General features: G+C 73.1%; 95 protein-coding genes (2 of these 95 running past the window's edge). 45 read left to right on the top strand and 50 right to left on the bottom strand.

All coding sequences use genetic code 11. The annotated features are described in order from the left end of the window. A protein-coding gene (locus tag ACZ7GX_RS20935) for a type I polyketide synthase (RefSeq protein ID WP_498778720.1) crosses the window boundary here: on the bottom strand, window positions 1-5,839 show its 5' portion. It extends 254 nt beyond the left edge of the window; only the first 5,839 of its 6,093 coding nucleotides appear in the window; it begins with the start codon at window positions 5,837-5,839; its stop codon lies beyond the left edge, outside the window. Window positions 5,840-6,132: 293 nt separating this feature from the next. Between ACZ7GX_RS20935 and ACZ7GX_RS20930 the strand changes: the two genes are divergently transcribed. From ACZ7GX_RS20930 to ACZ7GX_RS20915, 4 genes are all read left to right on the top strand, one after another. Further along, a complete protein-coding gene (locus ACZ7GX_RS20930) occupies window positions 6,133-7,788 on the top strand; it encodes a fatty acyl-AMP ligase (protein WP_498778719.1) in 1,656 nt (551 codons plus the stop codon). Between the two features lie 147 nt (window positions 7,789-7,935). Then, window positions 7,936-8,880 carry an alpha/beta hydrolase gene (locus ACZ7GX_RS20925; protein WP_498778718.1) on the top strand — a complete coding sequence of 315 codons (945 nt, stop codon included), beginning with the start codon at window positions 7,936-7,938 and terminating at the stop codon, window positions 8,878-8,880. Next, window positions 8,850-10,193, top strand: a complete 1,344-nt coding sequence (locus tag ACZ7GX_RS20920; protein ID WP_498778717.1) for an MFS transporter — start codon at window positions 8,850-8,852, stop codon at window positions 10,191-10,193. Before ACZ7GX_RS20925 ends, ACZ7GX_RS20920 begins: the two co-directional genes overlap by 31 nt. Before the next feature lie 22 nt (window positions 10,194-10,215). After that, window positions 10,216-12,576, top strand: coding sequence for a PEP/pyruvate-binding domain-containing protein (locus tag ACZ7GX_RS20915; RefSeq protein ID WP_498778716.1), 2,361 nt, complete (start codon window positions 10,216-10,218; stop codon window positions 12,574-12,576). On the opposite strand, the gene ACZ7GX_RS20910 is transcribed toward ACZ7GX_RS20915, so the two are convergent. Continuing rightward, window positions 12,577-17,076 carry a tetratricopeptide repeat protein gene (locus ACZ7GX_RS20910; protein WP_498778715.1) on the bottom strand — a complete coding sequence of 1,500 codons (4,500 nt, stop codon included), beginning with the start codon at window positions 17,074-17,076 and terminating at the stop codon, window positions 12,577-12,579. A gap of 172 nt (window positions 17,077-17,248) precedes the next feature. Between ACZ7GX_RS20910 and ACZ7GX_RS20905 the strand changes: the two genes are divergently transcribed. Next, window positions 17,249-18,424 carry a cellulose-binding domain-containing protein gene (locus tag ACZ7GX_RS20905; protein WP_498778714.1) on the top strand — a complete coding sequence of 392 codons (1,176 nt, stop codon included), beginning with the start codon at window positions 17,249-17,251 and terminating at the stop codon, window positions 18,422-18,424. A gap of 48 nt (window positions 18,425-18,472) precedes the next feature. Here ACZ7GX_RS20905 and ACZ7GX_RS20900 read toward each other — a convergent pair whose 3' ends face one another. Both ACZ7GX_RS20900 and ACZ7GX_RS20895 read right to left on the bottom strand, forming a co-directional pair. Beyond that, on the bottom strand, window positions 18,473-20,350 hold the full coding sequence (locus ACZ7GX_RS20900; protein ID WP_498778713.1) for a S8 family peptidase: 1,878 nt from the start codon (window positions 20,348-20,350) through the stop codon (window positions 18,473-18,475). A gap of 354 nt (window positions 20,351-20,704) precedes the next feature. Continuing rightward, window positions 20,705-22,966 carry an ATP-binding cassette domain-containing protein gene (locus ACZ7GX_RS20895; RefSeq protein ID WP_498778712.1) on the bottom strand — a complete coding sequence of 754 codons (2,262 nt, stop codon included), beginning with the start codon at window positions 22,964-22,966 and terminating at the stop codon, window positions 20,705-20,707. 77 nt (window positions 22,967-23,043) lie between these two features. On the opposite strand from ACZ7GX_RS20895, the gene ACZ7GX_RS20890 reads away from it, so the two are divergent. From ACZ7GX_RS20890 to ACZ7GX_RS20870, 5 genes are all read left to right on the top strand, one after another. Further along, window positions 23,044-23,832, top strand: a complete 789-nt coding sequence (locus ACZ7GX_RS20890) for a TetR/AcrR family transcriptional regulator (RefSeq protein WP_498778711.1) — start codon at window positions 23,044-23,046, stop codon at window positions 23,830-23,832. Window positions 23,833-23,978: 146 nt separating this feature from the next. Then, a complete protein-coding gene (locus ACZ7GX_RS20885) occupies window positions 23,979-24,740 on the top strand; it encodes a putative protein N(5)-glutamine methyltransferase (protein ID WP_498778710.1) in 762 nt (253 codons plus the stop codon). A gap of 72 nt (window positions 24,741-24,812) precedes the next feature. After that, window positions 24,813-25,985: an FAD-dependent monooxygenase gene (locus tag ACZ7GX_RS20880; RefSeq protein WP_498778709.1), complete on the top strand. Its 1,173-nt coding sequence runs from the start codon at window positions 24,813-24,815 to the stop codon at window positions 25,983-25,985. Continuing rightward, a complete protein-coding gene (locus ACZ7GX_RS20875) occupies window positions 25,986-27,536 on the top strand; it encodes a hypothetical protein (RefSeq protein WP_498778708.1) in 1,551 nt (516 codons plus the stop codon). It abuts the gene before it with no gap. Window positions 27,537-27,540: 4 nt separating this feature from the next. Further along, window positions 27,541-28,167 (top strand): TetR/AcrR family transcriptional regulator, encoded by a 627-nt coding sequence (locus ACZ7GX_RS20870; RefSeq protein ID WP_498778707.1) that lies wholly within the window; start codon window positions 27,541-27,543, stop codon window positions 28,165-28,167. A gap of 3 nt (window positions 28,168-28,170) precedes the next feature. Here the strand turns inward: ACZ7GX_RS20870 and ACZ7GX_RS20865 are convergent, their stop codons facing one another. Continuing rightward, window positions 28,171-29,094, bottom strand: a complete 924-nt coding sequence (locus tag ACZ7GX_RS20865; protein ID WP_498778706.1) for a GNAT family N-acetyltransferase — start codon at window positions 29,092-29,094, stop codon at window positions 28,171-28,173. Beyond that, the gene (locus ACZ7GX_RS20860; protein WP_498778705.1) at window positions 29,091-30,248 is read right to left on the bottom strand and encodes a winged helix DNA-binding domain-containing protein; all 1,158 of its coding nucleotides are present in this window, start codon (window positions 30,246-30,248) and stop codon (window positions 29,091-29,093) included. Before ACZ7GX_RS20860 ends, ACZ7GX_RS20865 begins: the two co-directional genes overlap by 4 nt. A gap of 76 nt (window positions 30,249-30,324) precedes the next feature. Between ACZ7GX_RS20860 and ACZ7GX_RS20855 the strand changes: the two genes are divergently transcribed. From ACZ7GX_RS20855 to ACZ7GX_RS20845, 3 genes are read left to right on the top strand one after another with little or no spacing between them, the layout of a single operon-like run. Then, window positions 30,325-30,906: a PadR family transcriptional regulator gene (locus ACZ7GX_RS20855; protein WP_498778704.1), complete on the top strand. Its 582-nt coding sequence runs from the start codon at window positions 30,325-30,327 to the stop codon at window positions 30,904-30,906. A 24-nt stretch (window positions 30,907-30,930) separates the two neighbouring features. Beyond that, window positions 30,931-33,618, top strand: a complete 2,688-nt coding sequence (locus tag ACZ7GX_RS20850; RefSeq protein ID WP_498778703.1) for an SCO1167/SCO6262 family helicase — start codon at window positions 30,931-30,933, stop codon at window positions 33,616-33,618. Next, on the top strand, window positions 33,615-34,712 hold the full coding sequence (locus ACZ7GX_RS20845; protein ID WP_498778702.1) for an SWIM zinc finger family protein: 1,098 nt from the start codon (window positions 33,615-33,617) through the stop codon (window positions 34,710-34,712). The genes ACZ7GX_RS20850 and ACZ7GX_RS20845 overlap by 4 nt, the downstream gene beginning before the upstream one ends. 411 nt (window positions 34,713-35,123) lie before the next feature. On the opposite strand, the gene ACZ7GX_RS20840 is transcribed toward ACZ7GX_RS20845, so the two are convergent. Then, on the bottom strand, window positions 35,124-35,336 hold the full coding sequence (locus ACZ7GX_RS20840; protein ID WP_498778726.1) for a DUF5703 family protein: 213 nt from the start codon (window positions 35,334-35,336) through the stop codon (window positions 35,124-35,126). After that, window positions 35,336-36,298, bottom strand: a complete 963-nt coding sequence (locus ACZ7GX_RS20835) for a YncE family protein (RefSeq protein ID WP_498778701.1) — start codon at window positions 36,296-36,298, stop codon at window positions 35,336-35,338. The genes ACZ7GX_RS20840 and ACZ7GX_RS20835 overlap by 1 nt, the downstream gene beginning before the upstream one ends. A 170-nt stretch (window positions 36,299-36,468) precedes the next feature. Here ACZ7GX_RS20835 and ACZ7GX_RS20830 point away from each other — a divergent pair, with 170 nt between their 5' ends. Further along, entirely contained in the window at window positions 36,469-37,557 is a 1,089-nt protein-coding gene (locus ACZ7GX_RS20830; RefSeq protein ID WP_498778700.1) for a M48 family metalloprotease, read from the top strand. A 72-nt stretch (window positions 37,558-37,629) separates the two neighbouring features. Here ACZ7GX_RS20830 and ACZ7GX_RS20825 read toward each other — a convergent pair whose 3' ends face one another. Continuing rightward, window positions 37,630-38,595, bottom strand: a complete 966-nt coding sequence (locus ACZ7GX_RS20825; RefSeq protein ID WP_498778699.1) for an aldo/keto reductase — start codon at window positions 38,593-38,595, stop codon at window positions 37,630-37,632. A 140-nt stretch (window positions 38,596-38,735) separates the two neighbouring features. Here ACZ7GX_RS20825 and ACZ7GX_RS20820 point away from each other — a divergent pair, with 140 nt between their 5' ends. From ACZ7GX_RS20820 to ACZ7GX_RS20810, 3 genes are read left to right on the top strand one after another with little or no spacing between them, the layout of a single operon-like run. Continuing rightward, the gene (locus ACZ7GX_RS20820) at window positions 38,736-39,785 is read left to right on the top strand and encodes an LLM class F420-dependent oxidoreductase (RefSeq protein WP_498778698.1); all 1,050 of its coding nucleotides are present in this window, start codon (window positions 38,736-38,738) and stop codon (window positions 39,783-39,785) included. Further along, the gene (locus tag ACZ7GX_RS20815; protein ID WP_498778697.1) at window positions 39,782-40,606 is read left to right on the top strand and encodes an undecaprenyl-diphosphate phosphatase; all 825 of its coding nucleotides are present in this window, start codon (window positions 39,782-39,784) and stop codon (window positions 40,604-40,606) included. Before ACZ7GX_RS20820 ends, ACZ7GX_RS20815 begins: the two co-directional genes overlap by 4 nt. 9 nt (window positions 40,607-40,615) lie before the next feature. Further along, window positions 40,616-41,311, top strand: coding sequence for a histidine phosphatase family protein (locus tag ACZ7GX_RS20810; RefSeq protein WP_498778696.1), 696 nt, complete (start codon window positions 40,616-40,618; stop codon window positions 41,309-41,311). A 344-nt stretch (window positions 41,312-41,655) separates the two neighbouring features. On the opposite strand, the gene ACZ7GX_RS20805 is transcribed toward ACZ7GX_RS20810, so the two are convergent. Next, entirely contained in the window at window positions 41,656-42,810 is a 1,155-nt protein-coding gene (locus ACZ7GX_RS20805) for a site-specific integrase (protein ID WP_498778695.1), read from the bottom strand. Between the two features lie 119 nt (window positions 42,811-42,929). Here ACZ7GX_RS20805 and ACZ7GX_RS20800 point away from each other — a divergent pair, with 119 nt between their 5' ends. Further along, window positions 42,930-43,205 carry an ArsR/SmtB family transcription factor gene (locus tag ACZ7GX_RS20800; protein ID WP_230568548.1) on the top strand — a complete coding sequence of 92 codons (276 nt, stop codon included), beginning with the start codon at window positions 42,930-42,932 and terminating at the stop codon, window positions 43,203-43,205. A gap of 7 nt (window positions 43,206-43,212) precedes the next feature. Here ACZ7GX_RS20800 and ACZ7GX_RS20795 read toward each other — a convergent pair whose 3' ends face one another. The 3 genes from ACZ7GX_RS20795 to ACZ7GX_RS20785 all read right to left on the bottom strand — a co-directional run bounded on the left by ACZ7GX_RS20795 (window position 43,213) and on the right by ACZ7GX_RS20785 (window position 46,305). Further along, window positions 43,213-43,575: a VOC family protein gene (locus ACZ7GX_RS20795; protein ID WP_498778725.1), complete on the bottom strand. Its 363-nt coding sequence runs from the start codon at window positions 43,573-43,575 to the stop codon at window positions 43,213-43,215. A 141-nt stretch (window positions 43,576-43,716) separates the two neighbouring features. Further along, on the bottom strand, window positions 43,717-45,390 hold the full coding sequence (locus ACZ7GX_RS20790; protein WP_498778694.1) for a hypothetical protein: 1,674 nt from the start codon (window positions 45,388-45,390) through the stop codon (window positions 43,717-43,719). Window positions 45,391-45,396: 6 nt separating this feature from the next. Beyond that, window positions 45,397-46,305, bottom strand: coding sequence for a glycosyltransferase family 2 protein (locus ACZ7GX_RS20785; RefSeq protein WP_498778693.1), 909 nt, complete (start codon window positions 46,303-46,305; stop codon window positions 45,397-45,399). Between the two features lie 155 nt (window positions 46,306-46,460). On the opposite strand from ACZ7GX_RS20785, the gene ACZ7GX_RS20780 reads away from it, so the two are divergent. Further along, window positions 46,461-47,747 carry a hypothetical protein gene (locus ACZ7GX_RS20780; RefSeq protein ID WP_498778692.1) on the top strand — a complete coding sequence of 429 codons (1,287 nt, stop codon included), beginning with the start codon at window positions 46,461-46,463 and terminating at the stop codon, window positions 47,745-47,747. Window positions 47,748-47,765: 18 nt separating this feature from the next. Here ACZ7GX_RS20780 and ACZ7GX_RS20775 read toward each other — a convergent pair whose 3' ends face one another. The 4 genes from ACZ7GX_RS20775 to ACZ7GX_RS20760 form a co-directional block, all read right to left on the bottom strand. Then, window positions 47,766-48,482 (bottom strand): MBL fold metallo-hydrolase, encoded by a 717-nt coding sequence (locus tag ACZ7GX_RS20775; protein WP_498778691.1) that lies wholly within the window; start codon window positions 48,480-48,482, stop codon window positions 47,766-47,768. Window positions 48,483-48,513: 31 nt separating this feature from the next. After that, window positions 48,514-49,488 (bottom strand): hypothetical protein, encoded by a 975-nt coding sequence (locus ACZ7GX_RS20770; RefSeq protein WP_498778690.1) that lies wholly within the window; start codon window positions 49,486-49,488, stop codon window positions 48,514-48,516. Window positions 49,489-49,605: 117 nt separating this feature from the next. Further along, the gene (locus ACZ7GX_RS20765; RefSeq protein ID WP_498778689.1) at window positions 49,606-50,811 is read right to left on the bottom strand and encodes an RNA polymerase sigma factor; all 1,206 of its coding nucleotides are present in this window, start codon (window positions 50,809-50,811) and stop codon (window positions 49,606-49,608) included. After that, window positions 50,808-51,182, bottom strand: coding sequence for a YciI family protein (locus ACZ7GX_RS20760; RefSeq protein ID WP_498778688.1), 375 nt, complete (start codon window positions 51,180-51,182; stop codon window positions 50,808-50,810). Before ACZ7GX_RS20760 ends, ACZ7GX_RS20765 begins: the two co-directional genes overlap by 4 nt. Window positions 51,183-51,288: 106 nt before the next feature. On the opposite strand from ACZ7GX_RS20760, the gene ACZ7GX_RS20755 reads away from it, so the two are divergent. Then, complete coding sequence (locus ACZ7GX_RS20755) at window positions 51,289-51,723, top strand: YybH family protein (protein ID WP_498778687.1); 435 nt, start codon at window positions 51,289-51,291, stop codon at window positions 51,721-51,723. Here ACZ7GX_RS20755 and pdxR read toward each other — a convergent pair. Next, window positions 51,713-53,074, bottom strand: coding sequence for a MocR-like pyridoxine biosynthesis transcription factor PdxR (gene pdxR / locus ACZ7GX_RS20750; protein WP_498778686.1), 1,362 nt, complete (start codon window positions 53,072-53,074; stop codon window positions 51,713-51,715). The genes ACZ7GX_RS20755 and pdxR overlap by 11 nt on opposite strands. 260 nt (window positions 53,075-53,334) lie before the next feature. On the opposite strand from pdxR, the gene ACZ7GX_RS20745 reads away from it, so the two are divergent. Genes ACZ7GX_RS20745 through hrpA form a run of 3 tightly spaced genes read left to right on the top strand, consistent with a single transcriptional unit; the run spans window position 53,335 to window position 58,864 of the window. Further along, the gene (locus ACZ7GX_RS20745; RefSeq protein ID WP_498778685.1) at window positions 53,335-54,093 is read left to right on the top strand and encodes an isocitrate lyase/PEP mutase family protein; all 759 of its coding nucleotides are present in this window, start codon (window positions 53,335-53,337) and stop codon (window positions 54,091-54,093) included. A gap of 35 nt (window positions 54,094-54,128) precedes the next feature. Then, on the top strand, window positions 54,129-54,920 hold the full coding sequence (locus ACZ7GX_RS20740; RefSeq protein ID WP_498778684.1) for a thioesterase family protein: 792 nt from the start codon (window positions 54,129-54,131) through the stop codon (window positions 54,918-54,920). A gap of 41 nt (window positions 54,921-54,961) precedes the next feature. Further along, window positions 54,962-58,864 (top strand): ATP-dependent RNA helicase HrpA, encoded by a 3,903-nt coding sequence (gene hrpA, locus ACZ7GX_RS20735; RefSeq protein WP_498778683.1) that lies wholly within the window; start codon window positions 54,962-54,964, stop codon window positions 58,862-58,864. 48 nt (window positions 58,865-58,912) lie between these two features. On the opposite strand, the gene ACZ7GX_RS20730 is transcribed toward hrpA, so the two are convergent. Beyond that, entirely contained in the window at window positions 58,913-59,398 is a 486-nt protein-coding gene (locus tag ACZ7GX_RS20730; RefSeq protein WP_498778682.1) for a MarR family winged helix-turn-helix transcriptional regulator, read from the bottom strand. A 525-nt stretch (window positions 59,399-59,923) separates the two neighbouring features. On the opposite strand from ACZ7GX_RS20730, the gene ACZ7GX_RS20725 reads away from it, so the two are divergent. Then, on the top strand, window positions 59,924-60,292 hold the full coding sequence (locus ACZ7GX_RS20725; protein ID WP_498778681.1) for a hypothetical protein: 369 nt from the start codon (window positions 59,924-59,926) through the stop codon (window positions 60,290-60,292). Window positions 60,293-60,504: 212 nt separating this feature from the next. Here the strand turns inward: ACZ7GX_RS20725 and ACZ7GX_RS20720 are convergent, their stop codons facing one another. The 10 genes from ACZ7GX_RS20720 to ACZ7GX_RS20675 form a co-directional block, all read right to left on the bottom strand. Further along, window positions 60,505-61,161, bottom strand: a complete 657-nt coding sequence (locus tag ACZ7GX_RS20720; RefSeq protein ID WP_498778680.1) for an FHA domain-containing protein — start codon at window positions 61,159-61,161, stop codon at window positions 60,505-60,507. 4 nt (window positions 61,162-61,165) lie between these two features. Continuing rightward, a complete protein-coding gene (locus ACZ7GX_RS20715; protein ID WP_498778679.1) occupies window positions 61,166-62,446 on the bottom strand; it encodes a vWA domain-containing protein in 1,281 nt (426 codons plus the stop codon). Then, entirely contained in the window at window positions 62,436-63,404 is a 969-nt protein-coding gene (locus tag ACZ7GX_RS20710) for a PP2C family protein-serine/threonine phosphatase (protein ID WP_498778678.1), read from the bottom strand. Before ACZ7GX_RS20710 ends, ACZ7GX_RS20715 begins: the two co-directional genes overlap by 11 nt. Window positions 63,405-63,406: 2 nt before the next feature. Further along, window positions 63,407-65,971, bottom strand: a complete 2,565-nt coding sequence (locus ACZ7GX_RS20705) for a serine/threonine-protein kinase (RefSeq protein WP_498778677.1) — start codon at window positions 65,969-65,971, stop codon at window positions 63,407-63,409. Beyond that, window positions 65,968-67,029, bottom strand: coding sequence for a hypothetical protein (locus ACZ7GX_RS20700; RefSeq protein WP_498778676.1), 1,062 nt, complete (start codon window positions 67,027-67,029; stop codon window positions 65,968-65,970). The genes ACZ7GX_RS20705 and ACZ7GX_RS20700 overlap by 4 nt, the downstream gene beginning before the upstream one ends. Before the next feature lies 1 nt (window position 67,030). Further along, window positions 67,031-67,993, bottom strand: coding sequence for a glutamate ABC transporter substrate-binding protein (locus ACZ7GX_RS20695; protein ID WP_498778675.1), 963 nt, complete (start codon window positions 67,991-67,993; stop codon window positions 67,031-67,033). After that, the gene (locus ACZ7GX_RS20690) at window positions 67,990-69,273 is read right to left on the bottom strand and encodes a GlnX family signal transduction membrane protein (protein WP_498778674.1); all 1,284 of its coding nucleotides are present in this window, start codon (window positions 69,271-69,273) and stop codon (window positions 67,990-67,992) included. Before ACZ7GX_RS20690 ends, ACZ7GX_RS20695 begins: the two co-directional genes overlap by 4 nt. Window positions 69,274-69,407: 134 nt before the next feature. After that, a complete protein-coding gene (gene ybiA / locus ACZ7GX_RS20685) occupies window positions 69,408-69,911 on the bottom strand; it encodes a riboflavin biosynthesis intermediates N-glycosidase (protein WP_498778673.1) in 504 nt (167 codons plus the stop codon). Between the two features lie 63 nt (window positions 69,912-69,974). Continuing rightward, window positions 69,975-70,550 (bottom strand): pyridoxamine 5'-phosphate oxidase family protein, encoded by a 576-nt coding sequence (locus tag ACZ7GX_RS20680; RefSeq protein ID WP_498778672.1) that lies wholly within the window; start codon window positions 70,548-70,550, stop codon window positions 69,975-69,977. Next, on the bottom strand, window positions 70,534-71,088 hold the full coding sequence (locus ACZ7GX_RS20675; protein ID WP_498778671.1) for an antibiotic biosynthesis monooxygenase family protein: 555 nt from the start codon (window positions 71,086-71,088) through the stop codon (window positions 70,534-70,536). Before ACZ7GX_RS20675 ends, ACZ7GX_RS20680 begins: the two co-directional genes overlap by 17 nt. A 97-nt stretch (window positions 71,089-71,185) precedes the next feature. Here ACZ7GX_RS20675 and ACZ7GX_RS20670 point away from each other — a divergent pair, with 97 nt between their 5' ends. After that, on the top strand, window positions 71,186-72,229 hold the full coding sequence (locus ACZ7GX_RS20670; protein ID WP_498778670.1) for a threonine aldolase family protein: 1,044 nt from the start codon (window positions 71,186-71,188) through the stop codon (window positions 72,227-72,229). Here ACZ7GX_RS20670 and ACZ7GX_RS20665 read toward each other — a convergent pair. The 4 genes from ACZ7GX_RS20665 to ACZ7GX_RS20650 all read right to left on the bottom strand — a co-directional run bounded on the left by ACZ7GX_RS20665 (window position 72,186) and on the right by ACZ7GX_RS20650 (window position 75,287). Continuing rightward, window positions 72,186-73,433: an RNA polymerase sigma factor gene (locus ACZ7GX_RS20665; RefSeq protein WP_498778669.1), complete on the bottom strand. Its 1,248-nt coding sequence runs from the start codon at window positions 73,431-73,433 to the stop codon at window positions 72,186-72,188. The two genes, ACZ7GX_RS20670 and ACZ7GX_RS20665, sit on opposite strands and share 44 nt — an antisense overlap. A 1-nt stretch (window position 73,434) precedes the next feature. Then, complete coding sequence (locus ACZ7GX_RS20660; RefSeq protein WP_498778668.1) at window positions 73,435-73,791, bottom strand: YciI family protein; 357 nt, start codon at window positions 73,789-73,791, stop codon at window positions 73,435-73,437. 84 nt (window positions 73,792-73,875) lie between these two features. Next, window positions 73,876-74,838, bottom strand: coding sequence for a zinc-binding dehydrogenase (locus tag ACZ7GX_RS20655; RefSeq protein WP_498778724.1), 963 nt, complete (start codon window positions 74,836-74,838; stop codon window positions 73,876-73,878). A gap of 8 nt (window positions 74,839-74,846) precedes the next feature. Next, window positions 74,847-75,287 (bottom strand): MarR family winged helix-turn-helix transcriptional regulator, encoded by a 441-nt coding sequence (locus ACZ7GX_RS20650; protein WP_498778667.1) that lies wholly within the window; start codon window positions 75,285-75,287, stop codon window positions 74,847-74,849. A 249-nt stretch (window positions 75,288-75,536) separates the two neighbouring features. Here ACZ7GX_RS20650 and rox point away from each other — a divergent pair, with 249 nt between their 5' ends. Beyond that, the gene (gene rox, locus ACZ7GX_RS20645) at window positions 75,537-76,961 is read left to right on the top strand and encodes a rifampin monooxygenase (protein WP_498778666.1); all 1,425 of its coding nucleotides are present in this window, start codon (window positions 75,537-75,539) and stop codon (window positions 76,959-76,961) included. Window positions 76,962-77,017: 56 nt separating this feature from the next. On the opposite strand, the gene ACZ7GX_RS20640 is transcribed toward rox, so the two are convergent. The 3 genes from ACZ7GX_RS20640 to ACZ7GX_RS20630 are packed head-to-tail and all read right to left on the bottom strand — an operon-like array spanning window position 77,018 to window position 79,679. Then, window positions 77,018-78,106, bottom strand: a complete 1,089-nt coding sequence (locus tag ACZ7GX_RS20640) for a winged helix DNA-binding domain-containing protein (RefSeq protein WP_498778665.1) — start codon at window positions 78,104-78,106, stop codon at window positions 77,018-77,020. After that, on the bottom strand, window positions 78,103-79,191 hold the full coding sequence (locus ACZ7GX_RS20635; protein WP_498778664.1) for an epoxide hydrolase family protein: 1,089 nt from the start codon (window positions 79,189-79,191) through the stop codon (window positions 78,103-78,105). The genes ACZ7GX_RS20640 and ACZ7GX_RS20635 overlap by 4 nt, the downstream gene beginning before the upstream one ends. A 38-nt stretch (window positions 79,192-79,229) precedes the next feature. After that, a complete protein-coding gene (locus ACZ7GX_RS20630; RefSeq protein ID WP_498778663.1) occupies window positions 79,230-79,679 on the bottom strand; it encodes a GNAT family N-acetyltransferase in 450 nt (149 codons plus the stop codon). A 189-nt stretch (window positions 79,680-79,868) separates the two neighbouring features. Here ACZ7GX_RS20630 and ACZ7GX_RS20625 point away from each other — a divergent pair, with 189 nt between their 5' ends. From ACZ7GX_RS20625 to ACZ7GX_RS20610, 4 genes are read left to right on the top strand one after another with little or no spacing between them, the layout of a single operon-like run. Then, a complete protein-coding gene (locus tag ACZ7GX_RS20625; RefSeq protein ID WP_498778662.1) occupies window positions 79,869-80,351 on the top strand; it encodes a (2Fe-2S)-binding protein in 483 nt (160 codons plus the stop codon). Then, entirely contained in the window at window positions 80,348-81,343 is a 996-nt protein-coding gene (locus tag ACZ7GX_RS20620) for an FAD binding domain-containing protein (protein WP_498778661.1), read from the top strand. Before ACZ7GX_RS20625 ends, ACZ7GX_RS20620 begins: the two co-directional genes overlap by 4 nt. Beyond that, the gene (locus tag ACZ7GX_RS20615) at window positions 81,340-83,517 is read left to right on the top strand and encodes a xanthine dehydrogenase family protein molybdopterin-binding subunit (protein WP_498778660.1); all 2,178 of its coding nucleotides are present in this window, start codon (window positions 81,340-81,342) and stop codon (window positions 83,515-83,517) included. The genes ACZ7GX_RS20620 and ACZ7GX_RS20615 overlap by 4 nt, the downstream gene beginning before the upstream one ends. Beyond that, on the top strand, window positions 83,514-85,214 hold the full coding sequence (locus ACZ7GX_RS20610; protein ID WP_498778659.1) for an acyl-CoA dehydrogenase: 1,701 nt from the start codon (window positions 83,514-83,516) through the stop codon (window positions 85,212-85,214). The genes ACZ7GX_RS20615 and ACZ7GX_RS20610 overlap by 4 nt, the downstream gene beginning before the upstream one ends. 6 nt (window positions 85,215-85,220) lie before the next feature. Here ACZ7GX_RS20610 and ACZ7GX_RS20605 read toward each other — a convergent pair whose 3' ends face one another. After that, a complete protein-coding gene (locus ACZ7GX_RS20605; protein ID WP_498778658.1) occupies window positions 85,221-86,003 on the bottom strand; it encodes an SDR family NAD(P)-dependent oxidoreductase in 783 nt (260 codons plus the stop codon). A 110-nt stretch (window positions 86,004-86,113) separates the two neighbouring features. Here ACZ7GX_RS20605 and ACZ7GX_RS20600 point away from each other — a divergent pair, with 110 nt between their 5' ends. Then, window positions 86,114-86,749: a TetR/AcrR family transcriptional regulator gene (locus tag ACZ7GX_RS20600; protein WP_498778657.1), complete on the top strand. Its 636-nt coding sequence runs from the start codon at window positions 86,114-86,116 to the stop codon at window positions 86,747-86,749. A gap of 182 nt (window positions 86,750-86,931) precedes the next feature. On the opposite strand, the gene ACZ7GX_RS20595 is transcribed toward ACZ7GX_RS20600, so the two are convergent. The 3 genes from ACZ7GX_RS20595 to ACZ7GX_RS20585 form a co-directional block, all read right to left on the bottom strand. Next, window positions 86,932-88,368 carry an aldehyde dehydrogenase family protein gene (locus ACZ7GX_RS20595; RefSeq protein ID WP_498778656.1) on the bottom strand — a complete coding sequence of 479 codons (1,437 nt, stop codon included), beginning with the start codon at window positions 88,366-88,368 and terminating at the stop codon, window positions 86,932-86,934. A gap of 117 nt (window positions 88,369-88,485) precedes the next feature. Then, complete coding sequence (locus ACZ7GX_RS20590; RefSeq protein ID WP_498778655.1) at window positions 88,486-89,928, bottom strand: DHA2 family efflux MFS transporter permease subunit; 1,443 nt, start codon at window positions 89,926-89,928, stop codon at window positions 88,486-88,488. Window positions 89,929-89,996: 68 nt separating this feature from the next. After that, window positions 89,997-90,656: a DUF899 domain-containing protein gene (locus ACZ7GX_RS20585; RefSeq protein ID WP_498778654.1), complete on the bottom strand. Its 660-nt coding sequence runs from the start codon at window positions 90,654-90,656 to the stop codon at window positions 89,997-89,999. Window positions 90,657-90,788: 132 nt separating this feature from the next. Between ACZ7GX_RS20585 and ACZ7GX_RS20580 the strand changes: the two genes are divergently transcribed. From ACZ7GX_RS20580 to ACZ7GX_RS20555, 6 genes are all read left to right on the top strand, one after another. Then, complete coding sequence (locus ACZ7GX_RS20580; RefSeq protein ID WP_498778653.1) at window positions 90,789-91,451, top strand: winged helix-turn-helix transcriptional regulator; 663 nt, start codon at window positions 90,789-90,791, stop codon at window positions 91,449-91,451. A gap of 96 nt (window positions 91,452-91,547) precedes the next feature. Further along, complete coding sequence (locus ACZ7GX_RS20575) at window positions 91,548-92,726, top strand: acyl-CoA dehydrogenase family protein (protein WP_498778652.1); 1,179 nt, start codon at window positions 91,548-91,550, stop codon at window positions 92,724-92,726. A 35-nt stretch (window positions 92,727-92,761) separates the two neighbouring features. After that, a complete protein-coding gene (locus tag ACZ7GX_RS20570; RefSeq protein WP_498778651.1) occupies window positions 92,762-93,919 on the top strand; it encodes an epoxide hydrolase family protein in 1,158 nt (385 codons plus the stop codon). Between the two features lie 186 nt (window positions 93,920-94,105). Continuing rightward, window positions 94,106-94,582 (top strand): SgcJ/EcaC family oxidoreductase, encoded by a 477-nt coding sequence (locus ACZ7GX_RS20565; protein WP_498778650.1) that lies wholly within the window; start codon window positions 94,106-94,108, stop codon window positions 94,580-94,582. Window positions 94,583-94,619: 37 nt separating this feature from the next. Continuing rightward, window positions 94,620-95,102, top strand: coding sequence for an SgcJ/EcaC family oxidoreductase (locus ACZ7GX_RS20560; protein ID WP_498778649.1), 483 nt, complete (start codon window positions 94,620-94,622; stop codon window positions 95,100-95,102). A gap of 25 nt (window positions 95,103-95,127) precedes the next feature. Then, window positions 95,128-95,592, top strand: coding sequence for a peroxiredoxin (locus ACZ7GX_RS20555; RefSeq protein ID WP_230567897.1), 465 nt, complete (start codon window positions 95,128-95,130; stop codon window positions 95,590-95,592). Between the two features lie 316 nt (window positions 95,593-95,908). On the opposite strand, the gene ACZ7GX_RS20550 is transcribed toward ACZ7GX_RS20555, so the two are convergent. Both ACZ7GX_RS20550 and ACZ7GX_RS20545 read right to left on the bottom strand, forming a co-directional pair. Beyond that, window positions 95,909-96,364 carry an SgcJ/EcaC family oxidoreductase gene (locus ACZ7GX_RS20550; RefSeq protein ID WP_498778648.1) on the bottom strand — a complete coding sequence of 152 codons (456 nt, stop codon included), beginning with the start codon at window positions 96,362-96,364 and terminating at the stop codon, window positions 95,909-95,911. A gap of 95 nt (window positions 96,365-96,459) precedes the next feature. Further along, window positions 96,460-97,689, bottom strand: a complete 1,230-nt coding sequence (locus ACZ7GX_RS20545) for an acyl-CoA dehydrogenase family protein (protein WP_498778647.1) — start codon at window positions 97,687-97,689, stop codon at window positions 96,460-96,462. A gap of 171 nt (window positions 97,690-97,860) precedes the next feature. Here ACZ7GX_RS20545 and ACZ7GX_RS20540 point away from each other — a divergent pair, with 171 nt between their 5' ends. The 4 genes from ACZ7GX_RS20540 (at window position 97,861) to ACZ7GX_RS20525 (ending at window position 103,671) form a co-directional block, all read left to right on the top strand. Further along, a complete protein-coding gene (locus ACZ7GX_RS20540) occupies window positions 97,861-99,225 on the top strand; it encodes an FAD-dependent oxidoreductase (protein ID WP_498778646.1) in 1,365 nt (454 codons plus the stop codon). A 136-nt stretch (window positions 99,226-99,361) separates the two neighbouring features. Beyond that, entirely contained in the window at window positions 99,362-100,939 is a 1,578-nt protein-coding gene (locus ACZ7GX_RS20535; protein WP_498778645.1) for a GMC family oxidoreductase, read from the top strand. A 34-nt stretch (window positions 100,940-100,973) separates the two neighbouring features. Further along, window positions 100,974-102,353, top strand: a complete 1,380-nt coding sequence (locus tag ACZ7GX_RS20530) for an aminotransferase family protein (RefSeq protein ID WP_498778644.1) — start codon at window positions 100,974-100,976, stop codon at window positions 102,351-102,353. A 139-nt stretch (window positions 102,354-102,492) separates the two neighbouring features. After that, window positions 102,493-103,671, top strand: a complete 1,179-nt coding sequence (locus tag ACZ7GX_RS20525; protein WP_498778643.1) for a hypothetical protein — start codon at window positions 102,493-102,495, stop codon at window positions 103,669-103,671. 84 nt (window positions 103,672-103,755) lie between these two features. Here ACZ7GX_RS20525 and ACZ7GX_RS20520 read toward each other — a convergent pair whose 3' ends face one another. From ACZ7GX_RS20520 to glyA, 4 genes are all read right to left on the bottom strand, one after another. Further along, on the bottom strand, window positions 103,756-104,883 hold the full coding sequence (locus tag ACZ7GX_RS20520; protein WP_498778642.1) for an FAD-dependent oxidoreductase: 1,128 nt from the start codon (window positions 104,881-104,883) through the stop codon (window positions 103,756-103,758). Further along, window positions 104,880-105,401 carry a TetR/AcrR family transcriptional regulator gene (locus ACZ7GX_RS20515; protein ID WP_498778641.1) on the bottom strand — a complete coding sequence of 174 codons (522 nt, stop codon included), beginning with the start codon at window positions 105,399-105,401 and terminating at the stop codon, window positions 104,880-104,882. The genes ACZ7GX_RS20520 and ACZ7GX_RS20515 overlap by 4 nt, the downstream gene beginning before the upstream one ends. 30 nt (window positions 105,402-105,431) lie before the next feature. Next, window positions 105,432-106,487 (bottom strand): winged helix DNA-binding domain-containing protein, encoded by a 1,056-nt coding sequence (locus ACZ7GX_RS20510; protein ID WP_498778640.1) that lies wholly within the window; start codon window positions 106,485-106,487, stop codon window positions 105,432-105,434. Window positions 106,488-106,575: 88 nt separating this feature from the next. Continuing rightward, window positions 106,576-107,895: a serine hydroxymethyltransferase gene (gene glyA, locus ACZ7GX_RS20505; RefSeq protein WP_498778639.1), complete on the bottom strand. Its 1,320-nt coding sequence runs from the start codon at window positions 107,893-107,895 to the stop codon at window positions 106,576-106,578. Between the two features lie 75 nt (window positions 107,896-107,970). On the opposite strand from glyA, the gene ACZ7GX_RS20500 reads away from it, so the two are divergent. The 3 genes from ACZ7GX_RS20500 (at window position 107,971) to ACZ7GX_RS20490 (ending at window position 109,951) form a co-directional block, all read left to right on the top strand. Further along, entirely contained in the window at window positions 107,971-108,813 is an 843-nt protein-coding gene (locus tag ACZ7GX_RS20500; protein ID WP_498778638.1) for a helix-turn-helix domain-containing protein, read from the top strand. 10 nt (window positions 108,814-108,823) lie between these two features. Beyond that, window positions 108,824-109,456 (top strand): AAA family ATPase, encoded by a 633-nt coding sequence (locus ACZ7GX_RS20495; protein ID WP_498778637.1) that lies wholly within the window; start codon window positions 108,824-108,826, stop codon window positions 109,454-109,456. Between the two features lie 66 nt (window positions 109,457-109,522). Continuing rightward, window positions 109,523-109,951 (top strand): MarR family winged helix-turn-helix transcriptional regulator, encoded by a 429-nt coding sequence (locus ACZ7GX_RS20490; RefSeq protein ID WP_498778636.1) that lies wholly within the window; start codon window positions 109,523-109,525, stop codon window positions 109,949-109,951. On the opposite strand, the gene ACZ7GX_RS20485 is transcribed toward ACZ7GX_RS20490, so the two are convergent. The 4 genes from ACZ7GX_RS20485 to ACZ7GX_RS20470 form a co-directional block, all read right to left on the bottom strand. Next, window positions 109,932-110,825 (bottom strand): hypothetical protein, encoded by an 894-nt coding sequence (locus ACZ7GX_RS20485; protein WP_498778635.1) that lies wholly within the window; start codon window positions 110,823-110,825, stop codon window positions 109,932-109,934. The two genes, ACZ7GX_RS20490 and ACZ7GX_RS20485, sit on opposite strands and share 20 nt — an antisense overlap. Then, window positions 110,822-111,469, bottom strand: coding sequence for a hypothetical protein (locus tag ACZ7GX_RS20480; RefSeq protein WP_498778634.1), 648 nt, complete (start codon window positions 111,467-111,469; stop codon window positions 110,822-110,824). Before ACZ7GX_RS20480 ends, ACZ7GX_RS20485 begins: the two co-directional genes overlap by 4 nt. 127 nt (window positions 111,470-111,596) lie before the next feature. After that, a complete protein-coding gene (locus tag ACZ7GX_RS20475) occupies window positions 111,597-112,883 on the bottom strand; it encodes a M20/M25/M40 family metallo-hydrolase (protein ID WP_498778633.1) in 1,287 nt (428 codons plus the stop codon). Further along, a complete protein-coding gene (locus ACZ7GX_RS20470; RefSeq protein ID WP_498778632.1) occupies window positions 112,876-113,703 on the bottom strand; it encodes a M55 family metallopeptidase in 828 nt (275 codons plus the stop codon). Before ACZ7GX_RS20470 ends, ACZ7GX_RS20475 begins: the two co-directional genes overlap by 8 nt. 130 nt (window positions 113,704-113,833) lie before the next feature. On the opposite strand from ACZ7GX_RS20470, the gene ACZ7GX_RS20465 reads away from it, so the two are divergent. Further along, window positions 113,834-114,710: the 5' portion of an ABC transporter substrate-binding protein gene (locus tag ACZ7GX_RS20465; RefSeq protein ID WP_498778723.1), read on the top strand. The gene runs 869 nt beyond the window's last position; 877 of the gene's 1,746 nt are visible here — the first part of the coding sequence; its start codon is at window positions 113,834-113,836; its stop codon lies off the right edge, out of view.

The raw sequence follows: 114,710 nt of genomic DNA, 5'->3' as shown, positions 1-114,710 counted from the left end.
CGTCCAGGTAGGACGTCCGCTGGTGGCGCAGCGCGCCCGGGCTGATGCCCAGGTCGGCGACGGCGGCCAGCACCGCGTCGATCTGCCCCACGTCGTCCAACGAGGACAACGACTCCCACGGCAGCTCGACCGACGCGCCGTAGACCTCCTCGACGTGCCGGACGTAGCGGGCGAACCGGTGCCGCACCAGGTCGGCGGGCGAGACCTCGGGCGCGGGCAGCGGTCGGACCGTGTCGATCATCACCACCAGCCCGACCTCGGCGCCCTGGTCCCGCAGCAGGCACGCCACCTCGTGCGCCAGGCACCCGCCGAACGACCAGCCGCCCAGCACGTACGGCCCGGACGGCTGCACCGACCGCACCAGCTCCGCGTACCGCGCCGCCTTGGCCGGGATGTCCGGCACCTCGTCGATCCGCTCGTACCCGTAGCACGGCCGGTCCTCCAGCAACCCGACCAACGGCTCGTACACGCTGGTCGGCCCGCCCGCCGGGTGGAACAGGTGCAACGGCCGCCGCGACCCGCCCGCGCGCAGCACCCGCACCGGCCCGCCCGCGTCCTCGAACGCCGCGCGCAGCCGTTCGGCCATCGCCTCCACGGTCGGCGACGCGAACAGCGAGTCGTCGGCGGCGACCCGGCGGCGGACCAGCGCCAGCAGTCGTTCCCGCGAGCCGCCGAGGGCGAGGAAGTCGTCGTGGACGCCGAAGTCCCGCCGCCCCAACACCTCCGCCCACAGCCCGAACACCCACCGCTCGGTCGGGTCGCGCGGCTCGACCCGGCTCGGCGCCTCGGGTTCGAGCCCGGCGATGTGGCGTTCCACGTCACGCAGGCTCGCCCCGCGCAGCAGCAACGGCACCGGCAGCTCCACCCCCAGGTCGTGCTCGACCGCGTTGCGCAACCGCATCGCCATCAACGAGTCCAACCCCAGCGACGTCAACGGCAGCGAGGGGTCCGGCGCACCACCCATCACCCGCGCCACGATCGCGCTCAGCCGGTCCGCCGCGGGCACCTCCGACGGCGGCCGGAGGAACGACGAGAAGAAGGGCCGGTGCGCGAGCCCGGGGAACAGCTCCACCACCCGCCGCCGGTCGAACCTCACCACGCCGGTCGCCACCCGTCCGGACAGCAGCAACGCCTCCACCGCCTGCACGCCCTCGGCCGGCGAGATCGGCCGCAGCAGCGGGTTGTCGTTGTCCCGGGCCAACCCGACCCGGCTCCACGCGCCGAAGTCGATCGTGGTCGCGGGCAGCCCCGACGCCCGCCGCCACCGGGCGAACCCGTCCAACCAGGCGTTGGCCACCGCGTACGCGGCCTGACCTGGCGAGCCGAGCAGGGCCGCCGCAGAGGAGAACACCACGAACCAGTCCAGCGGGTGCCCGGCCGTCGCCTCGTGCAGCCGCAGCGCGCCGTCGACCTTGGGCCGCAGCACGCGCCGCACGTCGGCCGGGTCCAGTCGGTCGACCGGCGCGTCGGCCAGCACACCGGCCGCGTGCACCACTCCGCACAGCCGCAGCCCGCCGTCCACCGCCGCCGTCACCGCCCGCTCGGCCACGCCGGGTGCGGCGACGTCACCGGTCACCACGACGACGTCCGCGCCGAGCGCCCGCAGCTTCGCCACCTCCGCCCGCGCGTCCGGCGACGGCCCACGACGACCGCACAGCACGATCCGCGCGGCGCCCCGTTCGGCCAGCCACCGGGCCATGACCAGCCCCAACGCGCCCAACCCGCCGGTGATCAGGTACGCGCCCGAGTCGACCACCGACCCCGTCGCGGGCACGTCGACCTCCGCGCGCCGCAGCCGTGCCGCGTACCTCGCGCCACCACGCCAGGCGACCTCGTCGTCGGCCCGGTCGGCGAGGAGTTCCCGCGGCAGCACGGTGACGTCGTCGACGTCCACGATCGTGGCCCGCAGCTGCGGCCGTTCGAACGCCAACACCCGCACCGCACCGCGCAACGCGGCCTGCTCCGGCACACCCGCGTCACCGTCCACGACGCACGCCGCGTTCCGCGTGACGATCCACAACCGCCGCGCGTCGTGCGCCAACGACGACAGCCGCGCCAAGTCCTGTTCCAGGTCACCGGGGACGAACACGATCCCGTCGGCCGCGTCCGAGGGATCGGTCGTCACGCGCTGCCCGGCGTCGATCAGGACACCGGCCAGGGTCGGGGAGTCGGAGAGCAGCAGCCACGTGCGCGAGGCGTCCTCGACGGCGGGCAGGTCGTGCCGTTCCCAGGCGGTCTCCAACGCCAGCCCGGACAACGCCACCGACGCCGGCCGCACCCGCACGTCCACGACCTCCACCAGCAGGGTGCCGGCGTCGTCGTAGAGCCACACCGACCCGGTCAGCTCACCCCCGCCGCTCTCGCGGACCACGGCCTCGCACCGGTCCGCGCGGCGCGGGTCGCCGTGCAGCCGCACGGCCCCGATGCCGACCGGCAGGTACGGCCCACCGGCGGCGACGTCGAGCGCTGCGGCGGCGAGCGCGTGCAGGCACGAGTCGAGCAGCGTCGGCGGCAGCCGCAACGCGCGGTCCGGGCCGTCCGGGCGGTCGACCAGGCACCTCGCCGCACCCGCGCCGGCCAGCGCGGACCGGACGCCCCGGAACGCCGGGCCGTAGTTCATCCCGACCTCGGCCAGCCGGTCGTACAGGGCGACAGGTTCGAGTCCACCGCCGACCGGTGGCGGGGCGCCGCGCTCCTCGCCCGGCACGACGGTGGCGGTGGCGTGCCGGACCCACCCGTCGGCGGTCTTCGCGTGCACCTCGACGCGCCCGGCCCGGAACGTGGTGCTCAGCCGGACCTCGTCGGCCAGCGGCAGCAGCGCCTCGAACACCACGTCGCGCACCGCGAGCGGACCGGGCACCACCTGCGCGCCGGCGGCGAGGGCGATCTCCACGTACGCCGCGCCGGGCAGCACGGCGGTGTCCTGCACCCGGTGGTCGCCCAGCCACGGCACCGCCGCCAGGCCCACGTCGGCCTGCCACGCGTGCGTGCCGTCGGGCAGTTCGACGTGGTCGCCGAGCAGCGGGTGGCCGGCCCGGCGGGTCGGGGGAGCGGTCCAGTGCGGGCGGTGCTCCCACGGTGCGGCCGGCACGTCGGTGACGCCTCGGGCGGGCACCAGGCCGTGCAGGTGCAGTGACGCGAGGTTGTCGTGGAAGGTCCGCACGTCGTCGGTGTCGCGGCGCAGCGAGCCGACGAGCGCGAGGGACGGCGCGTGCTCGGCGATCGCGGACAGCGCCACGGGATGCGGCGAGACCTCCAGGAACGCGGTGAAGCCGTCCTCCAGCGCGGCGGTCACGGCCTGGGTGAACCGCACCGGGTGGCGCATGTGCGCGGCCCAGTAGGCGGCGGTGAACGGCGGCGCGTGCCTCGGGTCGGCCAGCACGGTCCCGTACAGCGGCACGTCGCCGCGTCGTCCAGCGACCTCGCGCAGGGCCGACGCGAGCTCGTCCAGCACCGGCTCGACGGCGGGGGAGTGGCCGCTGGTGCGCAGCGGCAGGGCGCGCGCCATCCCGCCGTCCGCCTCGACCCGGGCGACCAGGGCGGCGAGCCGGTCCGCCGGGCCGGACACCGTGCAGCGGCGCGGTGCGGCGTGCACGGCGACCGACAGCGCGGGGTCGTCCACCTCGTCGGCGGGCAGTGCGACGGCCGCCATCCCGCCGTCGCCCGCCGCGTCGACCACGTCCAGCAGCCGGGCCCGCGTGGTGATCACCAGGGCGGCGTCGGCGAGCGACAACGCGCCGCTCACCACGGCCGCGGCGACTTCGCCCGCGGACTGCCCGATCACCGCCGCCGGCCGCAGCCCGCGTGACTCCCACAGCCGCGCCAGGGCGATCTGCACGCCGAACAACGCGATCTGGCCGTCGCCCAAGGTGTCCGACGGCGTCTCCAGCAAGGACCGCACCGAGTGCGGCGCGATCAGCCGGTCCACCTCGTCCACCGCCGCCGCGAACACCGGTTCCGCGTCGAGCAGCCGACGTCCCATCCCGGCCCAGCCCGAGCCGTAGCCGGAGAACACCCACACCGCGTCGCCGTGCCGGTCCGCTGTGCCCACCGGGCGTTCCCCCGAGGCCAACGCGCGCAACTCGGCCACCACGGCGGCCCGGTCGGACCCGGCGACCACCGCGGCGTGCGGCTCACGTCCACGACGTCGGGCCAAGGTCGCGCCCACGTCGTGCAGGTCGGCGTGCGTCGTGGCCAGCCACTCGGCCAACGCCGAGGCGTGCCGCCGCACGCGTCCCTCGGACGTGCCCGAGAGCACCAGGAACGCCGGGCCGTCGGGCCGGTCGGCGGGGTCGGCCGCGGGCGGCTCCTCCAGCACGACGTGCGCGTTCGTGCCGCCGAACCCGAACGACGACACACCCGCCGTGATCCGGCCCGAGTACCGCGGCCACGGCGTCGGCCCGGTCACCACGCGCACGCCGGTGAAGTCGATGTGCGGGTTGGGCACGCGGAAGTGCGGGCCGGGCGGGATCTCGCCGTGCCGCACCGCGAGCACCACCTTCACCAGCCCGATCACCCCGGCGGCCGACTCGGCGTGCCCGAAGTTCGCCTTCGCCGAGCCGAGCAGCAACGGCCCACCGTCGCGTGCCGCCTCGTCCCGGCCGAGCACCTCGCGCAGCGCTCCCACCTCGATCGGGTCGCCGAGCAGCGTCCCGGTGCCGTGCGCCTCCACGTAGTCCACCCGGGACGGGTCGACGCCCGCGTCCGCGTACACCCGGCGCAGCAGGTCGGCCTGGGCTTCCGGGTTCGGCGCCATCAGCCCGTTCGAGCGCCCGTCGGAGTTCACGCCGCTGCCCCGGATCACCGCGAGCACCCGGTCGCCGTCACGTCTCGCGTCCGACAGGCGCTTGAGCACGACCGCCGCACAGCCCTCGGCCCGCGCGATGCCGTCGGCGGAGGCGTCGAACGGCTTGCAGCGACCGTCCGCCGACAGCAGGCCCGCCCGGTGGAACGTGAGCGTCACGGCCGGCCCGAGCAGCAGGTTCACCCCGGCGACCACGGCGGCGTCCGTCTCACCGGCGCGCAGGCTCTGGCAGGCGTGGTGCACCGCGACCAGCGACGACGAGCACGCCGTGTCCACCGCCAGGCTCGGCCCGCGCAGGTCCAGCAGGTACGACAACCGGTTCGCGGCGATGCTCAACGCGCCGCCGGTCGCCGTCCACGGCTCCACCCGGCTCAGGTCCGCCGCGTTCGCCGTGCCGTACTCGCCGGTCGAGATGCCGACGAACACCCCGGTCCGGCTGCCGCGCAAGGCGTCCGGCGCGATGCCCGCGTGGTACAGCGCCTCCCACGACACCTCCAGCACCAGCCGTTGCTGCGGGTCCATCAACGCGGCCTCGTGCGGCGCGATGCCGAAGAACTCGGCGTCGAAGCCCTTGATGTCGGCCAGGAAGCCGCCGAACCGGGGCGTGCCGTCGGGCAGGCCGGGCCAGCGGTCCGGCGGCGCGGGCGTGACCGCGTCACCGCCCGAGCGCAGGAAGTCCCACAGCCGGTCCGGGCCGTCGACGCCGCCGGGCAGCCGGCAGCCGACGCCGACCACCGCGATGCCCTCGTCCACGGGTCGGCCGGGCGCGGCGTCCGGCGCGGGCGCGGGCCCGGCGAGGTGGCGGGCGAGGCGGGCGATGGTGGGGTGCTGGTAGAGCAGGGTCGGGGGCAGCGGCACGTCCAGGAACTCGCCCAACGCGCCCGCGAGCACCACGGCGTCACGCGAGGACAGGCCGAGTTCGGCCAGGGGCTGGTCGACGTCCACCTCGCCCTCCGCCAGGTCGGCGAGTTCCGCGACGCCGCGCACCAACCAAGCGCGGATCTCCGCTTCCGCGGACGTGCCGAAGCCGGTCATGGGTCACCTTTCGTACGATTCCCACAAAAACGCCGTGAAGTATTTGCGAGGCGGCGGATGACACGTCCGCGATCGGGGTGCCTGCGGCGTGCGAACGATCGTGGCCTGGTCGAACGCCTGCGAACAATAGGCCGATCGGGTCAATGACCGGTCGCGTGAAGTAGTCGTTGACAGTTCTTCTACTCGCCGGTAGCTTCTGCGCCCGGCGTGTTGGAAATCACTTCGACAAAAGTTGTGACGACCGCACAAAACCTATTTCCGAATTTTGTCATCGCGCAGAGGAGAGGGTGTTCATGACGGTCACCGCGACCACCACCGGCACGGTCGTGGACGCCGTGCGGCGCTGGGCCCGCGAACGGCCCGGCCGCACCGCCTTCACGTTCCTCGACTACGAGGCGGACCCCCGCGGCGTGCCGGTCCCGATCACCTGGGCCGAGCTGGACGCACGGGCCTGCGGCGTGGCCGCCGAGCTGCGGCGCCGGTGCGCGCCCGGCGACCGCGCGCTGCTGTTGCTGCCCCAAGGGCTGGACTACGTGGTGGCGTTCGTCGCCTGCCTGTACGCCGACGTGCTCGCCGTGCCGCTGTTCCCGATCACCGGCGACGGCCACCGGGAACGCCTCGACGGCATCCTGCGCGACTGCGCGCCGACCGTCGCGCTCACCGACGCGCCGGCCGCGCTCGACCTGGACGTGGTGGTGGTCGGCAGCGTGCCGCCGTCGGACGAACCGCCCGTGCGACGGCTCGGCGGCCCCGTCTACCTGCAGTACACGTCCGGCTCCACGCGCACACCGGCCGGTGTGGTGGTGACCGACCGGAACTTCCAGGTCAACGTGCGCCAGGCGCTCACCGCCTACGGCCTGGCCGACGCGGTGGCGTCGCCGGTGAGCTGGCTGCCGCCGTTCCACGACATGGGGTTGGTGCTCGGCGTCGGCGTGGCGTTGACGACCGGTGCCGAGGCGGTGCTGATGGACCCGTCGGCGTTCCTCTACCGGCCGTCGCGGTGGCTGCGGGCCATGCACGGGCGGCGCGACGTCCTCAGCGCCGCGCCCGACTTCGCCTACGACCTGTGCGCGCGGCGGGTGTCGGCGGCCGATCGGTCCGGGTTGGACCTGAGCGGCGTGGTGGCGCTGATCAACGGCAGCGAACCGGTGCACGCGGCGACGCTGGCCCGGTTCCAGGAGGCGTTCGGGCCGTGCGGGCTGCGGCCGGACGCCCAGCGCCCCTCGTACGGCCTGGCCGAGGCGACGGTGTTCGTGACCGCCGCCGCCCGGCCCACGACCACCGGGTTCGACCGCGCCGCGCTCGCCCGAGGACGCGCGGTCCGCCAGGACGACCCGGAGCGGGCGAGCGTGCTGGTCGGCTGCGGCGGCGCGGTCGACCAGCACCTCGCGATCGTGGACCCGGTGACGGGGGAGCGGGTCGAGGGCGACCGGGTGGGCGAGATCTGGGTGTGCGGGGAGAACGTCTCGCCGGGCTACTGGTCTGGTGGCGAGGGCTTCGGCGCCCGGCTGCCGGGTTCGCCACCGGGGCCTTGGCTGCGCACCGGTGACCTCGGCGTGCTGCACGACGGCCAGCTGTACGTGGTCGGCCGGATCAAGGACCTGATCGTCATCGACGGCCGCAACCACTACCCGCAGGACGTGGAGGCGGTCGTGGAGGGGGCCGACGACGTGATCCGGCGCGGTCACGTGGCGGCGTTCGCGGTGCCCTCGGTCGACGGCGAGGCGCTGGTCGTGGTCGCCGAACGGTCCTCGAAGGTGCCTCGCGCGGCCGTCGACCAGGCCCGCGTCCGTGCCCGCGTGCGCGCCGCCGTGTCCCGGCACCACGACGTGCGCGTGCGGGACGTGCTGGTGGTCGAACCGGGCTCGGTGCCGAAGACGTCGAGCGGAAAGCTCTCCCGCGCCGCCTGCCGCGACCGCTACCTCGCGGGTCTGCTGCCCACCTCGTGACCGTGGACGGGTCGCGGGTTTCGCCGCCGGCCGGTCCGGCGCCCACCTCGTGATCACCGCCCCGGACGCGTCGCGGAGGTCCCCGCCCTGGGGGACCCCTGTTCTCGATTTTACCGACGGGGTCTGACAATTTCGGGAGAAGTGATGATGCGCGTGCTGCTGTCGGTCCTGTCCGCTGCCGCCCTCGCGGTCGTGCCCGCGCAGGCCACGCCCGTCCCGGCCGACGACGGGGCGGTGGTCGTCGGTGAGAGGTGGCTCGACGCCCGCACCGTCGACCTCACCGTGTCCTCGCCCGCGGTCGGCGGGCACGTGCCCGTCCGCGTGCTCACCCCACCGGGCTGGTCGCCGACCGCGTCCAGGACGTGGCCGGTCCTCTACCTGCTCCAGGGCGTCGGCGACGACTACACCTCGTGGACCAGGGAAACCGACGTCGAGGAGCTCAGCGCGTCGAGCGACGTCCTGGTCGTCATGCCCGACGCCGGACGCGCCGGCTGGTACACCGACTGGTGGAACGGCGGACGCGGCGGCACGCCCAAGTGGGAGACCTTCCACACCGGCGAGCTGCCGCAGCTCGTCGAGCGGAACTACCGGGGCGGCACGGCGCGCGCCGTCGCCGGCTTGTCGGCCGGCGGCACGGGCGCGTTCGGGTACGCGGCCAAGCACCCCGGCATGTTCCGGGCCGCCGCCTCCTACAGCGGTCTGCTGTCGACGCAGTTCGTCGGCGTCCCCCAGTTCATCTACACCACCGTGGTGCGGGAAGGCCTCGACCCGTACGGGCCGTGGGGCCGCGAAACCCTCGTGCCCGCCGTGTGGGCCGCGCACAACCCCCGGCAGCTCGCGGCGAACCTGCGCGGCATGTCCCTCTACATGTCCTACGGCAACGGCTTCAAAGGCGTGCTGGACCAGGACTGGTGGTCCTACGACGCGTTCGAGACGATCGTGGGCACCACGTCGCCGGACTTCGTGGCCCGGATGCGGTCGCTGGGCATCCCGATCACGGTCAACGCCTACGGCGGCGGCACGCACACCTGGAAGTACTGGCAACGCGAGCTGCGGGCGTCGTGGCCGATGCTGACGGCCGCGCTCGCGTGAAGCGCGTCCTGCTGGTGGCCTGCTTCGCGGCCTTCGTCACGGCGCTGGACAACAGCGTCCTGATGGTCGCCCTGCCCACCATCGGCCGCGACCTCGGCCTGTCCACGAACGACCTGCAGTGGGCCGTGGTCAGCTACATGCTGGTGTTCGCGAGCCTCATGCCGGCGGCCGGCGCGGTGGGGGACCGGTTCGGGCACCGGCGGGTGCTGCTGGTCGGGCTGGTCGGCTTCGCCGCCGCGTCACTGGGCTGCGGCACGTCCCACGGCGGCTGGGAACTGGCGCTGTGGCGGGCGGCCCAGGGCGCGGCGGCGGCGGCGATCGTGCCCACCGGGCTGGCCGTGCTGCGGACCGAACTGGACGCCGCCCGACGTCGCACGGGGATCGCGGCGTGGACGGGCGCGCTGGCCGTGGCGCTCGCGGTCGGGCCCGCGCTGGGCGGTCTGCTCAGCGAGGTGGCGCACTGGCGGTGGATCTTCCTCGGCAACGTCCCGGCGTGCGTGGCGGTGGCCGCCTTCGCCTTCCTGGCCCTGCCGTCCCGGCGGATCACCCGGCCGACACCGTTGCCGATCCGGTCGACGGCGGCGTTGACGGCCGCCGTGTTCACGGTGACCGCGACCGTGTTGAGCGTCGGCGGCGAAGGGCCGGTGGCGGCGTTGGCCGCGTTGTCCGGCGCGGCGTGCCTGATGTTCGTGGCGGTGGAGCGGTCGGCCGCGCACCCGTTGTTCCCCGCCGGCCTGGCCCGGTCGGTGTTCGTCGGCGGCACGGTCGCGCAGGCGTTGTGGGGGCTGGCGGTCAGCGGTGTGCTGTTCGTGCTGCCGCTGCACCTGCACCACGCCGAGGGCCTCACCCCGCTGGCCACCGGCCTGTTCTTCGTGCCCGCCGCGTTGGCCGTGATCGCGGGCGCGCCGGTCGTGCCCGTCCTGGTGTCCCGGCTCGGGCCGTGGCGGACGGCGGCGTGCGGGCTCGGCGCGGTGACGGCCGGGCTGGTGGCGATGTCCTTCGCGCGGACACCGGTGGTGCTCGCGTGCCTGGTGGTGATCGGCTTCGGCTCGGCGTTGACGACCCCGTTGACCACCGCGGTGCTGGACGCCGCGGACGAGCGGGTCGCCGGAGTCGCCTCGGCCGCGGTCACCTCGAGCCGTGAGCTGGCGGGCGGTCTCGGCGTGGCGGTCATCGGTCTGGCGTTCACCGCGGCCGGGCTCTTCGCGGCGCTCGTGGTCGCCGCCGGTGTGGTGGCGGTGGGGCTGGGGATCGCGATCGCCCTCGACCCGGCCGCGCGCCCGCGTTCGGCGCGTTCCCGCCACGGGGCGTAGTCGCCGGTGCGAAGATCGGCACATGGGGACCACCGCGCTGGTGCTGCCGCTCGCCGATCCCGCCGCGGACCTGGAGGCGGTCGGCGGGAAGGGCGCCTCGCTGGCCAGGCTCGCGGCCGCGGGCCTGCCCGTGCCGGACGGCTTCCACCTGACCACGCACGCCTACCGCCGGGCCACCGCGGGCCTCGACGCCGAGATCCGGGCCGGCCGGGGAGGCGAGGCCGCGATCGCCGCCGCGTTCGAGCGCCTGGACCTGCCCGACGACATCGCCGACGCCATCCGCGCCGCCCTGCCGCCGGGACCGGTCGCGGTGCGGTCGTCGGCCACCGCCGAGGACCTGCCGGACCTGTCGTTCGCCGGACAGCACGACACCTTCCTCGACGTGTCCGGCGACGAGGTGCTGAACGCGGTCAAGCGGTGCTGGGCGTCGCTGTGGACCGCACGCGCCGTCGCCTACCGCGCCCGCAACGGCATCACCGACGTGGCGATCGCCGTCGTCGTGCAGCAGATGGTGGCCGCCGACGCGGCCGGTGTCCTGTTCACCGCGAACCCCGTGACCGGCGCGCGGACCGAGACCGTGGTCAACGCCGCGCCCGGCCTGGGCGAGGCGCTGGTCGGCGGCACGGTCACCCCCGACGAGTACGTCGTGTCCGCCGACGGCGCGGTGCGCGGGTCCGGTTCGCTGCTCTCCCACGCGCAGGTGCGGGAACTGGCCGCGTTGGGCTCACGCGTCCAGGACCTGTACGGCGTGCCGATGGACGTCGAGTGGGCCGTGGCCGGCGGGCGGATCGCGGTGTTGCAGGCCAGGCCGATCACCGCGCTGGCCGAGGTCTGGAACGACACCCTGCGCGGCGACTACCTGTGGACGTGCGCGAACCTGCGCGAGGCCGTGCCGAGCGTGATGTCGCCCGCCACCTGGTCGTTCGCGAAGGTGCTCGCCCAGCCGCCGATCGCCGGCCACCCGACGTCGGGCAACATCGGCGGCCGGTTCTACCTCAACCTCAGCGCCGCGCTGGCCGTCGGTCGGGCGCTCGGCCTGAGCCGGTTCATGTGGCGGACGGTCGAGCTGTACTTCGGCCGCGTCCCGGCCGGTGTCGAGGTGCCGCCGCTGCCGCTGTCCCGCCTGGCGGTGCTGCGGGCGGCGATCGGGGCGGCGCTGCCGTTCCTGCGGCAGAACCGGGAGTTCCGGGCGAGGATCGACGGCCTGCTGGCCTCCGCGCCGGGTCGGGCCGAACGGCTGCACGCCGCCTTCCGCGCCGCCTCGACGCCCGCCGACCTGCTCGCGCTGTGGCGGTCCGACGTGCACGACGTGCTGCACGTGGACGCCAAGGTGTTCGACGCCGGCGCGCGCAACGGCTCGATGTCGTCGGCCAAGGTGCGCCGCAAGCTCGCCGCGCTCGTGGGCGAGGACGACACCACCGCGTTGCTGACCGGCGCGCACGGCGCGGCGGGGGAGTTGGAGAGCCTCGGCCCGGTGCTCGGCCTCGCGCGGCTCAAGCGCGGCGAGATCACCCGCGAGGCCTACGCCCGGCGGTACGGCCACCGGTTCGCCGACGAGTTCGAGGTGTCCGCGCCGCGCCCGGCCGAGGACCCGGAGTGGCCGCGCCCGGACGACGTCGGCGTCGAGCCCGAAGAGCTGCTGGCCAGGCAGGCGGCCGTGCGCGACGCGGCGTGGGCGCGACTGCGCGCCGCGCACCCCGGCAAGGTCGACCGGCTGCGCCGCGAGGTGGACGGGCTCGCCGCGCTGGCCCGTGAGCGGGAGCGGGCGCGGTCGGAGTTCGCGCGCACGTTCGCCGTGCTGCGGGCGTTCCTGGTGCGGGCGGGCGAGGTCACCGGACACGGCGACGCGGTGTTCTTCCTGCCGATCGAGGAGACCTTGCGCGTCCTCGAAGGCGACGAGACGCCGTTGGCGTCGGTGCCGGCCCGCCGTGCCGCCTACGACCGCTACCGCGCGCTGCCGCCCTACCCGACCGTGATCCGGGGCCGGTTCGACCCCGAGGCGTGGGCCGCCGACCCGAACCGCCGGACCGACGTGCACGACGCCGCCGCGGCGCCCCTCGGCGACGCGGTGTCCGGCTTCCCCGGCGCGGCGGGCGTGGTGGAGGGCGTCGCCAGGGTGATCCACGACGTCGCCGACGGCGCCGCCCTCCAGCCCGGCGAGGTCCTGGTGACCACGGTGACCAACATCGGCTGGACCCCGCTGTTCCCGCGCGCCGCCGCCGTGGTCACCGACGTCGGCGCGCCCCTGTCGCACGCCGCGATCGTCGCCCGCGAGCTGGGCATCCCCGCCGTCGTCGGCTGCGGCAACGCCACCACCCGCATCAGGACCGGCGACCGCGTCCGCGTGGACGGCGGGCGCGGCGCCGTGACCGTGCTGGGGTGATCACTCCCGGCGGGGCAGCTGCCCGGTCGGCCCGCTGGTCACGGTCAACCGGCCGGGACCGAACGTGACCTGCCCGGTCGGACCGGGCGACACCGTCGCGCCGCCCGCCTGGAGGTCGGCCTCGAAACCGGGCAGCTTGAGCCGGATCAGCGCGGGCAGCAGCACGGCCACGGTGAACAGCCCCACCAGCACCGGCGTGGTGGCCGTCAGCATCACCGCGGTCACCTTGCTCGAGAAGAAGAACGCCGTCCACATCGTGCCGAGCAGCAGCAACGAGATCGTCGCCACCGCGTAGCCGCCCCAGATCGCGGGCGCCACCGCCTTCAGCTCCCGTTCCAGGAGCTGGAGGTTCCGCTGCGCCTCGACGTGACCGCGACTGCGCTTGAGGCACTCCCGCAGGTGGTGCATGGCGCGCAGCCGGTAGCCGAACCGGCCGCGCGCGTCGGCGGCCAGCGACCCCATGCGGTGGTGCGCCACACCGGCCACGAAGTGCGGGTCCGCCTCCGCGTCCGGCGCGGTCTCGATCGCCGACTGCGCCTGCGCGTACGCCTCCGCGTGCAGGTCCGGGTTCTGCTGCTTGTCGCCGCGCTGCACCAGCAGCCGCGCCAGCGCCAGGTGCGTGCGCCACTTGCGCGACGCGTCCTGCCGCTGCTCGGCCTGCCGCAGCACGGACTCCGCCTCCGCCTCGTCGCCGGCCCTGGCCAGCGCCTGCGCCAACCCGATCGCCGCCGCGCCCGAGGCCGGGTCGATCGCCGCCGCCTGCCGGAACTCCCGTTCGGCGTCGGACAGCCGCTCCTCGCCCAGCTGCAGGAACAACGCGCCCAGCTCGACGTGCGCGTTCACGTCGTACCAGTCCCGCTCGACGGCCTTGCCCAGCTCGACCTCGGCTTCCTCGTACCGCCCCATCTGGACGTACAGCGCGCCGAGGTCGGCGTGGCTGCCGTGGTGCGGGTCGACCTCCAACGCCTGGCGCAGGTGGTACTCGGCGGAGGCCAGGGCGCCGCGCCGGAAGGCGAGCACGCCGAGGCACACGTGCACGGCCGCGGAGACCCGCCGGTCGAGCAGCCCGCCGGCCAGGCCCTCCGCCTCGCGCCACCGCCGCTCGCCGTCCTGCCGCGCCAGCGCCCACACCAGGGCCAGCACGTAGTCGTAGTCCTCCGGGCGGTCCACCAGTGCCGCCCGGAACTCCTTCTCGGCGGTCACGAGGTCGTCGCCGGTGAACGCCACCCAGCCCAGGGCGTGGTGCGACGCCGCGCGCTCGTAGTCGTCGCGGGCGTCGGCGAGCAGCGCGGCGAACACCCGACGTGCCTCGCCGAGCCGGCGGGCGTCGTGGTGGATCCACCCCAGCTCGAACCTCGGCCCGCGCAGGTGCGGCACCCGGGCGCAGAACTCGGCGACCAGGCGTTCGGCCTCACCGAGGCGGCGCAGGGTGCGCAACGTCGCCGACTGCGCGACCACCAGGTCCTCGTCGAAGGGGTCGACGGCGCGTGCGGCGGCGAACTGCTCCTCGGCGCGGTCGAACGCGCGGACGTGGTCGTGCACCTTGGCCAGCAGCACGTGCAGGTCCACCACGCCCGGCGCGTTCACCAACGCCTGCCGCGCGGTCTCCTCCGCCTCCTCGAACCGGTTGAGGAGGATCAACGCGGCGACTCGCGCCTCGTACGCGGCGACGTGCCCGCGGTCGAGTTCGAGGGCGCGCCCGGTCACCACCAGCACGCGGTCGAGATCACCCATGTCGCCGTGCAGCCACGCGGCCGTGACCAGGACGTCCGGCTCGTCGCGCCGCACGTCGAGCATCCGGTCCGCGGCGACGAGCGCCTCGGGGTACCGGCGGGCCGCGCGCAGCAGGCTCACCTTGGTGCGCCACGCCCACTCGTGCTCCGGCCGCAGTTCCAGCGCGCGTTCGACCTCGGCGAACGCCGCCTCGCCGCGGCCGAGGTCCGAGTGCAGCCAGGCGATGTCGACGCGCAGGTCGGCGTCGTCGGGGAAGCGCGTCAACGCCTCGTCGGCCGCCCGCCCGGCCTCGTCGAACCGGCGGGCGAGCCGCAGCACGCGGATCCTCCGGCGGTGGGGCAGCGCGGCGGCCGGGTCGACCGCCGACGCCCGGTCCAGGTGGGTCAGCGCCTCGTCGACGAGGTGCCGGGCGGCGGCGAGCTCGGCGGCGGTCACGTGCAGGCTCGACGAGTCGGGGTGCAGCGCCGCCGCCCTGGCCGCCGTCTCCAGCGCCTCGTCCACCCGACCGGCGGTGTGCAGGAGCGCGGTCCGGCTGCGCAACGCCCACTCGTGCTCCGGGTCGAGCGCCAGCGCGGCGTCCACCGACGTCAGGGCGTCCGGCACCCGGTGGCGGTCGGCGTGCAGCCAGGCGACGGTGACGTGCAGGTCGGGGTCGTCGGTGATCCGGGCCAGCGCCTCCTCCGCCGCGCGGCCGGCCTCGTCGAACCGGCGGGCTTCGCGCAGGTGGCCGATCAGGTTCCGCACGGCGTCCCGGTCCTCGGGTTCGATCGCCAGCGCGCGTTCGGTCGCGGTCACGGCGTCGTCGTGCCGTCCGGCCTGGCTGTAGGCGTCGGCCAGGCGCAGGAGCGTGGACACGTCCTCGGGTTGCTGCTCGGCGGCGGCTTCCGCCGCGAGCAGGGCCTCCGGCACCCGGCCCAGGGCGTCGAGCGCGACGATCCGCGCGCTGTGCGCCCCGGAGTGCCGCGGTTCGAGCGCCAGGGCCCGCTCGGCCGACGCCACCGCCTCGTCCAGCCGGCCGCGGGCGATGTGCAGGCGGGCGATCGTGACGTGCAGCTCGGCGTCGTCGGGCTGCCGGCGCACGGCGTCCGCCGCCGCGGAGGCAGCCTCGTCGAACCGCTTCGCGTAGGTCAGGAACCTGACCCGGCTGCGCAGCGCCCAGGCGTGGTCGGGGGACAGGCGCAGCGCGCCGGTGACCGCCTCGACGGCCTCGTCCTCCAGGTCGAGCGCGCTCAACGCCCACGCGTGCTCCACGCCCAGGTCGGGATCGTCCGGGCGCAGCGCCACGGCGTCCCGCCCCGCCTGCGCGGCCTCCTCGCGCCGGCCGAGGTGGCCGAGGCAGTCGATCCGCGCCTGCAACGCGTTGGTGTCGCGAGGGGTGACCACCAAGGCGCGCTCGACGTGGTCGAGGGCTTCCCCGTGCCGGCCCTCGTCGGCGTGCAGGCGCGCCAGCGCGAGGTGGATCGCGGGGTCGCGGGGGTGCCACGCCAGCGCCCGCTCGCCGGTCTCCAGCGCCTCCTCGGACCGGCCGGCGTCGCGGAGGACCATGATCTTGCGGCGCAACGCGGGCGCGTGCCGCGGCACACCGGCCAACGCCCGGTCGCAGCACGTGACGGCGAGGTCGGTCTCGCCGCGGCCCAGGTGCACGCCGGCCAGGGTGAACTGGAGGTCCGGGTCGTCCGGGTAGTGCGCCAGGCCCACGCCCGCCGCCGCTTCGGCCTCGTCGTACCGGTCCGCCGAGACCAGGATCGAGATCCGGCTCCGCACCACCGACTCGTGCGTCGGCGTGATCGCCGCGGCGCGGTCCAGGTGCTCGATCGCCCGGTCGTGCTCGTCGCGCGCGGCGTGCAGCCAGGCCGTGGAGACGAGGAACATCACGTCGGACGGGTGCCGGTCCGCCGCGTCGGCCGCCTGCTCCAGCGCGTCGTCGGTGCGGCCGAGCGACTGGAGCAGGTCGATGCGGCTCTCCAACGCCCAGCGGTGCGCGGGGTCGAGCGCCAGCGCCCGGTCGACGGCGGCCAGGGCTTCGTCGTGGCGGTGCTGGTCGCTGAGCACCCACGCGTGCTCGACGTGCAGCCGCGGCACGGAGGGCACCGCCGCCACCGCGGCTCCGGCCACCCGTTCGGCCTCGTCGTAGCGGTGCTGGAGGCGCAGCGCGGTGATCTTCCACTCGAACGCGTCCGGGTAGCGCGGGTCGAGGTCCAGTGCCGCGTCGTAGCACGCCACCGCCTCGGCGAACTCGTAGGAGGCCGAGTGGACGCGACCGAGGACGTAGTGGGCCTTCGGCGTGTCGGGGTGGCTCCGGACCGCCTCCGCGGCGGTCGCCTTCGCCTCGTCAAGGCGGGTCAGGTTGGCCAGGGCGACGGCGAGCCAGCCGGTGGTGCGCCAGTCGTCCGGCGCGAGGCGGCGGGCCTCGGTGAAGGCCGCGAGCGCCTCGCGCGGCCGCCACGCGTCCAGGTGCGCCCGGCCGAGGGCCAGGCGCAGCGGCACGCTGTCCGGGTACCGGGTGATCGCCTCGGCGGCCACGGCGAACGCCTCGTCGTCGCGATACGTGCGGGACAGGGTCGCGACGCGCCACGCGAGCAGGCGGTCGTCGTCGTCCGCGAACAGCGCCAGCGCCTCGTCGTACCGGTGCCGGGCCAGCGATAACCGGCCACGCACGATCCGCAGGTCGGTGTCGTCGGCGGAGTGGTCGTGCCCGGCCAGGGCCTCGGCCCGGTCCAGTTCACCCTGGCGGCGCAGCCGGTCGATCTCGGCGGCGGTGGGCATTGGTCCCCCTCGGTGGCCCGGTCCGTTGTGGATCACAGTGCACGGTAGTCCGCGACGCCGGACGCCTTCGCCGGAATCGCCGTTGCGGCAGCCGGAGTATTCCATCGGGGTGACGGAATCGTTACAGTCAGTTTCTGGGAACGCTCCCAGATACGACAACGAAGGGGTTGTTGTGCGAAATCTGCTGGCGGCGGTGGCCGCTGTGGTGTCGATAGCCGGGTTGGTGGTGATCGGCGGGACCAGCACGGCGGGTGCTGCTCCCGTCTGCGCCGTGGACTACAAGCTCAACCAGTGGGCCACCGGGTTCACCGCCAACGTGACCGTGACCAACCAGTCCGCTCCGGTCACCTCGTGGAAGCTCACCTGGACCTTCACCGGCAACCAAGTGGTCAGCTCCGGCTGGAGCGCCGACGTGAAGCAGTCCGGCGCCGTGGTGACGGCGTCCAACATGCCGTGGAACGGCTCGCTGGCCACGGGCGCGAGCGCCCAGTTCGGCTTCCAGGCCACCTACAGCGGCTCGAACGCGACGCCGACCGACTTCGCGTTCAACGGCGTCTCGTGCAGCGGCGACCCGACCACGACCACGACCACGACGACGTCGACCACCACGTCCACGAGCACCACGACGTCGACCACGACGACGACCACCACGACCGACGTGCCCCCGGGCGACTGCGGCACGGCGACGCTGTGCGACGGCTTCGAGCAGCAGACCGGGTCCGCGCCGAGCGGCCGGTGGACCGTCGGCGCGGCCAACTGCACCGGCCAGGGCACGGTCAGCATCGACAACTCGGTCGCGCGCAGCGGCTCGAAGTCGGTGCGGGTCAACGGCGCGTCGGGCTACTGCAACCACATCTTCTTCGGCACCCCGCTCACCGGCACGAGCGTGGTGCACGGCCGCTTCTACGTCCGCCACACCACGGCCCTGCCGATGGCGCACGTGACGTTCATGGCCATGAAGGACTCCGCCGACGGCGGCAAGGACCTGCGCATGGGCGGCCAGAACTCGGCGCTGCAGTGGAACCGCGAGTCCGACGACGCGACCCTGCCCGAGCAGAGCCCGGTCGGCGTGTCGAAGAGCAAGCCGCTGCCCACCGGCCAGTGGAACTGCGTGCAGTTCACCGTGGACCCGGCGGGCCGGATCTCCACCTCGTTGAACGGCGCGGTGGTCGAGGGCCTGGTGGCCGACGGCGTGTCCACCCCCGACGTCGACGGCCAGTGGCTGCGCAAGACCAACTGGCGTCCGGCGGTCACCGACCTGCGGCTGGGTTGGGAGAGCTACGGCGACGGCGCGAACACCCTCTGGTACGACGACGTGGCGATCGGCTCCTCGCCCATCGGCTGCTGAGGTGAGGACGTGGGGAGGACCGGTGCGCCGGCCCTCCCCACGTTCGGCTCAGGCCGCGTTCACCGAGACGTCGTCCACCACGAACGAGGTCTGGTAGGACCAGTCCTCCACGCCGGAGAAGCTCAGCGTGACGGTCTGGCCCGCGTACGCGCCCAGGCTGAAGGTGCGCACCTCGTAGCCGGACGGGTTGAGGTTGGTGTAGGTCGCCAGGGTGGTGCCGGCCACCGCGACGGTGAAGGTGTCGAACACCTCCGGCTCGTACTCGTCGGTGCTGATCTTCAGCCACAGCGACAGCGTGGTGTTCGTGCAGCCCGCCGGGACGGTGACGGTCTGGGTCAGCGTCTCGGTGTTGCTGTAGCCGTAGCCGCTGATCCACGAGGAGCGGGTGCCGGAGCGGGGCGAGCCCTCGCCGGTCCACGCGGCGATGGTGTGGGTGGCGTTCGCCCAGCCGGTGGTGCCGCTCTCGAAGCCGCCGTTGACCGCCTTCTCACCCGGCGCGGCGCACGTGCCGCCCGTCGGGTTGACGGTCCAGGTGAACGTGGTGCTCGCGGACTTGCCCGCGCTGTCGGTCGCCGTCGCGGTCACGGTGTGGGAGCCCGCGGCGGTGGGCGTGCCGGAGATCAGGCCGGTGGACGCCGCGATCGCGAGGCCGGGCGGCAGGCCGGTGGCCGACCAGGTGTACGGCGGCGCGCCGCCGGAGGCCTTGAGCTGCAGGCTGGTGGCCGTGCCGACGCTGCCGGTCTGGTTGCCCGGCGGGGTGACCGACGGGTTGCCGGGCCCGGGGTCGCCGGTGTTGACGAACAGCAGCTGGTTCGGCGAGCCGGTGCCCGGGCTGGTGATCTTGTCCGGGGTGGCGTTGCCGATCATCGCGCTCGCGACCTGCGCGGGCGTCAACGACGGCGTGGCGCCGAGCAGGACCGCGGCGCCGCCGGCGACGTGCGGCGCGGCCATGGACGTGCCGCTGATGGTGTTGGTGGCGGTGTCGTTGGTCATCCACGCCGAGGTGATGTTCTGGCCGGGCGCGAAGATGTCCGTGCACGTGCCCCAGTTGGAGAACGAGGCGCGGGCGTCGGTGTTGGTCGACGCGTTGACCGTGATCGCCTCGGCGACGCGGGCCGGGGTGAAGTTGCACGCGTTGGCGTTGGAGTTGCCCGACGCGATCGCGTAGGTCACGCCGTCGGCGATGGAGTTGCGGACCGCGGTCTCGCCGGTCACGTCGCTGCCCTGGCCGCCCAGGCTCATGTTGGCCACGGCCGGGCCGGAGGTGTGGTGGCCGGTGACCCAGTCGATGCCCGCGGCGACACCGGCGAACGAGCCGGAGCCCGAGCAGTTGAGCACCTTGACCGCGATCAGCCGCACGCCCTTGGCGACGCCGTGGGCCGTGCCGCCGACCGTGCCCGCCACGTGCGTGCCGTGGCCGTTGCAGTCGGTGTTGTTGGTGTCGACGGTGTTGGTGCCCCAGGTGGCCCGGCCGCCGAAGTCGGAGTGCGTGGTCCGGATGCCGGTGTCGATGATGTAGGCGGTGACGCCGGTGCCGTCGTTCGGGTAGGTGTAGGACGAGTCGAGCGGCAGGTTGCGCTGGTCGATTCGGTCCAGGCCCCACGACGGCGGGTTCGGCTGGGTCGCGGTCGCCTTGACCTCGCCGTTCTGCTGGACGTAGGCCACGCCGGGCTCGGCGGCCAGGCGGCGCGCGTCCCGTTCGGACAGCGTGCCCGCGAAGCCCTTCAGCGCGTTGCGGTAGGTGTAGTCGACCTTGGCGTCGTACTTGGCGCTGAGGTCGGCGGTGAGCGCGTCGACGCTCTGGGTGGACAGCTCGTTGTACACGACGATGTAGCTGTCCGCGATGGCGGTCGGGTTGTCGGCGCCGAGGATGTCGGCTTCGGCCACGGCGGGTGTGGCGCCGGTGGCCAGTGCCGCGGTGGTCATCGCCACCGCGGCTAACGCGAGCAGGGCTCGTCTGGATCCGCGAACGTCTCCCATTGCAGGGTTCTCCCTCGTGCAGGGGTTCCGGCAGACCCATAGCGGCGCGGGTCGGCCGGGGAGTGGAGGTTCTGCGATCACGTTCGCGCGGACGTGATCGGCAACGTTAGAGGACCGCTCGGTACCGGACAATCGGCCGGCAGTGGGAACGACCTGCGGTATTCCGAACGACGACCACGATCGGGCACCCACGCCCCATTGGCCAATAATCTTAATAACTTCAGTGTCGACTGAACCGAGCCTTCTCCCGGCGCCGGACGTGGCACCGGGAGAAGGCTCGGTGAAAAGCAGCCGGGACGGTCAGCGGCCGACGTAGGCGCCGAGGTGCCGGGCGGTCAGGGTGGAGCCGTTCTCGACCAGGTCGGCGGGGGTGCCGGTGAAGACGACCCGGCCGCCGTCGTGCCCGGCGCCGGGACCGAGGTCGATGATCCAGTCCGCGTGCGCCATGACGGCCTGGTGGTGCTCGATCACGATGACGGTGTTGCCGTCGTCCACGAGCCGGTCGAGCAGGGCGAGCAGCTGGTCGACGTCGGCGAGGTGCAGGCCGGTGGTCGGCTCGTCGAGGACGTAGGTGGAGGACTTCTCGGCCATGTGGATGGCGAGCTTGAGCCGTTGCCGCTCGCCGCCGGACAGCGTGGTGAGGGGTTGGCCGAGGGAGAGGTACCCGAGGCCGACGTCGACGAGCCGGTCGAGGACGGCCTTGGCCTGCTTCTCGGTGAAGAAGTCGCGGGCCTCGGTGACGGACATGCCGAGCACCTCGCTGATGTTGCGGCCGCGCAGGGTGTGGGTGAGGACCTCGGCGGTGAACCGCTTGCCCTCGCACTCCTCGCAGACGGAGGCGACGCCGGCCATCATCGCGAGGTCGGTGTAGACGAGGCCGATGCCCTTGCACTTGGGGCAGGCGCCTTCGGAGTTGGCGCTGAAGAGGGCGGGTTTGACGCCGTTGGCCTTGGCGAAGGCGGTGCGGATGGGGTCGAGCAGCCCGGTGTAGGTGGCGGGGTTGGAGCGTCGTGAGCCGCGGATGGGCGCCTGGTCGACGGTGACGACGTCGTCGCGGTGGGCGAGGGAGCCGTGGATGAGCGAGCTCTTGCCGGAGCCGGCGACGCCGGTGACGACGGTGAGGACGCCGAGGGGGATGTCGACGTCGACGCCTTTGAGGTTGTGCAGGGTGGCGCCGGTGATGGGGAGCAGGCCGGTGGGCGTGCGGACCTGGTCGCGGAGTCGGGCGCGGTGGTCGAGGTGGCGGCCGGTGAGGGTGCCGGAGGCGCGGAGTTCGTCGACGGTGCCGGTGAACGTGATGTGGCCGCCGTTGGCGCCCGCGCCGGGGCCGAGGTCGACGACGTGGTCGGCGATGGCGATGGTCTCGGGTTTGTGCTCGACGACCAGGACGGTGTTGCCCTTGTCGCGCAGGCGGAGCAGGAGGTCGTTCATGCGCTGGATGTCGTGGGGGTGCAGGCCGACGGTCGGCTCGTCGAAGACGTAGGTGACGTCGGTGAGGGCGGAGCCGACGTGGCGGACCATCTTGACGCGTTGGGCCTCGCCGCCGGAGAGGGTGGCGGCGGGTCGGTCGAGGCTGAGGTAGCCGAGGCCGATCTCGACGAGGTTGTCGAGGAGTTCTTTGAGGGTGGTGAGCATGGGGCCGACGGAGGGGTCGGTGATCTTGGCGACCCAGTCGGCGAGGTCGCTGATCTGCATGGTGGAGCAGTCGGCGATGTTCACCCCGTCGATCTTGGCGGAGAGGGCGGCGGCGTTGAGGCGGGCGCCGCCGCAGGCGGGGCAGTCGGTGAAGGTGACGGCGCGGTCGACGAAGGCGCGGATGTGGGGTTGCATGGATTCCCGGTCCTTGCCCAGGTAGAGGCGTTGGACTTTGACCAGGAGGCCTTCGTAGGTAACGTTGGTCTTGCCGATTTTGACTTTGGTGGTTTCGCGGTTGAGGAAGGCGTCCCATTCTTCGTCGGTGAAGTCCTGGAGCTTCTTGTCGGGGTCGTAGAAGCCGGATTGGACGTAGGTCTGGACGTACCAGTTGTCGACGGTGAAGCCGGGGACGGTGATGGCGCCTTCGGTGAGGGATCTGGTGCGGTCGACGAGCTGGTCGACGTCGACGGTGGAGACGCGGCCGAGGCCTTCGCACCGCGGGCACATGCCTTCGGGGAGGTTGAAGCTGAAGGCGCCGGAGGTGCCGACGTGCGGTTGGCCGAGGCGGCTGAAGAGGATGCGGAGCATGGTGTGGGCGTCGGTGGCGGTGCCGACGGTGGAGCGCGAGTTGGCGCCCATGCGTTCCTGGTCGACGATGATGGCGGCGCTGAGGTTGCGCAGGGCGTCGACGTCGGGGCGGCCGAGGCTGGGCATGAAGGACTGGATGAACGCGGTGTAGGTCTCGTTGATGAGTCGTTGGGACTCGGCGGCGATGGTGCCGAAGACGAGGGAGGACTTGCCGGAGCCGGAGACGCCGGTGAAGACGGTGAGTCGTCGTTTGGGGATGTCGACGGAGACGTCGGCGAGGTTGTTCTCCCTGGCGCCGCGTACTTGGATGACGTCGTGGCTGTCTGCTGGTGCGGCCATCGCCTGGCTTTCCCCCTGCTTTGTTTATGCCGTAAGGTGCTCGCGGCACGGTACTTTACGCTGTAAGGGGTGGGCAAGTGGCGGTCTTCGCCGGGCAGGGTGACGCGCGTCGGTCGATGCGGCTGCTGTGGCGTGCGCCGGGTGGTGGTGCGGGGTCGGGGCTGTCGGTGGACGTGATCGTGGACGCGGCGGTCGAGGTGGCGGACCGGGACGGCATGGCGGCGTTGTCGATGCGTGCGGTGGGGGAGCGGTTGGGGCGTTCGGCGATGGCGTTGTACACGTACGTGCCGAGCAAGGCGGAGTTGTTGGACCTGATGTACGACCGGGTGTTGGGGGAGTTGCCGTCGGAGTACCCGGCGGAGGGCGGGTGGCGGGTGGCGTTGCGGGCGTGGGCGCGGGACGCGCGGGACTTCTTCCTGGCTCACCCGTGGGTGTTGCAGGTGTCGCAGGCGCGGCCGGTGTTGGGGCCGAACGAGTTCCTGATGGTGGAGGTGCTGCTGCGGATCCTGCGGCCGACGGGGTTGGACGTGTCGGTGTTGCGGGGTGTGGTGGGTGCGCTGGTGCAGTTCGTGCGCGGTGCGGCGGGGGTGATCGCGGAGGCGCGGCGGGCGGCGCGGGAGACGGGGATGACGGACGAGGAGTGGTGGTTCTCGCGCTCGGCGGTGTTCGAGGAGGTGGCCCCGGACTTCGCCGAGCGCTTCCCGCTGTCGGCGTGGCTGGGCGCCGAGGAGCCGCCGCCGGTGGAGGGGGACGACTGCGTGCCGTACCTGGAACGGGACGCGGTGGGGAACTTCGTGACGGGGTTGGAGGTGTTGTTGGACGGCGTGGAGGCCGCGGTGGCGCGTGCGCGCGCCGGCGGGGGTTGAGGTCGGTGGGCGGTGATATACGGTGTGCCGGTTGGCGCGGACGAGGGAGGTGGGACCCATTTCTGCTGTTGTGCATCGGGTCGCTCCCGGCCGCGTCGTGGCGGTGTGAGGGGCGCCCTCGGGTTTCACGAGAGGCGTTCGTTCCCATGGATGTTGATGTCGTCGCACGGTTGCGTGCGGCCGGGTGTGTGTTTGCCGAGGACGAGGCGCGGGTGTTGGTGGCGGCCGCGCGTGGGCCGGAGGAGTTGGAGTCGTTGACGGCCCGGCGGGTGGCCGGGTTGCCGTTGGAGCACGTGGTGGGGTGGGCGGAGTTCTGCGGGTTGCGGGTGGTGGTGGAGCCGGGGGTGTTCGTGCCTCGCCGTCGCACGGAGTTCCTGGTGCGGGTGGCGGTGGGGGTCGCGCGGGCGGGGGCCGTGGTGGTGGACCTGTGCTGCGGGTCGGGTGCGGTGGGTGCGGCGGTGGTCGATCGGGTGGCCGGGGTGGAGTTGCACGCGGTGGACGTGGATCCGGTGGCGGTGGCGTGTGCTCGGCGCAACGTGGGTTCGCATCGGGTGTACGCGGGTGATCTCTACGAGCCGTTGCCGGTGTCGTTGGCGGGGCGGGTCGACGTCCTGGTGGCGAACGCGCCGTACGTGCCGACCGGGGCGATCGGGTTGATGCCGCCGGAGGCGCGTGAGCACGAGCCGCGGGTGGCGTTGGACGGCGGGACGGACGGTCTGGACGTGCAGCGGCGGGTGATCGCGGGTGCGGCGCGCTGGTTGGCGCCGGGTGGGCGGTTGTTGGTGGAGACGGGCGCGCGGCAGGCGGCGGGGACGGTGGCGGCGTTCGCGGCGGGTGGGTTGCGCGCGGAGGTCGTGTCGGACGAGGAGTTGTCGGCGACCGTGGTGATCGGTTCGGTGTCGTCCTGATCCGGCATTGAGCGAGTGCTCAAAACTGGCTACCCTCCGTTTTGAGCACTCGCTCAAAACAGGGGGTGGCCGGTGGTCGGGCGAACAGTGGTCGTGGTCGGTGGCGGTATCGGTGGTCTGGCGGCGGGGGTCGCGCTGCGCCTGGCAGGGTGGCGGGTCGTGGTGCTGGAACGCGCGGCCGGGTTCGGCGAGGTCGGCGCGGGGCTCTCGCTGTGGCCGAACGCGATGCGCGCGCTCGGGGCGCTCGGGGTGGCGGAGCGGGTCCGGGCGGTCGGCGCGGTGGAGACGGCGGGCGGTGTGCGCGGCCGCTCCGGCCGGTGGCTGTCGCGGCTGGACAACGCCGAGATCACGCGGCGGCACGGCGTGCCGCTGGTCGTGGTGCGCCGGGCGGACCTGGTCCGCACGTTGGCGGAGGCGTTGCCGCCGGGGTGCCTGCGGTCGGACAGCGAGGTGTCCGCCGTGCGGTCGGACGGTGACGCGATGGTGGTCGAGCACCGGGGCGGGGTCGTGCGGGCGGACCTGGTGGTCGGCGCGGACGGTGTGCACAGCGGGGTGCGGCGGCAGTGGTGGCCGCACGCGCGGGCGCCGCGCTACGCGGGGTGCACGGCGTGGCGCATGATCACCGAGCCCGTCGCCGAGCCGCCGGGGGAGGGCTCGGTGATCTGGGGTCGCGGTGAGCGGTTCGGGTTCACCGCGCTGCCGGGTGGGCGGTTCTACTGCTTCGGGACGGCGGCGGTGCCGGCCGGCGGGGTCGCCGCCGACGGTGAATTGGCCGCCGTGCGCGACCGGTTCGGCGACTGGCCGGACCCGGTGCCCGCGCTGCTGGCGGCGGTGCCGGAGGGCGGTGTGGTCCGCCACGACGTGCACGTCCTGCCGCCGTTGACGAGCTGCGTGCGCGGCCGGGTGGTGTTGACGGGGGACGCGGCGCACGCGATGGACCCGGCCTTGGGGCAGGGCGCGGGTCAGGCCTTGGAGGACGCGGTCGTGCTGGCCGACTGCCTGGTCTCCGAGGACGCGAGCGTGGGTTCGGCGCTGGTGCGCTACGACCGGGTGCGGGGGCCGCGGACGCGGAGGGTGGTGCGGCGTTCGGCGCGGCTGGGCCGGCTGGCCCGGTGGTCGTGGCCGCCCGCGGTGGCGGCGCGTGATCTCGCCGCCAGGCTGACCCCGGCCTCCGTGACGCTGCGGGCCATGGCGCCGGTCCTCGGGTGGACGCCACCCGGCGTGCCGGCGGGCGCGGGGCGCTGAATGCCGGACTGGACCTACCACCCGCTGCGCGGGATCGCCGCCGCGCTGCTGGGGACCCCTCGCTCCCGGCGGGTCGCGTTGCGGACGTTGGCTACGGTCGGGTCGTGGCCCGGCGGCGGCCGGCTGGTGTCGTGGGGGTTCGGGCACCGTCATCCGCCGTCGCGGCTGGCCGGCGTGGTCGCCGGCGTCCCGGTGCGCGTTCGGCTGGGCGCGGTGGTGCCGCCGGGTGCGGCGCGGGACGCGGTGCGGGCGTTGCCGCTGCTGGGCGCGGGGGTGGTCGAGGTGGCGCCGGTCGGGCCCGCGGACGTCGACGTGGTGCGTGAGGCCGTCGCGGGCCGACGCGTGCCGGTGGTGGTGCGGGCGACTGGGCAGGCCGTGGTGGAGGCGCTGTCGCCGCACGTCGACGCGGTCCGGGTCGGGGCCGATCCGCACGTGGTCCACCTGGCGTCGACGTCCACGGCACGTGCCGCCGACCTCCTCGCCGATCCGGCCAAGGCGGTCCTGGTCACGCCCGAGGTGCTGGTGCGGGCCGGTCCGGGGTTCTTCGCGCGGGTCGTGGAGGCGGCGACGCCCACCGGTCCGGCGCCGTCGGTGCGCGACGTCGGACGTGATCCCCGGCGGTGGCCGGCGTGGTGGTGGGGTGTGCTGGTCGGGCTGGGCATGATCGTCGCGGGCTCGGGCGCCGCCGCGATCACCCTCGGTCCGGTGCTGCTGTGGTACGACCGCGGTTTCCTCGGCGCGGACGTGGCCGGGCTGCACGGGATCAACCACCACCTGGTGCACTTCCTGCAGCACGACCGGATCACCATGGCGGGCACGATGATCGCGATCGGCGTGCTCTACGTGGGCCTGGCGGGTGGCGGCATGCGGACGGGCCGGCCGTGGGCCCGTGAGGCGTTCCTCGTCTCCGAGTGGGTCGGGTTCCCGACGGTGCTCTACTTCCTCGGGGTCGGGTTCGTGGAGCCGCTGCACACCGCGGCGGCCGTGGTGCTGTTCCCGATGTTCCTGGCCGCCACCCGGCGTCGTCCGCACGACCCCCGGTGGACCGCGCGCCCGGACGGGCCCGAGCACGAGTGGCGCCGGGCGCTGGTCGGGCAGTTGCTCCTGGTGTGCACGGGGGTCGGCCTGTTCGCGGGTGGGGTGGTCGTGTCGGCGGTCGGCCTGTCGGACGTGTTCGTGGCCTCCGACCTGGAGTTCCTGCGGACCGGGGCGGAGGCGTTGCGGGCGGCCAACCCCCGGCTGCCGGGGTTCGTCGCGCACGACCGGGCGGGTTTCGGCGGGGCGCTGATGTCCGCGGCCGCCGCGATCACGCTGCTCGGCGCGTGGGGCTGGCGTCGGGGCGAGGCGTGGGTGTGGTGGTCGCTCGCCCTGGCCGCCGCCGCGGGGTTCCTGCCCGCGGTCGTCGTGCACGGCGCCATCGGCTACACCGACGTGGGCCACCTGGCGCCGGTCTTCGTCGGGATCGGCCTCACCGCGACCGCCCTGGCCCTCGCCCGGCCCTACCTGTGCGCACGCCCGGCGGAGGTCCGCGCGGCCGCGCCCCTACCGTGATGACATGGCCGACACCCGACAGCGACTGATCGACGGCGCGATCGAGACCATCCGGCGGCACGGCATCACCGGGACGTCCGCGCGCACGATCGCCGCCACCGCCGGCGTCAACCAGGCCTTGGTGTTCTACCACTTCGGCAGCGTGCACGAGCTGCTGGAAGCGGCGTGCCTGGCCGCGACCGAGGCCAGGGTGGCGCCGTTCGCGGCCCGGCTGGACGAGGTCGCCGACCTGCGGCAGCTGCTGGACCTCGGCCGGCGGCTGCACGCCGAGGAACGCTCGCTGGGCAACGTCATGGTGCTCGCCCAGGTGCTCGCCGGCGCGCAGGCGGACCCGGCGCTGGCCAAGGCGACGTCCGCGGCGTTGGAGCTGTGGGTCCGGCCGGTCGAACGGGCCCTGGACCGGCTGCTGGGCGACTCGCCGGTGGCCGACCTGGTGGACACCGCAGGGCTCGCCCGCGCCGTGTGCGCCGGGTTCATCGGCCTGGAGCTGTTCGAGGGCGTCGACCCCGCCGGCGCGAACGCCGCGCTGGACGCCCTGGAGCGCGTGGCGGCGCTGGTCGACGTGGTGCAGGAGCTCGGCCCGGTCGCCCGCCGCGCGCTGGCCGCCAAGCTCCGCCGGTCCGCGACGTGACGGTCAGGTCCCGACCACGCCGTCGCTGAGCTCGCGCGCGATGTCGAGGTGGCCGACGTGGCGCGCGTACTCCTGCAGCAGGTGGAACAGGATCCAGGCGAGCGTGGCGGGCGGCACCTCCGGCCGGTTCCAGCGGGCGGCGCGATCGGTGAGGGCGGCCTCGGCGGCGATGTCGCGCGACCGGGCGCACTGCTCGAGGTAGAACGCCCGGACGCGGTCGGTGGTGTCGTCGTCCTCGACGACCCACTCGGCGCGCTTGACATCCAGGTTGCCGTAGGGGTGGGCGATCTCCTCGCCGCGGAAGCACCAGCGCAGCCAGCGCAGTTCCACGTGCGCCAGGTGCTTGACCATCGCCAGCGGCGTCCAGCCGGTCGGCAGGCGGCTGGTGCGCAGCTCCTCCTCCGACATGCCGTCGATCTTGCGGAGCACGGCGTCGCGGTAGAAGTCGAGGTAGGCCACGAGCAGCTCGCCGGTGTCGGCGAGGTCGGGCGACGGCTCGGTCGGCACGGCGATGCGCGCGCAGACGCGGGCGCCGTCGACCTCCAGGGTGGCGCCTGCCTTGCGGAGCAGGGTCGTGGCGGCGACGTTGTCGGTGGTGGTGTCGGCGACGATCGTGGTGACGCCGCGTCTGGAGGCCTCCTCGACCACGCGGCGCAGCGCGGCGAGACCGATGCCGTTGCCCCGGGCGCAGCGGGCGACCCAGATGCCGGTCTCGCCCTTGGCGGTGAGCCGGACCATGCCGACGGTGCGGTCGTCCTCCACGATCTCGTAGGCGTCGTCCTGGAAACCGCGGTAGAACTCGCGGAACTCGTCGGGCCGGTCGACCGTCCAGCCCGGTGGCATCACGTCGCCCGGGTCGGTGTCGGCCACCGCGAGTCCGAGCAGCCGTTCCACCGCGCAGTCGTCCACCTTCCGCAACAGGATCATGTCGCCAACTCCTTCTCCAACGGTGTCCGGAAGCGGGGGATCACGCGCACCCCGCCGAGCCAGGACGCCAACCGGTCCGCCTCCCGGGCGATCGCTGCCTCCGCATCCGCGCCGACGTCCTCGAGGAGTTCCCACACCAGTCCGCCGTCGGCGCGTTGGGCCCACCCGCCGACGACCGCGCCGTCGCACCACACGGTGGGACCCACGTTGCCCGCCGTGTCGAACAGGCGTGGCCGGTGCCGGTCGGGGAGGTACCAGCCGCGAGCCTGCCACCCCATCGGTGTCGGATCCAGTGCCGGCAGCAGCGCGACCCACGGCGGCGGGTCCTCGACGGGGTCGAGGTCCTCGGGCAGGGCGTAGCCGGGGCCGGTGGACAGCTCCACCGCGACGGCGCCCGCCGCCGCGAGGGCCTTGCGGGTGTGCCCCAGGTTCCAGCCGGTCCACCACTTGAGGTCGGCCTCGGTGCCGGGCCCGTAGGAGGCGAGCCAGCGGCGGGCCAGTTCGGCGCGCGCGGCGTCGGGCTCGACCTCGGGCCACGGCGTGGCGGGCTCCCAGCGGAACCGGGTGCTCAGCCACGTGCCGAGGGGACGACCACGCCTCATCCGGCCCTCGGCGGCCAGGACGCGGACGATGCGGCTGGACACGTTCTGACGGGTCTCGTAGGGCTTGCCGGCCGCGACGACGACCTGGTCGAGCAGGTCCGGCACGTCGCGGGTGAGGTCGACGGTGGTGGCCGCACCCCGCTGCCGCAGAGCCTCCAGCGTGGCGTCCTCGACCGCGGCGAGCCGGTCGGCGTCCCAGCCGACGCCCTCGGCCAGGTAGCCGAGCAGCTTCCGCCGTTCCGCCGCGGCGACGGCGGCGCCCGCGGCGGCGTGCACCACGGGGGCGGTCGCCGCGGTGACGGCGAACATCGTGCGGCGCATGCACAGCAGCCGTTCCACCGTCCCCCGCTCGTAGAGCGCGGCCTCCACCGCCTCCACCGAAGGCCGTTCCAGGCGGGCGCACGCGGACAGGAACACCGTGGCGGGATCGGTGGCGTGCAGGCCCACGACCGCGTCGACCACGTCCTCCACCTCGGCGGCACGGGTGGACAGCAGGTGGCGGACGCCGAGGCGGGCGCGCCGCCCGGCGTCGTCGATCTTGGGAAGCGTCACCGGCCCATCCTCGGCGCTCTACCCTGATCGGCGAAACCGGGATCGCGGAACCCGGACACCGCTGGACGAGGACGCGATGTCGGCAACACGGCTGCTGGTGCTCGGGGTGGTGCGCGGCTACGGGCGCGCCCACGGCTACCTGATCGGCAACGACCTCATGTCGTGGGGCGCGGGGGAGTGGGCCAACGTCAAGTGGGGCTCGATCTACCACGCGCTCAAGCAGCTCACCAAGGACGGCAGCCTGACCGACCACTCCGTGCCGCCGGGCCGCACGGACTACGAGATCACCCCCAAGGGGGAGGCCGAGTACCAGAGGCTGCTGCGCGACGCGCTGCGCCGCCCGGAGACGCGGCCCGACCTGCTGGCCGCCGGGCTGGCGTTGCTGCCGTCGCTGTCGCGGGAGGAGGCCGTCGCGCTGCTCACCGAGCGGTTGACCGCGTTGGAGGCGCGGCGGGACGCGGCACGCGGGCAGGCGGGGGAGTGGGGCGAGCCGCCGCACGTCAAGGAGCTGTTCGGGCTGTGGGAGCACACCGCGTCCAGCGGGGCGGAGTGGACGCGGGGCCTGGTCGAACGCCTCGAAGCGGGCGCCTACCCCATGGCGGGCGAGCCGGGATCGCCCGGCGCACCCGGCAGCTGGGTTATACTCAAACTTGAGTAGCGAGGGGGAACGCTGAACACAGGGTTGGAGCGGTACGCGGCCGTCTTCGAGGCAGCCGACCCGCCACGCACGTCCACCGTCGCCTTCTACCCCGCTCAAGACCACCCGGGACCGGACGGCGCACCCGGCTCCGACCGGCTCACCGTCGCCACCCCCGACGGCGCCGCGCGCACCGTGCCCGCGCTGCGGCTGCCCGTGGCCGAGGCCGTGCCGCTGCTCAGCCGCGCCCGCCGCACACCGCACGCCCACCCCGCCGCGGCGTTCTGGGGCGCGGCCGTCGTCGTGGCGTTGCAGCTCGTCGCACGAGGTCGGGTGCGGCCCGCGGTCACCGACGGCGACTTCGACGCCTGGCTGCTCGGTCCGCTCGACGCCGCCGACCACGCCCGCGTGCGGGACCTGGCCGACGCGATGCCCGCGCACGCCCGGGCCGTGCCGCTGCCGGGCCGCGAGCCGCTCGAACTGCCCGACGCCGAACCGCTGCTGCGCGCGTTCCTCGACGCCGTCGCCGACACCATGCCGCGCGGCGCGGCGGCCGTGCACGCCGCCGGCGCGCCCGCCTTCGCCGCCACCGCGCCGCAGCGGGTGCCGCACCTGCGCGACTGGGCCGACCAGGGCGTGCGCATCTCGCTGCGGATCGAGGGCTTCGGCCCGTTCCGCGCCGTCGTGCAGGTCCACAGCCTCGCCGACCCCGCCCGCGTGGTCGACGCCGCGGAGCTCTGGGCGTCGGCCAACCAGCGGTCCCGGGCCGAGGCCACGGTCGCCCTGCGCCGCGCCGCCCGCGCCTGGTCGCCGCTGGAACGGCTGCTCGACCAGCCCGTGCCCGACGAGGTCGCCCTCCTCGACTCCGACGTGGAGCACCTGCTCGCCACCGGCGCGGTCCGGCTCGCCGCCGCCGGCGTGGACGTGCACTGGCCCAAGGACCTCGTGCGGGACCTGTCGGCCAAGGTCGTCATCGGCGAACGCCCCGCCGACCGGCCCGCGTTCTTCGGCCCGGACCAGCTCACGTCGGTGAACTGGCAGCTCGCCCTGGGCGACGACCCGCTCACCCCCGACGAGCTCGACCGGCTCGCCGAGTCCACCCGGCCGGTCGTGCGGCTGCGCGACCGCTGGACTTTGGTCGACCCCGAACTCGCCCGCCGCGCCCGCGAACGCAACCTCAAACCCGTCACCGCGATCGACGCGCTCGGCGCGGCCCTGACCGGCACCACCAGCGTCGACGGCGTCGAGGTCGAGGTCGCCGCCACCGGCTGGCTCGACGAGCTGAAGTCCCGCCTCGCCGACCTCGACGACGACCCCGTCGAGGCGCCGCCCGCGCTGCGCGCCACCCTGCGCGACTACCAGCTGCACGGCCTGCGCTGGCTGGACCGCATGACCTCGCTCGGCCTCGGCGCGTGCCTGGCCGACGACATGGGCCTCGGCAAGACCATCACCCTCATCGCGCTGCACCTGCACCGCGACCGGCGCGACCCCGGACCCACCCTCGTGGTCTGCCCCGCGTCGCTGATGGGCAACTGGCAGCGCGAGATCGAGCGCTTCGCGCCCGGCGTGCCCGTCCGCCGCTTCCACGGCCCCCGCCGCGAGGTCGCGCACGAGGGCTTCGTGCTCACCACCTACGGCACCATGCGCCTGGACGCCGACCGGCTCGCCGACGTCGACTGGGGCCTGGTCGTCGCCGACGAGGCCCAGCACGTGAAGAACCCCGCCTCCGACACCGCCAAGGCCCTGCGCCGCATCCCCGCCCGCGCCCGCGTCGCCCTCACCGGCACCCCGGTGGAGAACACGCTCTCGGAGCTGTGGGCGATCCTCGACTGGACAACCCCCGGCCTGCTCGGCACCGCCGCCCAGTTCAAGGCGCGCTGGGCCGGCCCCATCGAAGCCGACCACGACCAGGAGGCCGCGCGGCGGTTCGCCCGGCTCGTGCGGCCGTTCCTGCTGCGCCGCCGCAAGACCGACCCCGGCATCGCGCCCGAACTGCCGCCCAAGACCGAGACCGACCAGCCCGTCGCCCTCACCCGCGAACAGGCCGCGCTCTACGAGGCCGTCGTGCGCGAGCTCATGGCCGAGGTCCGCGAAGCCGACGGCATCGCCCGCCGCGGCCGGATCGTCAAACTCCTCACCGGCCTCAAGCAGGTCTGCAACCACCCCGCCCAGTACCTCAAGGAGACCTCGCCGAAGCTCGCCGGCCGGTCGGGCAAGCTCGAACTGCTCGACGAACTGCTCGACACCATCCTCGCCGAGGACGGCGCGGTGCTCGTGTTCACCCAGTACGTCGCCATGGCCCGCCTCATCGAACGCCACCTCGCCGGCCGCGGCATCCCCAGCCAACTCCTGCACGGCGGCACGCCCGTCCCCGCCCGCGAGGACATGGTGCGCCGCTTCCAGGACGGCGAGTGCCCGGTGTTCCTGCTCTCCCTCAAAGCCGCGGGCACCGGCCTCAACCTCACCCGCGCCGACCACGTCGTGCACTACGACCGGTGGTGGAACCCCGCCGTGGAGGACCAGGCCACCGACCGCGCGCACCGCATCGGCCAGACCCGGCCCGTGCAGGTGCACCGGCTCATCGCCGAAGGCACCATCGAGGACCGCATCGCCGCGATGCTGCGCGCCAAGCGCGACCTCGCCGACTCCGTCCTGTCCCGCGGCGACGCCGCGTTCACCGAACTGTCCGACGACGAACTGGGCAACCTCGTCGAACTCCGGAGCGGCACATGAGCGATCGCGTCAAAGGCTTCCCCGCGTTCGGCAAGGGCGTGCGCCGCGCCGGCTCCTGGTGGGGCAAGGCGTGGCTGCAGGCCCTGGAGGACACCTCGCTGGACCAGGCGCCGCTGCGACAGGGACGCAAGTACGCCCACGCCGGGCTCGTCGGCACCATCACCGTGAGCCCCGGCCGCCTCGCCGCCACCGTCTACGACACCGAGGACACCTACCAGACCTCCGTCCACCTCACCCCGCTCACCGACGCCGAGTGGGACCGGTTCCTCGGCCAGATCGCCGCCAAGGCCGGGCACCTCGCCGCGCTGCTCGACCGCGAGATGCCCCGCGAGCTCGCCGAGGCCGCCGCCGACGCGGGCGTGCCGCTCCTGCCCGGCATCGGCGACCTCGACCCCGAGTGCACGTGCCCCGGCTGGGAACTGCCCTGCCGCCACGCCGCCGCCCTGTGCCACCAGGCGTCCTGGCTGCTCGACGCCGACCCGTGGGTCCTGCTGCTCCTGCGCGGGCGGGACCAGGACGAAGTCGTCGCCGGCGCCCGACCCACCACCGGCGTCCTCGCCACCACCGCCTACGTCCGACCCGTCCCGGACCTGCCCGACGACCCGCCGCCCGGCGAACTCGGCCCCCTGCCCGAGTTCGAACCCGCGCCCGGCCTCGACGTCGACGTGCTGCGGCTGCTCGTGGCCGACGCCGCCGCCAAGGCCCGCGAGGTGCTCGCCACCGGCCGGTGGCCCGCGCCCGACGACCGCCGCGACCACATCCGGATGGCCGCCACCCACCCCGCCCTGCGCGAGCGCCTCGACGCCGACCCGCGCGCCGTCCGCGCCTGGCAACAAGGCGGCGCCGGCGCCCTCGACGTCCTCGAACAACCCTGGACACCCGGCAAGACCGACACCGCCCGCGCCCGCGCCGCCTGGGAGAGCGGCGAACTGCCCGAACCCACCGTGTGGCGCAACCGCTGGACCGTCCACGACCGACAGCTCCGCTACGGCCGCGACGGCCGCTGGTACCCCTACCGCGCCGCCGACGGCGACTGGTGGCCCACCGGCACCCCGCACCGCGACCCCACCGCCGCCCTCACCGACACCGACTGACCGGGGTTCGGCACAACGGTCGTCCCTCGGCCAGGGTTCCGAGGCGGGGGAAGACGCCACGGGGGACAGGCCTCGAACGCGGTAATCCGTCCAACGTGGACCAGCCGCGCGGCCCGCAACGGCGACTTCTGAGCGGCCCGCGACGACCGGTCACCCGCGACGAAGGCCGGACCCCGCCCGCCTCGCCACCGGGGCGCGCTACGACTCGGCGGCTGGCTCATCGAAACCCGCCGCCACCGACCCGCCGCCACCGACCTGAGCCACACCGTCCACAGCGGATGGAGTCAGGAGGAAACCGCAGGTCGAGCCGGCTTCACCACACCTGTGGTACCACAGGTGTGGTGGTCGGCCGAACGGGTCCGCCGCGACCGCCGCGACGGTCGCGCCCGGGAACCCCGCGCCGGACCGGCCCTAGGTGATCACACCCGGCATCACGGCGGCCGACCGCTTGCGCCGCAGCCACACCTTGCGCGAACCGTCACCGAACAACAACGTCCGCGACAGCTCCCACCCGGCGAACTCCGCGTGGATCGTCAGCTGCGTCGTCGCCGTGCGACGGGAGACACCGGCCGGCAGCCGCAGCGGCCGGTACTCCCAGTCCCCGTCGACCACCCCATCGCCCATCATCCGATCACCTGCATCCCTGCGCCGTCCCCGGACGCGACGAACACGCGCCCGCTGCCTGGATCGACCGCCACCGAGTCCGGCTGGCGGACCGTGGCGAACCGGTGCCTCTCCACCGGCTCCGCGCCGGCCACGTCGAACGCCACGACCTCGTTGCGCTCCGTGAGCGTGATCCACACCAGGTCACGCGCCCCGTCGTAAGCCATCCCGTACGGCGCACCCGGCACCGGGTAGCGCAACCGCATGATCAACGGGTCGGCGGAGAACGCCATCAGCTCACCGCCGCGCGTGTCCACCACCAGCACCCGGCCGAACCGGTCGGCCACCGCGTTCGTCGCGCCCTCGCCCGCGCGCAACCCCGCGCCCGGCCCGTCGGCGCCCGGGTCGAGGTCGAACACCGCGCTGCGCGGCCGGTCCAGCACCACCGCCGCGCCGCCCACCGCGACCAGCCGGTCCGGGCTGGAGATGCCGCGCACCACGTGCCCGTCCACCGACACCTGCCGCAGGTCGCGCTGCGCCACCAACGTCCGGTCGCCCACCCGCGCCAAGTCCACCGGGGCGCCGTCCACCGCGCGCTGCGAGGTCGAGCCGTCCGGCCGGACCGTCACCACGACACCGGCGGGCACCACCGCCTCCACCGCGTCACCGACGGTCACGAGCCGTTCCGCCGGACCGGGCAACGGCACCACCACGGGGTCACCCAGCGTGTCGGCGGAATAGAGGGCCACCGACGGCGGATCGGCCAGCGCCACCGCCACCCGACCGCCCGCGACCGCGACCGACGTCGCCCGCCCCAGCGGCACCACCCGGCCCTGCGGGACGCCCGCCTGCTCCGGTGACGCCGCGGGTCGCGCGGGCTCCAACGTGGCCGCGAGCTGCAACGGATCCGCCGGGTTCTCCTCCGTCGCACAGCCCGAGACCAACGCGACCCCGGTGAGCACTACCGCCGCCAGTCGGCGCAACGTCGGACCTCCCAGTCGACCCGTTCAGCCCTCCCAGCATCCATCACCGAACCCCCATCGTCACGCAGGGGGCGGGTGTTGTCGTTGGTCTGGGAAGGTGATAGTCGCGCCGCACCCGTACCTCCGAGCCCTTCCCGGCGACTATCCCAGGTGAACGGGGAGGCGTCGCGATGACGGTCGAGGAGCTGCGGGATCGGCACGTGCAACTGCTGCGGGACCGGCGGGTGGCCGACCACCTCGACCCGCCGGCGCACCCCGGCGACACCGCCGCGCGCTACCACACGTGGACCCAGGTGGCCGCCGAGCCGCCGCCCGCCCTGCTCGCGCGCCTGGTCGAGGTGCGGGTCAGGCCCGCCGCCTACCGACCCGCCCACCTGCGCGAACAGCAGCACACCCTCGACGCGCTGCAACCCGAGGTGCTGCACCTGGCCCGCACCGCGGGCTGGGACGTCACCATCCCGGTGCTGGCGGGCGTGTTCCCCACCGGCACCCTCGACGCGCTCAGCGTCCCCGTGCCCGGCCGCGGCGTGCTCGTGCTGGTCAACACCTCGCTGCTGGACCTGCTCGGCACCGTGCTGAAGATCATGACCGGGGCGCTGCCGAACTACGGCACCCCGCCCCTGCTGAGCACCGACCAGGCGACCTACGCCCTGGCCGAGGCCGTGAACGCCCACCTGTACGGCAACGGCGCGGTCCAGGCGCGGCGGCTGCCCGAGCTGTCCGGGCAACGCGCCGCGCTGGTCTCGCTGATGGCGCGCCGCGGCACGCAGTTCACGCTGGCGCACGAGGTCGGGCACGTGCTGGCCGGGCACCTGCGGCACGCCCGCCGCCGCACCGACCCCCACACCCCGGTCGGCGCGCTCGACGCGCAGTCCGTCGGCTGGCCGCGCGAGCACGAGGCCGACCGCGTCGCCGCCACGATCATGCTGCGCACCCTGGACGGCCTCGGGCACCGCGAGCTCGAAGCGCACGAGCCGTACGTGGTCGGCGCGGTGCTGCTGGTGCTGTTCCTGCACGAGGTCACCGACCGGCTCGCCGACCAGCTCGGCCTCACCGTCCCGTTCGCGGGCAACCACCCGCCACCCGTGCGGCGCATCCAGACCCTCGTCGAGCACCTCGCCGGCCACGTCCGCACGCCCCGCGCCCTCGACCTCGCCGCCGACGTCGCCACCTGGCTCGAAGACCGGCTCGACGGGGTCCGCGAGTGGTTCCGGCTGGTGGACGACACCCTGCTCGGCGGCTCCACGTCACACGGGTGACACCGGGCCACGCCAACCTCATCGGCACCACGATCGAGCAGTGCGACTTCTTCCGCTACGGCCGGCGGCGACTCAGCCGAGCGGTCGCTCGGGGTAGCCGAACTCCACCGCGCTCACGTCGTCCAACGCCGCCCGGATCGCCGGCGGCAACGTCAGCTCCTCCGCCGCCAACGACCCCAGCAGCTGAGCGGTGTCCCGCGCGCCCACCACCGGCGCCACCACGCCCGGCCGGTCGCGCACCCACGCCAGCGCCACGCACAACGCGCTCGTGCCCAGCCCGTCCGCCGCCGTCGCCACCGCCTGCACGATCCGCGCCGCCCGCTCCGTGCGGTGCTGCTCGACGTACCCGGCGAAGTGCGCCGACGCGCCCCGCGAGTCCGACGGCGTGCCGTTGCGGTACTTGCCGGTCAGCACGCCCCGCCCCAGCGGGGCCCACGGCAGCAGCCCGACACCGTGGTGCTGCGCCGCCGGCGCCACCTCCCGCTCCACGCCGCGCTCCAGCAGCGAGTACTCCACCTGCGTCGACACCAGCGGCGTGTGCCCCGGCAGCGCCGCCGCCGTGCCCAGCTGCCAGCCCGAGTAGTTCGACACGCCCGCGTAGCGCACCCGGCCCGACGCCACCGCCGTGTCCAGCGCCGAGAGCGTCTCCTCCAGCGGCACGTTCGGGTCCCACGCGTGCAGCTGCCACAGGTCGATGTGCTCCACGCCCAACCGGCGCAGCGACCCGTCCAACGCGTGCAGCAGGGCCCCGCGCGACGCGCCGCCGCCGAACGGGCCGTCGTTGCGCCGCGCCACCGCCTTCGTCGCGATCACCAGCTCCTCCCGCGGCACGACCTCGCCCAGCAGGCCGCCCAGGATCCGCTCGCTCTCGCCCTCCACGTACACGTCGGCGGTGTCCACCAGCGTGCCGCCCGCCTCGGTGAAGGCGAGCAGCTGGGTGGCCGCCTCGTCCGCGTCCGTGTCCCGGCCCCAGGTCATCGTGCCCAGGGCCATCCGGGAGACCCGCAGTCCGCTGCGCCCGAGGTATCGCTGTTCCACGCGGGGGAGCCTAAAGGGTGATCGACATTCCGGCGGCTCGTGGCACGCGCCGGTCAAGGCCTGATCCCGTCACGATCGGGACGCACCCGCCGGGGGTGTCACCTGGCCAACCAGGTTACCGACCGGTAGGGTCTCGGTTCGTGCGACTGGGACTGAACCTCGGGTACTGGGGCGCGGGCAACGACGCCGCGAACCTCGAACTGGCCAGGGAAGCCGATCGGCTGGGCTACTCGGTGGTGTGGGCCGCCGAGGCCTACGGCTCCGACGCGCCCACGGTCCTGGCGTGGGTGGCCGCGCAGACCCAGCGCGTCGACGTGGGCAGCGCGATCCTGCAGATCCCCGCGCGGACGCCGGCGATGACCGCGATGACCGCCGCCACCCTGGACTCCCTGTCCGGCGGCCGGTTCCGGCTCGGCCTCGGCGTGTCGGGGCCGCAGGTGTCGGAGGGCTGGCACGGCGTCCGGTTCGACAAGCCCCTGGGCCGCACCCGCGAGTACGTCGACATCGTCAACACCGCCCTGCGCCGCGAGCGGCTCTCCTACGAGGGCGAGCACTACACGCTGCCGCTGCCCGACGGCCCCGGCAAGGCCATCAAGCTGACCGTGCACCCCGTGCGCGAGCACATCCCGATCTACCTGGCCGCCGTCGGCCCGAAGAACGTCGAGCTGGCCGGCGAGATCGCCGACGGCTGGCTCGCGCTGTTCCTCTCGCCCGAGCACTCCGGCGACGCGCTGGCCTCGCTCAAGGCGGGCCGCGACAAGGCGGGCAAGACCCTCGACGGGTACGACATCGCCGCCACCGTGCCGATGGTCGTCGGCGAGGACTGGCGCGCCTGCGCCGACCGGATCCGGCCCTACGCGGCGCTCTACGTCGGCGGCATGGGCAGCCGGAAGAAGAACTTCTACAACGACAACGCCGTGCGCATGGGCTTCGCCGCCGAGGCCGCGGAGGTCCAGGACCGCTACCTCGCCCGCGACTACGACGGCGCGATGGCCGCCCTGCCGCTCGGTTTCCTCGACGGCACGTCCCTGCTCGGCACCAAGGAGCGCATCGCCGACAAGATGCGCGCCTACGCCGAAGCGGGGGTCACCACGCTGACGCTTTCGCCCATGCTGCAAGATCTCGAGCAGGGGATCGCCGCGCTCCGCACGGCGACCGAAGCTCTGGATCTGGCAGGAGTGGGTAGTTGAGCTGGTTGCAGGCCCTTGTCCTAGGACTCGTCCAAGGACTCACGGAATTCCTGCCCATTTCCTCGTCGGCGCACGTCAGGATCGTCTCCACGCTGTTCTTCGGCAACGACGCGGGCGCGTCGTTCACCGCCGTGATCCAGCTGGGCACCGAAGTCGCGGTGCTGATCTACTTCGCCAAGGACATCGGCAACTTCATCGCGGCCTGGTTCCGCGGCCTGTTCAGCAAGGCCGCGCGCAAGACCGAGGACTACCGCATGGCCTGGTACGTGATCATCGGGTCCATCCCGATCAGCGTGCTGGGCTACCTGTTCAAGGACGAGATCCGCTCGTCGCTGCGCAACCTGTGGATCACCGCCACCGTGCTGGTGGTGTTCGGCCTGCTGCTCGGCCTCGCCGACCAGTTCGCCCAGCACCTGCGCACCAAGCTCCAGCTCAAGGACGCCGTCGGCATGGGCCTGGCCCAGGCGATGGCGCTGATCCCGGGCGTGTCCCGCTCCGGCGGGACCCTCACCGCGGGCCTGTTCCTCGGCCTGGACCGCGCCTCGGCCGCGCGCTACTCATTCCTGCTGGCCCTGCCCGCCGTGTTCGGCGCCGGGCTGTTCAGCCTCCCCGACGTGCTCGACCGCTCCGAGCCCAACGCCGCGTCGGTGCCGCAGATGATCGCCGCGACGATCGTCGCGTTCGTCGTCGGCTACGCCACGATCGCCTGGCTGCTGCGCTACGTCTCCAAGCACAGCTACTCGGCGTTCGTGTGGTACCGGCTGCTGCTCGGCATCGTCCTGATGGGGCTGCTGTCGATGGGGCTCATCAACCCGACATAGGGTGGCCACGTGGCTACCGTGATCCTGCTGCGACACGCCCGCTCCACCGCCAACGGAGCGGGCGTCCTCGCGGGCCGGCAACCCGGCGTGACGCTCTCGGACCGGGGCGTGGAGCAGGCCGCGGCCCTGGTCGACCGGCTCGCCGGCGTGCCCGTGGCCGCGGTGGTGACCTCCCCGCTGGAACGCTGCCGGCAGACCCTCGCGCCCCTGCTCGACCGGCTCGGCCTCGACCCGGTCGTCGAACCCGACCTCGCCGAGGTCGACTACGGCCAGTGGACCGGGCGCGAGATCAAGGAGTTGGTCGCCGAACCCCTGTGGTCGGTCGTGCAGCAGCACCCGTCCGCGGCGGTGTTCCCCGACGGCGAAGGGCTCGCGACCGTGCAGGCGCGCGCCGTGGCCGCGATCCGGGCGCACGACGCCCGCGTCACCGCCGAGCACGGGCCCCGCGCCGTGTGGCTCGCGTGCAGCCACGGCGACGTGATCAAAGCCGTCCTCGCCGACGCGCTCGGCGTGCACCTGGACGGGTTCCAGCGCATCGTCGTCGACCCCGCCTCGGTGTCGGTCGTGCAGTACACCGAGACCCGGCCGTTCGTGCTGCGGGTCAACGACAACGGCGGCGACCTGTCCGTGCTGGCGCCACCGCCGGAGAAGACCGAGGAGCCGCCGTCCTCCGACGCCGTCGTGGGCGGTGCGACCGGCGCCTGACGCGGGCGGTGCGAGCAGCGCGTGGCCCCCGGACAGTGCAGGGTAGTCCGGGGGCCACGGTGCGCTTGGCCGGGGCGGGCGGCCTCGTGAAGACGATCGTATTGGCGCGACGGCGCGGGTGAACGCCCTCCCGCGGGCTGGACGTCCGGCGGCGTCGGGTCGCCTGCGCAGGTCAGCACGCACACCCACGCCGATGAAGCGACCAAAACCGCAGCTCAACGCACGTGGAAACACCGCGGAAACAAACCGCGCAAGCGGGCCGACGCCCTAACCGGTTAGCCCGTCCGGTCCCGCCCGGAAGAACCGGGCGTGTTAGAAGTTAACAACCCGCGGTGCGCCCTTGATCACAGTCCGAGGCGGGTGACCGCGTTGTCCTCCAACGGGTTCGCGGTGCGGATGTAGCGGTGCACCGTGCGCGGGTTCGTCCAGCGGCCCTGCCGCATGATCTCCCGGTCGCTCGCGCCGCCCAGCGCCGCCTGCGTGGCGAACCCCGCCCGCAGCGAGTGGCCGCCGAACAGCGCCGGGTCCAGCCCGGCCCGCGCCGCGTACCGCTTCACCACGTCCGACACCGCCCGGTCCGACATCGACCGGCCGCCCAGCCGCCCGTGCCGGCTCACCGACGGGAACAACGGGCCCCGCAGCGGACCGGGCCGGTAGGAGTGGCAGCGGTGCGTCGCCGACGGATCACCCTCGTCCTCGATCAACGCCCGCGGTTCCGGCGCCGTCAGCACGTCCACCCAGTCCGCGTACGCACACACCGGGCACGTGGGCCTGCGCGCGCCGCGGGGGAGCACCACGCGCTGCCGGTGCGCGCCGGTCTGGTCGGTCTTCGTCACGCCCAGCTCGACCAGCAGCAGCGGCTCGTGCGTGCGCGCGTCCACGTCCACCGTGACGTCCTGCAACGCCACCGCCGCCAACTCGCTGCGCCGCAACGCGCCCGCGAACCCCACGAGCAGCAGCAGCGCGTCACGCCGCCGCGTCACGCCCGTCGGCCAGCCCGGCGGCGGCAGCTCCGCCAACAACGCCTCCAACGTGCCCAGCAGCACCGGCCGCTTGCGCCGCGGCTGCGTCTGCCGGGTGCGGCGGATGCCGCGCAACGTCAACCGCACCACGTCCGACCGCGTGGGCGAGGGCAGCCCGCCGGCGGCGTGCACCGCGGCGATCGCCGCCGCCTTGCGTTCCAGTGTGGACGGACCGAACGCGGGGGAGCCGTCGGCCTTCGTCGTGTCCGCCGCGACCGCCAGGTACACCGCCACGTCCACCGGGTCCGCGGGCAGCGCCACCCGGCCCTCGGCCTCGCACCACGCCGCCCAGCCCACCCAGTCCGAGCGGTAGGCGCGCAGGGTGTTCGCCGACTGCGCGGCCCGCAGGTAGCCCGACAGCGCGTCGGCCTGCTCCTCGTCGAACCGGCGGCGGACCTGCGCCAGCGCGGCGAAGTCCACCAGCGGTGCGTGCCGCACGCGGTCGAGTTCGGCGCGCACCGGCTCCGGCAAGGTCACCTTGTCACCCTAACATCGTCGATAGCCTTAATATCTTCAGTGTGGATTAATAGACCACTTGACCGTGGTCGCTACTATGCGAAACCGTGCGCGCCCTACAACACCCGGACGTGGAAGACATGCGTCTCGCGACCGTGCTCAGCGCGCTCGCGGACCCGGTGCGACTGCGGATCGTGGCCGAGCTGGCCCGATCGGGCGGGATCGTGTGCGGCCAGTTCGACGTGCCGGTCAGCATGTCGACGCTGTCGCACCACCTCAAGGTGCTCCGCGAGGCCGGGGTGCTGCGCGTGACGCCCCAGGGCAGCTACCGCACCCACGAGCTGCGGCGCGCGGAGATGGAACACCGGTTCCCCGGCGTGCTGGACTCCATCACCCGGGCGATCGGGCCGCCGTGATCCCGGCTCAGGCGTCCACGTACAGGCAGAACGGGTGGCCCGCCGGGTCGAGGTAGACGCGCACGTTCTCCTGCGGCTGGTACTCGGCGAGCGTGGCCCCGGTCGCGACCGCGTGCGCGCCGGCGGTCTCCAGGTCGTCCACCTCGATGTCCAGGTGCGCCATCATCTGCTGGTCGCCGTCGGCCGCGGGCCAGGTGGGGCGGTGGTAGCGGGATTCGGTCTGGAACGACAGCCCGGCGCCGCCGTCGGGCGGGCGCAGCGTGGCCCAGCCGGGTTCGTCGGCGCCGGGGGACCAGCCGAGCAGGTCGCGGTAGAAGCGGGCGAGGGCTTGGGCGTCTGGTGCGTCGAGCACCGTCGCGGTCAGCTTCAGCACGATCTTGATTTTCACCTCGCCGGGTGACTTCCGCATGTCCGGCCGCGATTCCTCGGACCCACCCGGCGCGGACAGGGGCCGACACGACGAGGGGCGGCCGGATCACTCCCCGACCGCCCCCAACGTCACGTGCCGTGATCAGCCGCCCGGGGGCGGGTGCGGCAGCTCGCCGCGCTTGGGTCCGAGTTCGGCCAGTTCGAGCAGCGTCTCGCCGAACCGGGGGTCGGTCGACTCGAAGCAGCCCTTGCCCAGGGTGTGCGCGTAGGCCGAGCAGCTGCCGTCGGGCTGCTTGATCAGGTGCGCGCTGGTGGCGAGGTAGCCGAGCGAGTTGTCGGTGCGCGGCATGTACCGGTCGCCGGTGGAGGAGCCCGCGGAGGCGATGAGCAGGAGCAGCGCGGCGAGCACGCCGATGCCGGTCGACGGGGAGGTGATCGCGTCGCGGACGCGGGCGACGCCGTCGAAGCGGCGCACGGCGTAGTAGCCGGCGAAGCCGGTGAGCAGGAGCAGGCAGTAGAGCAGTTCGGCGGTGCTGCGCGGCCAGAGCTGCACCGCGTCGGCGGCGTACATCTGGGAGCCGAAGTAGAAGCGCAGCAGCCAGGCGCCGGTGAACACCGAGGTCAGGACGATGACGACGGTGCGGTGGCGTGCCACGGCAATGGCGGCGGCGAGGCCGACGAGGGCGAGGATGGTGAACAGGCCGACGCCGCCGAGTTCGCCGGGTGGTGGCCAGGGTCCGGTGTTGCCGGGCAGGTCGCTGCGCCACATCGCGAGGTAGGTGGGTTCGGTCCAGGTGTCCCAGTAGAAGTAGCGGTCCTTGACCGAGCCGGAGGCGGTGAGCAGGCCGAAGAGGTGGCGGAAGGAGACGGCGACGAAGACGGCGGCGGTGATCGCGATCAGGGCGAGGCCCTTGAGGGGGCCGGTGCGCCAGGGGAACAGCACGAGGGCCGAGATGAGCACGCCGGGTGCGGACCAGACGAACCAGCCGGAGTAGAGGAGGAACACCAGGCCGAGGGCGATGCCGGCGCCGATGCCGTGCAGCACGATGCCGCGCCAGGGGGTGTCGCCGGCGCGGCGGAGCCGGCGAAGCAGGACGAGCAGGAGCGGGACCATCGCGACGAGCATGAGGTTGGTGTAGGGCTTGTACGGGTCGATGAGCACCATGGCGGGGACGACGCCGATGCCGAGTGCCCACAGGGGTGAGAGCAGCAGTCGCCAGGACAGGTAGGCGACGGGTCCGAAGAGGGCGGTGCCGGCGATCTGGAGGACTTTGAGGCTGTAGCCGGGTGAGGTGTCGGTGAGCTGGGAGTACCAGGCGAGGGCGTGGACCCAGCCGGGTGGGTAGTCGGCTTGCATGGTGCCGGTGTCGATGAGGGTCTGGGCCCAGCGGGTGAGGGCGCCGGAGTCGCCGCCGTTGGCGTTGAGGCCCCAGGAGGCGCCGCGGAGGGCGACGAGGACGGCGCCGGCGACGAGTCCGCCGTAGAGGCCGGCCGCGGTGGTGGCGGCGATCCTGCGGGCGAGTGGGGCGTGGGCGACCCAGCGGACGCGTGCGGTGACGATGGCGAGGGCCAGCAGCACGACGGCGATGAGGGCGAACCGGAGTTGGAGTGCGGCGAGGCCGCTGATCTGGCCGATCCGGTCGAGGGGGTTGACCTCGATGCCGCGGGCGAGGAGCACCATCAGCGCGGCGGCGGCCACGGACACGACGGCTTCGGCGGCGAAGAGCCATCCTCGGCGGGGTTGTGCGGTGTGGGGCGGCGGCGGGGTGTGCTCGGGGCTGGGCCGCGGCGTGTGTTCTGGCGCGGTCGACAGCACCGTCGATCACTTCCTCACGGGTTTGGTGGTTCCGAATGCGTGGCGGACGAGGAGTTTGGCGCTGGCGGTCTGCCTGGAGCTGACGGCTCCGGGGAGCAGGAGCAGCGCGTGGAGGCGGGAGGAGAGGTGGAGGCGGGCGGCTTTGGCGGCGCGGTGCCAGCCGATGTCGTCCATGTGTCGGGCGACGTCGAGGAAGAAGTCGTGTTCTTCGGTGAAGCGTCCGCCGAGGGAGGCCAGGGAGGAGGAGACGCTGGCGTCGTGGCGGCGGTACTGGAAGCAGAGGTCGGGGACGACGACGAGTTGTCCGCCGCGTTCGAGGAGGTCGAGCATGAGGGCGAGGTCGAGGACGACGCTGAGGCCGGGGCGGAAGCTGAGGTCTTTGAGGGCTTCGCGGCGCCAGCACAGGGAGGGGAAGTAGGTCCAGTTGCCGCGCAGGAGGCTGACGACGAGGTCTTCGCCGCCCATGATCTTGGGGGTGGTGGTGTCGGGGGCGTAGAGGTTGCGCTTGACGCGGTCGGTGAGGGGTCGGACGACCTGGCCGGCGCTGTCGATGACTTCGACGCCTGCTTGGACGACGTCGGCGTCGGGGTAGCGCTGGGTGGTGCGGCGGACGGTGCTGACGTAGTTGGGCAGCATGGCGTCGTCGGAGCCCATGACCACGAGGAAGTCGCGCTCGGCGAGTTCGAGGCACTTCTGGAAGTTGGCGTTGATGCCGATGTTGTGGTCGTTGCGCTGGTAGCGGACGCGGTCGTCGCGCAGCGAGTCGAACCACTCGGGGAGTTCGTTGTCGGTGACGCTGTCGTCGACGACGGTGAGGCGCCAGTTGCCGTCGTCCTGGGCGATGACGCTGCGCACGGCGGTCTTCAGGTACGAGATGTCCCCGTAGTGGGGGAGCATGATGTCGATGCCGTTCATGGTCACCTCGCACGACCGACGATCAGGCTGCGGTGCGGAACGCCCATCCCCTTGCCACGACCCTTCCCCTTGCGCGCTGCCCCTCGTGGTTCCACCCGAGCACCGGGGATACCGGCTATCAGGAGGTGGCGACGAGGCAGCCTACTGTGTTGGCGGTGAGCGCAGACATCATGCCCCCGCGTCGGTTGAGCCCTGCTGTCGTCGTGGGGTTGGGCACGTTGGTTCTCGGTGCGTCCGGTTACGCGTTCGTGGCGATCGCGGGTCATTCGCTGTCGGCGGTGGACGCGGCGGCGGTGGCGGCGTTCTACCTGTTGGCGAACATCGTGGGTCCGGGGATCTTCTCGGCGTTGGAGCAGCAGGCGAGTCATGCGACGTCGCGGGCGTTGGCGAGGGGTGAACGGCCTGGTGGGGCGGTGCGTCGGGTGGGTCGTGAGGGTGTGGTGCTGACGTTGGGCGTGGTGGCGGTGCTGGTGTTGGTGTCGCCGGTGTTGGTGGATCGGTCGTTGAAAGGGTCGTGGCCGTTGTTCGTGGCGGTGGTGGTGGCGGTGGTGACTTCGGCGGCTATTTACCTGGCGCGTGGTGTGTTGGGTGGAATGCAGCGGTTCTCGGGTTATGCGGCGACTTTGGCGGGTGAGGGATTCGCTCGTTTGTTCGGTGCGGTCGTGGTGGTGGCGGTGGGTGTGGCGAGTGCGGGTGTGTTCGGGTTGACGTTCGCGTTGGGGACGGTCGTGGGTGTGGTGGCGGGGTTGGTGTGGTTGCGGTCGAGGTCGGCGCCGGTGGTGGGTGGGGTGGTGGCCGGGGAGGGGCCGCGGGAGGGTGTGGAGGGTTTGGCGTTGTTGGTGTTGGCGGGGTTGTTGGTGCAGGCGGTGGCGAACGTGGCGCCGATCGTGGTGACGGCGCGGTTGCCGCAGGACGCGGCGTTGGCGTTGGCGTTCTCGTCGGCGTTCATCCTGGTGAGGGTGCCGTTGTTCGTGTTCTCGCCGGTGCAGGCGTTGTTGTTGCCGGGGTTGACGGAGGCGGCGACGCGGGGTGATCTGGGTGCGGTGCGGGCGGTGTTGCGGCGGATCACGGTGTGGGTGTTGGTGGTGGGTGTGGTGGGTGCGGTGGGGTCGGCGGTGTTGGGTCCGTGGGCGGTGCGGGTGTTCTTCGGGGCGGAGGCGGAGTTGTCGTGGGTGTTGATGGGTGCGTTGGGGGTGGGGACGATCTTGTTGATGGTGGCTCAGGTGTTGCAGCCGGCGTTGATCGCGTTGGGTGCGCGGTCGGCGATCACCGTGTCGTGGGTGGTGGGCACGGTGGTGTTGTTGGTGGTGTTGGTGTTGCCGGGGTCGCCGGTGGTGGTGGCGACGGTGGCGCAGTTGGCGGGTCCGTTGCTGGTGGCGGCGGGGATGGGGGTGGCGTTGGCGCGTCGGTTGGCGCGGGTGGGCGCGGTCCGGGAGGCGTGAGACTTCACCCGCCTGGGATCACCTGATCGTGAATGTTTCACCTGGTCGTGCGACGGGGGCGTGGGCGCGTTCGGCGGCGTGGACGGTGCCGATGGTGTGGCCGACGTGGGTGAGCAGGAGGCGTCGGGCGCGGCGGCCCGCGGCGGCGGCGTCCTCGGGGGAGCAGTGGTGGGGTCCGGCGCCGTCGGCTTCGCAGAGGAACAGGTCGGCGCCGTCGGCGAGGTCGTCGAGGGCCTGGCAGGGGCCGGTGTCGCCGGAGTAGGCGAAGACGGCGTCGCCGTGGGTGGCGCGCAGGCCGAAGGCGGGCAGGCCGTGCTCGACGGCGCGGCTCGTGAGGGTGAGGTCGCCGATCTCGGCGCGGTGCCCGTCGTGCAGTTCGTGCACGGTGAACGCGGCGGAGGCCGGGTTGGGCGACGCGCCGGCGAGGAAGGTCTCCAGGCGGTCGGCGAGTCCGGGTGGGCCGTAGAGCGGGATGGGCGCGTGCGGTTGTCGGTCGGCGAACAGCAGCGCGTAGTAGTAGGGCAGCAGGTCGGCGGCGTGGTCGGCGTGGGTGTGGGAGATCCAGACCGCGTCGAGGAGGTCGGGGCGGTGGTGGCGTTGCAGCTCGGCGAGGGTGCCGGGGCCGGCGTCGACCCACACGGCGGTGTGCTCGGTGCGCAGCAGGTAGCCGGAGCAGGGGTTGCCGGGGCGGGGGTAGGGCGTGGCGGTGCCCAGGACGGTGAGGCGGAAGGTCACGCGACAGTGTGACCCAGGGTGTGGTGGGAGGTCACGGGAGCGTGTGGCGCAGCACGTGCACGCCGGCGGCGGTTTTCAGGTAGGCCCAGGTGGTGGCGCCGGTGGTGGCGAGGCCGACGTGGGAGGCGGAGGCGCGGGCGAGGTCCTCGGGCAGTGCCACGGCGGTCCAGCCGGCGCCGGTCCAGCGGTGGAACGCGGGTCGGGTCTCGAAGGAGCCGCGGGTGGCGCGCACGCCCCAGGTCCAGCCGGCGGCGACGCCGTGCACGCTGAGCCGGCCGGTGTCGCGGGGTGGGGGGACGCTGGTCCACTGGGCGCCGTCCCAGCGGTGCACGCGCAGGCCTTCGGTGTCGCGGGCGTGGCCGAGCCACACGTCGTCGGGGGCGGTGGCGGCTAGGCGGGCGACGTGGCCGCGTTCGACGCGGGGTCCGGCGACCTCGGTCCAGCCGGTGCCGTCCCAGCGGACGAGCACGGGGTACTCGTAGGTGGCGGGTCCGGCGCCGGCGAGGCCGCCGCCGCCCGCCCACACGTGGTGGGGTCCGGCGGCGGCGATGGTGTGGAGGCTTTCGCGGGCGGAGGACACCGCGGCGCGCAGTCGCCAGGTCGTGCCGTCGTAGTGCAGGGCGTCGCGGCCGGTGCCGACCACGTGGACGTCGTCGCGGCCGACGGCGGTGACGGCTTTGGCCCAGGTGATGCGGGGTGTGGCGACGACCTGCCAGGTGGTGCCGTCGTAGTGCAGCACGAGGGGGCGGCCGGCGCTGTTGCCGACCGCCCAGACGTCGTCGGGCGCGGCGGCGGACACCCCGGACAGGCTGGCCGCGGCGGGCAGGTGGGGCAGGGGCTCCTCGCGCCAGGTCTCGCCGGTCCAGCTCAGCACGAGCGGCGCGGACGCGCGGCTGGTGAACACGCCGGTGGTGCCCGCCAGCCAGGCGTGGTGCTCGCCCGCGGTCGCCAGCTCGGCCAGTGCGGTGCTGGGCGGCAGCGCGGGCACCGGCACGGGTAGGAACAAACCAACTCCCCCTCGATGGGTCGTCCCCCGACTCATCGCGTGATCCAGCTCATCGGCCGGGGTGCCGGCGCGCCAGCCGCCGAACGGCGGGTTGTGGTTGGCGCATCGGCACGCCGGCTACCCGGGTCGGGCCCGTTCTTCGAGGTAGCGGCGTTCGGGCAGGCTGAGCGTGGCGCGGGCGGCGCGGGCGTAGTGGTCGCGGGCGGTGTCGTGGTCGCCCGCCAGGTCCAGCAGGTGCGCGCGCACGGCGTCGAGCCGGTGGTGCCCGGCCAGCGCCGGGTCCGCCTCGGCGTCGGCCAGCCGGGCCAGGCCGACGGCGGGTCCGTGGACCATGGCGGCGGCGACGATCCGGTTGAGCGCCACCATCGGGCCGGGGGTGATGGAGTGCAGCAGGTCGTACAGGCCGAGGATCTGCTTCCAGTCGGTGTCGGCGGCGTCGCGGGCCTCGGCGTGCAGGGCGGCGATCGCGGCCTGCAGCTGGTAGGGGCCGATCGCGGTGGTGGTCAGCGCGTCGCGGACCAGCCGTGTGCCCTCGGCGATCAGGTCGGCGTCCCAGAGGGCGCGGTCCTGCTCGGCCAGCGGCACGAGCGCGCCGTCGGGTCGGGTGCGGGCGGGCCGGCGGGCGTCGGTGAGCAGCATCAGCGCGAGCAGTCCGGTGGTCTCGCCGTCGCCGGGCAGCCGGGCGGCCAGGTCGCGGGCCAGGCGGATCGCCTCGCCGGAGAGGTCGACCCGGTGCAGGTCGGCGCCGGAGCTGGCGGTGTGGCCCTCGGTGAACACCAGGTACAGCACGTGCCGCACGGCGTCGAGCCGGTCGTCGCGCTCGTCCTCGGGTGGCAGGTCGAAGCGGGCGCCGGCGGCTTTGATGCGCTGCTTGGCGCGGCTGATGCGCTGCGCCACCGTGGCCTCGGGCACCAGGAACGCCCGGGCGATCTCGGCGGTGGTCAGCCCGCCCACGGCGCGCAGCGTCAGCGCCACCCGCGAGGGCGGCGTCAACGACGGGTGGCAGCACAGCAGGAGCAGCGTCAGCGTGTCGTCCACCCCGGGCGCGGGCTCCGGGTCGGGCGGTGTCAGGGCGAACACCGCCTCCTCGCGGCGCCGCCGGGCGGTGTCGGCGCGCCACAGCTCGATCCGCCGCCGCGAGGCGACCGTGATCAGCCACCCGGCGGGGTTGTCGGGCACGCCGTCGACGGGCCAGCGGGTGGCGGCGGCCAGCAGCGCCTCCTGCACGGCGTCCTCGCACGCGTCGAAGCCGCCGTGGTGGCGCACCACCGCGCCGAGCACGCGCGGCGCGAGCTCCCGCAGCAGCGGGCCGATCGCGGTCACCGGAGGAAGTCCTCCAGCGAGGGCCGCACCGGCCGCACCTGCACCAGGCCCAGGGCCGCCTCGGGGACGCGGGCCGCGATCTGCACCGCCCGTTCCGGCGTCTCGACGTCCACCAGGTAGATCCCGGCCAGCAGCTCCTTGGCCTCGGCGAACGGCCCGTCGGTGGTCAGCGCCTGCCCGTCGCGCACGGTCACCCGCGTCGTCCGGGCCGGGTCGGCCAGCGCCTCGGAGACGATCAGCTCGCCGGAGGCGGCCAGCTCCTCGTCCAACGCCGCGTAGGCGTCCAGGCCGGCGGCCCGGTCCTCCTCGGCCATCCGGTCCCAGATCGCGCGCGAGTCGGGGTTGCTGTAGATCAGGACGAGGTACTTCACCAGAACCTCCGGGAAACCGGTCCGGGGATGTCGAGAACGGACGTCCAGCTTCTACGTCCCCCGTGACGGGCGCCCGAGCGGGGTGCTCCACCGGAGAGGAACCACCATGACCGAGCACACCGACATCGCCGACCTGTTCGACCGGCGGGCCGCCGCGATGCGCGCCGGCGACGCGGACCGCCTGGTCGCCGACTACCTGCCCGACGCCGTCACCTTCACCCTGGCGCCGCCGCTGGCGCACACCGCGCCCGAAGTGGTCGACCCGGAGGCGATGCGCGCCTGGTTCGCCACGTTCGACTCCGCCGTGGACTACGAGATCCGCGACCTCCACGTCACGGCCGAGGGCGATCTCGCGTTCTGCCGCAGCCTCAACCGCATGTCCGCCGTGCCGCGCGGCCACCACGAGGCGTTCGACCTGTGGTTCCGCTCCACGGTGTGCCTGCGGCGGGTGGACGGCGCGTGGCGCATCGCCCACGAGCACACCTCGACCCCGTTCTACATGGACGGCAGCTTCGGCGCGGCCCTGGACCTCACGCCGTAAGGGCGCGGGCCAACGCGTCCAGCGCGGCGCGGTAGGCGTGCTCGGCGGGGGTCGCGTACCCCACGACCACGCCCTGCCGCGTCGCGCGGTCCGGGTCGTGCCAGTGGTCGCGCAACCCCGACAGCGCCAGCCCGTGCCCGGCGGCGCGGGCCAGCACGGCCGCCTCGTCCGGGTGCTCCACCAGCACGTGCAGCCCCGCGGACACGCCGTGCGCCGGCACGCCGAGGTCGTCCAGCCGCCGCACCAGCAGGTCGCGGCGACGCCGGTAGCGCAGCCGGCAGCCCCGGATGTGCCGGTCGTAGGCGTGGGTGCCGATCAGGTCGGCCAGCGCCAGCTGGCCCACGACCTCGGTGTGGTGGTCGGCGTGCAGCTTCGCGTCCACCACCGGGTCCACCCAGCGCGGCGGCAGCACCAGCCACCCCAACCGCACGCCCGGGCCGACCGTCTTCGACGCGCTGCCCGCGTACACCACGTGATCGGGCGCCGTGCCCTGCACCGCGCCCAACGGCTGCCGGTCGTAGCGGAACTCGCCGTCGTAGTCGTCCTCCACCAGCACCCCGCCGGACTCGCGCGCCCACGCGGTCAACGCGTGGCGCCGCGACGGGTGCAGCGGCACGCCGGTGGGGTACTGGTGGGCGGGCGTCACCACCGCCGCGGCCACGTCGTCGGCCGGTGTCGTCGCGCCCCGCTCGTCCACCGGCAAGGGCACCACGTGGCGCCCGGTCCGCGCCACGACGTCGCGGTGGAACGGCAGCCCGGGGTCCTCCATCGCCACCGGCCCGTCCAGCACCGACGCCAGCAGCGCCAACGCCTGCACGTACCCGGAGGTCACCACGATCCGCTCCGGCGAGGCCCGCACACCGCGCGTGCGGCCCAGGTACTCGGCCAACGCCGCGCGCAGCTCCACCCGGCCGCGCGGATCGCCGTACCCGTGCGCGCTCGCCGGCGCCGCGGCCAACGCCCGGCGCGTGGCCCGCAACCAGGCCGCGGTCGGGAACGCCGACACGTCCGGGCTGCCCGGCGTCAGGTCGTGCCGCGGCCTCGGCGCGACCGGCGCGGGGGCCGCGGCGGGCGGATCGGCCCGGGGCAGCGGCGCGACCCGCGTGCCGGCACCCCGCCGCGCGGTCAGGTAGCCCTCCGCGACCAGCTGGTCGTAGGCGGCGGCCACCGTGTTGCGGGCCAACCCGAGCTCCGCGGCCAGCCTCCGGGTCGCGGGCAACCGGGCGCCCGGCGCCAACCGCCCCGCCCGGATCGCCTCCCGCAACGCGCGCTCCAGCCCGCCGCGCCGCGACGACGCCGGATCGAGCTCCAGGTGCAGGTCCACCCCCGCGACGGCCCACTCGTTCGACACGGACCGGACCCTAACCACGAGCCGGCCCCGCCGCCGGACCCCGAGCGCGCACGGCCGCCGCGCCACCCGCCGAGCCAGGGCGGACAAACCTCGCGAGACCCCCGAAAACCGACGTCACGGGGCCTTCGCGGGCAGCCGGGCGCGGTGTTCGGGGTGCGCGGGGAACTGGCAGTATCGGCACGGGTGATCACGGTGATCACCGCTGCAACGGGGTCGGGGTCGCCGGGCGGCCGCGGCCCGAGTCGTGAACGGGAGTCGATGTGACCAGGACCGATGTGACCGAGGCGGCCAAGGCGCTGCGCGCGCTGCACGTGCCGGGCAAGCCGCTGGTGGTGCCCAACGCGTGGGACGTCTCCTCCGCGCGGGTCTTCGCCGAGGCGGGCCACCCGGCGGTGGCGACCACCAGCGTCGCCGTGGCCGCCGCCTTAGGCTTCGCCGACGGGCACGACATGCCCGCCGACGTGGCGTTCGACGCCGTGCGCCGCATCGCCGCCGCCGTCGGGGTGCCGGTGACCGCCGACATCGAGCGCGGCTACGACCTGCCGCCCGCCGAGATCGCCGGGCGCCTCGCCGAGGCGGGCGCGGCCGGCTGCAACCTGGAGGACTCCGACCCCCGCACCAAGGCGATGGTCGACGTCGCCGAGCAGGCCGACTTCCTGGCCGCCGTGCGCGCCGCCGACGCCGACGTGGTGCTCAACGCCCGGATCGACGAGTTCCTCCACGGCGGGAAGTCGTTCGACGACGCGGTGCGCCGCGCGCAGGCCTACTTCGAGGCGGGCGCGGACTGCGTCTACCCGATGCGGCTGCCCGGCGACCAGGTGGCCGCGTTCGTCGAGGCGGTCGGCGGACGTCCGGTGAACATCGCGCACGGGCCCGGCTCGCCCACCCCGAACGACCTGGCCCCGCTGGGCGTGGCGCGGGTCAGCTTCGGCCCCGGCCTGCACAACGTGCTGATGATGAAGCAGCTCAAGAAGACGGCCACCGACATGCTCGACGGCGGCAGCCCGTACCGCGGCTGACCTACCCGCCGGTAACGCCCACTAGGGTGAATCCCATGCACGAGTGGGACACCGACACGCGGGTGGACGCGACGGGGGACGGGCGGTTCACCGCCCACCTCACCGACCGCTGGGCGAGCGCCGGCGGACGACCCAACGGCGGCTACCTCGTCGCGTTCTGCCTGCGGGCGCTCGGCGAGGTGCTGCCGCACCCCGACCCGCTCGTCGTCGGCGCCCACTACCTGCGCCCCGGCGTCGTCGGACCGGCCCGCGTCGACACCGACGTCGTGCGCGCCGGCCGACGGCTGTCCACCGGCGAAGCGCGCCTGACCTGCGGCGAGCGTGAAGTGCTCCGCGTCGTGGCCACCTACGCCGACCTCGGCGGCCCCACCGGCCGCACCCACGTCCTCGACCGGGCGCCCGACCTGCCGCCGCCCGACGAGTGCGTCGACGTCTACGGCGGCCTGCGCCTGCCCGGCGTCACCGTCGCCGACCGCGTCGACCTGCGCGCGCCCGAACCCCACGGCTGGGCCCGGGGCCGGCCCACCGGCACGCCGCGCGCCGAGTTCTGGCTCCGCTTCGCCGACGGCCGCCCCGCCGATACCGCCAGTCTGTCCACCCTGGTCGACAGCGCCGCGCCTGCCGTCCTCGAACTCGGCGTCACCGACTCCGCCACGGTCGAGCTCACCGTCCACGTGCGCGCCCGGCCCGCGTCGGACTGGCTCGCCGCCCGCGTCACCACCCGGCACCTCGCCGGCGGCTACCACGAGGAGGACGTCGACCTGTGGGACACGACCGGGCAGCTGGTCGCCCAGTCACGCCAACTCGCCGTGGCCGCCGGCCGATAATCGGCAGCCCCGCCGGCCCACCCTCGATATCCTTGACCCAAATGAACCAGATGTCGCACGCTGACCTGCGCAAACGCCTGTCCGAACTGATGTCGCGGGACCAGCGGAGGCTGGCACGCAGGCTCGAGGGCGCGCGCAAGGTCCGCGACGAGGGCGCCCGCGCCGCCGTCCTCGCCGAGATCGAGGCCGAGCTGGAGGCCGCCGAGCTGCGCGTCGCCCTGCGCCGCGACACCGTGCCGAAGATCACCTACCCGGCCGAGCTGCCCGTCAGCAACCGCAAGGACGACATCGCCGCGCTCATCCGCGAGCACCAGGTCGTGATCGTCGCCGGCGAGACCGGCTCCGGCAAGACCACCCAGCTGCCCAAGATCTGCCTGGAGCTCGGCCGCGGCGTGCTCGGCCAGATCGGGCACACCCAGCCCCGCCGCCTCGCCGCGCGCACCGTCGCCGAACGCGTCGCCCAGGAACTGGGCACCCCGCTGGGCAGCGCCATCGGCTACAAGGTCCGCTTCACCGACCAGTCCGGCGAGGACACCCTGGTCAAGCTCATGACCGACGGCATCCTGCTCGCCGAGATCCAGACCGACCGGATGCTGTCGCGCTACGACACGATCATCATCGACGAGGCCCACGAACGCAGCCTCAACGTCGACTTCCTGCTCGGCTACCTCAAGCAGCTGCTGCCCAAGCGCCCCGACCTCAAGGTCGTCATCACCTCCGCGACCATCGACCCCCAGCGGTTCTCCCGGCACTTCGGCGACGCGCCCGTCATCGAGGTCTCCGGCCGCACCTACCCCGTCGAGGTCCGCTACCGCCCGATCGTCGACCCCGACGACCCCGACGCCGACCCGGAACGCGACCAGACCCAGGCCGTCTGCGACGCCGTGCGCGAACTGCAGGCCGAAGGACCCGGCGACGTGCTGGTGTTCCTCTCCGGCGAACGCGAGATCCGCGACACCGCCGACGCCCTCGCCGCCCTAGAGCTGCGCAACACCGAGATCCTGCCGCTGTACGCGCGGCTGTCGTTCGGCGAGCAGCACCGCGTCTTCCAGCCGCACACCGCCCGCCGCGTCGTGCTCGCCACCAACGTCGCCGAGACGTCGCTGACCGTGCCCGGCATCAAGTACGTCGTCGACCCCGGCACCGCCCGCATCTCCCGCTACAGCCACCGCCTCAAGGTGCAGCGGCTGCCCATCGAACCCGTCTCGCAGGCGTCGGCCAACCAGCGCAAGGGCCGCTGCGGCCGCGTGTCCGAAGGCATCTGCGTGCGCCTGTACAGCGAGGACGACTTCGACGCGCGCCCGGAGTTCACCGACCCGGAGATCCTGCGCACCAACCTCGCCTCGGTCATCCTGCAGATGACCTCCATCGGCCTGGGCGACATCGCCGCGTTCCCGTTCATCGACCCGCCCGAGGCCCGCAACATCACCGACGGCGTGCAGCTGCTGCAGGAGCTCGGCGCGATCCTGCCCGCCGAGCAGAAGCTCACCCCGCTGGGCCGCAAGCTCGCCCAGCTGCCCGTCGACCCCCGCCTGGCCCGCATGGTCATCGAGGCCGACCGCAACGGCTGCGTCCGCGAGGTCATGGTCATCGCCTCCGCGCTGTCCATCCAGGACCCCCGCGAACGCCCCTCGGACAAGCAGCAGGCCGCCGACGAGTTCCACGCCCGCTTCAAAGACCCCGACTCCGACTTCACCGCTTTCCTCAACCTGTGGCAGTACCTACGCGAGAAGCAGAAGGAGCTGTCGAGCAACCAGTTCCGCAGGCTGTGCCGCGCCGAGTTCCTCAACTACCTGCGCGTGCGCGAGTGGCAGGACATCTACCAGCAGCTGCGGCAGGTCGCGAAGACCCTCGGCGTGCACGTCAACGACCAGCCCGCCGACCCGCGCGCCGTCCACGTCTCGCTGCTGTCCGGGCTGCTGTCCCACATCGGCGTCAAGGACGTCCCGAAGCGCGACCCGGGCAAGCGCGCGGCCACCGAGTACCTCGGCGCCCGCAACGCGAAGTTCGCGATCTTCCCCGGCTCCGCCCTGTTCCGCAAACCACCCCAGTGGGTGATGGCCGCCGAACTGGTCGAGACGTCCCGGCTGTGGGGCCGGACCGTGGCCAAGATCGAACCCGAGTGGGCCGAGAAGCTCGCCGAGCACCTGGTCAAGCGCACCTACAGCGAACCCCACTGGGAAGCCAGGCGCGGCTCCGTCGTCGCACTCGAGAAGGTCACCCTCTACGGCGTGCCGATCGTCGCCTCGCGCAAGGTCAACTACGGGCGCATCGACCCCGAGCTGTCCCGCGAGCTGTTCATCCGCCACGCCCTCGTGCAGGGGGAGTGGAGCACCCACCACAAGTTCTTCCACCACAACCGCGACCTGCTCGCCGAGGTCGAGGAACTGGAGAACCGGGCCCGCCGCCGCGACATCGTCGTGGACGAGGAGACCGTCTACGACTTCTACGACCGGCGCGTGCCCGCCGACGTCGTGTCCGTCCGGCACTTCGACACCTGGTGGAAGAAGACCCGCCACACCCAGCCCGACCTGCTCACCTTCGACAAGGCCATGCTGGTCAACGACCGCGCCGCGGTCACCCCCGACGCCTACCCCGACGAACTGCGCCGCGGCGGCCTCACCCTGCCGCTGACCTACCGGTTCGAACCCGGCGCGGCCGTCGACGGCGTCACCGTCACCCTGCCCCTGCCCGCGCTCACCGCCCTGCCCGACGACTCGCTGTCCTGGCAGGTACCCGGCCTGCGCACCGAACTCGTCGTCGCGCTCATCCGGTCGCTGCCCAAACCGCTGCGCCGCAACTTCGTGCCCGTGCCCGACGTCGCCGCCGCCGCCCTGACCGGCATCGACCCCGACGAACCCCTGCTGCCCGCCCTGGAACGCCAACTGCGCACCCTCACCGGCGTCGTCGTGCCCCGCGAGGAGTGGCAGCTCGACCAGGTGCCCGACCACCTCAAGCTCACCTTCACCATCGTCGACGAGAACGACCGCGAACTCGCCCGCGGCAAGGACCTCTCCGCCCTCAAGGCCCGCCTGCGCGGACAGCTGCGCGAAACCCTCGCCGCCGCCGCGAGCAACCTCGCCCGCACCGGCCTGACCACCTGGGACATCGGCGACCTGCCCCGCACCGTGCAGCGACAGCGCTCCGGCATCGTCGTCACCGCCTACCCCGCCCTGGTCGACAAGGGCGACACCGTCGCGGTGGAGATCCTCGACACCCCCGGCCGGCAGGCGCAGGCGATGTGGCGCGGCACCCGCCGACTGCTCCTGCTCAACACCCCGTCCCCGGTCAAGACCCTGCAACGCGGCCTGAACAACGCGGAGAAGCTCGCCCTGACCCGCAACCCCCACGGCGGTGTCGCGCCGCTGCTGGCCGACTGCATCTCCGCCGCCGTCGACAAGCTCCTGCGCGACGCCGGCGGCCCCGTGTGGACCGAGTCCGCGTTCACCAAGCTCACCGACCACGTCCGCCGCGGCCTCGGCGAGACCACGTTCGACGTCGTGCACAAGGTCCGCCGCGTCCTGGAAGCCGCCCAGGACGTCGAACTGCGCCTCAACGGCCTGCGCGGCGCCGTGTTCGACGAATCCGCCGCCGACGTCCGCGCCCAGTTCACCGGCCTGGTGCACAAGGGATTCGTCACCGAGGCGGGCGCCGACCGGCTCGCCGACGTGCACCGCTACCTGCAGGGCATCGCCCGCCGGCTGGAGAAGCTGCCCGAGAACGTCCGCCGCGACCAGGAGTGGATGGACCGCGTCCACGCCGTGCACGCCGAGTACCGCGAACTGCGCGCCGCCCTGCCCGCCGACGAACCGCACCCCGAACTCGACGAGGTGCGCTGGATGATCGAGGAACTGCGGCTGAGCTACTTCGCCCAGACCATCGGCACCCGCTACACCGTCTCCGACAAGCGCATCTTCAAAGCCCTCGACGCCGTGCCCCGCTAGCCCGCGCCGGGCTCCGGCCGACCCGCGTCGACCCGCCGGCGCCCGGTGCTACTCGCACTGCTCCAACAACGCCCGCAACGCGTCGGCGACCACCGCTCTGGTGTCCTCGTCCAACGGCTCCAGCAGCCGCGCGTACTGCCGCATGTGCTCGGCCAGCATCCCGTCCACCAGCCGGCCGCCGCGGTCGGTCAGCTTGATCCGCACCAGCCGCCGGTCCGCGGCGTCCGGCACGCGCTCCACCAGGCCCTTGGCCTCCATCCGGTCGATCCGGTTGGTGATCGCGCCCGCCGTGACCAGCGACGCGGACAGGAACGCCCCCGCCGTCATGCCCTGCGCCGAACCCGCCCGCCGCAACGTGGTCAACACGTCGAACTCGCCCGGCTCCAGCTCGAACCGGCCGGTGAACTCCCGCAACTCGCGCTCCAGCAGCCGCGCCAGCCGCGTCACCCGCGTCAGCACCGCCATCGGCGAGGTGTCCACGTCCGGCCGCTGCACCGACCACTGCGCCAACACCAGGTCGACCGCGTCCGCCATCACCCCTCCTGACCCCCTGGGCGCCGTGCCGGACGACCCACCGCCCGACGCCGCACCGACCGCGGTCCCCCTTCGATCCGCACCCCCCACCGTATTCGTGATCGACAACGCGTGCGGGCGTCCCGGCGAAAACCCGCGTCCCGGCCCACCGGCGCCCGCGCGCCCGGCCCAGTCGCGGACTCCGCCCGCCCGACCCGCCCCTGCGCCGACTCGTCGGTCGCCGTGCGTCCGAACGCCGCGGTCCTCGACCGCGCGCACCGCCACCGCACGCCGGTCCGCCGCGTCCGGGTCGCGTTCCCGCGCGGGGGGAGCTCCTCGGCCAGCGCGAGTCCCTGCCGTCGAGAATCGTCCAGTGCCCGATCCGGCGCGCCGCTCACGGGAACCAATTCGTATTCCGGGTGATTGTGGGATGCCGGATCGACTGCTACTGCGAACGGTTGAACGGAATGCGCGTCCCGTTCGCCGACTGGTAGCGTCGCCCGAGCCGCTGACGCAAAAAATTCCCGATTGCCCACAGGGGAGACAATGCGCAAGTTGAAGGCACTCGGCCTGGTGGTCGCAAGTCTCGCGACAATGGCCACGACCTCCTCGCTCGCGAACGGAGCACCACAGCCCGACCTGCTGGTCGGCGGCACCTGCGCCGGGTCGTGGGTGACCGTGACCGGGTTCGCGACCGTTCGCGCGGAGCCCAACACCACGTCCAGGGCGTTGTTCTCCGTCGTGACCGGCGAACCCCGCACCTGCCGCAAGATCGTGACGGGTCAGGTCTACGACGCGTGCGGCGTGTACGACGCCAACGGCTGGATCCTGATCCAGGACTTCAACAACGAGTACGGCGAAGGGCCCGGCTGGTCCGGCTACATTCCCAGCGTCTGTACCCGCGACGGGGTCTGAGCCGAAGTCCCGACACGGCGCACGATAGCCGCGGAAATCAGCGATATCGCCGGGCTGAACGGTGTGGAATTGCGCACCGGGACCAATCCGGCCACGCGCGGCGACCTCACCGGTAGCGCCGCGGGCCCTGCGTTCAGGGTCATTTATCACGCTGGGTCGCGGTAATCGGCCCACCTTCGGCATTCGGGATGCTTGCCGCCGTCACGCTCGCGCTAGGCGTGCTCGCCGGCCGAGCGGTGCAGGGTGATCGTGGTCCACGCGCCGACGTGGACACGGTCGCCCGGCTCCAACGGGTGCGGCCGGTGGGGCGCCAACGGGGTGTCGCCCTCGTTCACCGTGGTCCCGTTCGTCGAGCCCAGGTCCACCACCGCCCACCCGTCACCCGACGCCACCAGCACCGCGTGGTGGTGCGACACGCCCGGGTCCTCCGGCGGGCCCACCAGGTCGATCCCCGGGAAGATGCCCCGCGACCGGCTCCGCCGCCCGATCGACACCTGCGGCCCCGCCAACCCGAACCGGCGCGGCGGGCAGAACTCCGGGAACGCCATCGCACCCGCGTCCGGCCCGCCCACCGCCACCACCCGCTCGAAGTACGCCCGGTCCGCCTCGACCGTCACGTGCCACGACACCGGCACCGGCCGCGACGACACCGGCGGCGACGGCGCCACGACCGGGTTCAACGAGTCCTGCCCGCACTCCTCGCAGAACCGGCCCACCCGCACCGCGCCACACGCCGCGCACGTCTCCTCGACGGACACCACCGGCTCGGAGTCAACCTCGGATGCCCCGGACCCGGACGGCATCGGCGTGCCGCACACGTCGCAGTAGTCGTCGGTCGCCGAGTCGTGGCCCGCCGGGCAGGTCGCCATCCGCCTAGCCCTTCCCGACCCGCTTGGTCACCGTGGAGCGGGTGTCCAGCGTCATCTCGTCCGCGTCGGCCACCCGCGCGCGCAGCTTCACCGTCCCCGTCCGCGGATCCTCCACCTCCACCACCTTGGCCAGCAGCTTCGCCGTGTCGGTGTTGCCCGACTCGTGCGCCAGCCGCACCGCCCGGCCCAGCTTCGCCGTCGCCCGGCCCACGTCACCGGACTTGCGCGCCTCCAAACCGTCCTGGATCGCCTCCGCCAGCTCCGCCTGCCCCGTGTAGTGGGCGACCTCGGAGCTGATCCGCGTCGACAACGCCGAGTCCTCCGTCCACACCGCCAGCACCCGACCCTGCCCCAGCACCTCACCCGACGGGCCCACCAGGCTCACCCGCGACGCCAGCATCCGGTCGCCCACTCCCGCCGGCCGCACCCGCACCCGCAGGTGGTAGTCGCGGCTCTCCGCGCCACCCCACGCGCCCGTCGGGTACTCACCCGTCCGCGGCCCCGACTCCACCCGCCGCCCCGTCAGGTCGCGCAACCCCGGCGACACCTGCTTGAGCGACACGACCCGCGCGCCCTCCGGCGTCCACAACCGCAGCGACACGTCCGCCACCGCCTTGCCCATCGCGGACGCCGCCATGGACCGGAAGTCCGCGGCCAACCCGTCCGGGTCGGCCACGATGTCCACCGTCCCCAGCATCGCCTCGGCGATCCGGCGCAGCTCCGCCACCCGCCAGTCCGTGCCCACCCCGCGGCAGTCGCACGTGAAGCGGCCCGCCACCTCGTCGAGCACCTTCGTCAACTGGCGCGGCGACTCGTGCTGGTTCTCGCCGTCGGTCACCAGGATCGCGTGCCTCGGCCCGCCCTCGAACCCGGCGAACAGGTCGTCGGCCAACGCCAGCCACCGGCCCATCGCCGTGCCGCCGTCCGCCCGCAGCGCCCGCACGGCCTGCTTCGCCGCGGCCCGCGACCGCGAGTCCGCCACCACCAACTTCCGCGACCGGGGGTAGACCACCCGCGCCGTGTCCGTGCCCGCCACCACCGCGAACCACACGCCGTCGCGCAACGCGTCGATCGCCGCCACCGTCGCCTGCTTCGCCGCCGTCAACTTCGACGGCGGGTAGGCCATCGACGCCGAGGTGTCCACGATGACCACCTCGGCGGCGTCGGCCGACACCACCTCCGCCGCGACGCCCGTCGTGGTCACCGTGACGATCGCGTCGACGTCCGCGGCGCCCTCGGGCAGGTACTCGTTCTGGAACACCTCGACCACGAAATCAAGCGCCATGCCCACCCCGCAGTTGGACGACGACCACCGTGATGTTGTCGTGCCCGCCGGCCTTCAGCGCGACCTCCACCAGCTCCCGCGCCACCTCGATCGGCGGCACGCCGCGCGGCAGCACCTCCAGCAGGTCCTCCGGCTCCGGCACGTAATTCCACAACCCGTCGCTGCACAGCACCAGCAGCCCCGGCGTCTCCACCTTGAACGTCACCGTCTGCGGCGCCTCCACCCCGGAATCCGCGCCCAACCACCGCGACAGCACGTGCGCCCGCCGGTCGGTCAGCGCCTCCTCCTCCGTCAGCACGCCCTCCGCGACCAGCTGCGCCGCCCACGTGTCGTCCGTGGTCAACCGCGCCGCCCCCGCCTCGGCCACCAGGTAGGCGCGGCTGTCGCCCACCCACCCCACCGTCGCCGAATCGTCGGTCACCACCGCCGACACGAACGTGCAAGACGGCGCCACCTCCGCCGCCTCCGGCCGCGCCAACCGGCCCACCGCGTCGTTCGCCGCCACCACCGAGTCCGTCGTCGACGACTCGGCGTCCATCCCCGCCTGCAACCCCGTCAACAGCACGTCCGCCGCCGTGTCCACGGCCGTCTGCGACGCCTGCTCCGCCCGCTCCGACGACGCCACCCCGTCGCACACCACCGCCGCGACCCCGCGCCCGCGCACCCGCCCGAACGCCATCGAGTCCTCGTTGCGCTGCCGCCGCTTGCCGCGGTCGCTCACCCCGGCCACCCCGGGCAGCACGAACTCCACCCGGTCCCGCGCCGACGGCCGCGCCCGACCGCACTGCTCGCAGAACCCGTCCGCGTCGAACTCCTCACCGCCGCACGCGCACATCGGCGGCCACTGCGACCCCGGACCACCCACCGGTGTCCGCTGCAACCGCAGGTTGCGCCCGCACGCCTCGCAGAAGCGGTCCTGCGACGCCACCGGCGACGAGCACTCGGGACAGGATTCCATGATCACACCAACGTCCTGGGCCGGACCGCGTTCGCGCGGTCGACGAGAGCGATGCGTTCCTCCGGGGTGTCGGCCAGCCGCGCCAACTGCCGGTAGCAGCGCTCCAGGCCCGACCGCAGCCCCGAGTCGCTCACCTCGCAGTCCAGCAGCTTCCCGCCGGGCGCCGCGCCGGCGCCCGGCAACGACTCCAACGCCACACCCAACAACTCCACGGTCAACCCGGCCCGCCTCGCCACGTCCAACTCCAACCCCGACAGCCTCGCACCGGCCGCCATCACCTCCGCCAACGCCTTCGCCCCGTCGTCCGCCGCGCACTCCCGGGCCGCGCCCAGCTGCGCCCGCACCGCCGCCACCTGAGCCGCCACGTGGTGGATCGACGTGTCCGGCACCGAGTGCAGCACCCCCACCGCCGCCTCCCGCTCGCCCCGCGCCACCAGCACCCTGGCCAGCCCGAACGCCGCCGACACGAACGCGTGATCGGTGCGCCACACCACCTCGTACCCGGCCGCGGCCGCCTCCGCGTCGCCCGACGCCTCCGCGCACACCGCCACCGCCAGCTTCGGCGCCGCCTCGCCCGGCAACGCGTCGCGCACCCGCTCGAACGCCGCCCGCGCCCGATCACCCCCGCCGTCCACCAACGCGGCCACCCCCCGGTACCAGCCCGGCCGCCAGTCGTCCGGCGCGGGCGTCCACGGGTCGTCCGGGTCGAACGGCGACGCCAGCGCGTCCAACTCGCCGACCGCCTCCCGCACCCGACCCGCCTCGATCAACGCCCGCACCACCTGCAACCGCACCTCCACCGTCTGCACCGGCGCCGCGCGCAACGCCGCCACCACCTGGTCCGGGTCACCCGTCGTCGCCGCCGTCGCCAGGAAACCCGCCGCCGCGTCGGAGGTGTCCACCTGCGGCACCGGCAGCCCCGTCGCCGCCGCCCGCACGTCCAGCCCGTCCTCCGTGCCGAACGCCCGCCGCTCCGGCGTGAACTGCCGCGACACACCCGGCCGCGGCGTGCCGTCCTGCTGCGCCAACACCTCCCGCAGCACACCGGTCAACTGCTCGGCCATCTCCTCCGCCGACCCGAACCGCTGCTCCGGATCACGGTCCGTGGCCCGCAGCAGGAACCGGTGGAACGAGTCGTGCCGGCGCAGCAGCGGCTGCTCCTCCGGCGACGGCAACGACTCCTTGTAGCGGCCGCGGAAGTCGAACTGGAAGCTCATCACCGCCAACGCCCGACCCACCGTGTACAGGTCGGAGGCCACCGACGGGCCGTCCGTGCCGATCTCCGGCGCCTGGTAGCCGATCGTGCCGTAGATGGGGGAGTGCCGGTCGTCGATGCGCCGCACCGCGCCCAGGTCGATCAGCTTCAGCTGCTCCTCGGTCTGGATCACGTTGTCCGGCTTGAAATCGCAGTACAGCAGGCCCACGTCGTGCAGGTAGCCCAACGCGGGCAGCACCTCGAGCGCGTAGGCGATCGCCTGCGCCACCGGCAGCGACTCGGTGCCCGTGCCGTCCGCCGCCCGCAACTGCTTGATCATGTCCTTGACCGACGTGCCGCCCACGTACTCCATCACGATGTAGTCCACGAGCTCGCCGCTGACCCGGTCGGCGTGCCGCACGAAATTGTGGATCTTGACGATGGTGGGGTGCTCCACCTCGGCCAGGAACCGGCGCTCCGCCATCGCCGCCGCCATCGCGTCCGCGTCACCGGAGTCCAGCAGGCCCTTCAACACCACCCACCGGTCGCTGACCGCGTGGTCGGCGGCCAGGTAGATCCAGCCGAGGCCGCCGTGCGCCAGGCAACCCAGCACCTCGTACTGGTCGTGCAACACCTCGCCGGGCGCCAGCTTCGGCGTGAACGAGTAGTGGTGACCGCAGTGCGCGCAGAACCCCTCCACCCGCCCGGGCCCGCCGTCCCGGCCGCGCCCGACCTCCTTGCCGCAGCTGGAGCAGAACCGCTTCGCCTCCGGCACCTCCGGATCGGTCAGCACGGCGGTCTTCGGATCCCGGTAGGGCACCCGGGGCACCTCGACCAGTCCCGCGCCCAACCGCCCGCGCCCGGACGACCGGGTGGACGCCGACGCCCGCCGCGCCCGCGCCGCCGACGACGACCCCACGAGCGACCACGGCGCCGTGCCCGGCCCCGTGGCGGGACCGGTCGCGCGGTACGCGCCCGTGGCAGGACCACTGTCGGTTCCGCGGTCAGGCCCACTGCGGGGCGCACGGTCGAGCCCACTGTGGGACGCACTGTGGGACGCACGGTCGGGCCCGCTGTCGGAATCCGGCCCGGGGTACGCACCGGTGGCCGCTCCGCTGTCCGCGCCGACCTCGGGCGCACCAACGACCGCCCCACCGCCCGGGCCGGTGGTCCGACCCCCAACCGCACCGGCTCCAAACGCACCGGCCCGCTGCCCGCCCCCGCCTGCGCCCGCCTCACCGGCCGAGGGACCCTGCCCCGGACCGGCGGCAGGCGCGGTCGGTGCCAGCACCGGCGCCTCCAGGCCGCACACGTCGCAGAAGCCGTCGTCGTCGATCGCCCCGCCGCAGCCGGCACGTGGACACGTCCTCATCGGGCCTCCGTCCTGGCCAGCACCGCACGCTGGTAGCGCAGCACCGCCACCGTCCCCGCGGTCAAGTCGCACGGCACGCCGGACAGCACGTCACGAGCCCGCCGGTGCAGCACCAGCAGCTCCGCGTCCTCGGCGAACCCACGCCCCGCCGCCTTCGCCCGGTAGGCGGCCAACCGGCCGCGCAGCTCCGCACGCCGGTCCAGCGACCCGGTCAGGTGCGCCACCACCTCCCGCGCCCGCGTCACCGCCGCGCCCACCGCCGCCTCCACGGCCGCCACGTCCGATTCCGCCACGTCCGGGAAACGTCCCCGCAGCCCGTCGAGTGCCCCGGCCACGTCCTCGGCGGGCACCGGCGGGTGGTCGCCGGCGATCGTCGCCACCACCTCCACCCGCACCTCGGCCGCCCGCGCCCGCACCGACTCCACCTCCGCGACCAGCCGCGACAGGGCCACCGCACGAGACGGGAACGTCCGGTGCAGCGCGTCCACCGCCGCCACCCGTCCGACCAGGTCCGCCACCGCCGGATCGGGCGTCAACGGGTCGGCCGCCGCACGGGCCCGCGCCCGCGCCACCTCCGCGCGCAGCCCCTCCGCCGCCGGCGAGTCGATCCCCGCCACCTGCCCGGCCAACGGCTCCAGCACCGCCAACCGCCGCCCCCACGCCTCGTGCGCCTCCGTCAACACCGCCGTGACCTGCGCGTACTCCGCCTTCATCCGCTCCACCAGCGCGCGCAACGTCACCTGCCGCGCCACCGGCCCGGTCAACGTCCGCACCGACGCCTCCGGCAGCGCGATCGCCGGCCCCCGCAGCAACCGCGCCAGCTCCGCCGGGTCACGCGCGTCCGACGCCTGCCGCAGCAACGCCCGGTAGGCGTCGAACCACTCCCACAGCCGCACCATCCCGGCGTTCGCCGCCTCCCACCGCCGCGCCGACGCACCCGTCAGCTCGGCGCCGCGCAGCAACCGATGGCCCGGGTGGTCCTCCATCGCCAGCAACGACTCGGCCACCCGGTCGCTCTCCCGCCGGAACGCCGCCAGCTCCTCGTCCAGGGTGTCCACGTCAGTCCCGGTACACCGCGACGGGCGGAGCCGGCGGATCACCGAGCCACCGCTGGTGGATCCGCGCCCACGTGCCGTCCGCCCGCAGCCGCTCCAGCAGCGCGTTGACGAACCGCACGAAGTCCTCGTCGGCCTTCGGGATCGCCATCCCGTACGGCTCGGCGGCGAACTGCGGACCCACCACCTTCGTGTACGGGTCCTGCGCGGCGAACCCGGCCAGGATCGTGTCGTCCGTGGAGATCGCGTCCACCTGGCCCTGCTGCAGCATCACCAGGCAGTCCGTCCAGTGCGTCACCGACACGGGCACCGGCCTCGACGCCGCGGCGGCCACGTTGGCCAGCGAGCTCGACCCCTTCGTCGCGCACACCCGCTTGCCGCCGAGCGACTCGATGCCCGTGGCGTCGGAGTTCGACGGCACCAGCACCCGCTGCCCCGCCTGCAGGTACACCGTCGAGAAGTTCACCTTCTGCCAGCGCTCGCACGTCGTCGTCATGGTCCGCACCACGATGTCGACCTCGTGCCGCTCCAACGTCGGTATCCGCTGCTCGGAGGTCAGCACCGTGAACTGGATCGCGCCCGGGTCGCCGAAGATCGCCCGCGCCACCTCGCGCGCCAGGTCGACGTCGAAGCCCTCCAACTCGCCCGAGAACGGGTTGCGGAACCCCATCAGGTACGAGTTCTGATCCGCGCCGACGACCAGCCGGCCGCGCGCCTGGATCTGCGCCATGGTCGACCCCGCCGGCATCTGCCCCGGCGGCGGCAGCGGCCCGGTCGGGCGCAGGCTCGCCGTCGGGTCGCACGACGCCGGCGGCACGTCCGCGGTGCTGGGCGGCTCGGTCAGCTCCACCGCCTCCGCCGGCCGAGGCGGCACCGGCGAACCACCGCCGATCGGCGGCGCGCCACTGGGCACCGGCGCGCACGCCGCCGCCAGCACCACCACGAGCACCGCGAGCAGCCGTCTCATCGGTACTCCTTCAGCCGCTGCCACAACCCGAACACCGAGGCCGCCGCCGCCAACAGCGCCAGCACGACCACCGCGGGCACCACCCCGCCCAACGCGGCCCGCGCCCGTCCGATCCCTTCGGTCAACTCCGCCCGCGCCGCGCCGATCGCCTCCACCAGGTCCGAGTCCAACGCGTCGAACGCCGTCGCCGCGCCCTGCCCGTCGCGACCCAGCGCCAACGCCACGGCCGCCGTGTAGTCGCCTTCGTCGTCGGCCCGGCGGACCTCGCGGTGCGCCTCCCGCCACCGCCCGTGGTGCTCCGCCGCCTCGAGGACCGGCGGCGTCGGGTTCAGCACCCGCACCCGGCCCAGCAGGTCGTCCAGCACCTTGTCGGCCTCGACGTACTCCGCCTCGTAGGTCGTGCCGCTGCCGCGCGCCACCAGCGTCAACGTCTCGTCGCCGCGCGCGGTCAGCGTCGCGATCCGGGCCCGCGCGAGCAGGTCGACCAGCGTGGCCTCGTTCTTGCTCGCCGAGGCGTTGTAGACCACCAGCAGGCTCGCCGCCAGCACCCACAGCAGCGAGACCGCGGTCAACGCGGTCGCCACCACCAGCCCCGGGTTGAGCACCCGGTTCGTCCGGCGGGTCAGGTACCGCTGCGCGAACACCAGCACCACCAGCACGAGCACGCCCAGCAGCAGCTCCAGCCACGGCAGCGACCCGGCGTCCTCCAGGTCGCCCATCACCTTGCCGGTCTCCACCCCGTACAGCTCGCGCGCCGCGGGCAGCAGCCGCGTCTGCATCAACGCCGACGCCTCGCGCAGGTACGCCGCGCCCACCGGGTTGCCCTGCCGGTTGTGCGCGCGGGCCGTCTCGACCAGGCCCGTGTACACCGGCAGCTGGCCCGACAACGTCGACAGCGCCTCGGTCAGCTCGGGGGAGCGGGTGATCTCGCTCGTCGCCGCCGACAACGCCGCGGCGGCCTTCGCCACGTCCGCCTCGTACCGGCCGCGCAGCGCGGCCGACTCCACCCCGCCGGACAGGAACGCGCTCGACGCCGTGGCGTCCGCGTCCGCCATCGCCCGGTAGACCTCCTGGGCGGCGAACGCCAGCGGCTCGCTGCGGTCGGCCAACGCCTCCAGCGCGTCCGACCGGCGCTGCACCGACGTCGCGGTCAACGCCCCGACCAGCAGGTTCACCACCACCAGCAGCAGGGCCAGCAGGCTCAACCTGCCCGGCGTGCTGCGCGCAAGACCCGTCACCCGGCGCAGGGCGCCGCGGTTCCGCCGAGCCTCGACCAGCACGACCGCCCCCTTCCCGAGGTGATCGGCGCCACTCGCCGCTCAGACAGCGTAGATCGAAATTCCACCAATCGGGACGCGAACCGACCCAACCGGCCGGCCCGCGCCCACCGGTTCGCACTCATCGGGTGACGCGGTCACCCCCGACGGAGCCGGGTGCGCACCTCCATCAGGGCCTCGCCCAGCAGGTTCAGCCCCAGCCAGGACGCGGGGTCGGCCGCCCGCTCGTCGTCGGCGGCCAGGCCGATGCCCCACACCCGGTCCAGCGGGCTCGCCTCCACCAGCATCCGGTCGCCGGTGGCCAGCAGGAACGCGCGCAGGTCGTCGTGCGCGCCGAACTTCGCCAGGTTGCCCCGCACGACGATGTCCAGCCGGTGCGCCACCCACCGGTCCTCGGCGAACCCGCGCACCCGGCGGCCCAGCGCCTTCGCCTCACCGGGCGTGCGCGCCGCGAGCACCCGCTCCGCGACGTCCTCGTCGCCGAACAGCAGCGCCTTGCCGCACATCATGAAGTGCTCGGCGGTCCGGTAGGTGCGGCCGTCGACGGTGAACGGCGCCTCCCACCACTGGCTCAGGCACTGCTTGCCGACCGGCGCGCCCGGCCGCGCCTCGTGCCCCCAGAAGAACAGGTACTTGGTCACGGCGCAGACGGTGCCACAGCCTCCTCCGACGACGGCATGATTTCCGGCGGCGGGCGACGGGGACTAGCGCGGCGGCAGGGGGAGGGGCAGCGCGGGCAGGCCGTCCATGCTGACCGCGTTGAAGTCCTTGCCCTCGCAGTACGCGGCGAACTCCTCGTCCGTCTTGCGGCCGAAGTACTCCTCGTGCAGCGTCCGCTCGCCCCGGTAGTCCATGAACGGCACGGCGAAGCCGCACGTGTCGCTGATCAGCTTCGCGGTCACCACGACAACCGCGCGCAACGCCGGCCCGTCCGCGTCACCGAACCCGGCCACCAGCTCGCCGAACCTCGGGTCGTCCCGGAACACCGGCTCACCCGTGCCGTGCACGCGCACGATGTTCGGCGGACCGTCGAACGCGCACCACATGAGCGTGATCCGCCCGTTCTCCCGCAGGTGGGCGATGGTTTCGGCGTGGCTGCCGCCGAAGTCCAGGTACGCCACCCGCTGCTCGTCGAGCACCCGCCACGTCCCCCGGCGGCCCTTCGGCGACAGGTTCACGTGCCCGTCGGCGGCCAGCGGCGCGGTGGCGGTGAAGAACACCGGCTGTTGCTCGATGAACTCGCGCAGGCGTCCTTCGATCCGTTCATAGGTCTTCCCCATGGCCGCCAGGATCGCCGACGACCCGGTAGCGCCGGACGTCGCTCCGCGTCAGACCGGTGAACGAGTGCACACGCTCCCACGGCTCCGACACGCCCACCGACCCGTTGCCGCGGGCCATCGCCTCCTCGTGCGCCTCCGGCGAGGTCCACTCCGCGTAGTTCAGCACCCGCAGCCCGTCCAGGCTCACGTGGAAGTGCGCCGAGATCCCGCCGGGGTGCAGGTCCCCCTCGGCGGCCAACGCGGTGAACACCAGGTCGACCCACTCCTCGGCGACCCCCGGCCGGTCGAACTCCACCGACACCAGCACCACGCACCCGACCGTCCGGTCCTCGGCGGCCTCCCGACCGGACCGGTAGCGCCGGTAGGCGACCGCGTCGCCCGCCTCCACCGGGCCCGACCACTGCGAATAGGTCACCACGCCGGCACCGTCCACCTGCTCCAGCCACCGCGCGTCGAGCAACGCGCCCGGCCGCGGCTCGAACGGCACGCGGCCGCGGTGGAGGAGGACGAGTTCGGCGTCGGGTCGAGTCAGTTCCATGCCGGCGACGCTAGGCGCGGCGCACCGGTGCCCGAATCAGTCAGCCGACTGGGGAACGTTGTTGCACACAGCTGGCGGCAACGCCCAGACTCCCGCCATGACCTCCGAGATCCGGCGTTCCCTGGTCCAGCACTCCCGGCTCCGCCAGGACCCGCACGCGGTGCTGCGCCGCATGCTCGACCGCGTCGAGCCCGGCCTCCCGCCGGACGAGCCGACCACGCGGTTGGAACAACGGATCGCCGACCTGCTCGGCAAACCCGCCGCCCTGTTCTTCCCCACCGGCACGATGGCGCAGCAGACCGCGTTGCGCGTGCACGCCGAACGCACCGGCCGCCGCACGTTCGCCGCACACCCCCAGAGCCACCTCGCGGTCTGGGAGGAGCAGGGCTACAGCGCGGTGCACGGCCTGCGCCACCGGACCGTCGGCGACCGCGAGGACCTGATCACCCTGGACGACCTCGCCGAGGTCCGCGAACCGATCGCCGCCCTGCTCCTCGAACTGCCCCAGCGCGACCTCGGCGGCCTCCTGCCCACCTGGGACGACCTGGTCGCGCAGACGAAGTGGGCACGCGACGGCGGCGCCGCGACGCACCTGGACGGCGCCCGGCTGTGGGAGGCGCAGACCTACTACGAGCGGCCGTTCGCCGAGATCGCCGACCTGTTCGACACCGTCTACGTCTCCCTCTACAAAGGCCTCGAAGGCGTGCGCGGCGCGGTCCTCGCGGGTGACCGGGCGACGATCGACGCCGCGTCCGTGTGGCGGCGCAGGCTCGGCGGCGCGACCCCCGACTCGTGGCCGGCCGCCGTGACCGCCCTGATGGGGCTGGACGAGGTGCTGCCCAGGATGGCCGAGTTCCGCGACCACGCCGTGGCCCTCGCCGCCGCGATCAACGCCGACGGGTACGCGACCACCCGCCCGCTCGTGCCCCAGACGCCGATGTTCCACGTCCACATCCCCGCGCCCAAGGACGCCGTCGTCGCCGCGGCCCAGCGGATCCTCGCCGAGAGCGGCGTCGAGCTGCCGCGGCGGCCCAGGGCCTCGTCCGACCCGACGCGGTGCAGCATCGAGCTGACCGTCGGCGTCGTGTCGCTCGACTTCACCCCGCGGGAGGTGGCCGATCTGATCCGGCGACTGCGCTGAGCCGACGGCGCAGCAGGTCGCGCTCGGCGTCGTTGCCCGCCAGCTCCAACGCCCGCCGGTACGCCCGCGCCGCGTCCGGACCCCGGCCGAGGCGGTGCAGCAGGTCCGCGCGCACGGCGTGGAACAGGTGGTAGCCCGCCATGCCCGAGCGACCCGACCCGCCGGCGGGCGCCAGGCCGTCGACCAGCGCCAACGCCGCCTCCGGCCCGTCGACCTCGGCCACCGCGACGGCCCGGTTCAACGCCACCACGGGGCTCGGTGTCAAGGCGGACAGGTGGTCGTACAGCCGCACGACCTGCCGCCAGTCCGTCGGCGGCGGGTCGCTGTGCACCGCGTTGATCGCCGCCTGCACCTGGTAGGGGCCGGGCCGGCCGCGGCGCAGGCAGCGCCGCACCAGCTCCCGCCCTTCGGCCACCATCGCCCGGTCCCACAGCGAGCGGTCCTGGTCGGCCAACCGCACCAGGCGGCCGTCGCGGTCGGTGCGCGCCGGGCTGCGACCGTGCACCAGCAGCATCAGCGCCAGCAGCCCGACGACCTCCGGCTCGTCGGGCATCAGCTCCGCCAGCACCCGCCCGAGCCGCACCGCCTCCGCGCACAGGTCCCCGCGCACCAGCTCCGCACCCGAACTGGCCGAGTACCCCTCGTTGAACACCAGGTACACCACCGCCAGCACGGCGCGCAGCCGGTCGGGCAGCTCCGCCTCGCCCGGCACCCGGTACGGGATCCGCGCGTCCCGGATCTTCGCCTTCGCGCGCACCAGCCGCTGCGCCATCGTCGGCTCCGGCACCAGGAACGCCCGCGCGATCTCCGCCGTGGACAACCCGCCGAGCAGCCGCAACGTCAACGCCACCCGTGCCGCCTGGTTCAACGCCGGGTGGCAGCACGTGAAGATCAACCGCAGCCGGTCGTCGCCCACCGCGTCCACCTCCACGTGCTCGTCACGGGCGTGCAGCAGCGCGGCCTGGGCCTGGCGGGAGTCCCGCGTGGACTCCCGGCGCAGCCGGTCGATCGCCCGGTTGCGGGCCGTGGTGATGATCCAGCCCGCCGGGCTCGGCGGCACACCGGTCTCCGGCCACCGCCGCACGGCCTCGGCGAACGCGTCCTGGACCGCCTCCTCGGCGACGTCGATGTCGCCGAAGACGCGGACCAGGACCGCCACCGACCGGCCGTACTCCGCCCGGAAGACCCGTTCGACCGCCGTCACGTCAGCCGGCGAAGTCCTGGAACGGCCGCACCTCGACCGGCAGCGTGCACGCCACGCCCATCCGCCGGCCCCACTCCAGCGCCGCGTCCAGGTCCGGCACGTCGATGATGTTGAACCCGCCGATGTGCTCCTTGCTCTCGGTGAACGGCCCGTCGGTCACGACCAGCTCGCCGTTCGCGTCCGGGCGCAGCGTGGTCGCCGTCTCCGGGGCGTGCAGACCGCCCGCGAACACCCACACACCGGCCTCCCGCATGTCGGCGTCCACCGCCTGGACGTCCTTCATGATCCGCTCCAGGACCTCCGGCTCGGGGATGTCGTAGCCGGTCGGCTCGATCACGCTGATCAGGTACTGGGTCATCTCGTGCTCCTCAGGTCGGGGTGACTCCGCACCCCCTACACGAACGGCGGAGCACCACATCGACACGACGCGGGAAAAAGATTCTCAGGGCAGCACGACGAGCTTGCCGACCCGGCGGCCGTGCTCCAGGTCGTCGTGCGCCTGCCGGATCTCCTCCAACCGGTAGACCGTGGTCGGGCCGAGCGACACCTCGCCGCCCGCGACCTGGTCGAGGAACCGTTGCAGCACCTCCGCGGGCAGGTCGGAGCTCTCGCCGCCGTACGCGGTCAGCCGCACGCCCTTGGGGAGGTACCCGATCGGGTAGAAGTCGGGCACGATCCACTCGTTCGACAGCATCCCGGTGAAGCACACCGTGCCGTGCACCCTCGTCGCCGCCAGCGTGTCCGGCAACGTGGGCGTGCCGACCAGCTCCAACGCCGCGTCCACCCCGTCGGGGAACAGCTCGCGCACCCGGCCGGCGACCGTGCCGTCGTCCAGCAGCGGGTGCGCCACGCCGTGCTCGCGCAGCACGTCGAGCCGGTCCGCGCGGCGGGTCGTGGCCAGCACCGTCGCGCCGAGGTCGACGGCCAGCGCGGTGGCGGCGAAACCGAGCGCCGACGTGCCGCCGCGGATCAGCAGCGACTGCCCCGCCCGCAGGTCCAGGCCCGTGGTCAGCGAGCCGTACGCGGTCTGCAACGTCTCCGGCACCGCGCCCAGCACCTCCCACGGCAGGTCCGAGGCGAACGGGATCAGCACCTCGCGCGGCACGACGGTGTACTCGGCGTACCCGCCGTCGAACACCCGCCCCATGCCGCCCATCATCGCCGCCACCCGCTGCCCGGGTGGCAGGTCGCAGTCGCTGTCCACGACACCCACCGCCTCGATGCCCGGCACGCGCGGGAACGTCACGCCCTCCGCCAGGCCCAAGCGGGTGTGCAGCTCGGACCGGTTCAGCCCGAACGCGCCCACCTTCACCCGCACCCACCCCGGCGGCGGCTGCGGCACCGGCAGCTCCGCCACGGCCAGGTTCTCCACCGGACCGGGCCCGCTCAACACGACCGCGCGCATCGACCCGGTCATCCCTGGTGCTCCAGGACCACGTTCAGCACCCGCACCAACTCCTCCCGCTCCGCCGCGGACAACGGGGCCAGCAGCGTCTCCTGAGCCTGCCCCACCACGCGGTCCAGGTGACGCAGGTGGGCCACACCCGACGGGGTGATGCTGACGATGTTGCGCCGCTTGTCGTCCGGGTCCGGGCGGCGCTCCACGGCGCCCTTCTCGGCCAACTCGTTCACGGTGGCCACCACGTCGCTGCGGTCCAGCCCGCCACGCCGCCCGAGCTCCGCCTGGCTGGCCGGGCCGAACTCGTCCAGCGCGGCCAGCAGCGAGTAGTGGTAGCGCCGCGCGCCGACCGCGCCCAACGCCTCCGACACCAGCCGGGCCGCGTGCGTCGTGGCCTGGCCGAGCAGCCAACTCGTCGTGCCGCGCAGCCGCCGGGGCGCGCCTGAGGTCTCCATATGACCGCACTCTACCGACTTGTTGGCCAGGCCAACGTTGATCGGTCGCGGACCCCGCACATGACGAAGGCAAGGAGGAACACCACTCCTTGCCACTCTCAACGTATAGCGCACCGGGGGTCTTGCGGCAAGACCCCCGTCGTGCCGCACACTCTCCCCTCGAAGCCGGGACCTGCGGAAACGCGGAGGTTCCACGAGCGGTGGAACGGCCGGCCGACAGGCGACCCGGGTGGGGAAACAGGGGGTTTCATGATCGACGTGATCGTCGTGGGCGGCGGACCGACCGGCCTGATGCTGGCCGGCGAACTGCGGCTGCACGACGTGCACGTGCTCGTGCTGGACAAGGAGCCCGAGCCGACGAAGGTCGTCCGGGCGCTCGGCCTGCACGCCCGCAGCGTGGAGGTGATGGACCAGCGCGGTCTGCTGGAGCGGTTCCTGCCCCTCGGGCAGCAGCACCCGATCGGCGGGTTCTTCGCCGGCATCCCCAAGCCGCCGCCGCAGGGGCTCGACACCGCCCACCCGTACGTCCTCGGCATCCCGCAGCCGGTCACCGACCGCCTGCTCGCCGAACGCGCCACCGAACTGGGCGCGGAGATCCGACGCGGCGGCGAAGTGGTCGGGTTGAGCCAGGACGACGACGGCGTGACCGTCGAGCTGGCGGACGGCGCCCGGCTGCGCACGCGCTACCTCGTCGGCTGCGACGGCGGCCGCAGCACGGTGCGCAAGCTGCTCGGCGTGGACTTCCCCGGCGAGCCGAGCAGGGTCGAGACGCTGCTGGGCGAGATGGAGGTGACCGCGTCACCGGAGACGGTGGCCGCCGTGACGGCGGAGGTCCGCAAGACCCAGACCCGGTTCGGCCTCATGCCGCTGGGGGACGGGACGCACCGCGTCGTCGTGCCCGCCGAAGGGGTGGCCGAGGACCGCACGGTCCCGCCGACCCTGGAGGAGTTCAAGCACCGGCTGCGGGTGGTCGCCGGCACCGACTTCGGCGTGCGCTCGCCGCGGTGGCTCTCCCGCTTCGGCGACGCCACCCGGCAGGCCGAGCGCTACCGGACCGGCCGGGTCCTGCTGGCGGGCGACGCCGCGCACGTCCACCCGCCGGTCGGCGGTCAGGGCCTCAACCTGGGCCTGCAGGACGCGTTCAACCTGGGCTGGAAGCTGGCCGCGGAGGTCGACGGCTGGGCTCCGGAGGGCCTGCTGGACAGCTACCACGCCGAACGGCACCCGGTGGCGGCCGCGGTGCTGGACAACACGCGCGCGCAGATGCAGCTGATGTCCCTCGAACCGGGGGCACGGGCGGTGCGCCGGCTGGTGGCGGAGCTGATGGACTTCGACGAGGTGAACCGCCACCTGACCGAGAAGATCACCGCGACCGCGATCCGCTACGACTTCGGCGAGGGGCACGAGCTGCTCGGCCGACGCCTGCGCGACGTGCGGCTCGAGGACGGGCGCCTGTACGGGTTGATGCACGAGGGCCGCGGCCTGCTGCTCGACCAGACCGGCCGGCTCTCCGTCGCGGGCTGGGCGGACCGCGTCGACCACGTCGTCGACGTCAGCGAGGAACTCGACGCGCCCGCCGTGCTGCTGCGACCGGACGGGCACGTGGCGTGGGTCGGCGAGGACCAGGACGACCTGGTCGGGCACCTGCCCACGTGGTTCGGCGCCGCCGCCTGAGCACCCGGACGTCGGGCAGGCCCTCGCCTGTGCGAGGTGGCCCGCCCGGCGTCCGGTCAGGCGTGCCCGCCGACCGACACCGTGCCGACGGTCAGCTCCGGCCGCCCCTCCAGGAACTCGCCGACCCACGCCACCTCGCGGTCCAGCTCGGCCGAGTGCGCGGGCGACAGCGGCGCGAACGGCTCGACCGTGACCGCGATCCGCCGACCCGACCGCTTCTGGTGCCACACCCCGGCCACCACGCCGTCCACCAGCAGCACCGGGAAGTTCCCCGCCTGCCCGCCCGACAGCGCCCGCTCGGACGCCCGACCCGGGAACACCACCTCACGCGGGTGGCTGCCCACCACGTAGGCGTCGAAGTAGGGGAGCAGCCGCACCCCGGCCGGCGGCTCGTCCGGCCACGACGTGTCGCCGCGCACCACCCACCCGCCGTCCGCCTGCTCCAGGTCGGCCCGCTCGAACAGCTCGTCCGCCCACCGCTTGGGCGCGGCCAGCCACTTCGCGAAGTGCGCCGGCGTGGCCGGCCCGTACGACCGCAGGTAGGAGTGCAGCAGCTCGACCGCGCCGTTCGCGGCCGGCGCGAAACCCGGCAGCCACCGCTGCGGGCTCGTGTAGGCGGCCTTGCGGCCCTTGTTCGGCGCGAAGCACATCGCGCCGAGGTTCGACGCCACGCCCATCGCCTCCACCCACCGCGGCCACGGCGTCCCGCCGAACGCCTCCATCACCCGGTCGCCCGCCCACGCGCCGGTGCGCGCGACCACCTCCTCCGTCAGCTCGTCACCGGTCAGCTCGTCGTCGCGCAACGCGTCCGCGATCGCCGCCACCACCTCGGCCGTCTGCTCCTCGGTCAGCAGCTTCAGCCGTTGCGGCAGCTCCGCCAGCGCGCCCGTCCACATCGGCAGGTCCGCGGCGGGCAGCAGGTGCACCGTGCCGCGCGGCCCGCGCGTCTTCACCAACGTCCGGTCCACCCACACCGCGTCCCGCACCTGCTGCCGGGTCAGGGTCGTGCGGAGCCCGATCGACAACTCCGCCGCCGACATCACCTGGGCGTGCGCGCCGCACATCGCCCGCACCACCTCAACCGGGTCGGCCGACCGCGCCAGCAGCGAGTGCCGGCGCAACCGCCGGCCGAGCACGCGGTTCACCGCACCTTCCCGAAGAACGCGCGCACCTCGGCCGCGAACGCCCCGGGCACCTCCAGCGCCACGAAGTGCCCGCCCGGCTTGGCCTGCGGCCAGTGCACGATGTCGTTGTGCCGCTCGGCCAGCCGCCGGATCGCGGGCGGACCGCTGTAGACGCCCGTCGGCACCAGCTTCTGCCCTTCCGGCCACCCGAACCGCTCGTTGTCGTACATGAACCACGACGACGACCCCGCCGTGCCGGTCAGCCAGTACAGCGTGGCGTTGACCAGCAGCAGGTCGCGGTCGATCGCCTGCTCCGGCGAGTCGACCGTGATGGTGAACTCCCGGAACTTCTGCATCAACCACGCCAGCAGCGCCACCGGCGAGTCGTGCCAGCCCAGCGCGAAGGTCTGCGGCGCGGCGCGCAGCAACGCGTGGTGGTCCACCCCGGCGCCGGCCCAACCCTGCACCTGCCAGTAGAACTCGCGCTCGTCCTCGGTCAACGTCGGCAGGTCCGCCTCGGTCGGGAACCCCAGACCGCCGTTGACGAACACGCCGACCACGTGCTCCGGCGCGGCCTTCGCCACCTCGGGCGCGAGGTAGGCGCCGAGGTCACCTCCCTGCACCCCGTACCGCCCGTACCCCAGCCGCGCCATCAGCCCGGCGAACATCCGGCCCGCGCGGGCGACGTCGAACGGACCGGTCGGCTTCCCGGAGAACCCGAAGCCCGGGATGCTCGGCACCACCACGTGGAAGTCCCGCAAGTGCGCCAACGCGTCCACGAACTCGACGAACGTGTTCGGCCACCCGTGCACCAGCAGCAGCGGCAACGCGTCGGGGTTGTCGCTGCGGACGTGCAGGAAGTGCACGTCCAGCCCGTCGACCTCGGTGGTGAACTGCGGGAAGGCGTTCAGCCGCGCCTCGTGCGCGCGCCAGTCGAACCCCGTGCGCCAGTACTCGGCCAGGTCCCGCAGGTAGTCCACCGGCACGCCGCGCTCCCACCCCTCGCCGGGCAGCGGCCGCACCCAGCGGGCGCGGGCGATGCGGTCGGCGAGGTCGTCCAGGTCGGCCTGCGGGACGGCGATGCGGAACTCTTCGATCTCGGTCACACCACCGACCCTAGGACCCCAGTAGGACAGGATCCGTCCTAGATCGACCCCGGATGCCCGAACTGGGCGATCCGCAACCCGCCCTCGACCACCACCGTGTCGACCAACCGGAACCCCAGCCCCTCGTACAACGCGATGGCGGGCGCGTTCGCCGCACCCGTCGACACGATCGCCGGCCCGCCCTCGGCCAGCACCTGCTCCACCAGCCGCCTGGCGAACCCGAGCCGGAAGTGGCTCGGCGCCACGCACAGGCGGTCGATGTCCAGCACGCCGTCGACCTTCGCGTAGCCGACGAACGCCACCAGGTCGTTGTCGACGTACCCGCCCAGCCACCGCAGCGGCAGTCTCCGGATGTCCTCCACCGAGTCGTGCAGCCCGGGTATCGCCGTGCTGCCGATCAACTCAGCCTCGACCGCGTACGACAGCGTCGCGATCCGGTGCACCGCCTTCGCCGTCTCGTCGTCGGCGAGGTCCAGGGGAACGATCATGCGGGTCATCCTTTCCCACGAGGTGATCCGCCGGTTACCCGGTCCGATCGGCTGCGGAACGCCGTGTTCGGCGGCCGGCGGCGGCGCTCTGGTCGCCCGGGGGCTACTCCCGGATTGCGCAAGCTGCGAGTAGACCCCCTCCGGCGCCGCGAACTAGCTTCGGGCGACGAGCGGCCCGGAGGGGAAGAAATGGTCGAGATCGCGCTGCGGATCAACGGATCCGAGCACCGGCTGGACATCCAGCCACACGTGAGCCTGCTCGACGCGCTGCGCGACCACCTCGGGCTGACCGGCACGAAGAAGGGCTGCGACCAGGGCGCGTGCGGCGCGTGCACGGTGCTGTCCGACGGCGAGCGGATCAACTCGTGCCTCGCGCTCGCGGTGCAGTACGCGGGCCGGGAGATCACCACCATCGAAGGCGTCGACCACCCGTTGCAGCGGGCGTTCGTGCGGGCCGACGGGCTCCAGTGCGGCTACTGCACGCCCGGCCAGATCTGCTCGGCGATCGGGATGCTCGACGAGCACAAGAACGGCATGCCCAGCGCGGTCACCGACGAGCTGCCCGGCGCGGAGCTGTCCGACGAGGAGGTCCGGGAGCGGATGAGCGGCAACCTGTGCCGGTGCGGCGCCTACAACGGCATCGTCGCGGCGATCCGCGAGGTCGCGGAATGAAGTCGTTCGCCTACGTCGCCGCGCCGGACACGGCCACCGCGTTGCGGGCGGTCGCGGACGGGGACCGCGTGAAGTTCCTCGCCGGCGGCACGAACCTGGTCGACCTCATGCGCGAGCGGATCGAGCAGCCCGACACCGTGGTGGACATCAGCCGGCTGCCGATGTCCGGCGTCGAGGAACTGCCCGACGGCGGACTGCGCATCGGCGCGCTCACGACCAACAGCGGCGTCGCCGCCGACCCGCTGGTGTGGACCCGCTATCCCGTGCTGGCGCAGGCCATCCTCAACGGGGCGTCCCCGCAGCTGCGGAACATGGCCACGGTCGGCGGCAACCTGCTGCAACGCACCCGGTGCCTGTACTTCTACGACGAGGCCGCGCGGTGCAACAAGCGCGCCCCCGGCAGCGGCTGCGACGCAATCGGCGGGTTCTCCCGGGGCAGCGCCGTGCTCGGCGTGAGCGAGCACTGCATCGCGACCCACCCCTCGGACATGGCCGTCGCGCTGGTGCTGCTCGACGCGACCGTCGAGGTGCAGAGCACGCGCGGCACGCGGCGCATCCCGATCGCCGAGTTCCACCGCGTGCCCGGCGACGCGCCGCACGTCGAGACGGCGCTCGCCGCGGACGAGCTGATCACGGCCGTCGAGCTGCCGCCCGCGCCCGTCGCGGCGAACTCGCGCTACCGCAAGGTGCGCGACCGGGCGGCCTTCGCGTTCGCCCTCGTCTCGGTCGCCGCGGCGTTGCGGGTGGAGGACGGCGTGGTCACCGAGGTCCGGCTCGCGCTCGGCGGCGTGGGCACGAAACCCTGGCGTGCCACCGAGGCCGAGCGCACGCTGCTCGGCCGCCCCGCCACCGACGAGTCGTTCCGACTGGCGGCCGACGTGGAGCTGCGTTCGGCCACCGCCACCGCCCAGAACGCCTTCAAGGTCGAACTCGCGCGGCGCACCGTCGTGACGACGCTGCGGCGACTGCTCACCGGCGGGAGCGCGGCATGACCGTCATCGGACAACCGCTCGACCGCGTCGACGGCGACGCCAAGACGACGGGCGCCGCCCGGTTCGCCGCCGAGCACTCCCACCCCGGCCTCACGCACGCCGCGCTCGTGCACGCGACGATCGCCCGGGGCCGGATCACCGCCCTGGACACCGCCGCGGCGACCGCGGTGCCCGGCGTGGTGGCCGTGCTCACCCACCGGAACGCGCCGCCGCTGCAACCGCCGCCCGAGATCAACCCCCTCGACTTCAACACGCTGTTCACCGGCACCTTCGTCCGCTACCTGGGAACCGACGAGGTGCACTGGGACGGGGAGCCGATCGCGGTCGTCGTCGCGGAGACCCTGGCCGCCGCGCAGGAGGCCGCCGCCCTCGTCCGCGTCGAGTACGAGACCTCCGACGCCGCCGTGGACTTCGCGGCGGCGGAGCCGGGCGCGTGGCCGCAACCCGACAGCCCGCTGACGCAGGGCGAGGCGGGCAAGGGCGACGCGGAGGCGGCGCTGGCGGTCGCGCCGGTCGCGGTGGACCTGCGGTTCACCACCCCGCAGCAGCAGCACAACGCCATCGAACCCCACGCCACGACCGCGGTGTGGGACGGCGACCGGCTGACCGTGCACGACTCCACGCAGTCGATCGACTGGTTCCGCACCCACCTCGCGGTCAGCTTCGGCGTCCCCACCGAGAACGTGCGGGTGCTCGCGCCCTTCGTCGGCGGCGCGTTCGGCGGCAAGGGCTCGATCTGGCCCGGCACCGTCCTCGCCGCGCTGGCGGCGCGCGCGACCGGCCGGCCGGTCCGGCTGGCGCTCACCCGCGAAGGGGTGTACCGCACCGTGGGCGGCCGGACTCCGTCGATCCAGCGGGTCGCCCTCGGCGCGACCCGGGACGGCAGGCTGACCTCGCTGGTGCACACGAGCACCAGCCGCATCGGCCACGTCGGCGGCATCCCCGAGCAGATCACCGAGCAGTCCCGGCACGCCTACGCCGCCGACAACCTCCTCACCCGCCAGCTCCTGGTGCAGCTGGACCTGGTGTCGAACGCCTTCATGCGGGCGCCGGGCGCGGCGATCGGCTCGTTCGCGCTGGAGTCCGCGATCGACGAACTCGCCTACGAGCTGGACGTGGACCCGGTCGAGCTGCGGATGCGCAACGAACCGGACGTGAACCCGCTGGACGGCAGGGAGTTCGCCCGCCGGCGGCAACGCGAGGTCTACGCGCGGGGCGCGGCCCGGTTCGGCTGGCACGAGCGGAGCCCGCGGCCGGGCACGACGCGGGACGGGCGGTGGCTGGTCGGCACGGGCGTGGCGTCCGCCTACCACCCGTCGTACCAGTTCCCGGCGGACGTGACGGTGCGGCTGTCGGCCGACGGGACCGTGCTGCTGCGCTGCGGCTTCCAGGAGATGGGCATGGGCGCGGCGACCGCGCAGGCCCAGGTCGCGGCCGACGCGCTCGGCGTGCCGGTCGACGCCGTCCGGGTGGAGTACGGCGACTCGGCGCTGCCGCCGTCGCCGGGCGCGAACGTGTCCATCCAGACCGCGAGCATCGCCGGCGCGGTGCTGGAGGCGACCGCGGAGATCAAGCGGTCGCTGAGCGCCCTGGCCGAGCGGACCGGCGGCGACAGCCCCGCCGAGATCATCCGCAACGCCGGCGTGCCGCACGTCGAGGCCGCCGTCGGACCGGAGACCCCGGCCGGCCGCATGACCGGCTCCGAGCGGTTCATGGCGATGATGATGCGCGACCAGCACCTGGTGAGGGCGGCCACGGGCGCGCACTTCTGCGAGGTGCGGGTCGACCCGGAGACCTGCGAGGTGCGGGTGTCGCGGTGGGTCGGCGTGTTCGACATCGGCACCGTGGTCAACCCGAAGACGGCGGGCAGCCAGCTGCGCGGCGGGATCGTGATGGGGCTGGGCATGGCCCTGTCCGAGCAGGCGCTCGTCGACCCGCGCACCGGGCGGATCATGAACCCCAGCCTGGCCGAGTACCACGTCCCCGTGCACGCCGACGTCCCGCCGATCGACGTGTCCTTCCTGGACGAACCGGACCCGACCATGCCCTTCGGCATCCGCGGCGCGGGCGAGGTGGGCATCACCGGCGCCGCCGCCGCGGTGGCGAACGCCGTGCGCCACGCCACCGGCAAGCGCGTCCGCGACCTCCCGATCACCCTGGACAAGCTGCTGTGACCGGCGTCCCCGAACGCTCCGACCGCGACCTCGCCGCGCTGGTCGCCGACCCGTCGCCGACCCCGTCGCCGCCCGCCGGGGACCTGGCCTCGCCGTACCTGCGGCTGCGTCGCCTGCACGCCGAGCGGGGAGACGACACGCCGCTGCTGGCCGACCACGCCCGGCTGCGCACCCTGCTGGAACTGTCCGCGATGGCCGACCCGAGCCTGTTCTTCGCGATGTTCCTGCACCACTGCATGGCCATGGGCGCCGCCCTGGACCAGGGCGCGGACCAGGCGGACGTGGCCGCGCTCGCCTCGGGCCGGTGGATCGGCGGCGCGCTGCTGGCCGAGCTCGGCCACGGCAACAGCAACTCCCGCACCCACACCCAGGCGGTCTACGACCCGGCCACCCGCGAGTTCGTCCTGTCCACCCCGGTCGCGGAGGCGGCGAAGTACCCGGCCACCGCCGGCGCGGCCGGCATCGCCCGGCTCGCCGTGGTCAGCGCGAGGCTCCTGGTCGACGGCACGGACCGGGGGACCGCGCTGTTCCTCGTCGCCCTGCGCGACGAGGACGGCCCGTGCCCCGGCGTCACGATCGAGCCGCGGCCACCGACCGCGCTGCTGCCCCTGGACTACGCGACCGTCCGGTTCGACCGGGTCCGGGTGCCGTACCGGCGGTGGCTCGCCGACGGCGCGGCCATCGCCGAGGACGGCTCGTTCCACGACCCGCTGGGCGGGCCCGAGGCCCGCAGCCGCCGCAGCATGAGCATGGGCCGGTTCGGCTGGGGCGCCATCACCGCCGGGCTGGCGGCGGTGGCCCGCGCGAGCTCCTCGCTCGCGCTGACCCGCGCCCGTCGCCGCCGCACCCTCGACCGGCTGGCCGGCAACGTCGCCGCCATCGACCACCTCAACCAGCAACGCCTGCTGTTCGGCGCCCTGGCCGCCGCCCTCGCGGCGACCGCCATCGCCCGCCGCGACACCGAGCGGTGCTGGACGATCCCGGGAGCCGGTGCGGGCGCCGGCCTGTCCGCCGCCGAGCAGCGCGAGCTGGGGTTGAACAAGGTCACGGTCAGCGTGCTCGCCGACGCGGCGGTGAACCGGTGCCGGTCGGCGAGCGGCGCGGTCGGCTTCTTCTCGGAGAACCGGCTGATCGGCTACCAGGGGCTGACGATGGCCTTCCAGTCCGCCGGCGGCGACAACCGGCTGATCCTGATGGACGCCGCCTGGGCGATGGCCACCGACCCGGACCACCTCCCGCCGCAGGAGCAGGCCGCGCCGGACGACTGGGGCAGGCTGCTGCGCGGCCGGGAACGGCTGCTGCACGCCGAGCTCACCGCCGGTCTGCGCGCGGACCGCGTGGACGGCACCGTCCCCTTCGACGTCTGGAACGACCGGACCGAACTGGCCCAGCGCTACGCCGAGACCCACGCGGCACGCGGCGCCGCCGAGATCCTGCACGCCGAGTGGCACGCCCCGACGCTCCCCGAGGAGTCCCGGCCGCTGCTCGCCGACCTGTACGAGCTGCACTGCGTCGAGCAGGTGGGCGAGCACGCCGGCTGGTACCTCGCCCGAGGGCTGCTCACGGCCGAGCAGGTGCTCGGGCTGCCCGAACGCGCCAACGAGATCTGCCGCCGCCTGCTCCGGCACACCGACGCCCTGGACCGGCTGCTGGAGGTCCCGGAAGGACTGCTGGGCGACTTCCCCGACACGGCCTGATCGCAGTCATGCCGCCGTCGTGTCGGGTTGCAGGGCGGGGCCGAGCAGGAGTCCGCCGTCCGCGACGAACTCCGAGCCCGTGACGAACGAGGCGTCGGCCGAGGTGACGTAGAGGAGCAGGGCGGTGATGTCGGCCGGGGTTCCCAGCCGCGGGATGGCGTACGGCTCGGGCGAGTAGAAGTCGGCGATGGGCGGCCGGCCCGCGATCGGCTCGTTGATCAACGGGGTGGAGATGACGCCGGGGTGGATGGAGTTGACCCGGATGCCGTCCCGGCCCAGTTCGAGCGCGGCGGTCCTGGTGAGCCCGCGCAGCGCCCATTTGCTGGCGACGTAGGGCGCGTAGAGCGGGGTGCCGACGTGGGCCATCGTGGAGGCGATGTTGACGATCACTCCGCCGCCGTTGCGGCGCAGTGACGGGGTCACGGCCTTGATGCCGAGGAACGTGCCGGTGAGGTTGACGTCGAGGATGCGGTCCCAGACCAGCCGCTCGACGGCCTCGATCGGTGCCGCGGGGTTCTGGACGCCGGCGTTGTTGACCAGCACCGCGATCGGCCCGAAATGGCGTTCGGTCTCGGTGACCGCCGCGACCCAGGCGTCCTCGTCGGTGACGTCCAGGCGGACGAACAGTGCCCGCGAGCCGAGTTCGGCGGCGAGTTCTTTGCCCGGCCCGTCGGAGAGCGCGGCGATGACGACGTTCGCTCCCTCCTGGTGATAGGCCCGGACGTGGCCGGCGCCCTGCCCTCCGGTGCCGCCGGTGACGAGAACGGTCTGCTTGTCGAAGCGTCCCATGACGCGGTCCTCTCTGCTGGACATGGTGAGTCGAGTGACTCGCCTCGCCATCAGGCTATGGTCGCGACAGATGGTGAGTCAAGTGACTCGCCTCGCGTAGGATGAGGTCCATGACGACGGAGCCCTCGACCTATCACCGGCGCGTCGCCGAGCAGAAGCGGGCAGCCATCATCGACGCCGCCACCCGACTGTTCCTCGATGCCGGGTACGCCGGCACGTCACTGGCCAAGGTCGCCGAGGCGGCCGGGGTGTCGAAGGCGACCCTGTTCAAGCAGTTCCCGACCAAGGCGGCGCTGTTCGACGCGATCGTGACGGAGTCCTGGAAGCTCGAGGACGAAGGCGACCTCCGCCCACCGACGGGCGACCTGCGGGCGGGCCTGACGGCCATCGGCCGCCGGTACGTCGCCCTCCTCACCCGGCCCGGCATGGCCGCCCTGTTCCGCATCGTCATCGCCGAACTGCCGCGCTTCCCCGAGTTGGGCGAGGCCCACTTCGAGCACGGCAAGATGCCCTACTTCGACTCGGTGCGCCGCTATCTCGACACCGAGAACGCCCTGGGAACGGCGAAGCTGGACGACCCGGAACTGGCCGCGACCCAGTTCCTCGGGATGATCTCCAACTACGTCTTCTGGCCCCGGATGCTGCTCATGAACTGGTCGCCCGACAACGCATCGACGGCACACGTCGTGGACGAGGCCGTACTGATGATGGAAGCCAGATACGGCGTCGCGAACACCACCAACTGAAGCGGCAGGTGCCGTGCTTGAACGTTGGTCAGCCGGCCGGCCGGCCAACAGGCTCCCCGGCCACAAGGAGCAGCCGTCTGACCAGCACGATCAGTGCTTAGCGGTGGTTTTCGTTCCGATGTTCCTCAAACGCCTGATCGGACGGTCCCGCCGCGTGGCGGGACCGTCCCGAGTGGACGGGCTCAGCGGCGGGGGAGGTAGATGGACTTCAGGGTCGAGTACGACGCGAAACCCTCCGGGCCCAGGTCGTAACCGAGGCCGCTGGCCGACAACCCGCCGTACGGCGCGCCCAGGTCCAGGTCGACGAAGTTGACGCCCATCGCTCCCGTTCGGACGGTCCGCGCCACCTCCAGGCCGCGGTCCACATCGGAGGTCCAGACGGTGCCGCTCAGCCCGTAGTCCGAATCCTCCGCGATCGCCACCGCCTCCTCGAGCGAGCGGTACGGGGTCACGGTCAGGACCGGGCCCAGGATCTCGTCCCGCGCGATCGGCGACGAGCCCTCCACGTCGCCGAACACCGTCGGGCTGACGTACCAGCCGCGGTCGGTGTCGGGGCGCGAACCGCCGGCCGCCAGGGTCGCGCCGGACGCCCTGCCCGCCGACACGAAGGACTCCACGCGGGCGCGGTGCGCCTGCGACACCATGGGGCCCATCTGGGTCGCCTGGTCCAGCGGGTCACCGATCGTCAACGACGACGCCACCCCCGCCAGGACCTCCACCAGCTCGTCGTGGTGGCGCGCCGGGACCAGCACGCGCGTGCCCGCGTAGCAGGTGTAGCCGTTGGTCATGAAGATCGAGCCGCCCAGCGACCGGCCGACCGCCGTGATGTCGGCGTCGTCCAGGACGAGGGCCGCCGAACGGCTGCTCAGCGCCAGGGACACCCGGCGCAGCAACCGCCCGCACACCTCGCCCACCTCGCGGCCGACGGGCGTCGAACCGGTGAACGCCACGCGGTCCACCCCGGGGTGGGCGACCAGGTGGCGGCCGATGTCGGCCCCGCCGGTGACCACGTTCAGCGCGCCGCCCAGACCGGCGCGATCCGCCGCGGCGGCCAGTTCCAAGGCGCCCAGCGGTGTCTGCTCGGCGGGCTTGAGGACCACGGCGCAGCCCGCCGCCAACGCGGCGGCGACCTTGAACATGGCGAGCGGCTGGGGGAAGTTCCACGGGACGACGACGGCCACCACGCCGATCGGCTCGCGCCGCACCACGGTCTCGCCCTCGCCGTCGACGCGCGGCCGGCGGTCCTCCACGGGCGTGCTCGCCGCCAGGCCCGCGTGGTAGCGCACGATGCTGATCGGCGCGAAACCCTCGGCCATCGTGGCCACGGTGATCGGGAGACCGTTCTGCGCGCTGGTCAGCGCGGCGCGGTCGTGGGCGTTCTTCTCCAGCTCGTCGGCGAAGCGCAGGAGCGACTCGGACCGCTCCTCGGGGGTGAGCCCACCCCACTCCGGCGAGCGCAGCGCGCGGCGCGCCGCGGCGACGGCGGCGTCCACATCGGACGTCGTCGACACGGGTGCGGCGCCGACCGGTTCACCGGTGGCGGGGGAGAGCACCGCCGCCGTGCCTCCGCCCGAGGGGACCCATTCCCCTCCGATGTACAGGGAGTCCCTCGTCGCCATGCCGCGCCTCCGCAGTCCGTCGCGATCGGAAGCACAGTCTCCCCACGGACGGGGGTGGAAGCTTCTTCGGGAATGCGGTGGTTCCGCGGGAGGCGGAACCACCGCACGCCGTCGTGCTTACTTGGCGGTCTCCACGCCGACGGGCTCGGCCGCCGCCGGGGCCGCCTGGCCGGACGGGTTCTTGCCCGGCGCGAACAGCGCGGCGACCATGCCGACCACCGAGGCGATCGCGCCGACCACGAAGGCGGCCTGGAAGCCGTCCATGGCCGTGGACGCGTCACCGTAGCCGCCGTAGGTGGCGAACGCCGCGCCGAGGACCACGACGCCGAACACACCGCCGATCTCGCGCACCGAACTGTTCACACCGGACGCGACACCGACGTCGTTCTGCGGCACGGACGCGAACACCAGGTTGATCGTCGTCGGCAGGCACATCGCGATGCCGACACCGCCGAGGATCAGCGGCACGATGAACGAGCCGTACCCGGTGCCCGGCGCCGCCACCGCGGCGATCCACGCGAGGCCGGCGCCCTGGAGCAGCAGGCCGATGATCATGAACGGCCGGTTGCCCAGCTTGTCGGCGAACCCACCCGCGATCGGGGCGACCAGCAGCGGCATGGCCGTCCACGCGAGCAGCCGCAGACCGGTGCCCATCGGACCGTTGCCCAGGCCCTCCTGGAACATCTGCCCCAGCATGAACAGCGCGCCGATCAGGGCGAAGTGCTGGAAGAACGCCGAGATGTTGGCGATGGTGAAGCCGCGGATGCGGAAGTACTCCATCGGCAGCAGCGGGTGCTCGACGCGCTTCTCCCAGACCACGAACGCGACGATCAGCACCAGGCCGATGATGATCGACAGCAGGACCTCCGCGCTGCCCCAGCCCAGCGAGGGCTGCCTGACCGCGGCCCACACCAGCCCGAACAGACCGATCGACGCCAGCGCCAGGCCGACGAGGTCCAGCTTGGGACGCGGGCCGTAGCTCTCCCGCAGCAGCACCGCGGACAGCACGGTGGCGGCGATGCCGAACGGCACGTTCAGCCAGAAGATCCAGTGCCACGACAGGCCCTCGGTGATCAGACCGCCGACCACCGGACCGGCCGCGACGGCCAGACCCGAGACACTGCCCCAGATGCCCATCGCCATACCGCGCTTCTCCGGCGGGTAGGCGTCGGACAGCAGCGTCAGGCTGACCGGGATCGCGATGCCGGCCGCCACGCCCTGCAGGACGCGGGCGACGATCAGGATGCCGACCGTCGGCGCCAGGGCGGCCATCGCCGAGGCGAGGGTGAACACCGCCAGGCCGACCACGTAGACCCTCATCCGGCCGTACCGGTCGCCCAGCGCCGCACCGGTCAGCATCAGACAGCCGAACGCCAGGTTGTAGGCGTTGATGGTCCACTCGAGATCGGCCAGGCTGGCGTTCAGGTCCTGCCGGATCGTCGGGATGGCCGTCACCACCACCATCACGTCCAGCGACGTGAGGAAGGCGCACACCGCGACGAGCGCCAGCGTCCAGCCCGGGCGGGCCGGGCGCTGCGTTGCGGCTGAATCAGACCTCATGGCGTAACTCCCGGCTGTGGTAAGACGCGGTGCGCGTCATGTGGAACTCCGTTTCTCAGGTGCTGCGGTCAGGCGTCGTACTGGTCGTGGAGCCGCCACCACTGGTAGGCGGGCGTCTGCGGCCAGCCCTCGGGGGAGTCCTCCCACGTCTCCTGCCGGCCATAGGGCGTCAGGTCCAGCAGGACGAGGTCGTTGCGGAGGTTGTCGATACCCCGGGCCGCGGTGAAGTAGGTGCGGAACACGCGGTCGTCGTCGGTGCGCAGGAAGACGCTCAGGCCCGCGCCGCCGTGGATGCCGCAGTCCGCGTCGAAGTCGGTGCCCATGGTCGAGTACCAGGGGATGTCCCAGCCCATCCGCACCCGGTAGGGCTCGAACTGGGACACCGGCGCCGGCGAGGTCTGCACGTACGTGGTGTCGCGGGCGTGCAGGTGCGCCAGGTGGGGCGTGCTGTCGGCGGTGGCCGAGCAGCCGGGGCAGCGGTGGTCCGAACCCGGCTCCATCATGAAGTGGTAGACGATGAGCTGACGGCGCCCGTCGAACAGCCCGACGAGGTCCTTCTTCCCGTCGACGCCTTCGAAGACGTAGTCCTTGTCGAACTCCACCATCGGCATCCGACGCCTGCGCGCGGCGAGGGCGTCCAGCGCGCGGGTCATCTTCTTCTCTTCGACGAGCAGCTCCTCCCGAGCTGCTTCCCACTCCCGCGCGGAGACGATCGGCGGCAGCTTCATGAGCACTCCTGTGGTTCGGCTTCTTCGACTGGCGCACGCCGGCGAGGCGTGGACGGGGACACAGTAGCAGCTACTCCTAAATAAGGAGTAGATACACTCCCTCTCAGGAGTGAACGGGGTACACTCGCCCGTGTGGCAACCAGGCGCAGGTACGGTGACCGGTGTGGTGTCGCGCACGCGTTGGACGTGCTGGGTGAGCGGTGGGCGCTGCTGATCGTCCGTGACCTGCTGCTGGGTCCGAAGCGGTTCACCGACATCCAGACCGGCCTGACCGGCGCGGGACCGAACGTCCTGACGACCCGCCTCAACGCCCTCCTGGCGGCTGGCGTGGTCCGCAAGAGGACGCTGCCCCCGCCGGCGGGCTCGCGGGTCTACGAGCTGACCGAGTGGGGCGCCGAACTGGAGCCCATCGTCATCGCGCTGGGCATGTGGGGCGCGCGGTCGCCCGTGCTGCGGCCCGAGGGCGAACTGCGCGCCGACTCGCTGATGCTGTCGGTGCTCGGCGGGCTCGACCCGGCCTCGCTGGGGCCCGACGGCGGCGTCTTCGAGGTCCGGCTGGGCCAGGACACGTTCACCGTCACGGTCCGTGACGCGGTGCGCGTGACCCGCGGCCAGGCGACGGGCCCGCTGGACGCCACCGTGGACACCGACAGCAACACCCTGGGCGCGCTGATGGCCGGCGAGGACGACGCGGCCTCCGCGATCGCCGCCGGGCGGGTGGTCCTGGGCGGTGACGAGGCCGCCGGCCGCGCCCTGCTGACCGCCGTCTCCGGGACCGACGTGTCCGTGGCGTGACCAACGATCCCCGCAATTTGGGAGATGCATTATAGACCCCTTGCGGCACATGCTCCTTGCGTCACCGGCTGGTCGGGCCGAGGCACTCGGGAGGACATGGTGTTGCAGACCAAGACGCCGTCGCGGGTCGAACTCGTCAAGCGGGCGGCCGACGTCGTGCCACTGCTGCGGGAGCGATCGCTGTGGATCGACGAGAACCGTCGGCTGCCCGATGACGTCATCGCCGCCCTGGAGGACTCGGGCCTGCTGAAGATGCAGCTCCCCGTCCAGTACGGCGGCTACGAGAGCGACGCCCGCAGCCTGGTCGACGTCCACGCCGAACTGGCCAAGGGCGACAACTCCGCCGCGTTCTGCGTCTCGGTGTGGGCCCTGCTCAACTGGATGGCCGGCCTGTGGCCCGACTCGGTCCAGGAAGAGGTCTTCGGCGCCAACCCGAACGCCCGGGTGTGCGGCACCCTCGCCCTGGGCGGCACCGCGGCCCGGGTCGACGGCGGCTGGCTGTTCAACGGCAGCTGGCGCTTCAACAGCGCCGTCCTGCACAGCCACTGGAAGATCACCGCCGCCATGTCCGACGACGGCAGCGGCCCGGTCACCGCCCTCATCCCCGTGTCGGACTTCCGCATCGTCGACGACTGGCACACCAACGGCCTGCCGGGCTCGGGCAGCGTCACCACCGTCGCCGAGGACGTGTTCGTGCCCGCCGAGCGCGTCATCGCGACCATGGACTTCTTCACCGACCAGTGCAAGTCCGAGACCAACAAGGTGAAGCCCGGCTACCAGGTGCCCATGCTCGTCACCTCCACCGCCGCCACCGCGGGCCAGCTGATCGGCTCGGCCAAGTACGTCCTCGAGACCTTCCTCGAGCGCCTCGACGGCCGCTCGATCACCTACACCGACTACACCAGCCAGCGCGAGGCCCCCGTCACCCACCTCCAGGTCGGCGAGGCGGCACTGCTCATCGAGGAAGCCGAGACCCGGGCGCACCTGTTCGCCGACCTCATCACCGCGAAGATGCGCGCCAACGAGGAGTGGACGCAGGAGGAGCGCGTGCGCTCACGCGTGCAGCTGGGCCGCGTGGCCCAGCTGTGCAAGCAGGCCGTCGACATCATCGCGATGGCCAGCGGCGGCTCGTCGATCTTCCGCGAGGTGCCGATCACGCGCGTCCAGCGCGACGTGCACGCGATCTCCATCCACGCGCTGACCCACCCCGGCACCAACATCGAGCTGTACGGCCGCGTCCTGTGCGGTTTGGAACCCAACACTCCCTACCTGTGATCGACCAGTCGACAACGAACCGCTGTGGAGCAGGTATGAAGCCGTTTCAGATCGACATCCCCCAGAGTGCCCTCGACGACCTGAAGGCCAGGATCGCCAACACCCGGTGGCCGGTCGGGCTGCCCGAGGCGGGCTGGGACCGCGGCGTCCCGGTGGACTACCTCAAGGACCTCGCCGAGTACTGGCGCACCCAGTACGACTGGCGGCGCATCGAGGAGCGCCTGAACTCCACGCCGATGTTCACCACCACCATCGACGGGGCGAACATCCACTTCCTGCACGTCCGCTCACCCGAGCCCGACGCCGTGCCGATGATCATCACGCACGGCTGGCCCGGCTCGGTCGTGGAGTTCCTCGACGTCCTCGGCCCCCTCACCGACCCCCGCGCGCACGGCGGCGACCCCGCGGACGCCTTCCACCTCGTGATCCCCTCGATGCCCGGCTTCGGCTTCTCCGGACCCGCCGAGGCCGGCTGGAACACCCAGCGCGTCGCCGCCGCGTGGGCGCAGCTGATGAGCGAGCTGGGCTACGACCGCTACATCGCGCAGGGCGCCGACTTCGGTTCCGGTGTCGCCTTGGTCCAGGGCCTGCAGGACTCCGAGCACGTGCTCGGCGTGCACGTGAACACCCTCGTGACCGGTCCGAGCGACGACCCCGCGGACCTGGAAGGCCTGACCGACGAGGACCGCCGCCGCATGGCGCGCTCCCAGCGGTTCGTCGACATCCTGTCCGGGTCGATGAAGCTGCAGGCCACGCGACCCCACACGGTTGCCTACAACATCCACGACTCCGCCGTCGGGCAGCTGGCGTGGATCGTCGAGAAGTACATGGACTGGGCGGACACCACCAACGCCCCCGAGGACGCCGTCGACCGCGACCGCATCCTCGACATCGTCACCATCTACTGGCTCACCGGCACCGGCGGCTCGTCCGCGCAGTTCTACTACGAGAGCTTCGACTTCCTGCCCATCGGGCCCAACGCGGGCCGGTACTTCCCGCTGTCGGTCCCCGTCGGCGTGGCGGTGTTCCCGGAGCCCCCGTTCGTCCCGGTGCGCCGGTTCGCCGAGCGCGAGTTCGCCACGATCGTGCACTGGAACGAATTCGACCGCGGCGGGAACTTCGCCGCGATGGAGGAACCCGACCTGTTCATCGAGGACGTGCGGTCATTCCGCCGCAAGCTGAAGCAAGGTTGAGGTCTGCGCAAGCGTGGAGATGGCAGTCCACAAGGATGCGGAGATGATTGACAGGGCGGCTGCCGAACTGGCACGGACGGTCGTGACCCAGCGGCGTGTCGCTCTTTCCACCCTCGTGGGCGGCAGGTCCCGCCCCAGTTCGGGACCTGTTCCTTCCGCCGTCCACCTAGCAACAAGGAGTCACCGATGACCAGCACGGCATCGAGTGTCGTCGATCGCGAGGCGATGCTGAATTCGTACTACGGTCCGTTCACCAGCGAGAAGGAGAAGGAAGTCCTCGGTGTTCCGCTGCGCCTCGTCGGCGCGTGGGCCAAGAACGACGCCGCGGGCGTGGCGAACACGTTCACCGAGGACGGCATCCTCATCCTGCCGGGCGACGTGCTGAAGAAGGGGCGCGAGGAAATCCGCGCTTTCATGCAGGCGGCCTACTCCGGTCCCTTCAAGGGCACCGGCGTCACCGGCAACCCGGTCGACGTCCGCTTCGTGTCCGACGACGTCGCGCTGCTGCGCACCCACGGCGGCATCCTCGCCCCCGGCGAGACCGAGATCGCGCCCGAGCTCGCGGTGCGGTCGACGTGGGTGTGCGTGAAGCAGGACGGCGAGTGGCGGCTCGCGGGCTACCAGAACAGCCCTCGGGGCGACGGCGCGACCCTGCGCTGGTAACCAGCCGGTAGTCGGAGCGAACCAAGGAGTGCCATAAATGCCCACAGCGACCAAGGGGTGGGGCAACGCCTCACAGTTCCTCGCCGAGGCGGGGATCCGCGAGGACACGTCCTACTACCGGGGCTTCACCGCCGAGGACGAGAAGGCGGTGCTGACCGTGCCGATGCGCATCCAGGAAGCATGGGAGCGCAACGACGCCGACATGTTCGCGGACACGTTCACCGAGAACGGGAGCCTGCTGATGCAGGACACCCAGCTCACCAGTCGTGAGGAGATCCGCCAGTACATGGCGGAGGGCTTCCGCGGCGGTCTCAAGGGAGCCCGGGTCCGCGGCGGCCCACTGGAGATCAAGTTCCTCAGTGACACCGCCGCGATGGTGATCAGCGAGGGCGGCATCCAGCTCGCCGGCGAATCGACGACCTCACCGGAGCGCGCCGTGCGCGTCACCTGGGTGATCGTCAAGCAGGCCGACGGCGGCCTGAAGCTGTTCTCCCACCAGAGCAGCCCCCTCAAGGGCTGAGGACCCGCACGACGAGAGGTGAGCCATGGCGGTCGAGGTCGGTTCGCCGGCGCCGGATTTCACCCTGAGCGATCACAACCGCGAGGTGGTGACGGCGTCGTCGCTGTGGCGGGAGAAGAACGTGCTCCTGGTCTTCTACCCGTTCGCGTTCAGCACGATCTGCCAGGACGAGATGTGCCGGGTCAGGGATGACATCGGCGAGTACGCCAACAACGACGTTCAGGTCATCGGTGTTTCCACCGACACACCGTTCGCGTTGAAGGCGTGGGCCGAGCAGCAGGGTTACGACTTCCCCCTGCTGTCGGACTTCTGGCCACACGGCGAGGTCGCCAGGAAGTACGGCGTCCTCATCGAAGAAGCCGGCATCGCGATGCGCGGCACGTTCCTGGTGGACACATCGGGTGTCGTGCGCTTCGCGGAGATCAACGGTCCCCGCGAGGTGCGCGACCAGGCCAAGTGGAAGAAGGCGGTGGCGGAACTGACCGCCTGATCCCACGCCCGGAACGCCCGACGCGTCGCCGGCCACCCGAAGGTGGTCGGCGACGCGTTTTGCGTGCCGCGCAACGGCCGGGATGCGCGGACTCCCGAACCCCTTGGCCCCTCGGACTCCCGAACCGCTGAGGCCGCCCGGACTCCCGAGCTCCCCGGGGCGGTCATCGAACCGCACCGTCCCGCTGCAAGCGGAAACCGCGCCGCCGGACGGGCGAACTGCACCGGCCTCGCAACCCGCGAAACCCAACCACGCCCGGAAAAGCGAAACCGCGCCGCCCCCACCACGGGGGACAGCGCGGTCGCAGTCGCCGGTATCAGCCCTTCATCGGGCTGGTCTGCTGGTTGAGCAGCTTCCACTCGTCGTCCCGGCGCACCGCCACGTACGTGGAGCGCATGACCCGCTCCGGCGGGACCTCGGTCTCACCGGGCAGCAGCACGCCGCCCTCCAGGATCGCCAACGCGACACCGGGCGCGATGATGCGCACCTCGACCGGCTGCTCGACCAGCGTGCTGCCCTTGTAGCCGCCGGCGAACACCTCCTCCAGGTACGCGGCGATGTCCTTGGGACCTGCCAGCGCCAGGTCGCCGATGATCATCACGCCGTCCTCGGCGAAGACGCCGGCGACCGCCGCGGGATCGTTGGAGTCCCACGCGCCCCGGAAGCGGAGCGCCACCGTCAGCGCCGTCCCCTCCTCTCCGAGCGTGTAGTCGCCGTAGTTGGTCGCCCACTGCTTGGCCTGGGCGACCAGTAACGATGCCTTCTCCGTCATTGCTGTGCCTTTCTGTGTAGAGGTGGGGACTGGTCAGGCGACCTGACGGACGCGAGGCGGGGACACCCGGCCGAACATCGGCACACCCCGGCGGATCAGACGTACAGGGTGTTGGGCTCGAGGCCGCTGAGGATCCGGCCGTACAGCTCGTAGGCGGTCGGCGGGTAGACCAGGGCGTGCAGGCCCACCGCGTGGATGTCGCGCGCGATCTTCTGCACCGGGACGTCGTCGTAGATCGACGAGCCGCCACCCGCGCGCGACAGCACGTCGACCGCTTCGGTGGTGAGCTCGCACGCCGCGCTGACGTCCACACGGCACTGCGCGCGCTCCTCCATCGTCCACGGCTCGCCACTGGCGCCCTTGGAATCGACGAGGTCGGCCACCCGCCGGGCGTGGAACTCCGCCTGGTCCGTCTTCAGCACGGCCTTCGCCAGCTGGAGGTGGGTGATCGGGGCCTCTCGCATGCTCTCGTAGCTCGAATAAGTGATGCGGCGGCCGGGCAGGCGGTCCAGGAACACCTCGATGGCCGCACGCGCCAGACCGATCAGGACACCCACCGTCGACGCGGCCGCCACCGCGTTCAGGGGGGCCTTCCACACCGGCGACGAGGCGTTGGCCGCGGAAGCGTGCTGCAACGTCATGGCCGCCGACAGGGGGAGCACCCGATCGGCGGGCACGAAGACGTCGTCGACCACGGTCGAGACGCTGCCGGTACCGCGAAGTCCCGAAGTCTTCCAGTCGTCGACGATCCGCACGTCCTGGATCGGGACCAGCGCCAGCATCGGCTGCATGCCGCCGTCCGGCGTCGGCGCGAGCGCGATCAGCTCCTGCCAGTGGCTGTGCAGCGCCCCGCTGATGAAGTTCCACTCACCGCTGACCCGGTAGCCGCCGTCAACCGGGGTCAGCATGCCGCTCGGACTGAGAGTCCCGCACACCCGCACGTGCTCGGTGGCGAACACCTCGTCCTGGACGTGGTCGGGGAAAAGACCGACCATCCAGATGGGAATCCACCACACCTGGGCGTTCCAAGCCACCGCGGCGTCCCCGCGGGCGAGTTCGGTGGAGACGGCGACCAGCGTCCGCGCGGGCGACTCGTACCCGCCGAGGCGAGCCGGCCTGCGCAGCTTGAAGAACTCCGCCTCCTCGAGACCCGCGATGACGTCGTCGTGCAGCCTGCGGTTTTCCTCTGACCACCGGGAATGCTTGCGCAGCAAGGGAACGAGGTCGGTGGCGCGTTGGACGAGCTCGGTATGGGTAGGTGTTTTCACGAGGGTCACCTTGTCCTCCTCGATAAGACCCGCACAGGCGCATCGTGAGTCCGCCATCGACGGACAGGCGACGGTCGACGACCATCCTGGCCGCGGGCCCGCGCGTGCGGCATCTCTCGGATTGCCCTCTTCCGGAGGCCGGCCTCCGCAACGTCGAAGATGCGCAGGTCACGCCGCCGCTGTGAGCATGTTCTCGTCCCGCCCCGCCTGACGAGGAGCGATGTCCAGATGGGCAACTACATGGGTGGTCGCGCGGTCGTGTTGGGCGGAAGCATCGCGGGCATGCTCGCCGCGAGGGTCCTGTCCGACGCCTACGAGAGCGTCGTGATCGTCGACCGCGACGAGCTGTCCGACGTGCGGGACCCACGGCGCGGCGTGCCGCAGGGACGTCACGCTCACGGCCTCCTCGCCCGGGGCCAGGAGATCCTGGAGGAGCTGTTCCCCGGCTTCCTCGCCGGCCTCGTCGACGCCGGCATCCCCGTCGGCGACCTCTGCGGCGACGTCCGGTGGTCCTTCAACGGCTACCGCATCAAAGCCGCGCCGACCGGCCTGCGGCTCGTCGGCATCGCCCGCCCGGTGCTCGAGCACCACGTGCGGCAACGCGTCCAGGCCATCCCGGGCGTCTCCTTCCGCGAAGGGCACGACGTCGTCGGGCTGGTCGCCCACGGCGGCGCGGTCCGCGGTGCCCGCGTGCAGAGCCGCCAACCCGGCGCCGAGCCCGAGGTGATCGACGCCGACCTCGTCGTCGACGCGACCGGCCGCGGCTCGCGCGCACCCGCGTGGCTGGAGTCGATGGGCTACCCGCGGGTGCCGGAAGAGCGCGTGAAGGTCGGCCTGGCCTACACCAGCCGCAAGTACCGCTGGCACACCGACCCGCTGCGCGGCGACATGTCCATCAACCCCGTGGCCACCCCGCGGCACCCGCGCGGCGCCTTCCTGCACACCCTCGGCGGCGACATCGGCCTGCTGTCGCTGACCGGCACCCTCGGCGACCACCCGCCGACCGATCCGGCCGGGATGCTCGCCTTCGCGAAGTCCCTGCCGGTGCCCGACATCCACGACGCGATCCGGGACGCCGAACCCCTCAGCGACCCGGTGATGTTCCAGTTCCCGGCCAGCCAGCGCCGCCGCTACGAGCGGATGGAGAGCTTCCCCGAGGGCTTCCTCGTCCTCGGCGACGCGGTGTGCTCGTTCAACCCGGTCTACGGGCAGGGCATGGCGGTGGCCGCGCTCCAGGCGTTGGTCCTCGCCGAACACCTGTCGACCGGTCGGGCGCCGAACCCGCTGGAGTACTTCGGCGACATCGAGTCCGTCGTCGACGTGCCGTGGGAGATCGCCGCCGGCGGCGACCTCGCGTTCCCCGGCGTGGCGGGCAAGCGCACGCTGAAGGTCCGGATGAGCAACGCCTTCATGGCCCGCCTCCAGGTGGCCGCGACGCACGACGCCGGCCTCTCGGAGGCGTTCCTGCGCGTCGCGGGTCTGGTCGACCCACCGCAGGCGTTGATGAAACCCGCGATGGTGCTGCGGGTGCTGCGCACCCCCCGCACCCCCGCACCCGACTCCGCTCCCTCTTCCCTGGAGCGGTTGCGCTAGGGGCGTCACCGCCGCAAGCAGGTACGTCCACATCGGCCGTTCCGACGTGAGTCCGGCCGAGCTCTTGAGGTTCACCGCGCCTGGACGACCCTCGCACACCCCAAAGCCGCCGCACGGCGGATGTCTGGAGGACCGGATGTACGATTATGTGATTGTCGGAGCGGGTTCGGCGGGCTGCGTGCTCGCCTCCCGGCTGTCCGAAGACCCCGATGTCACCGTGTGCCTGATCGAGGCCGGTCCCACGGACGACCTGGAGACCATCCACGTCCCGGTGGCCTTCGGCGACCTGTTCCGGACCTCAGTGGACTGGGACTACGACTCGCACGAGGAGCCCCAGCTCAACCGGCGGCGGATCTTCCTGCCCCGCGGCAAGGTCCTGGGCGGCACCAGCTCGATCAACGCGATGCTGTACCTGCGCGGCAACAAGCTCGACTACGACGGCTGGGGCCAGCCCGGCTGGAGCTACGACGAACTGCTGCCGTACTTCAAGCGCTCCGAGGACAACGAGCGCGGCGCGTCGTACTACCACGGCGCCGGCGGCCCGATGAGCGTGTCGGACGGGCGCAGCAAGAACACCCAGTCGGAGGCGTTCCTGGAGTCCGCGGCCCAGGCCGGGTTCGCCTCGAACGACGACTTCAACGGCGAGTCGCAGGACGGCTTCGGCTACTTCCAGCTCACCCAGCGCAACGGCCGCCGGTGCTCGACCGCGGTCGCCTACCTGCACCCGGCCATGAACCGGCCGAACCTGACCGTGCAGACGAACTTCCAGGTGCACCGCATCGTCATCGAGAACGGCCGCGCGGTGGGCGTCGCCGGCCGCCGGTTCGACGAGAACCTCACCGTCCGCGCCAACCGCGAGGTCATCCTCTCGGCCGGCACGTACAACTCGCCGTTCCTGCTCATGCACTCCGGCATCGGGCCCGCGGACCACCTCGGCCTGCTCGGCATCCCGGTCGTGCACGCCAACGACGAGGTCGGGGCCAACCTCCAGGACCACCCGCTGGTGCCGCTGATCTTCGCCCACGACGAGCCGGTCAGCACCCTGATCGCCGAGGAGCCGCAGTACCGCAAGCAGTTCGAGGAGGAGGGCACCGGGCCCATGACCTCCAACGGCCCCGAAGCGGGCGGCTACGTGCGCACCCGCTCCGGCCTGGCCGCGCCGGACGCGGTGTTCTTCTCCGGTCCCATGATGTTCGCCGACAGCGGCCTCGGCCTGCCCACCGGGCACGCCATCACCTACGGGCCGGTGCTGCTGACGCAACAGGCCCGGGGCGCCGTGACGCTGGACTCCAGCAACCCCACCACGAAGCCCAAGATCCAGCACAACTACTACCAGACCGAGGACGACCTGGTCACGGCCGTGGCGGCGACGAAGATCGGCATGGAGATCGCGCGGCAGAAGGCCCTGGCCCGGTTCACCAAGGACTGGTACTCCGCCCCGGAGTCGGACTCCGACGCCGACGTGCGCGCGTACGTCCGCGGCTACACCCACTCCATCTTCCACGGCTCCGGCACCTGCGCGATCGGCAAGGTCGTCGACGCGGAGCTGAAGGTGATCGGCGTCGAGGGCCTGCGCGTGGCGGACGTGTCGGTCATGCCGACGGTCGGCCGCGGCGCCCCCAACGCGTCGGCCATCGCGATCGGCGAGAAGGCGGCGGACCTCGTGCTGGGCAAGGCGCCGCTGACCGAGGGCCAGGCATTCGCCACGGCGTGAGACGGCACCCGCCGACCGTAGTTGAGGAGGAGTCTTGACCATAACCCCTGAGGTCCCGGCGTTATCCGACGTGGCGACCGAACTGGAAGACCTCGACCGCAGGCACCTGTTCCGCTCCATGCAGCGCGGCGACATCACCGACCGGGTGGTGATCGTCCGAGGCCAGGGCTGCACCGTGTGGGACGCCAAGGGCAACGAGATGCTGGACGCCGCCGGTGGCGGCGTGTGGCACTCGCACCTCGGCCACGGACGCCGTGAGCTCGGTGAGATCGCCGCCCAGCAGATGGGCGAGATCGAGTACTTCACCAGTCTACTGGAATTCACCAACGACAAGGCGATCAAGCTCGCGACCCGCATCGCGAACCTGGCGCCCGAGGGCCTCAACCGCGTGTTCTTCACCAGCGGCGGTTCCGAGGCGGTGGAGACGGCGATCAAGGCCGCACGGCTCTACCACCACCGGCGAGGCGACACGGACCGCACGTGGATCATCTCGCGGAACTACTCGTTCCACGGGACCGCGTACGGCAGCGGCACCGCCACCGGTTTCCCGCCCGTGCACCTGGGGGTCGGGCCGAACCTGCCGCACGTCGAACGGGTGTCGCCGCCCTACCCCTACCGGGCGGCGGACCTCTACGGAGGCCGGGACACCACCGACTTCCTGATCGACGAGCTGGAGCAGACGATCCAGCGCCTCGGTCCGGGCAACGTGGCCGCGATGATCGGCGAGCCGGTGATGGCGGCCGGCGGCGTGCTCGAACCGCCCGCCGACTACTGGCCGCGGGTGCGGGAACTGCTGACGCGGCACGGCATCCTGCTGATCGCCGACGAGGTGGTCACCGGGTACGGCCGCCTCGGCTCGTGGTTCGACTCGCCGGGGCGGGGGATGCAGGCCGACATGATCACGTTGGCCAAGGGCATCGCCGGCGGGTACGTACCGCTGGGTGCGACGGTCATGTCGGACGAGGTGTCGGAGACGCTGCTGAGCACCGGCGGCTTCTTCCACGGCTACACCTACCAGGGCCACCCGGTGGCCTGCGCGGTGGGCTTGGCGACGATCGACATCATCGAGCGCGAGGACCTGCTGTCGAAGGCGGGCTTGATCGCCGGCTGGGCCCGCGCCGGCCTGGCTCCCGCGGTCGACCTGCCCGCGGTCGGCGACCTGCGGATCGTGGGTTCGCTGGCGGGCATGGAGCTCGTGGCCGACCGGACCACCCGCGAGCCGATGGCGTGGGGACCGGTCGAGCAGGTGGCCTTCGAGATCCGCAAGCGGCACGGCGTCATCGCCCGTCCTTACGGCTCGATGCTGGTCATGGCGCCGCCGCTGGTGATCAGCGAGGACGAGATGGCCCGCGCCACCTCCGCCGTGGTCGACGTGCTGACCCACCTCCGCCCGGACGGCACCATCGCCGAGTGACCGGAGCGCACGGGCGGCACCTGTCCGGAATCCTGGCTTCCGATAAGGTTCACTTATCGGAAGCCAGGATTTTTCCGTTGATAGCGTTGCGTTGCGGCCTATAACGTTTGTCCCAACGAAATAGTGCTACGATATTGCCGTGACGACGACGGAGACCTCCGCGCTGACCTGCAACTACCCCGGCTGCACGCGACCGGTGTTCCGGGGCAGCGGGCCTGGTCGGCCCGCCGAGTACTGCGACCTGCCGGAACACACCCGGTGGCGGGCGTGGCGGGAACGGCAGCGGCTCGCACAGGCGGCGGAGGGCGAGCAGGAGATCGTCACCGTGACGAAAGGCCCGCAGGGGATCACTGCGGGCAAGATCAGGGCCGAGGAACTGCTGGAGCGGTTCCGGGTGTTGACCGAGCAGCTGTCGACGACGTTGACCGGGGCCGTGGCGGAGCTGTCCGCGATCGCCGACCCGAGCGTGGCCGAGAGCCAGGTGCAGGCGGTCGAGGCCGAGGCCGCACGGCGGGTCGCCGAGGCGGAGGCCGCCGTCGCGAAGGCGGAACGACGGCGGCGTGACGCCGAACAGGCCCGCCAGGCCGCCGAAGCGACCACCGAGGACGCGGTGCGCGCCGCCGAACAGGCCGAACAGGACGCCGAAGCCGCCTACGCGCAACGTGACGCCGCACGTGCCGAAGCCGACGCCGCCGTCCAGCGGGCCGAGGACGAGATCGCCACCATCCGGGTGGAAGCCGCGGCAGCCGTGGACGAGATCCGGCGGGACGCCCAGGCGCAGGTCGACCAGGCGAAGGCCGACGCGGTCACCCACGCCGAACAGGCACGGCGGCAGGCGGTGCGGGAAGTCGACCAGGTCCGCGCCGACGCCCAAGCCCAGATCGACCAGGCCCGGCACGACGCGCAGGCCCAAGTCGACCGCATCGAGGCCGAAGCCCGAACCCGGGTCGAGCAGGCACGAGCGGACGCGCGGAGCCGCGTCGACCAAGCCGTCGCCGAGGCCAAGGCGAGCGTCGAGCAGGCCCAGGCCGCCGCACGCGCCGAAGCCGCCGCCGCGCACGAGGCCCGGATCAAAGCCGAACGCGCCGAGCAGTCCGCCCACGACGCCCGCGCCGAACTCGACCGCGCCCGAGCCGAGCTGACCGACCAGCGCGACACCCACCGCGCCCAACTCGACCAAGCCGAACGCGCCGCCCGCGAACGCCTCGCCGCCCTGGAAGAAGCCCGCGCCCAGACGCTCGTCCGGGCCGAACGCGCGGAAACCCAACTCGACCGCCTGCAAGTCGAACTGGACGCGCTGCGCGCGGAACGACCCTGAGGCGGGTCAGCGGAGGACGGCCCAGGCGCGGGTGGTCGGATCCACGATCACCGGCGGTGTCGCGTGTTGTCCCGGCCTTCCGGCTCAGCCGAGGGTGACCGGTTTGCCCACCAGGGTCGTCGCCACCACCCGGTCGACACCCGGTAGGCCGGACAGCCTCATCGCCACCCGCCGGGCGTGCAGCCGCCACGGCGACGAGGGCAGGAACCACCGCGCGCCCGACCGCGCCACCTGCTGCTTCGCCTCCACGACCGGCCGCCACGCGCGTTCGTACGCGGCGAGGTCGTCCAGGTGCCCGGACAGCACGTACGCGCCGCCGATGCCGAGCGACGCGCCCTGCCCGGCCAACAACGACACCGCGCCGCACGCGTCACCGACCAGCACCACGCGCCCGGACGACCACCTCGGCAGCTCCACCTGGGCGACCTGGTCGTAGTAGACGTCCTCGGGGCACCGGTCCAGCGCCCGCGGCACGACCCACCCCAGCGACCCGTACACCCGGACGACCTCCGCCCGCGGGTCGGCGGGCAGGTCCGGTGACGGCGTCCGGTGCACGGTGAACGCCGCCACCCGGCCGTCGCGCAACCCGTAGCACCCGACCTGGCGGCCGACGGTGTCGGTGACGCAGAACCGCCCGGCCACCAGGTCGTGCACCAAGGGGTCGTCGAACGTGAACGCGGCCGTGTGGAACCCCAGGTACCGCACGTGCCCGTCGCCGAACACCAGCCGCCGCACCGCGGAGTGCACGCCGTCCGCGCCGACGAGCAGGTCGCCGGACACCGTGGACCCGTCGGCCAGCCGCACGTCCACCCCGGTCGGGCCGTCCTCGACGCCGACCACGCGGGCGCCGAACCGCAGCGCCACCCCGGTGGGCAGGTCCTCGCGGAACGCGCGCTCGAGGTCCGGCCGCATGATGCTCACCAGCCGTCCGTTCACCGCCCGTGCCATCCGGTCGAACCGCAGCCCCGCCACGCGCCGCCCCCGCGCGTCGACGTACGCGGCCTCCTCCACCCGGTAGCCCAGGTCGAGCAGGCGTGGCAGCACGCCCATCCGCTCGGCCGCGTCGTAGCCCGGCCCGAAGAAGTCGATCATGTACCCGGACGTGCGGGGTCCGGGCGCCTGCTCCAGCACGACGACCTCGTGCCCGAGCGTCCCCAGCCGGTGCGCGAGCGCCAGTCCGGCGATCCCCGCGCCGCTGATCACGACCTTCATCGCAGCACCTTCCCGAGCACGGGCACGACGACGTCCGCGGACAGGTCCGGTGACAGGGCGCGGTGCAGCAGCACGCCGTCCACGGCCGCCGCGAGCACCGCGGCCGTCGCCGCCGGGGTCGGCACGTCCCGCGACTCCAGCCACGCGGCGAGCGTGCGGCGGAACTCCACCAGCACCTCGCCGACGGCGTGGCGCAGTTCGTCGTTGCGGGTGGCGGCGAGGAACGTCTCGGTGAACAGCTCCTGCCCGCCGTGCCCGTCCAACGCGCCCAGCAGCAGCGCCAACGCCTCCGAAGGCGTCGAAGCGCGCTCCAACACCGGTGCGAGGCCGTCCACTGCGGACCGCAGCGCGCCGACGGCGGCCTGCACCAGCACCGCCTGCGTGGAGTCGAAGTGGTAGTGCACGACGCCGGATCCGACGCCGGCGCGTTCGGCGAGCATCCGGGTGCTCACCGCACCCCAGCCCTTCTCGGCGATGAGTTCCGCGGCCGCGTGCAGCAGCCTTTCCCGAACCGTCATTGGACGATCGTACTGGACGATCGTCCAAATCTAGAGTCGGACGTCGCCGGCCACGCCCGCGAACCGCAGCAACCGGGCGCCCTCGGCCTCCACGTCGGCCCGCTGCTCACGGGTCAGCGGCCGGAACACCTCGATGTCGAGCCCGTCGCCCGCCACCTTCCAGGTGCCGTGCACGAAGCCGTCCACCAGCAGCGTCGGCTTCCCGCCGATGACGATCCCGCGCCGGTAGTCCTCGTCGGAGATGACCCGGGTGCGGTCGTCGTGGCCGAGCAGCACGTTGTCGAACTCGGGCAGGAACCGCGCCGGCGCGGGCGTGTCGGGGTCGGGCAGCGGCGCGTCCGGCACGTCGTAGAGCGTGCGACCGCGTTCGTCGGTGAAGACCCGCAGGTCCATCGCCTCGATCACGGGCTTGAGGCGGCTCATGCCCGCCCAGGTCTGCACGTCCTTGACCGAGGCCGGGCCGAACGCGGCCAGGTAGCGGCGCACGAACTCCTCGATCGGCGCGGCGGGTCCGGCGGGTCCGAGCCACCGGGCCGCGGTCGTCCACTTCGCCGCCCCGGACCGGCCCCAGACCGCGCGCGGGGTCGCCTGCACGGTCGGCACCAGGAAGCTGCCCGCGTAGCCGAGCGCGTTGGTGTCTCGGTCGGGCCACCGCGCGCCGAGCAGGTCGCCGATCTCGCGCCGGGTGCGCGGCTCGTCGAGCAGCGCGGTGACGGCGTCGGCGAACTCCTCCGCGTCGAGCCCGTCGAGCACGAACCCGAACGGCGAGGAGGCGAACCGGCGGTGCAGGAACGGTCGCAGCAGCGGTTCGATCCGGCCGTGGTCGGCGGCGGTGACCAGGTGGATCGTGGCGCGGTGCAGCGACGCCCGGACCACGCGCCGGTCCAGCAGCAGCGAGCTCAGTTCGTCGGCCTGGAACGACCGGATGCGCGACCACAGGCCGTAGTAGGGCGAGAACGGCTCCTGCGCCTGCAGGCCGACCAGGTGCTCGACCACCTCGCAGGCGGTCCGGTCGACCCGGTGCAGCAGGTACTGGCGGTGCAGGGTCGCCCGGTTCAACGCCCGGGTCGTCAGCGTTTCGGTCACGACGCCACCGTAAGCCGTATCGAGGACAGCTTCCGTCCTCGATACGGCGGACGTCCACGTCCTCGCCGGGACGTCGGGCGACCCGGGCCTAGGGAGCGGTGGCGTTGACCTCCCGGCGGAGGGCGACGGCGTCGGCGCGGACGCGTTCGGGTGCTTCGCGGTCGATCAGGGCGCGGCGCATCAGGGCGGCGATGGCGGGCTGGTGCGCGGGGGTGAAGCCGCGGCGGGTGATCTCCTGGGTGCCGATGCGCAGGCCGCGCAGCCCTTCGTCGATGCGCTGCCACGGCAGGCTGATGCCGCTGAGGTAGACGCCGGCCTCGCCGAGCAGCACGGCCGCCGCGTCGCCGCCGCCGAGGGTGAGGGCGTCGACGGCGAGGTGGTGGGAGCGGGTGTGGACGCCGTCGTGGCGGGCGACGTCGAAGCCGTTGTCGGCCAGCGCCGCGCCGAGCGCCCGGGCGTTGGCGATGCACGCGCGCGCGTAGTCGGGGCCGTGCTCGGCCAGTTCGGCGGCGGTGACGGCGAGCGCGCCGAGGCGTCCGGCGTCGTAGTTGGCGAGCATGCCGGGGTAGGCGACGTTCGAGACGCGTTCGGCCAGCTCGGGGTCGCGGGTGACGACGCAGCCGCCGGACGGTCCGCCGAACGACTTGTAGGTGGAGAACGTCATCAGGTGCGCGCCCTCGTGCAGGGGCCGCTGGAACTCCTTGCCGGCGACGAGCCCGGCCATGTGGGAGGCGTCGTAGACGAGGATCGCGCCGACCTCGTCGGCCGCCGCGCGCACGGCGGCGACGTCGTGCGGGAACAGCATCAGGCTCGCGCCGATCACCACGATCCGCGGCCGGTGCACCCGGAGGAACCCGGGCAGCGTGCCGTAGTCGAGGTCGAGCTCGTCGGGCAGGTACGGCAGGTCGACGACGGTGAGGCCGCGGATGGCGGGCACGCCCTGCGCGTGGTGGCTGGCGTGGCCGCCGGCGAACTCGGGCAGCACCGCGATCTTGTCGCCGGCGCGGGCGAACGCGGTGTAGACGGCGAGGTTGGCCAGGGTGGCGCTCTGCAGCCGGACCTCGGCGAACCGGCCTTCCATGAGGGAGGCGACGAGCATCGGCGCGAGGACTTCGAGGGTGTCCAGGTGGTCGAGGCCGACCTGGTACTTCTCGCCGGGCCAGCCCATGCTCGGCCGGCTGGACACGGTGGCCCGCACGGCCGCCGCGGCGGTGGGGCTGAGCACGTTGGTGCCCGCGTAGAGCACGATCCCGTCGTCGTCGACCTGGGTGGCGTGCGCTTCGAGGGCCTTGCGGACGGTGCCCGCGACGCCGGCGGCGGTCAGGTCGGTGGAGACGGCGGCCTCGACCTCGGCGAGCCTGCGTTGCGCCTGCGGTGAGGCCCAGGGTGCGATCCTGCTGTTCGTCACGGTCGATCACGCTAGGGCGTGGGCGTCGGGTGGGGCGACCGTCCGGGGACTGGAGTTGTTCCTACAGTTGTCGGAATGCAGGAGCTGCTGGACGAGCTGTCCCGGGTGCTGGGACGCGGGGTGTCGGTGGACGACGTGGCGGGCCGGGTGGTCGCGCACAGCGCCCAGACCGACGACGTGGACCAGGCGCGGGTGCGGGCGATCCTGGCGCGGCGGGTGCCGGCGGACGTCGCCGCGTGGCAGGAGCAGCACGGCGTGGCGACCGCGACGGGGCCGGTGCGGGTGCCGGCGAACGCGGCGTTGGGCTTCCAGCAGCGGGTGGGTTTCCCGTTGCGGCACAACGGGGTGCTGGTCGGCTACCTGTGGGTGCTCGGCGACGTGCCGGAGCTGGACCTGGGTGGGCGGTTGGCGGCGTTGGCGGCGCAGGTGCCGGCCGGTGAGCGGGCGCCGGTGCGGGTGGTGGTGGCGTTGGAGCCGCGGGTGGTGCGCACGGTGCCGGCCGCGGAGGCCGTGCCGGAGCTGCCGGGGCACGTGGGGGTGAGCGACCCGCACCCGCCCGACCGGACCGCCGCGGCCTACCAGCAGGCGTTGGCGGCGGCGGAGCTGGCGCGGCTGGACCCGGCGTTGCCGGATCGGGTGCGGTGGTCCGAACTCGGCGCGTACCGGCTGCTGCTGGGCGCGTCGCCGGACGAGGTGGTGGCGGGGTTGTCGGAGGTGCTGCTGCGGACGTTGGAGGTGTACCTGGACTGCGGGTGCGAGGTGCGTGCGGCGGCGGAACGCCTGCACCTGCACCGCACCAGCCTGTACTACCGGTTGGGGCGGATCGCCGAGCTGACCGGCCGCGACCTGGCCGACGGCGGCGCCCGGCTGGAGCTGCACCTGGCGCTCAAGCTCGTCCGGTTGGCGCGGCGTCCGTAAGGTCGGTGTCGTGCTCCTGTGGATCAACGGCCCGTTCGGCGGCGGCAAGACCCAGACCGCGCACGAGCTCCGGCGGCGGCTGCCGGGCAGCTTCCTGAGCGACCCGGAGCACGTCGGGTTCGCCCTGCACCGGATGACGCCGCCCGCGTTGCGCGGCGACTTCCAGGACCTGGCGTCGTGGCGGCGGGGCGTGGTCGAGGTGCTGGACCGGGCGGCGACCGGGCACGACGGGGTAATCGTGGTGCCGATGACGGTGGTGGAGCCCGAGTACTTCCGGGAGATCGTCGGCGGGCTGCGCGACCGGGGGCACGACGTGCGGCACTTCGCGTTGCTGGCCGAGCGGGAGACGGTGGTGCGGCGGCTGCGGGAACGCGTTCTCGGGCACGCGGCGCAGGTCGTGCTGGGCAAGGACGTGCCGCTGCGGCGGGAGAGCTTCGCGCTGCGGGTGCTGGACCGCTGCCTGGAACGGCTGCGCGAGCCGGAGTTCGCCGAGCACGTGTGGACCGATCACCTCACGGTGGCGCAGGTGGCCGACCGGGTCGCCGCGTCGGCCGGGCTCACGTTGGCGCCGAACACCGACGGCAGGCTGCGCGGCCGGGTGCGGCGGACGTGGACTTCGGTGAAGCACATCCGCTTCGACTAGCGGCGTCACCCGACGGGCGAGACACGATAGGGTGATCAACTTCTCTGACCGATGTCAAGGAGTGACGTGCCCGACGACCTCGGCCTGTTGCTGTACCTGCCGCACCGCGAGCTCGAGAACCGGGTGTTCGCCGCCCTGGCGGAGGCGGGGTTCGACGACGTGACGCCCGCGCAGGCGCGGGTGTTCCACCGGATCGCCCGGGACGGGTCGCGGCTGACGGAGCTCGCGGAGGCCGCCCGGATCACCAAGCAGACCGCCGGTTTCCTGGTCGACCAGCTCGAACGCGCCGGTTACGTGGAGCGCGGCCCGGACCCGACCGACGCGCGGGCCCGGCTGATCCGGGTGGCCGAGCGCGGGCGCCGGGCGATCCCGGTCTGCCTGGCCGCGATCGCCGAGGTGCAGCGGGAGTGGACCGCGCACCTGGGCCGGCCGCGGATGGTGGCGCTGCTGGACGCGCTGGCCCGGTTGCGCGAGATCACCGACCCGGACCTGTAGCGCCCGGGCAGCCCGGTGCGCGCGCCTGTCCGCCGTGGCCCAGTTCGACGCGGATGTCGTCGTTGTCGGCGAGCACGACCACGGTGCCGCGCTCCCGGGTCCAGCCGTCGGAGACCAGGAAGTACTTGGCGCCGACCTTGGCGAACAGGCGCAGGCCCAGGTAGCGGAACCGGTAACGGGAGCCGTCGGCGGGCAGGGGTTCCTCGCAGGCGCCGGGCGCGGTGATGTGCAGGCGTTCCCCGGCGTAGACGACGACGGCGGTCTGCCCGTGCACGTCGGCGGCGTAGGCGCGGGCCAGTTCGACGCCCCGGACCTCGGCGTAGTTGCCCGCCGACCAGAACAGCGAGAGCGACACGACGGCGAAGACCAGCACCCTGGTCCACGTCGGGTGCGCGTCGGGGCGGCGCAGGCGGCTCGCGTACAGCGACAGCAGGATCCCGCCGCCGACCGCGAGCGGGAAGGCGTAGAAGCTGGTGATCGGGAACAGCAGCCCGAGCGCCACGGTCAGGGCGGGCAGGATCAGCCAGGCCAGCGACAGCGTCACCGACAGCGCGCGGGCGCGCCTGCCCGGCCGGTCGCCCGCCGCGCGGACGCGGGGTTCCAGCCACCGGCAGACCAGGGCGATCCCCACGACGACGGCCAGCAGCAGGAACACCGGTCCGACGCTGCGCAGCACGTAGTCCGTGGTGGTCATGCCGAGCACGGAGCTGTCGATGCCCAGCTCACGGGCCTGCACGTCGCTGCGCCGCCAGCCGAAGTACACCAGCAGCCCGGTGAGCACGGTGACGTTGGCCAGCGCCTCGCCGACGCGTTGCACCGCGTCCGGCTGGTCGGGGCCCTTGCCGGGCGCGTCCCGGTCGGCCGGGGTGGTCATGGCGTGGTCGTGGTCGTCGTGGTGGTCCTTGTGGTGGTGGTCGTCGTCGTGCGGGTGGTGGTCGCGGTGGTCGTGCTTGTCCTCGTGGTCGTCGTGGGGTCGGTGCGCGGGTCGTCACGGTCGGTGTCGGTCGGCCACCTGGGCGGGCGGCCCTCGGTGCAGGGGAACGCGTCGTGCGCCTGCTGCTCCAGGACGCTGCGCACGGCCTGGTAGGTCGCGCAGTCGACCTCGCCGCTGCCGTCGGGGCCGCGGTTCACCGCCCAGCCGTAGCGGGAGGCGCGGTCGTACATCGCGCGGCCGGCCGACCCCTCGCCCCGGCACAGGTGGACCCCGGCCTGGTAGAGCAGCACGTTGCGCGGGGACGTCATGGCGCTCCACTCGTCGTCCAGGGTCGTCTGGGCCTTGCCGCAGTCGTGCGACTTCAGTGGCCGGTACACGTTGTCCTCGGAGAAGCTCGGCGAGTCCGGTCCCTCGGGGAGGAACCAGCCGTACCGGGTGCCCCCGTTGCCCGTGGTGGTCGTCCTGTCCGCACCCGAACCGCTGCCGGTGGTCCGGGTGCTCGTCGTCGGGTCGGTCGTGGTGTCGCCGCCCGGGCGGTCGAACACCCCGCTCTCGCACGAGGCGACGCCCACGGCGACCGCCACCGCCACTGCTCCTCTGGTGATTCGCGCCCACACGATCCGGCCTCCTTCACCATCACTCCCCGAGCTAGGAGGGTGAGCCGATGGGTGGGGATACGCGGGCCGGTGCACCCGATCGTGTGAAGGGGCGTTACGAGGACAGGAACCGGTCGAGGACGCGGGCGCCGAAGCGGAGCCCGTCGACGGGCACGCGTTCGTCGACGCCGTGCGGCATGGCGCGGTAGTCGTAGCCGGCGGGCAGCGACAGCGGGGCGAAGCCGTAGCAGTCGATGCCCAGCCGGCTGAACGCCTTGGCGTCCGTGCCGCCGCCCATGCAGTAGGGCACGACCACGGCCTCGGGGTCCTCCGCGCGCAGCGCCGCGGCCATGGCGTCGAACCAGGGCGAGTCGATCGGGGCCTGCACGGGCGGTTCGTCGGCGATGAACTCGCGTCGCACGTCCGCGCCGAGGGCGACGTCGATCGAGGCCAGCAGCTCGTCCACGGCGCCGGGCAGGGTGCGCACGTCCAGCTCGGCGGTGGCGCTGCCGGGGATGACGTTCACCTTGTACCCGGCTCGCAGCACGGTGGCCGTGACGCTGTTGCGGACGGTGTTCTCGACCAGCTTCGCGGCGGGGCCGAACCGGGCGATGGTGGCGTCGACGTCGGCCAGGTCGACCGGCACGTCGAGCGCGGCGCCGACCCGTTCGACGAACGCCCGCACGGTGGGCGTGAGCCGCACGGGGTGCTCGATGGCGGCGACGCGGGCGAGCGCGGCGAGGAGCTTGGCCACGGCGTTGTCGTCGTTGCGGCGCGAGCCGTGCCCGGCGCGCCCGGTGGCGGTGAGCCGCAGGTGGGAGGTGCCGCGCTCGGCCGTGCCGATGGGGTAGACCCGCCGGTCGCCGACGGGGTAGGAGTAGCCGCCGGACTCGCCGATCGCGGTGGCGCAGCCGGCGAAGAAGTCGGCGTGGTGGTCGACCAGCCAGTGCGCGCCGAACTCGCCGCGGTCCTCCTCGTCGGCGACGAACGCGAGCACGACGTCGCGGCGCGGCCGTCGCCCCTCGCGGGACCAGGCGCCCAGCACGGCGAGGACCATGGCGATCATGTCCTTCATGTCGACCGCGCCGCGGCCCCACAGGTAGCCGTCGCGCTCGATCCCGGCGAACGGCGGCACGCTCCACTCGGCGGCGTCGGCGGGCACCACGTCCAGGTGCGCCTGCACGAGCAGCGCGGGCAGCCCCGGTTCCGTGCCGGGCACGCGGGCCAGCACGTTGGCCCGGCGCGGCGCGGGTTCGAGCACGGTGGCCGGCACGCCGACGGCGTCCAGGTGCGCGGCGACGAACTCGGCGGCCTCCCGTTCGCCGGCGGACTCGCCGCCGCCGCGGTTGGTGGTGTCGAAGCGCAGCAGCGCGGCGCACAGGTCGACGACGTCCTCAGCCATAGATGCCCTCCACTGCTCCCGCGGCGATCGCGGTGACGACCTTGAACGCCTGCATCGCCGCGGTCATGGACGCGGCGTCGAACCCGACCCGGCGTGCCCCGACCTGCTCCACCGTGGGTACCACGGCCGCGGCGGCGGCCAGGTGGGTGGCGTCGAACTCGACCTCGACCCGGTGCGGCGCGACGGCGCCCGGTCCGCGTCCGGCGCGGCCCATGGCGGCGCGGGCGGCTTCGGTGATCAGCCCGGAGGTCACCTGCGGGGGTGAGCAGACGGCGGCGTAGCGGCTGACGCACTCCTTGACGGCGACGACGCCGGCGTCGGGCGCGTAGTCGCGGGCGTCGTCGCACGCCTTGTCGTCGCCGGTGACGAGCAGCACGGGGACGCCGTGCTCGGCGGCCAGCGCGGCGTTGAGCCTGCCCTCGCTCGCGGGCACGCCGTCCAGCCACACGCCGGTGATGGAGTTCTCCAGGTAGGTGTGCGCGAGGACGCCCTCCTGGCCCGCGCCCGCGTGGTAGCCGAGGAACACCACGCCGTCCACGCCGGAGTCGACGCCCTGCATCATCGACAGCGGCTTGTGCCGCCCGGTGAGCAGCCGCGCCCCGGTGTCGAGGTCCTCCAGCAGGAGGTTGCGCTGGGAGGAGTGGGCCTCGTTGACGAGCACGTCGGTCGCGCCGCCCGCGCGCACGCCCGCGACGCAGGCGTTGACGTCGCCGGTGAACAGCCGCCGGAACCGCTGCCACTGCTCGGTCTGCGGGACGACGTCGGCGGTCCAGGTGACCCCCGTCGCCCCTTCCATGTCGGCCGAGATCAAGATCCGCATGCGTTCACCGTACCGAGGTGATGTCGGTTCTTGACGCGCGCCACAACGTAGTGGTTACTTCTTGACTTCCACGCACGGGCGGGAGGCGGTCACTGTGGGTATCCGACGGTTCGGCGCGGTCACGGCGGCGATGACGATGGTGGTAGTGCTCGCGCCGACACCGGCGCAGGCGCAACAGGCGGTGACCTTGAGGGTGGCGATCACCCAGCAGGTGGATTCGCTCAACCCGTTCCTGTCGGTCTTCCAGGCGGGCACCGAGGTCGGCAGGCTGATGTACGACTACCTGACCGCCTACGACGTGAAGGACCAGCGCCCGGTGGAGGGCCTGGCCGACCGGTGGGAGTCCTCCGAGGACCGGCTGACGTGGACCTTCCACGTGCCCGAGGGCAAGAAGTGGTCCGACGGGCAGCCGATCACCGCCAAGGACGTGGCGTTCACCTACGACCTGATGATGCGCGACGAGACCGCCGCCACGGCCAACGGCAGCTTCACCGCCGACTTCGAGTCGGTGACCGCGACCGACGACCGCACGCTGGTGGTCAAGACCAAGCAGCCGCAGGCGACGATGCTGGCGCTGGACGTGCCGATCGTGCCCGCGCACGTGTGGTCGAAGGTCACCGACATCGGCGAGTACCGCAACGACCAGACCCCCGTGGTGGGCAGCGGGCCGTTCATCCTGACCGAGTACCGGGCCAACGAGTTCATCCGGTTCAAGGCGAACAAGGACTACTGGCGCGGCGCGCCCAAGTACGACGAGCTGACGTTCACCTACTACAAGACCTCCGACGCCGCGGTGCAGGCGCTGGGCAAGGGCGAGGTCGACCTGGTCAACCGGATGGGGCCGGCGCAGTTCGACTCGCTCAAGGACAAGGAAGGCATCACGCGCAACCAGGCGCAGGGCCGCCGCTTCAACGAGATCGTGATCAACTCGGGTGCGGCGACGCGCACCGGCGAGCCGATCGGCGACGGCCACCCGGCGTTGAAGGACGTGGTGGTGCGCCGGGCGA

Source organism: Actinosynnema sp. NPDC037264, from assembly GCF_055603705.1.
Note: the sequence above shows the minus strand (reverse complement) of the source record. Positions and strands in the feature narration are given on the sequence as shown.

What these genes read in the sequence shown, in the direction of transcription:
- ACZ7GX_RS20680 (WP_498778672.1), bottom strand. Translation starts at nt 70,550, where the DNA reads ATGGGGAAGACCTATGAACGGATCGAAGGACGCCTGCGCGAGTTCATC.
- ACZ7GX_RS20515 (WP_498778641.1), bottom strand. Translation starts at nt 105,401, where the DNA reads ATGACGGTTCGGGAAAGGCTGCTGCACGCGGCCGCGGAACTCATCGCC.
- ACZ7GX_RS20560 (WP_498778649.1), top strand. Translation starts at nt 94,620, where the DNA reads ATGCCCACAGCGACCAAGGGGTGGGGCAACGCCTCACAGTTCCTCGCC.
- ACZ7GX_RS20545 (WP_498778647.1), bottom strand. Translation starts at nt 97,689, where the DNA reads ATGGCGGACTCACGATGCGCCTGTGCGGGTCTTATCGAGGAGGACAAG.
- ACZ7GX_RS20625 (WP_498778662.1), top strand. Translation starts at nt 79,869, where the DNA reads ATGGTCGAGATCGCGCTGCGGATCAACGGATCCGAGCACCGGCTGGAC.
- ACZ7GX_RS20520 (WP_498778642.1), bottom strand. Translation starts at nt 104,883, where the DNA reads ATGAAGGTCGTGATCAGCGGCGCGGGGATCGCCGGACTGGCGCTCGCG.
- ACZ7GX_RS20895 (WP_498778712.1), bottom strand. Translation starts at nt 22,966, where the DNA reads ATGGCCGCACCAGCAGACAGCCACGACGTCATCCAAGTACGCGGCGCC.
- ACZ7GX_RS20540 (WP_498778646.1), top strand. Translation starts at nt 97,861, where the DNA reads ATGGGCAACTACATGGGTGGTCGCGCGGTCGTGTTGGGCGGAAGCATC.
- ACZ7GX_RS20845 (WP_498778702.1), top strand. Translation starts at nt 33,615, where the DNA reads ATGAGCGATCGCGTCAAAGGCTTCCCCGCGTTCGGCAAGGGCGTGCGC.
- ACZ7GX_RS20715 (WP_498778679.1), bottom strand. Translation starts at nt 62,446, where the DNA reads ATGGCGCTTGATTTCGTGGTCGAGGTGTTCCAGAACGAGTACCTGCCC.
- ACZ7GX_RS20910 (WP_498778715.1), bottom strand. Translation starts at nt 17,076, where the DNA reads ATGCCCACCGCCGCCGAGATCGACCGGCTGCGCCGCCAGGGTGAACTG.
- ACZ7GX_RS20535 (WP_498778645.1), top strand. Translation starts at nt 99,362, where the DNA reads ATGTACGATTATGTGATTGTCGGAGCGGGTTCGGCGGGCTGCGTGCTC.
- ACZ7GX_RS20930 (WP_498778719.1), top strand. Translation starts at nt 6,133, where the DNA reads ATGACGGTCACCGCGACCACCACCGGCACGGTCGTGGACGCCGTGCGG.
- ACZ7GX_RS20565 (WP_498778650.1), top strand. Translation starts at nt 94,106, where the DNA reads ATGACCAGCACGGCATCGAGTGTCGTCGATCGCGAGGCGATGCTGAAT.
- ACZ7GX_RS20885 (WP_498778710.1), top strand. Translation starts at nt 23,979, where the DNA reads ATGGATGTTGATGTCGTCGCACGGTTGCGTGCGGCCGGGTGTGTGTTT.
- ACZ7GX_RS20695 (WP_498778675.1), bottom strand. Translation starts at nt 67,993, where the DNA reads ATGAGACGGCTGCTCGCGGTGCTCGTGGTGGTGCTGGCGGCGGCGTGC.
- ACZ7GX_RS20555 (WP_230567897.1), top strand. Translation starts at nt 95,128, where the DNA reads ATGGCGGTCGAGGTCGGTTCGCCGGCGCCGGATTTCACCCTGAGCGAT.
- ACZ7GX_RS20830 (WP_498778700.1), top strand. Translation starts at nt 36,469, where the DNA reads ATGACGGTCGAGGAGCTGCGGGATCGGCACGTGCAACTGCTGCGGGAC.
- ACZ7GX_RS20725 (WP_498778681.1), top strand. Translation starts at nt 59,924, where the DNA reads ATGCGCAAGTTGAAGGCACTCGGCCTGGTGGTCGCAAGTCTCGCGACA.
- ACZ7GX_RS20730 (WP_498778682.1), bottom strand. Translation starts at nt 59,398, where the DNA reads ATGGCGGACGCGGTCGACCTGGTGTTGGCGCAGTGGTCGGTGCAGCGG.
- ACZ7GX_RS20485 (WP_498778635.1), bottom strand. Translation starts at nt 110,825, where the DNA reads ATGACCACCCCGGCCGACCGGGACGCGCCCGGCAAGGGCCCCGACCAG.
- ACZ7GX_RS20600 (WP_498778657.1), top strand. Translation starts at nt 86,114, where the DNA reads ATGACGACGGAGCCCTCGACCTATCACCGGCGCGTCGCCGAGCAGAAG.
- ACZ7GX_RS20740 (WP_498778684.1), top strand. Translation starts at nt 54,129, where the DNA reads ATGCACGAGTGGGACACCGACACGCGGGTGGACGCGACGGGGGACGGG.
- ACZ7GX_RS20475 (WP_498778633.1), bottom strand. Translation starts at nt 112,883, where the DNA reads ATGGCTGAGGACGTCGTCGACCTGTGCGCCGCGCTGCTGCGCTTCGAC.
- ACZ7GX_RS20720 (WP_498778680.1), bottom strand. Translation starts at nt 61,161, where the DNA reads ATGGCGACCTGCCCGGCGGGCCACGACTCGGCGACCGACGACTACTGC.
- ACZ7GX_RS20595 (WP_498778656.1), bottom strand. Translation starts at nt 88,368, where the DNA reads ATGGCGACGAGGGACTCCCTGTACATCGGAGGGGAATGGGTCCCCTCG.
- ACZ7GX_RS20660 (WP_498778668.1), bottom strand. Translation starts at nt 73,791, where the DNA reads ATGACCCAGTACCTGATCAGCGTGATCGAGCCGACCGGCTACGACATC.
- ACZ7GX_RS20840 (WP_498778726.1), bottom strand. Translation starts at nt 35,336, where the DNA reads ATGGGCGATGGGGTGGTCGACGGGGACTGGGAGTACCGGCCGCTGCGG.
- ACZ7GX_RS20875 (WP_498778708.1), top strand. Translation starts at nt 25,986, where the DNA reads ATGCCGGACTGGACCTACCACCCGCTGCGCGGGATCGCCGCCGCGCTG.
- ACZ7GX_RS20470 (WP_498778632.1), bottom strand. Translation starts at nt 113,703, where the DNA reads ATGCGGATCTTGATCTCGGCCGACATGGAAGGGGCGACGGGGGTCACC.
- ACZ7GX_RS20925 (WP_498778718.1), top strand. Translation starts at nt 7,936, where the DNA reads ATGCGCGTGCTGCTGTCGGTCCTGTCCGCTGCCGCCCTCGCGGTCGTG.
- ACZ7GX_RS20630 (WP_498778663.1), bottom strand. Translation starts at nt 79,679, where the DNA reads ATGATCGTTCCCCTGGACCTCGCCGACGACGAGACGGCGAAGGCGGTG.
- ACZ7GX_RS20570 (WP_498778651.1), top strand. Translation starts at nt 92,762, where the DNA reads ATGAAGCCGTTTCAGATCGACATCCCCCAGAGTGCCCTCGACGACCTG.
- hrpA (WP_498778683.1), top strand. Translation starts at nt 54,962, where the DNA reads ATGAACCAGATGTCGCACGCTGACCTGCGCAAACGCCTGTCCGAACTG.
- ACZ7GX_RS20755 (WP_498778687.1), top strand. Translation starts at nt 51,289, where the DNA reads ATGACCGAGCACACCGACATCGCCGACCTGTTCGACCGGCGGGCCGCC.
- ACZ7GX_RS20620 (WP_498778661.1), top strand. Translation starts at nt 80,348, where the DNA reads ATGAAGTCGTTCGCCTACGTCGCCGCGCCGGACACGGCCACCGCGTTG.
- ACZ7GX_RS20655 (WP_498778724.1), bottom strand. Translation starts at nt 74,838, where the DNA reads ATGCGCGCGGTCGTGTTGAGCGGGCCCGGTCCGGTGGAGAACCTGGCC.
- ACZ7GX_RS20785 (WP_498778693.1), bottom strand. Translation starts at nt 46,305, where the DNA reads ATGAACGGCATCGACATCATGCTCCCCCACTACGGGGACATCTCGTAC.
- ACZ7GX_RS20585 (WP_498778654.1), bottom strand. Translation starts at nt 90,656, where the DNA reads ATGAAGCTGCCGCCGATCGTCTCCGCGCGGGAGTGGGAAGCAGCTCGG.
- ACZ7GX_RS20670 (WP_498778670.1), top strand. Translation starts at nt 71,186, where the DNA reads ATGACCTCCGAGATCCGGCGTTCCCTGGTCCAGCACTCCCGGCTCCGC.
- ACZ7GX_RS20575 (WP_498778652.1), top strand. Translation starts at nt 91,548, where the DNA reads ATGGTGTTGCAGACCAAGACGCCGTCGCGGGTCGAACTCGTCAAGCGG.
- ACZ7GX_RS20710 (WP_498778678.1), bottom strand. Translation starts at nt 63,404, where the DNA reads ATGGAATCCTGTCCCGAGTGCTCGTCGCCGGTGGCGTCGCAGGACCGC.
- rox (WP_498778666.1), top strand. Translation starts at nt 75,537, where the DNA reads ATGATCGACGTGATCGTCGTGGGCGGCGGACCGACCGGCCTGATGCTG.
- ACZ7GX_RS20915 (WP_498778716.1), top strand. Translation starts at nt 10,216, where the DNA reads ATGGGGACCACCGCGCTGGTGCTGCCGCTCGCCGATCCCGCCGCGGAC.
- ACZ7GX_RS20870 (WP_498778707.1), top strand. Translation starts at nt 27,541, where the DNA reads ATGGCCGACACCCGACAGCGACTGATCGACGGCGCGATCGAGACCATC.
- ACZ7GX_RS20705 (WP_498778677.1), bottom strand. Translation starts at nt 65,971, where the DNA reads ATGAGGACGTGTCCACGTGCCGGCTGCGGCGGGGCGATCGACGACGAC.
- ACZ7GX_RS20500 (WP_498778638.1), top strand. Translation starts at nt 107,971, where the DNA reads ATGCAGGAGCTGCTGGACGAGCTGTCCCGGGTGCTGGGACGCGGGGTG.
- ACZ7GX_RS20615 (WP_498778660.1), top strand. Translation starts at nt 81,340, where the DNA reads ATGACCGTCATCGGACAACCGCTCGACCGCGTCGACGGCGACGCCAAG.
- ACZ7GX_RS20900 (WP_498778713.1), bottom strand. Translation starts at nt 20,350, where the DNA reads ATGACCACCGCGGCACTGGCCACCGGCGCCACACCCGCCGTGGCCGAA.
- ACZ7GX_RS20675 (WP_498778671.1), bottom strand. Translation starts at nt 71,088, where the DNA reads ATGGAACTGACTCGACCCGACGCCGAACTCGTCCTCCTCCACCGCGGC.
- ACZ7GX_RS20855 (WP_498778704.1), top strand. Translation starts at nt 30,325, where the DNA reads ATGTCGGCAACACGGCTGCTGGTGCTCGGGGTGGTGCGCGGCTACGGG.
- ACZ7GX_RS20605 (WP_498778658.1), bottom strand. Translation starts at nt 86,003, where the DNA reads ATGGGACGCTTCGACAAGCAGACCGTTCTCGTCACCGGCGGCACCGGA.
- ACZ7GX_RS20590 (WP_498778655.1), bottom strand. Translation starts at nt 89,928, where the DNA reads ATGAGGTCTGATTCAGCCGCAACGCAGCGCCCGGCCCGCCCGGGCTGG.
- ACZ7GX_RS20550 (WP_498778648.1), bottom strand. Translation starts at nt 96,364, where the DNA reads ATGACGGAGAAGGCATCGTTACTGGTCGCCCAGGCCAAGCAGTGGGCG.
- ACZ7GX_RS20800 (WP_230568548.1), top strand. Translation starts at nt 42,930, where the DNA reads ATGCGTCTCGCGACCGTGCTCAGCGCGCTCGCGGACCCGGTGCGACTG.
- ACZ7GX_RS20650 (WP_498778667.1), bottom strand. Translation starts at nt 75,287, where the DNA reads ATGGAGACCTCAGGCGCGCCCCGGCGGCTGCGCGGCACGACGAGTTGG.
- ACZ7GX_RS20865 (WP_498778706.1), bottom strand. Translation starts at nt 29,094, where the DNA reads ATGATCCTGTTGCGGAAGGTGGACGACTGCGCGGTGGAACGGCTGCTC.